The sequence below is a fragment of the Escherichia sp. KS167_9B genome (assembly GCF_030295215.1).
GTDB classification, from domain to species: Bacteria; Pseudomonadota; Gammaproteobacteria; order Enterobacterales; family Enterobacteriaceae; genus Escherichia; species Escherichia coli_F.
In genome coordinates, this window is record NZ_AP025754.1 from 2,578,980 (window position 1) to 2,694,322 (window position 115,343).

Annotated in this window: 92 protein-coding genes, 1 tRNA gene and 1 pseudogene (2 of these 94 cut by a window edge); 40 read left to right on the forward strand and 54 right to left on the reverse strand. The window is 50.8% G+C overall.

What is annotated here, in order from left to right; translation table 11 throughout:
- The 4 genes from sanA to preA all read left to right on the forward strand — a co-directional run.
- Positions 1 to 210 carry the final stretch of an outer membrane permeability protein SanA gene (gene sanA, locus QUE34_RS12940; RefSeq protein ID WP_000920073.1) on the forward strand. It extends 510 nt beyond the left edge of the window, so 210 of the gene's 720 nt are visible here — the last part of the coding sequence; its start codon lies off the left edge, out of view; the stop codon is at positions 208 to 210.
- Positions 211 to 212: 2 nt separating this feature from the next.
- Positions 213 to 452 (forward strand): DUF2542 family protein, encoded by a 240-nt coding sequence (locus QUE34_RS12945; RefSeq protein WP_000383089.1) that lies wholly within the window; start codon positions 213 to 215, stop codon positions 450 to 452.
- A gap of 286 nt (positions 453 to 738) precedes the next feature.
- The gene (gene preT, locus QUE34_RS12950; protein ID WP_001136352.1) at positions 739 to 1,977 is read left to right on the forward strand and encodes an NAD-dependent dihydropyrimidine dehydrogenase subunit PreT; all 1,239 of its coding nucleotides are present in this window, start codon (positions 739 to 741) and stop codon (positions 1,975 to 1,977) included.
- Positions 1,971 to 3,206: an NAD-dependent dihydropyrimidine dehydrogenase subunit PreA gene (gene preA / locus QUE34_RS12955; RefSeq protein ID WP_032184606.1), complete on the forward strand. Its 1,236-nt coding sequence runs from the start codon at positions 1,971 to 1,973 to the stop codon at positions 3,204 to 3,206. Before preT ends, preA begins: the two co-directional genes overlap by 7 nt.
- Positions 3,207 to 3,276: 70 nt before the next feature.
- Here the strand turns inward: preA and mglC are convergent, their stop codons facing one another.
- The 6 genes from mglC to folE form a co-directional block, all read right to left on the reverse strand.
- On the reverse strand, positions 3,277 to 4,287 hold the full coding sequence (gene mglC / locus QUE34_RS12960; protein WP_001275118.1) for a galactose/methyl galactoside ABC transporter permease MglC: 1,011 nt from the start codon (positions 4,285 to 4,287) through the stop codon (positions 3,277 to 3,279).
- 15 nt (positions 4,288 to 4,302) lie between these two features.
- Positions 4,303 to 5,823, reverse strand: a complete 1,521-nt coding sequence (mglA, locus tag QUE34_RS12965; protein WP_000255032.1) for a galactose/methyl galactoside ABC transporter ATP-binding protein MglA — start codon at positions 5,821 to 5,823, stop codon at positions 4,303 to 4,305.
- Positions 5,824 to 5,883: 60 nt separating this feature from the next.
- A complete protein-coding gene (gene mglB, locus QUE34_RS12970; protein WP_001036981.1) occupies positions 5,884 to 6,882 on the reverse strand; it encodes a galactose/glucose ABC transporter substrate-binding protein MglB in 999 nt (332 codons plus the stop codon).
- Positions 6,883 to 7,161: 279 nt separating this feature from the next.
- Positions 7,162 to 8,202, reverse strand: a complete 1,041-nt coding sequence (gene galS / locus QUE34_RS12975) for an HTH-type transcriptional regulator GalS (RefSeq protein ID WP_286338969.1) — start codon at positions 8,200 to 8,202, stop codon at positions 7,162 to 7,164.
- A gap of 141 nt (positions 8,203 to 8,343) precedes the next feature.
- Positions 8,344 to 9,501 carry a DUF418 domain-containing protein YeiB gene (gene yeiB / locus QUE34_RS12980; protein ID WP_032184607.1) on the reverse strand — a complete coding sequence of 386 codons (1,158 nt, stop codon included), beginning with the start codon at positions 9,499 to 9,501 and terminating at the stop codon, positions 8,344 to 8,346.
- Between the two features lie 16 nt (positions 9,502 to 9,517).
- Positions 9,518 to 10,186, reverse strand: coding sequence for a GTP cyclohydrolase I FolE (gene folE, locus QUE34_RS12985; RefSeq protein ID WP_001139613.1), 669 nt, complete (start codon positions 10,184 to 10,186; stop codon positions 9,518 to 9,520).
- A 257-nt stretch (positions 10,187 to 10,443) separates the two neighbouring features.
- Here folE and yeiG point away from each other — a divergent pair, with 257 nt between their 5' ends.
- Positions 10,444 to 11,280: an S-formylglutathione hydrolase gene (gene yeiG / locus QUE34_RS12990; RefSeq protein ID WP_000425446.1), complete on the forward strand. Its 837-nt coding sequence runs from the start codon at positions 10,444 to 10,446 to the stop codon at positions 11,278 to 11,280.
- On the opposite strand, the gene QUE34_RS12995 is transcribed toward yeiG, so the two are convergent.
- Positions 11,281 to 11,670: a helix-turn-helix domain-containing protein gene (locus QUE34_RS12995; RefSeq protein WP_001353094.1), complete on the reverse strand. Its 390-nt coding sequence runs from the start codon at positions 11,668 to 11,670 to the stop codon at positions 11,281 to 11,283. It lies immediately after the preceding gene.
- A 1-nt stretch (position 11,671) separates the two neighbouring features.
- Positions 11,672 to 13,024 carry an L-serine ammonia-lyase gene (locus QUE34_RS13000; RefSeq protein ID WP_105268402.1) on the reverse strand — a complete coding sequence of 451 codons (1,353 nt, stop codon included), beginning with the start codon at positions 13,022 to 13,024 and terminating at the stop codon, positions 11,672 to 11,674.
- A gap of 210 nt (positions 13,025 to 13,234) precedes the next feature.
- On the opposite strand from QUE34_RS13000, the gene serB reads away from it, so the two are divergent.
- On the forward strand, positions 13,235 to 14,122 hold the full coding sequence (gene serB, locus QUE34_RS13005) for a phosphoserine phosphatase SerB (RefSeq protein ID WP_000152725.1): 888 nt from the start codon (positions 13,235 to 13,237) through the stop codon (positions 14,120 to 14,122).
- Positions 14,123 to 14,154: 32 nt separating this feature from the next.
- Positions 14,155 to 15,477, forward strand: coding sequence for an MFS transporter (locus tag QUE34_RS13010; RefSeq protein WP_032303365.1), 1,323 nt, complete (start codon positions 14,155 to 14,157; stop codon positions 15,475 to 15,477).
- A gap of 58 nt (positions 15,478 to 15,535) precedes the next feature.
- Here QUE34_RS13010 and cirA read toward each other — a convergent pair whose 3' ends face one another.
- The 3 genes from cirA to yieE all read right to left on the reverse strand — a co-directional run bounded on the left by cirA (position 15,536) and on the right by yieE (position 20,363).
- Positions 15,536 to 17,515 (reverse strand): catecholate siderophore receptor CirA, encoded by a 1,980-nt coding sequence (gene cirA, locus QUE34_RS13015; protein WP_032303366.1) that lies wholly within the window; start codon positions 17,513 to 17,515, stop codon positions 15,536 to 15,538.
- Between the two features lie 292 nt (positions 17,516 to 17,807).
- Positions 17,808 to 19,277 carry a lysine-specific permease gene (gene lysP / locus QUE34_RS13020; protein WP_000253276.1) on the reverse strand — a complete coding sequence of 490 codons (1,470 nt, stop codon included), beginning with the start codon at positions 19,275 to 19,277 and terminating at the stop codon, positions 17,808 to 17,810.
- Positions 19,278 to 19,481: 204 nt separating this feature from the next.
- On the reverse strand, positions 19,482 to 20,363 hold the full coding sequence (gene yieE, locus QUE34_RS13025; protein WP_000548286.1) for a DNA-binding transcriptional regulator YeiE: 882 nt from the start codon (positions 20,361 to 20,363) through the stop codon (positions 19,482 to 19,484).
- Positions 20,364 to 20,461: 98 nt separating this feature from the next.
- On the opposite strand from yieE, the gene QUE34_RS13030 reads away from it, so the two are divergent.
- From QUE34_RS13030 to QUE34_RS13040, 3 genes are all read left to right on the forward strand, one after another.
- Complete coding sequence (locus tag QUE34_RS13030; RefSeq protein ID WP_032303367.1) at positions 20,462 to 21,511, forward strand: YeiH family protein; 1,050 nt, start codon at positions 20,462 to 20,464, stop codon at positions 21,509 to 21,511.
- Between the two features lie 73 nt (positions 21,512 to 21,584).
- Positions 21,585 to 22,442, forward strand: coding sequence for a deoxyribonuclease IV (gene nfo / locus QUE34_RS13035; protein WP_032303368.1), 858 nt, complete (start codon positions 21,585 to 21,587; stop codon positions 22,440 to 22,442).
- 2 nt (positions 22,443 to 22,444) lie between these two features.
- A complete protein-coding gene (locus tag QUE34_RS13040) occupies positions 22,445 to 23,533 on the forward strand; it encodes a sugar kinase (RefSeq protein ID WP_032303369.1) in 1,089 nt (362 codons plus the stop codon).
- A gap of 55 nt (positions 23,534 to 23,588) precedes the next feature.
- Here QUE34_RS13040 and QUE34_RS13045 read toward each other — a convergent pair whose 3' ends face one another.
- Both QUE34_RS13045 and rihB read right to left on the reverse strand, forming a co-directional pair.
- Complete coding sequence (locus QUE34_RS13045; RefSeq protein WP_000382948.1) at positions 23,589 to 24,839, reverse strand: NupC/NupG family nucleoside CNT transporter; 1,251 nt, start codon at positions 24,837 to 24,839, stop codon at positions 23,589 to 23,591.
- Positions 24,840 to 24,938: 99 nt separating this feature from the next.
- Positions 24,939 to 25,880, reverse strand: a complete 942-nt coding sequence (rihB, locus tag QUE34_RS13050; RefSeq protein WP_000415429.1) for a ribosylpyrimidine nucleosidase — start codon at positions 25,878 to 25,880, stop codon at positions 24,939 to 24,941.
- Between the two features lie 129 nt (positions 25,881 to 26,009).
- Here rihB and QUE34_RS13055 point away from each other — a divergent pair, with 129 nt between their 5' ends.
- Positions 26,010 to 26,708, forward strand: coding sequence for a transcriptional regulator YeiL (locus QUE34_RS13055; protein WP_032303371.1), 699 nt, complete (start codon positions 26,010 to 26,012; stop codon positions 26,706 to 26,708).
- 68 nt (positions 26,709 to 26,776) lie between these two features.
- On the opposite strand, the gene QUE34_RS13060 is transcribed toward QUE34_RS13055, so the two are convergent.
- From QUE34_RS13060 to fruB, 6 genes are all read right to left on the reverse strand, one after another.
- Positions 26,777 to 28,027, reverse strand: a complete 1,251-nt coding sequence (locus QUE34_RS13060) for a NupC/NupG family nucleoside CNT transporter (RefSeq protein WP_000353870.1) — start codon at positions 28,025 to 28,027, stop codon at positions 26,777 to 26,779.
- A 93-nt stretch (positions 28,028 to 28,120) separates the two neighbouring features.
- Positions 28,121 to 29,059 carry a pseudouridine-5'-phosphate glycosidase gene (gene psuG / locus QUE34_RS13065; RefSeq protein ID WP_001292440.1) on the reverse strand — a complete coding sequence of 313 codons (939 nt, stop codon included), beginning with the start codon at positions 29,057 to 29,059 and terminating at the stop codon, positions 28,121 to 28,123.
- A complete protein-coding gene (locus QUE34_RS13070; protein ID WP_032171598.1) occupies positions 29,047 to 29,988 on the reverse strand; it encodes a pseudouridine kinase in 942 nt (313 codons plus the stop codon). Before QUE34_RS13070 ends, psuG begins: the two co-directional genes overlap by 13 nt.
- A 423-nt stretch (positions 29,989 to 30,411) precedes the next feature.
- A complete protein-coding gene (gene fruA / locus QUE34_RS13075; protein ID WP_000854458.1) occupies positions 30,412 to 32,103 on the reverse strand; it encodes a PTS fructose transporter subunit IIBC in 1,692 nt (563 codons plus the stop codon).
- A gap of 16 nt (positions 32,104 to 32,119) precedes the next feature.
- Complete coding sequence (gene fruK / locus QUE34_RS13080) at positions 32,120 to 33,058, reverse strand: 1-phosphofructokinase (protein WP_000091263.1); 939 nt, start codon at positions 33,056 to 33,058, stop codon at positions 32,120 to 32,122.
- On the reverse strand, positions 33,058 to 34,188 hold the full coding sequence (fruB, locus tag QUE34_RS13085; RefSeq protein WP_000487253.1) for a fused PTS fructose transporter subunit IIA/HPr protein: 1,131 nt from the start codon (positions 34,186 to 34,188) through the stop codon (positions 33,058 to 33,060). Before fruB ends, fruK begins: the two co-directional genes overlap by 1 nt.
- A 367-nt stretch (positions 34,189 to 34,555) precedes the next feature.
- On the opposite strand from fruB, the gene setB reads away from it, so the two are divergent.
- Positions 34,556 to 35,737, forward strand: coding sequence for a sugar efflux transporter SetB (setB, locus tag QUE34_RS13090; protein WP_105268400.1), 1,182 nt, complete (start codon positions 34,556 to 34,558; stop codon positions 35,735 to 35,737).
- Here setB and QUE34_RS13095 read toward each other — a convergent pair.
- Positions 35,734 to 35,988, reverse strand: a complete 255-nt coding sequence (locus QUE34_RS13095) for a YkgJ family cysteine cluster protein (protein ID WP_001446648.1) — start codon at positions 35,986 to 35,988, stop codon at positions 35,734 to 35,736. The genes setB and QUE34_RS13095 overlap by 4 nt on opposite strands.
- A 154-nt stretch (positions 35,989 to 36,142) precedes the next feature.
- Between QUE34_RS13095 and yeiP the strand changes: the two genes are divergently transcribed.
- The 10 genes from yeiP (at position 36,143) to yejF (ending at position 48,582) form a co-directional block, all read left to right on the forward strand.
- Positions 36,143 to 36,715: an elongation factor P-like protein YeiP gene (gene yeiP, locus QUE34_RS13100; protein WP_001136827.1), complete on the forward strand. Its 573-nt coding sequence runs from the start codon at positions 36,143 to 36,145 to the stop codon at positions 36,713 to 36,715.
- Between the two features lie 221 nt (positions 36,716 to 36,936).
- Positions 36,937 to 38,403, forward strand: a complete 1,467-nt coding sequence (locus QUE34_RS13105; protein WP_032184621.1) for a mannitol dehydrogenase family protein — start codon at positions 36,937 to 36,939, stop codon at positions 38,401 to 38,403.
- 117 nt (positions 38,404 to 38,520) lie between these two features.
- The gene (gene yeiR / locus QUE34_RS13110) at positions 38,521 to 39,507 is read left to right on the forward strand and encodes a zinc-binding GTPase YeiR (protein ID WP_032303377.1); all 987 of its coding nucleotides are present in this window, start codon (positions 38,521 to 38,523) and stop codon (positions 39,505 to 39,507) included.
- Positions 39,508 to 39,545: 38 nt separating this feature from the next.
- A complete protein-coding gene (gene lpxT, locus QUE34_RS13115; protein ID WP_001354773.1) occupies positions 39,546 to 40,259 on the forward strand; it encodes a Kdo(2)-lipid A phosphotransferase in 714 nt (237 codons plus the stop codon).
- A 412-nt stretch (positions 40,260 to 40,671) separates the two neighbouring features.
- Positions 40,672 to 41,238: a bifunctional murein DD-endopeptidase/murein LD-carboxypeptidase gene (mepS, locus tag QUE34_RS13120; RefSeq protein ID WP_000241011.1), complete on the forward strand. Its 567-nt coding sequence runs from the start codon at positions 40,672 to 40,674 to the stop codon at positions 41,236 to 41,238.
- A gap of 180 nt (positions 41,239 to 41,418) precedes the next feature.
- Complete coding sequence (locus tag QUE34_RS13125) at positions 41,419 to 42,975, forward strand: cyclic di-GMP phosphodiesterase (RefSeq protein WP_032303379.1); 1,557 nt, start codon at positions 41,419 to 41,421, stop codon at positions 42,973 to 42,975.
- 81 nt (positions 42,976 to 43,056) lie between these two features.
- Positions 43,057 to 44,871 (forward strand): extracellular solute-binding protein, encoded by a 1,815-nt coding sequence (locus QUE34_RS13130; RefSeq protein ID WP_032303380.1) that lies wholly within the window; start codon positions 43,057 to 43,059, stop codon positions 44,869 to 44,871.
- Entirely contained in the window at positions 44,872 to 45,966 is a 1,095-nt protein-coding gene (locus QUE34_RS13135) for a microcin C ABC transporter permease YejB (RefSeq protein ID WP_000501604.1), read from the forward strand.
- Positions 45,966 to 46,991, forward strand: coding sequence for an ABC transporter permease (locus QUE34_RS13140; protein WP_032303381.1), 1,026 nt, complete (start codon positions 45,966 to 45,968; stop codon positions 46,989 to 46,991). Before QUE34_RS13135 ends, QUE34_RS13140 begins: the two co-directional genes overlap by 1 nt.
- Position 46,992: 1 nt before the next feature.
- Positions 46,993 to 48,582, forward strand: a complete 1,590-nt coding sequence (gene yejF / locus QUE34_RS13145) for a microcin C ABC transporter ATP-binding protein YejF (protein ID WP_103253523.1) — start codon at positions 46,993 to 46,995, stop codon at positions 48,580 to 48,582.
- 3 nt (positions 48,583 to 48,585) lie between these two features.
- Here the strand turns inward: yejF and QUE34_RS13150 are convergent, their stop codons facing one another.
- The 3 genes from QUE34_RS13150 to rsuA form a co-directional block, all read right to left on the reverse strand.
- On the reverse strand, positions 48,586 to 48,930 hold the full coding sequence (locus QUE34_RS13150) for a YejG family protein (protein WP_000202798.1): 345 nt from the start codon (positions 48,928 to 48,930) through the stop codon (positions 48,586 to 48,588).
- Between the two features lie 332 nt (positions 48,931 to 49,262).
- Positions 49,263 to 50,453 carry a multidrug efflux MFS transporter Bcr gene (bcr, locus tag QUE34_RS13155; RefSeq protein WP_000213385.1) on the reverse strand — a complete coding sequence of 397 codons (1,191 nt, stop codon included), beginning with the start codon at positions 50,451 to 50,453 and terminating at the stop codon, positions 49,263 to 49,265.
- Between the two features lie 27 nt (positions 50,454 to 50,480).
- Positions 50,481 to 51,176, reverse strand: a complete 696-nt coding sequence (gene rsuA, locus QUE34_RS13160) for a 16S rRNA pseudouridine(516) synthase RsuA (protein WP_032184630.1) — start codon at positions 51,174 to 51,176, stop codon at positions 50,481 to 50,483.
- A 148-nt stretch (positions 51,177 to 51,324) separates the two neighbouring features.
- On the opposite strand from rsuA, the gene radD reads away from it, so the two are divergent.
- Positions 51,325 to 53,085 (forward strand): DNA repair helicase RadD, encoded by a 1,761-nt coding sequence (gene radD / locus QUE34_RS13165; RefSeq protein WP_000578096.1) that lies wholly within the window; start codon positions 51,325 to 51,327, stop codon positions 53,083 to 53,085.
- 124 nt (positions 53,086 to 53,209) lie between these two features.
- Positions 53,210 to 53,494: a 50S ribosomal protein L25 gene (gene rplY, locus QUE34_RS13170; RefSeq protein WP_000494197.1), complete on the forward strand. Its 285-nt coding sequence runs from the start codon at positions 53,210 to 53,212 to the stop codon at positions 53,492 to 53,494.
- 140 nt (positions 53,495 to 53,634) lie between these two features.
- Here rplY and yejK read toward each other — a convergent pair whose 3' ends face one another.
- Positions 53,635 to 54,642 (reverse strand): nucleoid-associated protein YejK, encoded by a 1,008-nt coding sequence (gene yejK / locus QUE34_RS13175; RefSeq protein WP_000050789.1) that lies wholly within the window; start codon positions 54,640 to 54,642, stop codon positions 53,635 to 53,637.
- A gap of 181 nt (positions 54,643 to 54,823) precedes the next feature.
- On the opposite strand from yejK, the gene QUE34_RS13180 reads away from it, so the two are divergent.
- From QUE34_RS13180 to QUE34_RS13190, 3 genes are all read left to right on the forward strand, one after another.
- Positions 54,824 to 55,051 (forward strand): YejL family protein, encoded by a 228-nt coding sequence (locus tag QUE34_RS13180; protein WP_001135667.1) that lies wholly within the window; start codon positions 54,824 to 54,826, stop codon positions 55,049 to 55,051.
- A 19-nt stretch (positions 55,052 to 55,070) separates the two neighbouring features.
- Entirely contained in the window at positions 55,071 to 56,831 is a 1,761-nt protein-coding gene (yejM, locus tag QUE34_RS13185) for an LPS biosynthesis-modulating metalloenzyme YejM (protein WP_103253522.1), read from the forward strand.
- A gap of 74 nt (positions 56,832 to 56,905) precedes the next feature.
- Positions 56,906 to 56,982 (forward strand) — tRNA-Pro (locus QUE34_RS13190).
- 101 nt (positions 56,983 to 57,083) lie between these two features.
- Here QUE34_RS13190 and yejO read toward each other — a convergent pair.
- Positions 57,084 to 59,678, reverse strand: a complete 2,595-nt coding sequence (gene yejO, locus QUE34_RS13195; RefSeq protein ID WP_123059878.1) for an autotransporter YejO — start codon at positions 59,676 to 59,678, stop codon at positions 57,084 to 57,086.
- A 319-nt stretch (positions 59,679 to 59,997) separates the two neighbouring features.
- Here yejO and narP point away from each other — a divergent pair, with 319 nt between their 5' ends.
- Positions 59,998 to 60,645: a nitrate/nitrite response regulator protein NarP gene (gene narP, locus QUE34_RS13200; RefSeq protein ID WP_001113637.1), complete on the forward strand. Its 648-nt coding sequence runs from the start codon at positions 59,998 to 60,000 to the stop codon at positions 60,643 to 60,645.
- 212 nt (positions 60,646 to 60,857) lie between these two features.
- Here narP and ccmH read toward each other — a convergent pair whose 3' ends face one another.
- From ccmH to napF, 15 genes are read right to left on the reverse strand one after another with little or no spacing between them, the layout of a single operon-like run.
- Positions 60,858 to 61,910 carry a cytochrome c-type biogenesis thiol:disulfide oxidoreductase CcmH gene (gene ccmH, locus QUE34_RS13205; protein WP_032303387.1) on the reverse strand — a complete coding sequence of 351 codons (1,053 nt, stop codon included), beginning with the start codon at positions 61,908 to 61,910 and terminating at the stop codon, positions 60,858 to 60,860.
- Positions 61,907 to 62,464, reverse strand: coding sequence for a thiol:disulfide interchange protein DsbE (gene dsbE / locus QUE34_RS13210; protein WP_000824445.1), 558 nt, complete (start codon positions 62,462 to 62,464; stop codon positions 61,907 to 61,909). The genes ccmH and dsbE overlap by 4 nt, the downstream gene beginning before the upstream one ends.
- Positions 62,461 to 64,404, reverse strand: a complete 1,944-nt coding sequence (ccmF, locus tag QUE34_RS13215; protein WP_032303388.1) for a cytochrome c-type biogenesis heme lyase CcmF — start codon at positions 64,402 to 64,404, stop codon at positions 62,461 to 62,463. The genes dsbE and ccmF overlap by 4 nt, the downstream gene beginning before the upstream one ends.
- Positions 64,401 to 64,880, reverse strand: coding sequence for a cytochrome c maturation protein CcmE (ccmE, locus tag QUE34_RS13220; protein WP_001026418.1), 480 nt, complete (start codon positions 64,878 to 64,880; stop codon positions 64,401 to 64,403). The genes ccmF and ccmE overlap by 4 nt, the downstream gene beginning before the upstream one ends.
- The gene (gene ccmD / locus QUE34_RS13225; RefSeq protein ID WP_000186540.1) at positions 64,877 to 65,086 is read right to left on the reverse strand and encodes a heme exporter protein CcmD; all 210 of its coding nucleotides are present in this window, start codon (positions 65,084 to 65,086) and stop codon (positions 64,877 to 64,879) included. The genes ccmE and ccmD overlap by 4 nt, the downstream gene beginning before the upstream one ends.
- Entirely contained in the window at positions 65,083 to 65,820 is a 738-nt protein-coding gene (gene ccmC / locus QUE34_RS13230) for a heme exporter protein CcmC (protein WP_001295447.1), read from the reverse strand. Before ccmC ends, ccmD begins: the two co-directional genes overlap by 4 nt.
- A 41-nt stretch (positions 65,821 to 65,861) precedes the next feature.
- On the reverse strand, positions 65,862 to 66,524 hold the full coding sequence (gene ccmB / locus QUE34_RS13235) for a heme exporter protein CcmB (RefSeq protein WP_000971730.1): 663 nt from the start codon (positions 66,522 to 66,524) through the stop codon (positions 65,862 to 65,864).
- Complete coding sequence (gene ccmA, locus QUE34_RS13240) at positions 66,521 to 67,144, reverse strand: cytochrome c biogenesis heme-transporting ATPase CcmA (protein WP_000525586.1); 624 nt, start codon at positions 67,142 to 67,144, stop codon at positions 66,521 to 66,523. Before ccmA ends, ccmB begins: the two co-directional genes overlap by 4 nt.
- Before the next feature lie 12 nt (positions 67,145 to 67,156).
- Complete coding sequence (gene napC, locus QUE34_RS13245; RefSeq protein WP_000528376.1) at positions 67,157 to 67,759, reverse strand: cytochrome c-type protein NapC; 603 nt, start codon at positions 67,757 to 67,759, stop codon at positions 67,157 to 67,159.
- 9 nt (positions 67,760 to 67,768) lie between these two features.
- Positions 67,769 to 68,218: a nitrate reductase cytochrome c-type subunit gene (napB, locus tag QUE34_RS13250; protein WP_000835174.1), complete on the reverse strand. Its 450-nt coding sequence runs from the start codon at positions 68,216 to 68,218 to the stop codon at positions 67,769 to 67,771.
- Complete coding sequence (gene napH, locus QUE34_RS13255) at positions 68,215 to 69,078, reverse strand: quinol dehydrogenase ferredoxin subunit NapH (protein ID WP_103253517.1); 864 nt, start codon at positions 69,076 to 69,078, stop codon at positions 68,215 to 68,217. Before napH ends, napB begins: the two co-directional genes overlap by 4 nt.
- On the reverse strand, positions 69,065 to 69,760 hold the full coding sequence (gene napG / locus QUE34_RS13260) for a ferredoxin-type protein NapG (protein ID WP_000091291.1): 696 nt from the start codon (positions 69,758 to 69,760) through the stop codon (positions 69,065 to 69,067). Before napG ends, napH begins: the two co-directional genes overlap by 14 nt.
- Positions 69,761 to 69,766: 6 nt before the next feature.
- Positions 69,767 to 72,253 (reverse strand): periplasmic nitrate reductase subunit alpha, encoded by a 2,487-nt coding sequence (gene napA, locus QUE34_RS13265; RefSeq protein WP_000778067.1) that lies wholly within the window; start codon positions 72,251 to 72,253, stop codon positions 69,767 to 69,769.
- Complete coding sequence (gene napD, locus QUE34_RS13270) at positions 72,250 to 72,513, reverse strand: chaperone NapD (RefSeq protein ID WP_000557378.1); 264 nt, start codon at positions 72,511 to 72,513, stop codon at positions 72,250 to 72,252. Before napD ends, napA begins: the two co-directional genes overlap by 4 nt.
- Positions 72,503 to 72,997 (reverse strand): ferredoxin-type protein NapF, encoded by a 495-nt coding sequence (gene napF / locus QUE34_RS13275; RefSeq protein ID WP_000686723.1) that lies wholly within the window; start codon positions 72,995 to 72,997, stop codon positions 72,503 to 72,505. Before napF ends, napD begins: the two co-directional genes overlap by 11 nt.
- Before the next feature lie 108 nt (positions 72,998 to 73,105).
- Between napF and yojO the strand changes: the two genes are divergently transcribed.
- On the forward strand, positions 73,106 to 73,270 hold the full coding sequence (gene yojO, locus QUE34_RS13280) for a protein YojO (RefSeq protein WP_032303389.1): 165 nt from the start codon (positions 73,106 to 73,108) through the stop codon (positions 73,268 to 73,270).
- A gap of 133 nt (positions 73,271 to 73,403) precedes the next feature.
- Complete coding sequence (gene eco / locus QUE34_RS13285; RefSeq protein ID WP_000849212.1) at positions 73,404 to 73,892, forward strand: serine protease inhibitor ecotin; 489 nt, start codon at positions 73,404 to 73,406, stop codon at positions 73,890 to 73,892.
- Positions 73,893 to 74,378: 486 nt separating this feature from the next.
- Here the strand turns inward: eco and mqo are convergent, their stop codons facing one another.
- The 6 genes from mqo to ompC form a co-directional block, all read right to left on the reverse strand.
- Positions 74,379 to 76,025 (reverse strand): malate dehydrogenase (quinone), encoded by a 1,647-nt coding sequence (gene mqo, locus QUE34_RS13290; RefSeq protein WP_286338970.1) that lies wholly within the window; start codon positions 76,023 to 76,025, stop codon positions 74,379 to 74,381.
- A gap of 217 nt (positions 76,026 to 76,242) precedes the next feature.
- Positions 76,243 to 77,886: a microcin J25 efflux ABC transporter YojI gene (gene yojI, locus QUE34_RS13295; protein WP_032303391.1), complete on the reverse strand. Its 1,644-nt coding sequence runs from the start codon at positions 77,884 to 77,886 to the stop codon at positions 76,243 to 76,245.
- A 75-nt stretch (positions 77,887 to 77,961) separates the two neighbouring features.
- Complete coding sequence (gene alkB, locus QUE34_RS13300; protein WP_000884932.1) at positions 77,962 to 78,612, reverse strand: DNA oxidative demethylase AlkB; 651 nt, start codon at positions 78,610 to 78,612, stop codon at positions 77,962 to 77,964.
- Complete coding sequence (gene ada, locus QUE34_RS13305) at positions 78,612 to 79,676, reverse strand: bifunctional DNA-binding transcriptional regulator/O6-methylguanine-DNA methyltransferase Ada (RefSeq protein ID WP_032303392.1); 1,065 nt, start codon at positions 79,674 to 79,676, stop codon at positions 78,612 to 78,614. The genes alkB and ada overlap by 1 nt, the downstream gene beginning before the upstream one ends.
- A gap of 73 nt (positions 79,677 to 79,749) precedes the next feature.
- Complete coding sequence (apbE, locus tag QUE34_RS13310) at positions 79,750 to 80,805, reverse strand: FAD:protein FMN transferase ApbE (protein WP_032303393.1); 1,056 nt, start codon at positions 80,803 to 80,805, stop codon at positions 79,750 to 79,752.
- Positions 80,806 to 80,916: 111 nt separating this feature from the next.
- On the reverse strand, positions 80,917 to 82,044 hold the full coding sequence (gene ompC, locus QUE34_RS13315; RefSeq protein WP_000865544.1) for a porin OmpC: 1,128 nt from the start codon (positions 82,042 to 82,044) through the stop codon (positions 80,917 to 80,919).
- A 740-nt stretch (positions 82,045 to 82,784) separates the two neighbouring features.
- Here ompC and rcsD point away from each other — a divergent pair.
- Entirely contained in the window at positions 82,785 to 85,457 is a 2,673-nt protein-coding gene (gene rcsD / locus QUE34_RS13320) for a phosphotransferase RcsD (RefSeq protein WP_286338971.1), read from the forward strand.
- 16 nt (positions 85,458 to 85,473) lie between these two features.
- The gene (rcsB, locus tag QUE34_RS13325) at positions 85,474 to 86,124 is read left to right on the forward strand and encodes a response regulator transcription factor RcsB (RefSeq protein WP_001061917.1); all 651 of its coding nucleotides are present in this window, start codon (positions 85,474 to 85,476) and stop codon (positions 86,122 to 86,124) included.
- A 198-nt stretch (positions 86,125 to 86,322) separates the two neighbouring features.
- On the opposite strand, the gene rcsC is transcribed toward rcsB, so the two are convergent.
- A complete protein-coding gene (rcsC, locus tag QUE34_RS13330; RefSeq protein ID WP_105268396.1) occupies positions 86,323 to 89,172 on the reverse strand; it encodes a two-component system sensor histidine kinase RcsC in 2,850 nt (949 codons plus the stop codon).
- A gap of 166 nt (positions 89,173 to 89,338) precedes the next feature.
- Here rcsC and atoS point away from each other — a divergent pair, with 166 nt between their 5' ends.
- The 6 genes from atoS (at position 89,339) to atoB (ending at position 96,589) form a co-directional block, all read left to right on the forward strand.
- Positions 89,339 to 91,165: a two-component system sensor histidine kinase AtoS gene (atoS, locus tag QUE34_RS13335; protein WP_000559132.1), complete on the forward strand. Its 1,827-nt coding sequence runs from the start codon at positions 89,339 to 89,341 to the stop codon at positions 91,163 to 91,165.
- Positions 91,162 to 92,547 carry an acetoacetate metabolism transcriptional regulator AtoC gene (atoC, locus tag QUE34_RS13340; RefSeq protein WP_032303396.1) on the forward strand — a complete coding sequence of 462 codons (1,386 nt, stop codon included), beginning with the start codon at positions 91,162 to 91,164 and terminating at the stop codon, positions 92,545 to 92,547. The genes atoS and atoC overlap by 4 nt, the downstream gene beginning before the upstream one ends.
- 195 nt (positions 92,548 to 92,742) lie before the next feature.
- Entirely contained in the window at positions 92,743 to 93,405 is a 663-nt protein-coding gene (atoD, locus tag QUE34_RS13345; RefSeq protein WP_000850525.1) for an acetate CoA-transferase subunit alpha, read from the forward strand.
- Positions 93,405 to 94,055 carry an acetate CoA-transferase subunit beta gene (atoA, locus tag QUE34_RS13350; RefSeq protein WP_000339050.1) on the forward strand — a complete coding sequence of 217 codons (651 nt, stop codon included), beginning with the start codon at positions 93,405 to 93,407 and terminating at the stop codon, positions 94,053 to 94,055. The genes atoD and atoA overlap by 1 nt, the downstream gene beginning before the upstream one ends.
- A complete protein-coding gene (locus tag QUE34_RS13355; RefSeq protein ID WP_032303397.1) occupies positions 94,052 to 95,374 on the forward strand; it encodes a TIGR00366 family protein in 1,323 nt (440 codons plus the stop codon). The genes atoA and QUE34_RS13355 overlap by 4 nt, the downstream gene beginning before the upstream one ends.
- 30 nt (positions 95,375 to 95,404) lie before the next feature.
- Complete coding sequence (atoB, locus tag QUE34_RS13360; RefSeq protein WP_032303398.1) at positions 95,405 to 96,589, forward strand: acetyl-CoA acetyltransferase; 1,185 nt, start codon at positions 95,405 to 95,407, stop codon at positions 96,587 to 96,589.
- A 73-nt stretch (positions 96,590 to 96,662) separates the two neighbouring features.
- On the opposite strand, the gene QUE34_RS13365 is transcribed toward atoB, so the two are convergent.
- The 6 genes from QUE34_RS13365 to gyrA form a co-directional block, all read right to left on the reverse strand.
- Positions 96,663 to 97,439 carry a YfaP family protein gene (locus tag QUE34_RS13365; protein WP_001559478.1) on the reverse strand — a complete coding sequence of 259 codons (777 nt, stop codon included), beginning with the start codon at positions 97,437 to 97,439 and terminating at the stop codon, positions 96,663 to 96,665.
- Between the two features lie 4 nt (positions 97,440 to 97,443).
- Entirely contained in the window at positions 97,444 to 99,093 is a 1,650-nt protein-coding gene (locus tag QUE34_RS13370) for a YfaQ family protein (protein ID WP_103253511.1), read from the reverse strand.
- Positions 99,094 to 103,608, reverse strand: coding sequence for an alpha-2-macroglobulin family protein (locus tag QUE34_RS13375; protein ID WP_198600483.1), 4,515 nt, complete (start codon positions 103,606 to 103,608; stop codon positions 99,094 to 99,096). It abuts the gene before it with no gap.
- Between the two features lie 23 nt (positions 103,609 to 103,631).
- Positions 103,632 to 104,255, reverse strand: coding sequence for a DUF1175 domain-containing protein (locus QUE34_RS13380; RefSeq protein WP_001328405.1), 624 nt, complete (start codon positions 104,253 to 104,255; stop codon positions 103,632 to 103,634).
- Complete coding sequence (locus QUE34_RS13385; RefSeq protein ID WP_105268394.1) at positions 104,252 to 105,880, reverse strand: DUF2138 domain-containing protein; 1,629 nt, start codon at positions 105,878 to 105,880, stop codon at positions 104,252 to 104,254. The genes QUE34_RS13380 and QUE34_RS13385 overlap by 4 nt, the downstream gene beginning before the upstream one ends.
- 205 nt (positions 105,881 to 106,085) lie before the next feature.
- Positions 106,086 to 108,713, reverse strand: coding sequence for a DNA topoisomerase (ATP-hydrolyzing) subunit A (gene gyrA / locus QUE34_RS13390; protein ID WP_001281242.1), 2,628 nt, complete (start codon positions 108,711 to 108,713; stop codon positions 106,086 to 106,088).
- A gap of 146 nt (positions 108,714 to 108,859) precedes the next feature.
- On the opposite strand from gyrA, the gene ubiG reads away from it, so the two are divergent.
- On the forward strand, positions 108,860 to 109,582 hold the full coding sequence (gene ubiG / locus QUE34_RS13395; RefSeq protein WP_032184662.1) for a bifunctional 2-polyprenyl-6-hydroxyphenol methylase/3-demethylubiquinol 3-O-methyltransferase UbiG: 723 nt from the start codon (positions 108,860 to 108,862) through the stop codon (positions 109,580 to 109,582).
- A gap of 139 nt (positions 109,583 to 109,721) precedes the next feature.
- Here ubiG and yfaL read toward each other — a convergent pair.
- Positions 109,722 to 113,486, reverse strand: a pseudogene (gene yfaL, locus QUE34_RS13400) (AIDA-I family autotransporter adhesin YfaL/EhaC).
- Between the two features lie 695 nt (positions 113,487 to 114,181).
- Here yfaL and nrdA point away from each other — a divergent pair.
- Positions 114,182 to 115,343 carry the 5' portion of a class 1a ribonucleoside-diphosphate reductase subunit alpha gene (gene nrdA / locus QUE34_RS13405; RefSeq protein ID WP_001075170.1) on the forward strand. Its footprint extends 1,124 nt past the window's final position, so the window shows 1,162 of its 2,286 coding nt (coding positions 1–1,162); the start codon lies at positions 114,182 to 114,184; its stop codon lies off the right edge, out of view.

Consider the following 115,343-nt stretch of genomic DNA (forward strand, 5'->3'; position numbering starts at 1 on the left):
TCGCCGAAAGATATGCTGTCAGTACGTATTCGCGAATTTGCCGCCCGTTTCGGTGCGCTGGCCGACCTTTATATTTTTAAACGTGAACCACGTTTTTTAGGGCCGCTTGTGCCTATTCCGGCTATGCACCAGGTGCCGGAAGATGCACAGGGGTATCCCGCCGTCACGCCCGAACAGTTACTTGAATTACAGAAGAAACAAGGAAAGTAGTTATGGATGTACAGCAGTTTTTTGTGGTTGCCGTTTTTTTCCTTATCCCGATATTTTGTTTTCGCGAAGCATGGAAAGGCTGGCGTGCAGGCGCGATTGATAAACGGGTTAAAAATGCAGCGGAACCGGTGTATGTCTGGCGAGCAAAAAATCCCGGACTTTTCTTTGCTTATATAGTGGCATATAGTGGCTTCGGAATTTTATCTATTGGTATGATTATTTATCTTATTTTCTATCGTTAATATTGTCCCTCCCCTGTTAATTATTGAGAATAATTATTACTTCAGTCAATAAGCTGCGGATATAACATTCTGAACCGCAGCTATTTGTGAATGCTTTCACAGTTTAAATTTCCCCACACGCTTAGCCTTAATATCAGCAAGCAATATTTATGCTCTAAATAATTCGAGTTGCAGGAAGGCGACAAGTGACTGGGGTGAGCTAACGCAGACGCAGCACATGCAACTTGAAGTATGACGAGTATATTTAGCGTTCGCCTTAATTACTCATAGCATTAAGGAAGATCACATGCCGCAACAAAATTATCTGGATGAACTCACTCCGGCTTTTACGCCTTTACTGGCGATTAAAGAAGCCTCTCGCTGTTTATTATGTCACGACGCGCCCTGTAGTCAGGCTTGCCCGGCACAAACCGATCCGGGGAAATTTATACGCTCAATCTACTTTCGTAATTTTAAAGGCGCTGCCGAGACAATTCGCGAAAATAATGCCCTCGGTGCCGTTTGTGCCAGAGTGTGCCCGACGGAGAAATTATGTCAAAGCGGTTGTACCCGTGCCGGTGTTGATGATCCCATTGATATCGGTCGCTTACAGCGTTTTATCACTGATTTTGAACAACAAACCGGGATGGAAATTTATCAGCCTGGTACTAAAACGCTCGGCAAAGTCGCCATTATTGGCGCAGGTCCTGCTGGATTGCAGGCCAGCGTGACGCTGACAAATATGGGGTACGACGTCACTATTTATGAAAAAGAAGCGCAACCCGGTGGCTGGCTGTGTAACGGTATTCCGCAATTTCGTTTGCCGCAAACCGTGCTGGATGCAGAGATCGCCCGTATCGAAAAAATGGGGGTGACCATTAAGTGCAATAACGAAATCGGTAAAGTACTCACCCTGGAGCAACTGAAAGCGGAAAACCGCGCAGTACTTGTCACCGTAGGGTTGTCGGGCGGTTCCGGGCTACCGCTGTTTGAGCATAGCGACGTTGAGATTGCCGTCGACTTCTTGCAACGTGCACGGCAGGCGCAGGGCGATATCAGCATTCCACAAAGCGCATTAATTATCGGCGGCGGTGATGTCGCGATGGACGTTGCCAGCACGCTGAAAGTTCTCGGCTGTCAGGCGGTAACCTGCGTAGCACGTGAAGAGTTAGATGAGTTTCCGGCAAGCGAAAAAGAGTTTGCCAGCGCCCGGGAGTTGGGCGTTTCGATCATCGATGGATTCACACCAGTGGCCGTGGAAGGCAATAAAGTCACGTTTAAGCATGTACGCTTACCGGGCGAACTGACGATGGCGGCAGATAAAATTATTCTCGCCGTCGGTCAGCATGCCAGACTGGATGCCTTTGCGGAGTTAGAGCCGCAGCGTAACACCATCAAAACACAAAATTACCAGACCCGCGACCCGCAAGTCTTTGCTGCTGGCGATATTGTTGAGGGTGACAAAACCGTGGTTTATGCCGTGAAAACCGGGAAAGAAGCCGCCGAGGCGATTCATCACTATTTAGAGGGAGCTTGCTCATGTTAACGAAAGATCTTTCGATTACCTTTTGCGGCGTGAAGTTTCCCAACCCGTTCTGCCTCTCTTCTTCGCCGGTAGGCAACTGCTATGAGATGTGCGCCAAAGCCTACGACACGGGCTGGGGTGGCGTGGTATTTAAAACGATCGGCTTTTTTATCGCCAACGAAGTCTCACCACGTTTTGATCATCTGGTGAAAGAAGATACCGGTTTTATCGGCTTCAAAAATATGGAGCAGATTGCCGAACATCCTCTGGAGGAGAATCTGGCCGCCCTGCGTCGGCTGAAAGAAGATTATCCGGACAAAGTATTGATAGCTTCGATCATGGGCGAAAATGAACAGCAGTGGGAGGATCTGGCGCGGCTAGTGCAAGAAGCTGGCGCCGATATGATCGAGTGTAACTTCTCCTGTCCGCAAATGACTTCTCATGCGATGGGTAGTGATGTCGGGCAAAGCCCGGAACTGGTAGAAAAATATTGTCGGGCGGTGAAACGCGGTTCTAAGCTGCCGATGCTGGCGAAGATGACGCCAAATATCGGTGATATGTGCGAAGTGGCGCTAGCGGCAAAACGCGGCGGCGCAGATGGCATTGCGGCGATTAACACCGTTAAATCCATTACCAATATCGATCTTAATCAGAAAATTGGTATGCCGATCGTTAACGGTAAATCGAGTATTTCCGGATATTCCGGTAAAGCGGTAAAACCGATCGCCCTACGCTTTATTCAGCAAATGCGCACCCATCCAGAGCTGCGCGATTTCCCGATCAGCGGTATCGGCGGTATTGAAACCTGGGAAGATGCTGCGGAGTTTTTATTGCTCGGCGCAGCAACGTTACAGGTGACCACCGGCATTATGCAGTACGGGTATCGGATAGTGGAAGATATGGCGAGCGGGTTATCGCATTATCTCGCCGATCAGGGATTTGATTCGTTGCAGGAGATGGTAGGTCTGGCGAATCACAATATTGTCCCGGCGGAAGATTTAGACCGTAGCTATATCGTCTATCCCCATATCAATCTCGATAAATGTGTTGGCTGTGGACGCTGTTATATTTCCTGTTACGACGGCGGTCACCAGGCGATGGAATGGAGCGAGAAAACGCGCACACCGCATTGTAATACCGAGAAGTGCGTGGGTTGTCTGCTTTGTGGTCATGTTTGCCCGGTTGGTTGTATTGATCTCGGGGAAGTGAAGTTTAAGAAGGGAGAGAAAGAACACCCGGTAACGTTGTAAAATCAGAGACGCATCCGGCATTTGGCACCGATTGCCGGATGCGGCGCATCCGGCAATACCCACATTCACATCATTTCTTACGCGCGTATTTCAGTGAATCCAGCGCTACGGCGAAGATAATAATCGCCCCTTTGATGATGTACTGCCAGTATGGGTTTACGCCGATATACGTCAGGCCATAGTTGATGACGGTAAAGATAATTACCCCGGTCACCACACCAATCACCGTCCCTACACCACCGCTGAACGATACACCGCCCACCACACACGCTGCGATAGCATCCAGCTCATACATAAAGCCGAGGTTGTTGGTGGCAGAGCCGATACGGCCGGCTTCTAACATCCCGCCAAAGGCATAGAACACACCAGACAACGCGTAGATCATCAGCAGGTTCAGGCCAACGTTGACACCAGAAACTTTCGCCGCTTCCGGGTTACCGCCAATGGCAAAAATGTTCTTACCGAAACGGGTTTTGTTCCACAACACCCAGACGAATGCCACCGCAATCAACGCGTAGAAAGTGATGTAAGAGAGACGGAAGCTCCCCAGCGCAACAAAGCCCTGAGCAAAGGTAGAGAAACCACTGTCAAAACCAGAAATTGGCGACGCCCCGACAAAGTCGTAATAGAGCGAGTTGATGCCGTAGACGATAATCATCGTGCCGAGCGTGGTAATGAATGGCGTCACGTTGAGATAAGCGATAATCAGGCCGTTGATCAAACCGATCACCGCGCCAATGGCACAGACAATCAGAATTACCAGCGCAATCGGCATCGTCGCCATTTCCGGGAATACTTTGTTAGCGTTATCCATGGACTGCAATAACGTCGCTGCCACCACGGCTGCCAGCCCTACCTGACGTCCCGCAGAAAGGTCGGTCCCCTGGGTGACAATTAATCCTGCCACACCAAGCGCGATAATAATACGCACCGATGACTGGGTGAGAATATTACTTAAGTTCAACAGACTTAAAAAAGTTGGGTCCTGGAAAATAATAATCGCCAGCAAAACTAAAAGAACGACGTAAATACCGCCCTCTTTCAGGTAAGTAAGAAAACTTTTCTTATTTAACGCACTCATGGGAGGCCCCTAATCTTAAAGGTGCAAAGACGCAAGACGCAGAATTTCGTTTTGCGTTGTTGTTTTTGTATCGACAATTCCGGAAACGAGACCATTGCTCATGACCAGAATACGGTCTGTTATCCCTAACAACTCTGGCATTTCGGAGGAAATAATAATAATCCCCTTGCCTTTCTTCGCCAGTTCGGCAATTAACTGATAAATTTCAAACTTCGCTCCGACATCAATACCGCGCGTTGGTTCATCGAGCATTAATATTTCTGGTTGCGTAAGCAGCCAGCGCCCAATAATTACCTTTTGCTGATTACCGCCGGAGAGTGAACCAATTTGCGTACGATGTCCCGGCGTTTTTACCCGCATCGAATCAATTACCCACTGGGTATCGCTTTTCATCCGCGAGTTATCCAGCAAGCCAACTTTATTTTTGTAGTTGCGGATATTGGAAATTAACGAGTTAAAGCCAATATCCAGATAGGCATAAATTCCCGTTGAGCGGCGCTCTTCAGTTACCAGTGCAAATCCGTGGTTTATGGCTTCGTTAGCGTTATGGTTATTGATCTTTTTACCGTGCAACGTAATGGTGCCAGCCGATTTCTCGCGAATACCAAATAACGTCTCAACAATATCGGTACGTTTCGCCCCCACCAGACCGGCAATACCGAGGATCTCCCCTTTATGCAGATCAAACGAGACATCGCGAATCGACGGCTGGCGCAGCGACGTCAGATTACGCACTTCCAGAATCACTTCGCCCGGCTTGTTTTCTTTGTCAGGGAAACGCTGGTTAAGAGAGCGTCCAACCATCATGGCGATGATCTTGTCCATCGTTAGCCCTGCCAGCGGTTCGGTAGCGATCCACTGACCGTCGCGCAATACGGTGACTTCATCACATAACTGGAAGATTTCTTCCATTTTATGCGAGATATAAACAATACCGCAACCGCGCTCTTTTAATTTACGAATAATAGTGAAAAGATGATTGACCTCTTTTTCAGTTAACGAAGATGTCGGTTCATCCATAATCACAATTTTCGCGTTATAGGAAAACGCTTTGGCGATTTCGATCATCTGCATTTGCGAAACGGATAATGTGCCGACGCGCGCACGCGGATCGATATCAATATCCAGCTCATCAAAAATCGCTTTGGTTTCGCGGTACATTTTGTCCTGATCGACAAACATGCCTTTGGTGGGATATCGCCCCAGCCACATGTTGTCCATCACCGAACGTTGTAATACCAGGTTTAATTCCTGGTGTACCATCGAAATACCATTTTCCAGTGCTTCTTTGGCAGAATGAAAATCGATCTCTTTACCCTGGAACAAAATGGTGCCGGAGTCTTTTTGATAAATACCAAACAGGCATTTTAATAATGTTGATTTTCCTGCGCCGTTTTCCCCCATTAATGCATGGATAGAATGTGGCCGGACTTTTAAATTAACGTTATCAAGTGCCTTAACACCCGGAAAAGACTTGTTGATACCGCTCATTTCCAACAAGTATTCCCCGGAAGACGGAGTCGTTGAGCTGACCATATAATTTTACCTTGTTGGCCATACAATAAGGGCGCAGTAAATGACTGCGCCCAATCAGTCTTATTTCTTGCTGAATTCAGCCAGGTTGTCTTTATCTACGCCAACGTAAGGTACGCGGACCACTTTGTTGTCGATTTTCCAGTTGGTACCATCAGCCGCACCTTTGCCATCGGCCAGGTTTTTCGCCAGATCAAAAGTCGCTTTCGCCTGGTTGTTAGCGTCGTTCAATACGGTGCCCGCCAGTGCACCGGATTTCACCAGTGCCAGAGCTTCTGGCAGCGCATCGACACCAAACACTGGAATGCTGGACTTGTTGTGTGCTTTCAGTGCTTCTACTGCGCCCATTGCCATCGCATCGTTGTTGGCGATAACCACTTCGATTTTGTTGGCGTTCGGGCCAGACAGCCAGGCGTCCATCTTATCTTTCGCCTGAGCGGTATCCCACATAGCGGTATCTAACTGTAACTGTTCAGTTTTGATGCCTTTGTCGTTCAGCTCTTTAATCACGTAAGTGGTGCGTGCTTCTGCATCCGGATGGCCCGGTTCACCTTTCAGCAGTACGAATTGAATCTGACCGTCTTTGTTGAGATCCCAACCCTGGTTTGCCGCCCAATGCTTAGCAATCAAATCGCCCTGAATAATGCCGGACTCTTTGGAGTCAGTGCCAACATAGTAGGCTTTATCGTAGCTATCCAGCGCCTTACGAGACGGTTCTTTGTTAAAGAAAACCACCGGCACGTTTTGCCCACGCGCTTTCTCAATCACCGTACCCGCAGCTGCCGGGTCAACCAGGTTGATTGCCAGTGCCTTCACCCCTTTCGCCAGCAATACGTCGATCTGATCGTTCTGCTTGGACTGGTCATTCTGAGAATCATTCATCAGCAGCTGAACATCTGGCGCGGCTTTCGCATCTTGTTCGATAGCCTTGCGCACAACAGACATAAAGTTATCGTCGTACTTATAGATTGTTACACCAATACGGGTATCAGCAGCGTGTGCAGTGGCACCGAATAACATACTGGCCATTACAGCAGACAGGGTTAACACCTTCTTATTCATGGTATCTCCGGTTTTTCTTATGCAGGGTAGTGCTTGAGATAAATGCTCGGCGGGGCAGTAGAGTTAATGAAGTGTTACTGAACGCCGAAGCTCACTTTTTAAAATTCGTTCTTCCATGCCCGGTAACGCTCCAGAAAACGGCTTTAATTGTTGTTATGACGCTATTACCTCGGTGAAAGTGATGATTCACTGTTACATGCAGGTTACAGCGTTAGAACGGTGCAATCATAGCTATCGCATTGTTAATATACTGTGAAATCACTCACAGATTGAAAGCGGTTACATCGACTGATTTGTTGAGTTAGTGATCGCTGCCGCATTCTGGCGCGTTGCGACAGAATGGCGACGCACTAACGTCGGCATAAAACAGTGGCTGGCGTGAGGATCAATGTTGCCTGCTGCCCCTTGTAAGGCCAGTTCGGTAGCTAATTTTGCCATCGAAGCAATAGGATAACGCACGGTCGTTAATTGTGGGTCGGTGTAACGAGCGATGGGAATATCATCGAAACCGATGATTGAGAGATGTAACGGAATCGCAATACCATTATCTTTTAATGCCGTCAGTGCGCCAGCGGCCATATTGTCGTTGTATGCAAATACAGCGGTAAGGTGTAGATTGCGCCCCAGCAGTTCAACCATCGCCGCCTCACCGCCTGGCATGTCCGGGGTGCCAGTGCCAATCCAGCTTTCCGACGGAATAATATCCTGCTCTTTCAACGCACTCATCCAGCCTGCTTTGCGCATGGCATCATCTTCAATGCCGTGGCTGGAAGAAAGATAACCAATACGTTGATGACCATTATTGAGCAACATGCGCGTGGCCATTCGGGCACCACTGAGATTATCCAGGCAAACGCAACGATGGGCGTAACCTGGCACAACGCGGTTGATTAACACCATACCGGGAATGTTATCCATAAACTGCGCTAATTCATCATCGCTTAACGCTTTTGAATGAACAATCAACGCGTTACAACGCTGGCGAATTAACACCTCAATGGCTTGACGCTCTTTTTCCGCTTCATGATAGCTATTACCTATTAGCACATATTTCTGGTGCTGCTGGGCGACGAGATCCACCGCTTTTACCAGCGCGCCGAAAAACGCATCAGAAACGTCCATCACCACCACGCCAATGGTATCGCTAACCTGAGTTGCCAGCGCCTGGGCATTGGCGTTTGGCCGATAATCCAGCTCGCTCACTGCTTTCATTACTGCTTCACGCGTGTCGGCACTGACCAGCGTGCTGTTATTGAGCACCCGGGAAACCGTTGCCACAGAGACGCCAGCCTGACGCGCTACATCACGAATGGTGATCATATTCACTACCTGTTATGAGATTGCAGTAAATGCCTGCTTGCTGGCGGCTATTTTGTCAGCACTGAATTCAGGACTTCGTGAATCGAGTCACAGCAATGGAAACGGTTACAACCATTTTGTTAATGAATGTGATCCAGATCGTTATCTTGATGTTTTAGATAATGCAGGTCCGGCAGCACGTAAAGTTAACTGACGCCAGAGCCATTCCACCGGCCCATGACGGAAGTAACGCAGCCAGATAACAGAGAAGAGAATATTCGCCAGCCATACCGGAATAACAAACGCCAGCAATTCCAGACGGTCAAACTGCATAAACAAACCGAGGTGATAAAAAAGCGTGGTACAAATCAGCGTTTGCAATAGATAGTTGGTCAGCGCCATCCGTCCGACGCAGGCGATCGCGAGCACCAGCTTAAAGCGGCTCAATTGCGGCCAGAAACCATAAAACAGCGACGCATAGCCAACCGCCTGAAACGGCGCACTCAGTTCCCGCGGCATCTGAAGTAAGAAGGCGCACCAGCGATATGCCCAGTCCAGCCGCCATTGCAGGGCGATCGCTGGAAGGTTAATGATCACCCCAATCGCCACCAGCACAAAACCGGTACGCCGATAATGGCGCAAGCTAAACTGCCCTTTCAGCCAGCCACTGCGCATCAGCGCCGCGCCAATTAGCATCATCCCTGCCAGTTGCCAGCCATACTGTGCGCCCAGTGCCAGTAAACTGTTCCCAACTCCATCGGCACGGTTACCGATCGCTTCAACGCCGCCATGAAGCTTCCAGTATTTTTCATACAAAATAGCCGATGCATCCGGCGTCCAGGCGCGGCTGGTCTGACTGTCTGAAATCAACCCCAACAACAGCAAAACGCCAAGCCCCACCAGATAAAGCATGACGCCGGTATTAAACAGGCTTTTTACCGATGGCGCATCGCGCACCAGCCGCCAACAGATTAAGCCCACCAGCCCGTAAGCCAACAGAATATCGCCGTCCCAGAACAATAAACCGTGAATAAAGCCCAACAAGACTAACAGTGTTAACCGCGACTGGATCCAGCGTTTGCCACGGGGTAGCAACATTTGCAGGCCAGCACCAAACAGCAACGCAAAAAGCGTGAGGAATTTCACCTGACCGATGAGATCGAGTAATGCCCAGGTCCATGCATCCTGCGGCGTAATAGCGCCGTACCAGGCGGGATTGAGATAAGCCGCCTTTGGTAACCCAAAGGCGCTGATGTTTAATAGCAGGATCCCCAGAATGGCGACGCCGCGAACAAAATCGAGCGTGACGTTGCGCTCCATGGTTCCTGCCTTTTAATCAGTTGTGATGACGCACAGCGCGCAGAAACTCGTGGCGCGTATTCTGACTGGATTTGAACAATCCACCAAGAGAGGTCGTTGTCGTGGCACTGGTTGCATCGCGGATGCCGCGCGCCTTCACGCAGTAATGTACCGCATCGATAGAGACAGCCACGTTATTGGTGCCCAGCAGCGTTTGTAGCGCAATGAGAATTTGCTGCGTCAGACGTTCCTGCACCTGCGGACGCTGGGCAAAGAACTGCACGATACGGTTAATTTTTGACAGACCGATCACCGAATCTTTCGGGATATAAGCCACCGTCGCTTTGCCATCGATGGTAACAAAATGGTGTTCACAGGTACTGGTCAGGGTGATATCGCGCACGGTGACCATTTCATCAACCTTCATTTTGTTTTCAATGAGGGTGATTTTCGGGAAATTGGCGTAATCCAGACCGGAGAAAATTTCATCGACATACATTTTAGCGATGCGATGCGGCGTTTCCATCAAACTGTCATCAGCCAGGTCGAGATTCAGCAGCTGCATGATTTCGGTCATATGACCAGCAATAAGGCTTTTGCGCGTTTCGTTATCCATTTCATGCACGGGCGGGCGCAGCGGTGTTTCCAGTCCTCGCGCAACTAACGCTTCATGAACCAGGGCCGCTTCTTTACTGAGTGATGGCATTTATGATTTCTCCTGCAGGTGTGACGCCTCCGCCCTGCGTGGGGGCAAAGTTATTAAGCTGATTTACAGCCTGATTATTGTGCGTGAGGCGGCGCACATAATCCAGTATTCACAGCGATAATTATTGTAATTGCCGCTGCCTTTCATCAGCAGATGTTAAAACATCGTTATGTATATACGGAAGTGAAAGTTACTCACAGCACATTGAATAAACGGTATGATGAAGAAATTGCAAACAACACAACAAGGAGCCACGCATGGAAATGCTCGAAGAGCACCGCTGTTTTGAAGGCTGGCAACAACGCTGGCGGCACGACTCCAGTACCTTAAATTGCCCGATGACGTTCAGCATCTTTCTTCCACCGCCTCGCGATCACACCCCGCCGCCGGTGCTGTACTGGCTCTCCGGATTAACCTGCAATGACGAGAACTTCACCACCAAAGCGGGGGCCCAACGCGTAGCGGCAGAACTGGGGATTGTACTGGTGATGCCAGACACCAGTCCGCGCGGCGAACAAGTTGCCAACGACGACGGCTACGATTTAGGTCAGGGCGCGGGGTTTTATCTCAACGCCACACAAAAACCGTGGGCGACGCATTACAGGATGTACGATTATCTGCGCGATGAATTACCGACTCTCATTCAATCGCAATTTAACGTCAGCGATCGCTGCGCTATTAGCGGTCATTCCATGGGGGGTCACGGCGCATTGATTATGGCGCTGAAAAATCCTGGCAAATACACCAGTGTTTCCGCCTTTGCGCCGATTGTGAATCCGTGCAGCGTCCCGTGGGGAATAAAAGCGTTTAGCACTTATCTGGGTGAGGATAAAAATGACTGGATGGAATGGGACAGTTGCGCGCTGATGTATGCGAGTAATGCGCAGGATGCGATCCCGACACTGATTGATCAGGGCGATAATGATCAGTTTCTTGCCGACCAGCTACAACCCGCAGTGCTGGCAGAAGCCGCGCGTCAAAAAGCGTGGCCGATGACGCTGCGTATTCAGCCGGGATATGATCACAGTTACTACTTTATTGCCTCTTTTATAGAGGATCATCTGCGCTTCCATGCGCAGTATTTACAGGAATAATCACCAGCAGAGGGTATTTTCCAGCGCCGTACTAAAATTATGGTCATCTGCGTGCGGGGCTGGAGACTTCTGGTTTAAATCTGTCAGTTGCTGGCGTACCTGTAGTCGCCCTGCCCCTTCGCCGCTGGAACTATTTTCGTTGAAATTACGCATTTCTGCTTCGAACAATATGGCATCGAGATTTTGCAATTTATTCAGCGCGCGCAGAAGAGAAATGAGAGTATCAAGATTTAAACTTCCCCCCTTTTCAATCCGCTTGACCGTTGCTATGCCCACCAATGCACGCTCGGCTAACTGCTGTTGGGTCAATGATAATGAGATACGCGTTTCTTTAATGCGAGCGCACAGTGATAAAATAATTTCGTTGTTATTCATCGTATTATATTTCATCTTACGCATCCTTTTTTCTTGGCTGCAATTTGCTCAGACAGCCATGATAAGTTTCACGGTATTTAGCGCTCATATCCTTTCCGGTTTCATACATCGCGGAAATTATCTCATCCAGCGTAATGCACGGCTCGCTTATGCGACTCAACGCCATCGTCGTTGCGTTGATAGCTTTCACAGCTGAAATAGCATTTCGTTCAATACAAGGAATTTGTACCTGCCCGCCAACTGGATCACAGGTCAAACCTAAATGATGCTCCATCGCAATTTCTGCCGCGCTAAGTACCTGAGCCACTGACCCGCCCATAAGTTCTGCTAATCCTGCTGCCGCCATTGAACTGGCAACACCTATTTCCCCCTGACATCCAACTTCAGAACCCAGAATAGAGGCATTTTTTTTGAACAGAATGGCGATGGCACCAGCGGTCAGTAAAAAGCGGGTAACGGAGTATGTATCAAGCTCGTGAATGAATTTATCATACCAGCACAGTACAGCCGGGATAATACCGCTCGCGCCGTTGGTGGGTGCTGTCACGACACGTCCACCCGCAGCATTTTCTTCGCTCACCGCAATGGCAAAAGTATTGACCCAATTGAGCGTAGTCAGGAAGTCATTGGAAAACCCCTTTGACTGCAACGATTTATATAAAGCACAGGCACGACGGTTAACCTGAAACGGACCTGGAAGTAATCCTTCTGTATGCATCCCGCGATAAACCGCCTCCTTCATTACTTCCCATTTTTTATGAAGATCGTCATGCAAAAAAGCTGCTGTCTGGCAGTGCAGTTCGTTTTTCATCATTAATGCCGCGACAGATAATCCGTTTTGCTGACAAAGTTTTAATAATTCGTTTGCGTTCTGGAATTCAAAAGGATGTGGAGTGACTGATGGAGGAATAATCGCCTCTCCTGCTTTTAGCACTTGACCGTCGCCGATAGAAAACCAGGTTTCTTCATAAAGTGTAAACCAGTCATCTCTGGCACGAAATGTCATCGCATAAGGGTGCCCCGGATACGCTTGTAGATTAGAAAGAATGGATACACTGACGTTGACACCAGGCATAACTTCCAGCGTCGCCTCAGTTTCTGCACGCCTGATGGCGGACATTTCCATGCGAATGTCAACGCTGTCAGGTAAGTGTCCTTGCAAACCGAGATAAATCGCCACATCAACATTATGGCACTTGCGGCTTAATGACAGCGCACCATAAAGTTCGACATCAATTTTCCGCAACAAAGGTAACATTTCTTGCTGTTTCAATTGTGACACAAAATTATAAGCCGCACGCATTGGCCCGACTGTGCGGGAACTGGATGGACCAATAACTATCTTGAATATATCTATGCAGCTTTCCATATTTGTAAATGATTCCTTCAACGTTGAAAAATAGTTATTCTTTATATCCTGGTAAAGATATCAAAAATGGTACTTTTAGTATCTTATTATTTCAAAGTATCAAAAAAAGTACTTTTTTATCTTTTATTTAACATTCACAACTGTGATTGTCAGATACATCAGCTTCTACGAAATCTTATTATAATCATTGCAGATAAAAAGGAGCGGTAAATGACGATTATTTATTTCTTGTCGCCAACAGGCATCGACATCACCCAAAAATGTCTGAAAGATTATCTGCAACATTTAAAGATTTCCCCCTCGGTGTTTTCGCTAACAACGAATTACAGTAGGCAAATAAATAGAGAGTATCTAAAGCTAGTATTACCAAATGATGTTACCAACCCTGCTTTTTATGCTGGTTTACGTCACCGTGCTGATAATCATCAGTTTGATTTTTTCCGTAAACCCAGGGTCTTACCGGATCAGGGAATTATTGCCTTTGATATGGATTCCACCTTTGTTGAAGAAGAAGGTGTCGATGAAATAGCCCGTAGACTCGGCATCTCTGAAAAAATCACCGCACTGACCCGTGAAGCGATGGAAGGGAAAATCGATTTTGATACCAGTTTTACCCGGCGAATTGCCATGCTTAAAGGAACGCATAAAGATATATTGCATCAAGTTTGTGAACAGATGACTCTTTCACCAGGTCTTGAAACTATTCTTCCCATACTAAAAGAAAAAGGATTCAAGACGGCAATTATATCTGGAGGTTTGGATATTTTTACTGAGCGATTGAAGGAAAAATATCAACTTGATTTTGCATTTTCTAACTCTGTGCGCATTAAGGAAGATCTGTTAACTGATACAATTACCTTACCTATTATGAATGCAGAAAAGAAAAAGCAAACCCTGATAAATTTAGCGACAGAGTTAGCTATCTGCCGTGAAAACATCATTGCCTGTGGAGATGGTGCCAATGATATTCCTATGCTTTTGCATGCCGGAAATGGCGTGGCATGGAAAGCAAAACCTAAAACCCGGGAAAAAATTGCTGACCAGATTAATTTTAATGGTTTCGAGTCGCTTCTCTTTTTTATAGAAGAAAAATTATAGCGCCATAAGGTTCACAGAAAAGGAAACTCACAATGAGTTTGAAAAAATTTATTTTCAGCCAGGCCGACCAACCGGTGGTCAAACCAAAAGAAGAAGTTGATCATACTTATAAAAAATTTCGCATTGAAATCATCACCTCTGTATTTATCTCTTATGCCGTATTTTACTTAACCCGCAAGAATTTCTCTGCGGCCATGCCAGCGATGTTAACGGATACGTCATTAACCGCACAAGATTTCGCTATCATGTCGTCGGTCTTTTACATTCTTTATGGCTCCATGAAGTTTGTAGGTGGCATGTTAGTCGATAAAATTAACCCACGAGCGATGACTGGCCCCGTACTTATTGGCGTCGGTATTGTTAACATTCTTTTCGGTTTTTCAGACAGCGTTGCTGCGTTCTATATCCTGTATAGCCTTAATGCTATTCTCCAGGGTACCAGTTTTCCGCCAATGGCAAAAATTATGGCCTCGTGGTTCTCGAAAAATGAACGCGGACGCTGGTGGGCAGTTGTTGAAGCTGCGCATAATATTGGCGGTAGTCTTGCGCCTCTCCTGACAAGCTTTGCTATTGCTTTTAGTGGCAGCTGGAAGATGGGCTTTTATGTTCCGGGTGTAATCTCACTGATTATGGGGATTGTTGCCTTATTTACGATAAAAGATCGTCCCAGCACGCTCGGTTTGCCTAACGTCGGTAAGTGGCGCAACGACCCGACAGAACTTGCACAAGTTAAAGCAAGTCCGGTTGATCTCAGTTTTTGGCAAATATTCGTTAAATATATTCTTACCAACCCATTAGTTTGGCTCATTATCCTCGGGGATATGTCGGTCTATATTGCACGCACCATCCTCAATGACTGGCCACAAATTTATTATTCTCAGGTTCATAACTGGAGCCTGATTAAAGCGAACTCCATTATATCCTGGTTTGAAGCAGGTGGACTTGCTGGGGGATTACTGGCGGGGTACTTGTCCGATTTCATGTTTAAAAGTAACCGCTGGATGACAGGATTAATCTTTGCCATCGCTTTATGTATTTGCATCGTTCTCGTACCGCTGGTGCAGGACGTCTCCTACACATTAACGGCTATTCTGTTTACAATCATGGGGTTTGCATTGTATGGACCGCATATGTTATTCGCTGTCGGGTGTCTTGATGTTACGCATAAAGATGCGGCAGGTTCCATTACTGGATTCAGGGGCTTGTTTAGTTATTTAGGCGCGGCAATGGCAGGGCTTCCAGTTATTATGGTGAAAAACAGTTGGGAATGGTCAGGAGTGTATATTTACGCAGTCATTACCATTTTGCTGACAACATTTTCACTGGCCTTACTGGCAAAATTTCATCGGTTATAAAGCCAGAAGCGAATTTCTGGGATTATGCCCGGCGGGATCGACGCCGGGCATCTTCGCATCAGAAGCGATAATCCACTGCCATAAAGTAACGACGTCCGTCTTCGTTATAGCTGTAGTCGTCACGACTGAGATCCTTGTCGCCAAGGTTCAGCACGCCCGCACGCAGTTTGACGTCTTTGGTCACCTGCCAGGCCGCGCCGGTATTCCAGATGGTATAACCGCCCGGAGTTTTAGCCGTCGCGCTGTCGGCGCGTTTCTGCCCGGTATAGTGTCCGGAAACATAGAATGACCAGTCTTCCAGCGCCAGCGGTTTCCAGTCCAGCGTACCGTTAGCAGTATGGAACGGCAGATCGGACAACGGTTTGTTTTCGCCGTTGCTGACATCACGACCATCGTTGTAGGTGTAGTTGATCGACAGTTTCCATTCATCGTTGAACGGAATTTTCAGTTCGGTTTCCACGCCCTGAATACGTGCTTTGTTAACGTTGTAGTAGCTGAATACTGGCACACCGTCCGCTGTAAAACCGACAAAGTTTTGGTAGCCCGGAGCAGCATTGACGTCAGACGTACGGCTGATGCTGATACGATCTTTTACATCGTTGCGGAAAACGGTCACGCTGGATTCAACCCCTTCCAGCCAGCCTTCTTCACCCATGTAGTAAAGCCCCAGCTCCCAACTTTCGCTGGTTTCAGGTTTCAGATCCGGGCTACCCACAATCTTGCATGCGCCACGGCAGGAATTGCTCGTCCAGTCAGGGCTAAGTTGCAACAGAGAAGGCGCTTTAAATGCCGTTGCCCAGCCCCCTTTCACCGTTACGGTGTCGGTGGCGTTGTAAACCAGGTAGGCACGAGGACTCCAGTGTTCACCGTAGGTTTCGTGATCGTCCATACGCACGCCGGTCGTCAGCGCCAGCGGCTCGAAGATCCGCCATTCATCTTCCACAAACAGCGCGTACTGGCTGGCAGACGTTTTGGAGCTTGTTCCTCCGGTCAGGTTTACTGCATCGCTAAGTTTGTCGTGACGCCATTCACCGCCAACCGTAACAAACTGATTAATCGCCGTCAGTGGCAACGTGTATTTACCATCGACCGTATTGCTTTCGGAAGTAATCGGGCTGCTGTTGCCAGGATTTTTGTTTTCGACTTTCTCACCGTAGTATTTCAGTTCGCTGGTGCCGTAATCCCAACGCCCATTATGGCTGACGGAGTAGTTCTGACGTTCCAGGCGGTTTTTGTCCAGCGAGTCGGAATCACGATCCTGACGGTCAAAACCGTATCCGGCAGTAAAATCGTGATTTTGATTCGGTGTCCAGGCAAATTCCACATTGCCGTCGCGGCTGGAGAATCCTTCAATACGCGGCGTTTCTCCGGTATCGGTGGTCGTTGAGTTTTGTGGGTCATCCTTTTCACGTTTTGCCAGGCTGCCGTAAGCTTTCATTCCCAGCACGCCGTCAATTAATGGTCCGCTGGTAAAGAACTGACCGTTATAGGTATCACCGCGATCGCGATGTTCCTGAATGGTGGTATCGACAGTAACGGTACCCGACCATTTCTGACCGATTTTTTTGGTGATGATATTCACGACACCGCCGAGCGCATCGGAACCGTACAGCGACGACATCGGGCCACGGACCACTTCAATACGTTCGATGGAATCGACCGGGATCCAGTTCAGATCGAAATCATTGTGGCGGAAGACGGCATTGCGGGAGTTAACGCGTTTACCGTCGACGAGAATCAGGGTGTAGCTGCTGTCAAGACCACGAATACTAACGCCCTTACGGTTATCCCCTTCGTTCGTCAGTTGTACGCCAGGCACTTCTTTGAGGACATCCTTCAGATTCTGTACCGGTTTTCGCTGCAGGTCTTCCTGGGTAATGACGCTGATACTGGCGGGTGCATCTTTAAGGTTTTGCTCAACGGAAGATGCAGTGACAACCATCGTTTCGCCATCATCATCGACCGCTAACACAGGCCATGCACAAGAAATAGCGGACAAACACAGCCCGACCCGTACGAAGGGGTTAAACCTAAACATTCCATATCTCCATGAGGTAACTACGAAAATAAAATGGGTTATCGCTCACATCTTCTTCACGTCCCCTTGCGTACGGCAGCATCGCGGTGGACTTATTTGTATGCAGGTGATCATCCCAGAAAGCCGGAACAGCCCCTGATTTGTCAGCCTTTTTTGATTTCGGCGTAACGATAATGCAAACGATAACAATTATCAATCCAAATGTTAAAATTTATATCCGCATGATTTGTCAGTGAAATAGAATTAAAAAAGCCCTCTCGGTTGAGAGGGCTTAGCAAAGAAGGGAGGAAACTTATTTCTTATCGTTCTGCGGGAACTTCATTTCGCTGTAGCGTACGAAGTGAGTTCCTTTAATCAGCTTGTATCCGAACCAGATAATCAGGAACAGCGGGATACCAATATATGTTGCCGCTACGCCGCCCCAGTCAATGGTGTCTTTCAGGAACGCTTCGTAGTTCTGGCCCAAAGTAATAATCAGACACAGAATGAATGCGAAGATCGGCCCCAGTGGGAAGAAGCCTGAACGGTACGGCAGATCGTTAATGTCGTGTCCCTGCAATACGTAACCGCGACGGAAGCGGTAGTGGCTAATCGCAATCCCCAGCCAGGCAATAAAGCCTGTCATACCAGAGGTGTTCAGCAACCACAGGTATACCGTCTGGTTACCAAACATCGAGGTCAGGAAGCACAGACCGGCAATCACCGTCGTCGCATACAGCGCGTTACGCGGCACGCCACCACGCGACAATTTAGCGAAAATGCGCGGCGCTTTACCGTCACACGCCAGGGTGTACAACATACGAGTAGACGCATACATACCGGAGTTACCCGCTGACAGCACCGCCGTCAGAATAACAGCGTTCATCACCGCCGCCGCAGAGAGCAGACCCGCGTGTTGGAATACCAGGGTGAACGGACTGACGCTGATGTCTTTCACATCATTACGCAGTAGGCTCGGATCGGTGTACGGAATAATCAGGCTGATGATCAGGATCGCGAACACATAGAACAACAGGATTCGCCAGAACACCTGACGTACCGCGCGTGGAATGTTTTTCGCCGGATCTTCGGACTCGCCTGCAGCAATACCGATCAGCTCGGTTCCCTGGAAAGAGAAGCCGACAATCATAGCTACGCCGATCATCGCCGCAAAACCACCAGCAAACGGTGCTTCGCCGATTGTCCAGTTGCTCCAGCCCGCAGGCTGTGCGCCTTTGAAGATACCGATAATCATCAGCACGCCGACAACAATAAAGACAATAACCGTCGTAACCTTGATCAGTGAGAACCAGTATTCTGCTTCACCAAAGCCACGGACCGAAATGTAGTTCAGCAGGAAGATAACGCCGAGGAACAGCGCACTCCAGATCCAACCGGGTGTATCCGGGAACCACCAGCTCATAACCAGCTGCGCAGCAACCAGGTCAACGGCGATAGTCACCGCCCAGTTGTACCAGTAGTTCCAGCCCAGCGCGAAGCCAAAGCCTTCTTCAACATAGTTCTGACCGTAAGTGGCAAACGAACCGGAAACCGGCATATATGCGGCCAGTTCACCGAGACTGGTCATCAGGAAGTAAACCATCAGGCCAATCAACATATACGAGAGCAATGCCCCGCCCGGACCTGCCTGAGAAATCGTTGCGCCAGAGGCAACAAAAAGACCTGTACCGATGGAACCGCCAATGGCAATCATCGTCAGGTGACGCGCCTTTAATTCACGGCGTAAGCCCGGCGCTTCTGTGGTTTTAGTTTCGGAAACCATACAAAAATGCTATCCATCTTAAAAATGAGGCGCGATTGTAGCAGACGATTGGCAATCCTTCCGGCAGAAATACACGGTTATAAGACACCTTCATGATCGCCCCGGGATTATAAGTAAAGCAGCCAATCTCTTTTCTGGCGAATGCATGCTGCGGGCGCTGCGTCACGAAATCGACACAGCACCAGCATGTTCTTGTACAGCAACTTAACGCGGTACATTCGCGGGATCGCAATAGTCCAGAAAGCGCCGTAGCGCGTTGGAAAGGTGTTTTTGCCGATGATGTATACGCCACAACGTACGCATCAGGCGCGGCAGAGGGACCGCAACTTCACTTAATGTGCCTGCCTGCAATTGATCTTCAATGACCCGTCGCGACAGGCAACTAATTCCCAATCCATGACGCACCGCATGTTTGATTGCCTCGGAGTTACCTAATTCCATTGCCATCTCAAACTTCGGTAAATGTGACAGCAACAGATAATCGACAATCTCCCGCGTGCCGGAACCGCGTTCACGCAGGATCCACGGCGCGGCAGCCAGCTGCTCTAAGGTGACCGGACCACGAGCCAACGGCGAAGTCGGCGCGGCGAAAACCACCAGCTCGTCTTCCAGCCACGGTTCAGAGATGATTTCAGTGCTGTGGCACGGTCCTTCAATAAAGCCAATATCAACGCGGAAATCCAGCACCGCTTGCATCACGTCCTGGCTGTTCCCAACGCTAAGTTCAATCGGCAACTGCGGATAATCATGGCGATAACGGGCAATGACTGCAGGCAGAATGTAGTTACCGATAGTACTACTGGCATAGATACGAATCGCGCCGTTGTCTTCGCGAAACAGTTGTTCGATTTCAATCGCCTGTTCAAGCAGTGCCAACGCACGCGGATAGAGCAGCCGCCCGTGTTCATTAACAACCAGTCTTTTCCCCACGCGATCAAACAGTTGCACGCCAAGCTGCCCTTCCAGGTCAGTCAAGGCTGCGCTCACTGCTGATTGCGACAACGCCAGCATCACCGACGCCTGGGTGGTTGATCCACTTTTCAATACTTCTGCAAAAACTTCCAACTGCCGGAGGGTGATGTGCATAGTCGCTTACCACTTATAAAGATTGATTATAAATATATAATCAATTTTATTTTTAAACCAGTTAGTCGTAACCTTATGCCCGGTTAAAGGAGAGGGTTATGACGAATATCACCTTACAGAAACAACATCGTACACTGTGGCATTTTATTCCGGGGTTAGCCCTGAGTGCAGTTATCACCGGGGTCGCCCTGTGGGGTGGTTCCATTCCCGCGGTTGCGGGTGCCGGGTTTAGTGCCCTCACCCTCGCAATCTTGTTGGGGATGGTTTTAGGCAACACCATCTATCCGCGCATCTGGAAAAGCTGTGACGGTGGCGTGCTGTTTGCCAAGCAATATTTATTACGTCTGGGTATCATTCTTTATGGCTTCCGTCTGACGTTCTCGCAAATTGCCGATGTCGGTATCAGTGGGATCATCATTGACGTGCTGACGCTGTCCAGTACCTTCCTGCTGGCTTGTTTCCTGGGGCAGAAAGTGTTTGGTCTGGATAAGCACACCAGCTGGTTGATCGGTGCCGGTAGCAGTATCTGTGGTGCTGCCGCGGTACTGGCGACTGAGCCGGTAGTGAAAGCGGAAGCCAGTAAAGTAACCGTGGCTGTTGCAACCGTTGTTATCTTCGGTACCGTCGCGATTTTCCTCTACCCGGCGATATATCCGCTGATGTCTCAATGGTTTAGTCCGGAAACTTTCGGTATCTACATTGGTTCTACTGTGCACGAAGTGGCGCAGGTGGTGGCGGCAGGTCATGCCATCAGCCCGGATGCAGAAAACGCAGCAGTTATTTCCAAAATGCTGCGCGTGATGATGCTGGCTCCGTTCCTCATCCTGCTGGCGGCGCGTGTTAAACAGCTGTCTGGGGCGAACAGCGGCGAGAAAAGCAAAATCACTATTCCGTGGTTTGCCATCTTGTTCATCGTCGTTGCCATCTTTAACTCGTTCCACCTGTTACCGCAGAGCGTAGTGAATATGCTGGTAACACTGGATACCTTCCTGCTGGCAATGGCGATGGCGGCGCTGGGTCTGACCACTCACGTCAGCGCGCTGAAAAAAGCCGGGGCGAAACCTCTGCTGATGGCTCTGGTACTGTTTGCCTGGCTGATTGTTGGTGGTGGTGCGATTAACTATGTGATTCAAAGCGTCATCGCATAAACCACTACATCTTGCTCCTGTTAACCCGCTATCATTACCGTTTTCCTCCAGCGGGTTTAACAGGAGTCCTCGCATGAAATACATTGGAGCGCACGTTAGTGCTGCTGGCGGTCTGGCAAATGCCGCAATTCGCGCCGCCGAAATCGACGCAACCGCGTTTGCCTTGTTCACCAAAAACCAACGTCAGTGGCGTGCCGCACCGCTCACGACGCAAACCATCAATGAATTCAAAGCCGCCTGTGAAAAATATCACTACACATCGGCGCAAATTCTTCCCCACGACAGTTATCTGATTAACCTCGGACATCCGGTCGCTGAAGCTCTGGAAAAATCGCGCGATGCGTTTATAGATGAAATGCAGCGTTGCGAACAGCTGGGGCTTTCTTTGCTCAACTTCCACCCTGGCAGCCATCTGATGCAGATTTCAGAAGAGGATTGCCTTGCGCGTATTGCCGAATCCATCAACATTGCGCTGGATAAAACTCAAGGTGTGACAGCGGTGATTGAAAATACCGCCGGTCAGGGCAGCAACTTAGGGTTTAAATTCGAACATCTCGCGGCGATTATCGACGGCGTGGAAGATAAATCCCGCGTCGGCGTCTGCATTGATACCTGCCATGCTTTCGCTGCCGGGTATGATTTGCGTACTCCAGCCGAATGCGAGAAAACGTTCGCGGATTTTGCCCGTATTGTCGGCTTTAAGTATCTGCGCGGGATGCACCTTAACGATGCGAAAAGCACCTTTGGCAGCCGCGTTGACCGCCATCATAGCCTCGGTGAAGGCAATATCGGTCATGATGCGTTCCGCTGGATCATGCAGGACAACCGTTTCGACGGAATTCCGCTGATCCTTGAAACCATCAACCCGGATATCTGGGCAGAAGAGATCGCCTGGCTGAAAGCGCAACAAACTGAAAAAGCGGTGGCCTGAAGATGAATAACCGGGAGAAGGAGATCCTTGCAATATTAAGGCGTAACCCGCTGATTCAGCAGAACGAAATTGCGGATATGCTGCAAATCAGCCGTTCGCGTGTTGCAGCGCATATTATGGATTTAATGCGCAAAGGTCGGATTAAAGGCAAAGGTTACATTCTCACCGAGCAGGAATACTGCGTAGTGGTGGGGACAATCAATATGGATATTCGCGGGATGGCGGATATCCGTTACCCGCAAGCGGCTTCTCATCCCGGTACAATTCATTGCTCGGCAGGCGGCGTTGGACGCAATATCGCCCACAATCTGGCGCTGTTAGGCCGCGACGTCCATTTGCTTTCAGTGATTGGCGATGACTTTTATGGCGAAATGCTCCTGGAAGAAACGCGCCGCGCCGGCGTGAATGTCTCCGGCTGCGTTCGTTTACATGGTCAAAGCACATCGACGTATCTGGCAATTGCCAATCGAGACGATCAAACCGTGCTGGCGATTAACGATACCCATCTGCTGGAACAGTTGACACCGCAACTACTGAACGGGTCGCGCGATTTACTTCGTCATGCGGGCGTGGTACTGGCTGATTGCAACCTGACAGCCGAGGCGCTGGAGTGGGTCTTTACCCTCGCTGATGAAATCCCGGTGTTTGTCGATACCGTTTCAGAATTCAAAGCGGGCAAAATCAAACACTGGCTGGCGCATATTCACACTCTGAAACCCACTTTGCCGGAGCTGGAAATTTTATGGGGCCAGCCGATAACCCGCGATGCTGATCGTAATGCCGCAGTGAATGCGTTGCATCAGCAAGGCGTTCAGCAACTGTTTGTTTATTTGCCCGATGAGTCTGTTTATTGCAGCCAAAAGGATGGCGAACAATTTTTGCTGACTGCGCCAGCGCATACGACGGTAGACAGTTTTGGTGCTGACGATGGTTTTATGGCGGGCCTGGTGTATAGCTTTCTGGAAGGAAGCAGTTTCCGTGATAGTGCCCGTTTTGCGATGGCCTGCGCGGCAATTTCACGCGCCAGCGGCAGCTTAAACAACCCTACCCTGTCTGCCGATAACGCGCTTTCATTAGTGCCGATGGTGTAACAATCTTGCCGGATTCGACGCTTGACCGCGTCTTATCCGGCTCATAAATCGCGCACTACGCTAAACCAATAAAGAACCCGGCAATGGTCGCGCTCATCAGGTTGGAAAGCGTTGCTGCTGCCAACGCCCGTAACCCAAGCTGGGCGATTTCCGGTGCACGGTGTGGCGCAACCGCAGAAAATGCGCCAACCACCACCCCGATAGAGCCGAAGTTAGCGAAGCCACACAACGCGAAGGAAATAATCGCCACGGTTTTAGCATCGAGAGTGCCAGCCGTTTGCAGATAGGGTGAGAAATTGAGGTAAGCGACAAATTCATTAATCGCCAGCTTCTGTCCAATCAAACTTCCGGCAAGATTCGCATCACTCCAGTCAACACCCATCACCCACGCCAGCGGGGCCAGCAGGTAACCTAAAATGGACTCCAGCGAGGCATGTTCAAAACCAAACCAGCCACCAACGCCGCCGATAACACCGTTGATCAACGCAATGATGGCGACAAATGCCATCACCACTGTCGCCACACCCGCAGCGATTTTCAGCCCGGTCATTGCCCCTGTAGCAGCGGCTTCAATAATGCTTTTTGGCGGTGTTTCGGTGAAAGAGAGGTTATTAAAGGAAACCTGCGAAGATTCCGTAGCCGGACTTAACATGCGGGCAAACAAGATCCCGCCAGGGATAGCCATTAACGATGCCGCCAGCAGATATTCCACAGGCACGCCCAGTGCGGCGTAACCAATCATTGTCGAACCAGCAATCGAGGCCATGCCACTACAAATAGCCGTAAATAATTCATTGCGATTCAGACGATCGATAAAGGGTTTGACGATTGCCGGAATTTCGTTTTGCCCGAGGAAAATGGTAGTGACCGCGACGAATGACTCGATCTTGCTGATATTTAAAGCTTTCTGGAAGATACCGCCGAGAATGCGAATTAAGATCCCCATCACACCGATGTAGTAGAGAATACTCACCAGTGCTGTAACGAAGATAATTGCCGGTAATACCCTGAAACCAAAGATAAATCCTGCGCCATCAAATAAGGTGTCCATTTTCGGTCCAACCAGAGAACCGAAGATAAATGCGCTACCTGCGTCGCTGTACGCCATCACTTTATGCACGCCAAAAGCGACTTTTTCTGCGACCCAACGCCCTGGCGGTAACCAAAGCATAATGCCGCCAATCACGACCTGTAACACTAACGCCGCGCCAACGGTACGCAGGCTGATCTTCTTCTTGTTTACTGACAGCAAAAACGCAATTGCCAGCAGTACCACCATTCCCAGAACACTTCTCATGACATCCATAGTTATTATCTCTTCATGTCATTTTGGGCGACGGCTTTCTGCCCATCAGAAATAGCCGGGCCTGCATCTTGCGATACTGTCCCGGCTTGTTATCAACACTTAATGGGTTTTGATGTAGCCGCGCACGCACTCTTCAACTAATCCCCAGAACCAGTCGGTATCAATAGTGATGCCGACTTTGGTATTGGCGGGCTTGCCAAGAACGCCCAGCTCGTCGCAGACGGTACGCCCGTAACAAGGGCCACTGTTGACGTCCACTTCGACGTACATCTCCTGGGTTTTAATGCCATCGGGGTTAATCAGATAACCGATACAGGTGGCGTCATGTACCGGGCCGCCAGCCAGACCGTAGTTTTCGAACTGGGTTTTCAGAGTGAAGTTCATGATGTCGCTGAACAACTCTCCGGCAGGGCCGCCTGCCCTTTCCATCCGAGCAATCACGTCCGGAGTGCAAACGGTCTGGTTGGTGAGATCGAGGCCCATCATCACTAATGGAACGCCGGAGGTGAACACCACTCGCGCCGCTTCCGGGTCAGCAAAGATGTTGAACTCGGCAGATGGGGTGAAGTTGCCAGTACCGTAAGCGCCGCCCATCAGTACAATTTCACGGATTTTCGGCAGGATTGCGGGCTGCATACGCATTGCCACCGCGATATTTGAAAGCGGACCAACCGGCACCAGAGTGATATCGCCATCGCTTGCCATCAGGGTATCGATGATATATTTCACCGCATGGGTACTTTCTGCCTGGCGGGTCAGCGGCTCGAATACCGGGCCATCAAGTCCGGTTTCACCGTGAATATTATCGGCAACGATTTGTTGACGCATAATGGGTTGCGGCATCCCCGCATAAACCGGAACATTAATCTCCAGTTTCTGGCAAACATTCAGGCCATTAATTAATGTTTTATCGAGGGTTTGATTCCCCGCCACAATAGTGATACCTAATAAATCAATCGCCGGATGTTTCGCGGCCATCATTATGGCAATAGCATCATCATGACCCGGATCACAATCCAGAATAATTTTTCTCTTTTCCATTGTTTATTTCCTCTGTTTCCAGTTGCGTTATTTTTTCTACAGCAAAGAAAATTCGACCGGGCCGATGATTGAATCTTAACAACAGCGTACGTATGCTAAATATGAGAAATCTCATAGCGGATAAACATCGTGAAAGAAATCCACAATAATGATCTTAAGCAGCAATTGATGAGTGAGTCCGCGTATAAGAATTGCTTTTCAACGGATGTTTCAGCCGATACACGGCTGTTTCATTTTTTAGCGCGTGACTACATTGTGCAGGAAGGGCAACAGCCGTCATGGCTGTTTTACCTGACGCGAGGCCGCGCCAGGCTTTACGCCACGCTTGCCAATGGTCGCGTGTCGCTGATTGATTTCTTTGCTGCACCCTGTTTTATTGGCGAGATTGAGTTAATCGATAAAGATCATGAACCACGAGCGGTACAGGCGATTGAAGAGTGTTGGTGCCTTGCGCTCCCTATGAAACATTACCGCCCGCTGTTATTAAACGATACGCTATTTTTACGAAAACTCTGCGTCACCTTAAGTCATAAAAATTATCGTAATATTGTTTCTTTAACTCAGAATCAATCATTTCCGTTAGTGAATCGCCTGGCAGCATTTATATTACTCTCGCAGGAAGGTGATCTTTATCACGAAAAACATACCCAGGCGGCAGAGTATTTAGGTGTTACTTATCGTCACTTGCTATATGTGATCGCTCAACTCATTCACGACGGTTTATTAATTAAAAGTAAGAAAGGGTATTTAATTAAAAACAGAAAGCAGTTGTTAGGGCTGGCGCTGGAGATGGATCCGGAGAATAAATTCTCCGGGATGATGCAGTAAAAAATAATCTGGAATAGCGCGATTGCCGGATGCAACGCTTAATAAGCGCGTACATCCGGTAATGAAACTCAAGCTAAACCAATAAAGAACCCGGCAATGGTCGCGCTCATCAGGTTGGAAAGCGTTGCTGCTGCCAACGCCCGTAACCCAAGCTGAGCGATTTCCGGCGCGCGTTTTGGCGAAATAGCCGAAAACGCCCCAACGACAACACCGATAGAACCAAAGTTAGCAAAACCACAAAGCGCAAAGGAGATAATCGCAATGGTTTTCACTTCCAGCGTGCCGCCCGTTTGCAGGTATGGGGAGAAACTCAGGTAAGCGACGAATTCGTTAATCGCCAGTTTCTGCCCAATCAGGCTACCCGCAAGGTTGGCATCACTCCAGTCCACGCCCATGATCCACGCCAGCGGTGCCAGCACATAGCCAAAAATACTTTCCAGAGAGGCATTGGAAAAACCAAACCAGCCACCAATTCCGCCGATTATGCCGTTGATCAGCGCAATAATTGCCACAAACGCCATTACCACCGTCGCCACACCAGCGGCGATTTTCAACCCGGTCATCGCACCGCTCGCCGCCGCTTCGATAAAACTTTTTGGCGGCGTTTCGCTGAACGACAGATTTTCAAATGTCACCTGCGAAGGCTCGGTGGCTGGGCTAAGAATACGTGCAAACAAAATACCACCAGGGATCGCCATCAGCGATGCCGCTAACAGGTAGTCAATTGGTACGCCCATTCCGGCATAACCAATCATCATCGAACCGGCAATGGACGCCATCCCGCTACAAATTGCCGTAAATAGCTCGTTGCGATTCATGCGATCGATAAACGGTTTAACGATCGCCGGGATCTCATTTTGCCCGAGGAAAATAGTGGTAACCGCAACAAAAGATTCGATTTTGCTGATGTTGAGGGCTTTCTGAAAAATACTGCCAAGAATGCGGATTAGCAGCCCCATCACGCCAATGTAGTACAGCAGGCTGATGAGCGCTGTGACGAAAATAATTGCCGGAAGTACGCGAAAGGCGAAGATAAAGCCCGCGCCATCAAACAGGACATCCATTTTCGGCCCAACCAGCGAACCAAAAATGAAGGCGCTACCGGCATCACTGTAAGACATCACTTTATGAACGCCTAATGCCGCCTGCTCTACTGCCCATTTTCCCGGTGGGAAGTAGAGCATAATGCCACCAATAGCGATTTGCAGCAGCAATGCAGCTCCGACCGTGCGTACGCTGATACGCTTTTTATTCACTGACAATAAGAATGCAATTGCCAGCAATACCACCATACCCACCAAACTTCTCATTATATCCATAATGATTTTCCTTTCATGCCAGTAAACCCGGCGCAAGCGCCAGGTTTTGGTATGTATGATCAGTACGGGCGACGGCTTTCTGCCCGTCAGAAATTAACCCGCGAGACGCTGGTATTCTTTGGCAATTTCGCTCGCCAGAATGGCGTTATTGAACACCAGTTGGATGTTGGATTTCAGACTGTCACCACCGGTCAGTTCAGCAACACGCGCCAACAGGAACGGTGTACTTTCTTTACCAATAACGCCCTGCTCTTCGGCTTCGGCGACGGCTTGATCTATGGCTGCATTGATAGATTCCTCCGGCATCGCAAACTGCTCCGGGATCGGATTCGCCACTACCAGGCCGCCGTTCAAACCGGTTTGCCATTTCACTGCCATTGCACGAGCGATTTCCGTGGCACTATCAAGGCGAATACTGACTTCAAATGGACTGGTACGGCAGAAAAACGCAGGCAGCGCTTTTGTCTGATAGCCAATTAACGGTACACCGAAGGTTTCTAAATATTCTGTTGTTAATCCTAAATCGAGAATAGATTTTGCACCGGCACAAACAACGGTGACATTAGTATTTGCCAGTTCCTGTAAATCGGCAGAAATATCGAATGTATGTTCCGCACCGCGATGCACACCACCAATCCCCCCCGTTGCAAATACTTTAATTCCTGCCAGTGCCGCGATAATCATCGTTGAAGCAACGGTGGTCGCGCCATTTTTTCCTGCGGCAACGACAAAAGGTAAATCACGGCGACTGACTTTCGTCACGTTATGTCCTTCACGGCCTAACAATTCAATTTCTTCTTTGCTCAAACCTACTTTCATGACACCACCAATAATGGCGATTGTTGCAGGTACTGCACCGTGCTTACGAATTGTGTCTTCTACTTCAATTGCCGTCTCAGCATTTTGCGGGAATGGCATCCCGTGAGAAATAATGGTCGATTCCAGTGCCACAACCGGTTTTTTGTTTTTTAAAGCGTCCTGCACTTCCGGGGAAATTTGTAATAATTCAGGGGAAATTTTTAATTCAGACATTCTGCGTTCTCCACTAACGATATAACGTTGGCAATCGATAAATCGGGGTTATTGGTGTATTCACAGGAGAGCGCCATTGACGAACATCCCTGTGCGAAACGAACAGATTCGGCAAACGGCATTCCGTCTACCCAACACGAAGCAAGTCCCGCCATCATGGCATCGCCCGCTCCGGTAACATTAATGACATTGGTTTTAATCGGCGCAGACCAACCACTTTCACCGCTGATATCACTGTAATAAACGCCGTCGCCGCCCATGCTCAATACCAGTCGGTTCAGGCCATGTTGATGGAACCAGGCGGCAACCTTTGCCACATCTTCACGCCCTGACAGCGCAATCCCACTCAGGGTTTCCGCTTCAAGGCGGTTTGGCTTGAGAGTGTGGATCAGATTTAGACGGTCGCGCACTTTGACACATTTCCACGCAGAAACAGGATCGACAAATACGGGTACGTTGGCGGCATTATCCAGAATCCATGCCAGTGCCTCTTCACTGATATTACAGTCCGCGACAATGACCTTTGCCCTCTGAATAAATTCACGGTGCTGTGCGAGATATTCAGCTGTAATAGCGTTGCTAATATTCATGTCATTTATAGCAACCAGCATTTCACCGGTATTATCGAGTAATGATAAATAGCTCGACGTATTTTCTCCCGGCACAATCAGGCATTTATCGACATAAACGCCAGATTGATTGGTTTGCGTTAGCAGCGATTGACCATAAAAATCACTGCCTACGGCGCTCAGTAGCCAGGCTTTATTACCCAGCAACGCCAGGTTTTGTGCAATATTGCGCCCTACCCCACCAGGCGTAAATTTTATTTTACCTGGATTTGAATCCGCATAATTTAATGATTCATGTGAATATCCGGCGACATCAATATTCGCCGAGCCTATAATTACGACATAATCCTTTTCGCGCATAGCACGTCCTCTGGTAAAAAATTACCAACCCTGTCAATCCACAAGAATATAGATACTGCAAAGACGGTTTAAACATGTGTTCATATTTAAACATGTGCTCATAGTATGCATGTTTTACGTAAAGTAAATTGCCGCCAGAGAGGCAAAATGGGCAGATTTGAGCAGGCTCACAAAATGCGATTAAATGCCTGAATTACAAAAGTGAGGAATTTGTGACGGGATGCACAGAACAGGAACACTAAAAAAGGGCAGAAAATAATCTGCCCTTAAGGAAATAACCTTAGTGTTTGATGAACATTTCAGGTTTCTACTGAAAGATAAAACCATTTAAATTCATAAAATTATATTCACAAACTGGTCATTCCCTTTGCGCTCATCAAATGTTACAGGGCAGGAAATTTCTGCCCTGTAACACACCTTTTATTACGCTGCTTTCGCTACTGCGTCCACTTCCGGACGTTTCAGGAAGGCATAGGCCAAACCCGCCACCAGCGTACCGGCAATAATTGCTACCAGGTAACCCAGTACCGGCGTAATAGCGCCAGGGATCAGCAGAACAAACAGACCACCGTGCGGTGCCATCAGTTTCGCACCAATCGCCATTGAGATTGCGCCAGTCAGCGCCCCACCAACGATACAACACGGCAGCACACGCATCGGATCACGAGCAGCAAACGGAATTGCACCTTCCGAAATAAAGCACAGACCAAGAACCAGAGCGGCTTTGCCACCTTCCTGCTGCGCTTTGTCGAATTTGCGACGCGCCACCATTGTTGCCAGACCCATTGCCAGCGGTGGCACCATACCTGCCGCCATAATCGCCGCCATCGGGCCATAGGTTTGAGTACTCAGCAGACCCACACCGAATGCGTACGCTGCTTTATTTACCGGACCGCCCATGTCAGTACACATCATGCCACCGAGGATCGCCCCCAGCAGAACCGCATTCGCAGTCCCCATGGTCTGCAGCCAGTGAGTCAACCCTTCGAGAATGCCAGCAACCGGTTTACCGATCAGGTAGATCATCGCCAGACCGACCACCAGACTGGAAATTAGCGGAATGATCAGGATCGGTTTCAGCGCCTCCATACTCTGTGGCAGTTTCAGTTGCGTACTGATTAACTTCGCAATGTAACCAGCCAGGAAGCCCGCAATAATACCCCCAATGAAGCCAGAACCGGTGCTGACCGCCAGCATACCGCCAATCAGACCCGGCGTGAGACCCGGACGATCGGCAATGGAGAAGGCAATGTAACCTGCCAGTACCGGCACCATCAGCGCAAAGGCTGAACCACCACCAATCTGCATCAGCGCCGCTGCCAACGTACCCGGCTCTTTAAACGCTTCGATACCAAAAGCAAAAGAAAGCGCGATACACAGACCACCTGCAACGACCATCGGCAGCATGTAAGAGACGCCCGTCAGCAAGTGACGGTAAGCGCCTGCACCCTCTTTCTTACCTTCAGTGGTCGCTGTTTGAGCTTTGCCCGCCGGTTCATACGGCGTTGCTTCAGCAACCGCTTTATCCAGTTCCTGCGCGGTTTTCTTCAGCGCCAGACCGGTAGAGGTGCGATACATCGGTTTACCAGCAAATTTCGCCAGATCCACTTCGATATCTGCCGCCACAATCACCAGATCCGCTGCTGCGACTTCTTCAGGGGTGATCGCATTACCCGCGCCAACAGAACCACGGGTTTCAACTTTCACCCACCAGCCACGTTTTTTCGCTTCGGTTTCAATGGCTTCAGCCGCCATAAATGTGTGTGCTACGCCAGTCGGGCAAGCTGTCACCGCAACTACGCGTTTCGGACCGCTGGTGGCAACTGGTGCTGTTGCAGCGACCGGTGCAGTGTAAGGTTTCGCATGGCCTTTGGCTTCACTCAGGAACAGCTCAGGGTGCGCAACTGCCCGGGAAATATCGCCCAGCCAGACATTTTTACCGTTCAGCGCGCTGTCGTTCGGGATGGAATCACCGAGAACAATCGCCATTTCAGCGTCGTTCGGATTGTCGATGATTTCCAGTTTTGCTTTTCGCGCCGCCGCGCCCAGCAGGGTCTTCGCCATATAGGCGCGTGCCTGACCGAGATTAGCGTCAATAATCAGCAGCGTTTTCATTATGCCTCTCCTGCTGTCAGTTAAAAGGTTGTAAGTCGACGCGCGCCATCATTGCGGCCAACTGCGGACGATCGGTAATACCCACATTGCTTTGACTTACCGCCAGGGCTGCAACAGCTGTCGCCAGACGCAGTGTGTGTTCACTGGATTCACGCATCAGCAAGCCATAAATCAGGCCACCAACCATAGAATCCCCTGCGCCAACGGTGCTTACGACATCGACTGACGGTGGTTTGGCGATCCATTCGCCGGAGGCATTAACCCAAAGCGCGCCTTCGGCACCCAGTGAAATAACGACATGCGCGATACCTTGTTCACGCAGCGCATGCGCAGCTTCAATCACATCTTTCATTTCAGGCAGTTTACGGCCCGCCCAGATTTCCAGCTCGCGGCGGTTAGGTTTCACCAGCCACGGTGCCGCTTTCAAACCTGCCACTAACGCTTCACGGCTACTATCAAAGATAATGCAAGGACACTGACTACGCAGGCGAGTCATCCAGTCGGTGAACGCTTCCGGGCTGACGCCTGACGGTAAGCTTCCGCTGACACAGACCATATCGAACTGACCGAGCCAGCTCAGAGAATCAGTCACAAAGCGTTCCCAGTCGGCGGGGGTAACCTCAAAACCCGAGAAGTTGAAGTCGGTCACTTCGCCGTCTTTTTCCGTCAGCTTAACGTTAATTCGGGTGCGCCCCTGTACAACCTGGAAACGGTTGGCAATGCCCAGCTCGCTGAACAGTTGCTGAAAACCATCCTGATTGTCTTTACCGAGGAAGCCGCCAACGGTGACATCAATTCCCAGGTCTTTTAATACTTTGGCCACGTTGATGCCTTTACCCGCCGCATGCAGACCGGTGGTTTTCACCAGGTTCACTTCGCCGCGTTCAATTTCCGGGCAGAAACCAACAAGGTCATAAGCCGGATTAAGGGTGATAGTAGCAACACGTCTGCTCATTATGCGCCCTCCCCAAGACCGGCAGCGATAGCGTCGCCAATGGCTTTCAGCGCCTGCTCAGCATCTGCACCCTGGGCGGTAAAGCGTAGGCGATGACCTTTCTTAACGCCAAGTGCCACAACTTTCATCAGACTACGTCCGTTTGCCGGTTTGCCGGTGCCATCAAGGTTTGTCACGGTAATATCACTGTTAAATTGTTTAATAGTATTGACCAGCATGGTACCTGGACGAGCATGCAGGCCGTGTTCATTGCGCACCACAAACTCCGCGCTTAACACGTCGTCGGTCGGCGCATCATCGCTGGTCAGCAGCGCCAGCAACGTTGCCGCATCCGCTTTCAGCAAACGGTCAGCTTTATTGTCGAGCAACAAATCAGCGAGACGCTTAAGAACCGCGACGGGCTGATCGTCATTCATCGCCACACTCACCAGCATGGCTGCCGTTTCGCCGTCCACATCAAAAGCATTTGCCGCACGGCTTACCGCAATCGCGCTACGCAAATTGCCTTCAGCGCTATCGCTCAGCCAGATGCCCTGTCCGAGGTTCAGCGGTTGTTCATTGATGGCTTTAGTGACGAAGGTGGCGTCAACTGCCCCTGCTTCTTTCAGACGCGCAGCGTTAAGCGCCTGAAGCGTCAGCAGATCGCTGGCGACAATATCCAGCGTCAGCATTTCGTTATCGAGCTTCAGCTGCTCACTCTGCTTTTCGCCCATCAGCAATGCGCGAAGTTCTTCTGCTGTCGTTGCTGACTTCAGCTGTTCAGCAACGGAATCATCGCTCAGTACATGGGTCAGCTGGCGTAACAGACCCAGATGTTCATCCGAGCTGGCAGCAATACCGATCGCCACGTACGCTACCTGGCCGTCACCCCAGGTGACGCCTTCCGGGAACTGAAATACCTGAACGCCGGTTTTCAGCACCTGATCGCGGGTGTCGGTAGTGCCGTGTGGAATAGCAATACCATTGCCGAGGAACGTAGAGGTTTGCTGTTCGCGCGCCAGCATGCCATTGACGTAGCCTTCAGCTACATTACCGGCCTGCACCAGCGCCGCAGCGACCTGGCGAATCGCCTCTTCTTTGTCTCCGGCCTTTTCGCCCGGATGGATGTCCTGTACGGATAACTGGAACATAGTTCTCCTCTCTTGCTGAATTGAAACGATTCAGCTTCTATGAGAAAAAAAGCGCCAACCTGGCTTAGGGTTAAAGACAAGATCGCGCTGAAACGTTTCAAGAAAGCATAATACTTCTGTTTCAGCACGCAAGGAAAGCCGTAAAGTTATGAGCAAAAGTTTGATGTGCTGCACAATTTTTTGTCATTTTTCCTAATTGCTGATGGGAAAATCCGTTATCAGCAATTTCATTTCAGCAGCGTCAGCAGCCAATCAGCAACAGTGAAATGGCATTTTGATTATTCGTGGCGCTTTTGATTTCGCTGTCTGTTTATTTTCTGACAAGCAGCGTAAACTCCGCGTCTTCCTCTTCCAGTGATCGACCAGCATGCATAACTCCCCCGCAGTCTCCAGCGCGAAATCGTTTGATCTGACCTCGACGGCGTTTTTAATCGTTGCCTTTCTCACCGGTATTGCGGGCGCTCTGCAAACCCCGACACTCAGTATTTTTCTTACTGATGAAGTACATGCCCGCCCGGCGATGGTGGGATTCTTCTTTACCGGCAGCGCTGTCATTGGGATTCTGGTAAGTCAGTTTCTCGCCGGGCTCTCTGATAAGCGCGGCGATCGCAAATCGCTGATTGTCTTTTGCTGCCTGTTAGGCGTGCTGGCCTGCACTCTTTTTGCCTGGAATCGCAACTACTTTGTTTTGCTATTCGTTGGCGTCTTTCTTAGCAGCTTTGGCTCGACTGCTAACCCGCAAATGTTTGCCCTCGCCCGTGAACATACTGACAAAACCGGACGTGAAGCGGTGATGTTCAGCTCTTTTTTACGCGCTCAGGTTTCACTGGCATGGGTCATTGGCCCGCCGCTGGCTTATGCCTTAGCGATGGGTTTCAGCTTTACGGTAATGTATCTGAGCGCAGCGGTAGCGTTTATTGTTTGCGGCGTGATGGTGTGGCTGTTTTTACCGTCGATGCAAAAAGAGCTTCCACTGGCGACCGGCACGGTTGAAGCGCCGCGCCGTAACCGTCGCGATACGCTGCTGCTGTTTGTCATTTGTACATTGATGTGGGGCTCGAACAGCCTGTACATCATCAACATGCCGCTATTTATTATCAACGAACTGCATCTTCCCGAGAAACTGGCCGGTGTGATGATGGGGACCGCCGCCGGGCTGGAAATCCCGACCATGTTGATTGCCGGATATTTCGCCAAACGTCTGGGTAAGCGTTTCTTAATGCGCGTTGCTGCCGTGGGTGGCGTCTGTTTTTACGCAGGAATGCTGATGGCGCATTCACCTGTCATTCTGTTGGGCTTGCAGCTGCTAAATGCTATTTTTATTGGCATTCTGGGCGGCATCGGGATGCTCTATTTTCAGGATTTGATGCCCGGTCAGGCAGGTTCAGCCACCACGCTCTATACCAACACTTCGCGCGTGGGCTGGATCATCGCAGGATCAGTGGCGGGCATCGTCGCCGAGATCTGGAATTATCACGCTGTGTTCTGGTTTGCGATGGTGATGATTATCGCCACTCTGTTTTGCTTACTGCGGATTAAAGATGTTTAAGGCGCGGTCAGGATTTCCAGATCGATAAGCCAGGTCATGGCCTGCTGACGCGAGTTACCGCACATTTCAGCGCTGGCTTGTAAGCCTGCACAGACTTTCGGTCGCAGTGGCGAGGTGAAAATTTTACAGCGTTGCTGTTCATCAAGCTGAATGCAGGGCGTATTGGCGGGCTTGCCATCGGGCATACCGGGAATAGGGCTGGAAATTGAAGGGGCAGTGCAACACGCCCCGCAACCCGGACGGCATTCCATACGTTGTTCTCTTAAGGTTAACCACCGGATTGATGAGCGCGCACAGTACCACCTTTTTTGCACCAGCAAAAGTGCGAATACCACTTGCCCGAAAGGCCCGTCGCGAGTACTTTGTCGCGATATTTTTGACATTTTCGACTACAGGAATTTTTCGATGCCAAGAGCGAACGAAATTAAAAAAGGTATGGTACTGAATTACAACGGCAAACTGCTGCTGGTTAAGGACATTGATATTCAGTCGCCCACTGCCCGCGGTGCCGCTACGCTGTACAAAATGCGTTTTTCTGATGTCCGTACCGGGCTGAAAGTAGAAGAGCGTTTCAAAGGAGATGATATCGTTGACACCGTGACGCTGACCCGCCGTTACGTTGACTTCTCCTATGTCGATGGCAACGAATATGTCTTTATGGATAAAGAAGACTATACCCCGTATACCTTCACCAAAGATCAGATTGAAGAAGAGTTGCTGTTTATGCCAGAGGGCGGCATGCCGGACATGCAGGTGCTGACCTGGGACGGTCAACTGCTGGCGCTTGAGCTGCCGCAGACCGTTGATCTGGAAATCGTTGAAACCGCACCAGGCATCAAAGGGGCATCTGCCAGCGCCCGTAACAAACCGGCGACATTGAGCACTGGTCTGGTGATTCAGGTACCAGAATACTTAAGCCCGGGCGAAAAAATTCGTATCCATATCGAAGAACGCCGTTATATGGGTCGTGCTGACTAACTTCAGCCGCATGCAGAAAAGGGATAGCTCAGGCTGTCCCTTTTTAATTTATTATACCAATCTTCTATTTTGCGCTTCCTGAATATAGTTCTCCCGTAATATTCACCAGTTCATTGATCGCCCTCACACTTCATCGCATTAACAATCCAGACCAATTTCAATTTCTGTCATATAACTTTACACTGTCATTGTTAATCAATCGTTACTAAGACGTGATTCCTATGAATACAATCGCCTCCGCTACGCTCCCGCCTCAGGTACACGCTCCACGCTACGATCGCCAGCAGTTGCAATCACGTATCGTTCATTTTGGCTTCGGAGCCTTTCACCGCGCACATCAGGCGTTACTGACCGATCGTGTGCTGAATGCCCAGGGCGGCGACTGGGGGATCTGTGAGATCAGCTTGTTCAGCGGCGATCAACTGATGAGCCAGCTCCGCGCACAGAACCATTTATATACCGTGCTGGAGAAAGGTGCGGACGGCAATCAGGCGATAATTGTCGGTGCCGTTCACGAATGCCTGAATGCAAAACTGGATTCCTTAGCGGCAATTATTGAGAAATTTTGCGAGCCACAGGTGGCAATTGTTTCCCTGACGATTACCGAAAAAGGCTATTGTATTGACCCGGCCACCGGTGCACTCGACACCAGCAATCCGCGGATTATTCACGATCTTCAAAATCCTGAAGAACCTCACTCCGCGCCGGGTATTCTCGTCGAAGCACTGAAACGACGCCGTGAACGCGGCCTTGCACCGTTTACCGTACTCTCCTGCGACAATATTCCCGACAATGGCCATGTGGTGAAAAACGCGGTGCAGGGGATGGCGGAAAAACGTTCACCAGAACTCGCCGGGTGGATAAAAGAACACGTCAGTTTTCCGGGAACCATGGTCGACCGTATTGTTCCGGCAGCAACCGACGAATCACTGGCGGAAATCAGCCAACATCTGGGGGTGAATGATCCCTGCGCGATTAGCTGCGAACCGTTTATCCAGTGGGTGGTGGAAGATAACTTCGTCGCTGGGCGTCCTGCCTGGGAAGTCGCAGGTGTACAAATGGTGAATGATGTCCTGCCATGGGAAGAGATGAAACTGCGTATGCTTAATGGCAGCCACTCTTTTCTCGCTTATCTGGGTTACCTCTCAGGATTCGCGCACATCAGTGATTGCATGCAGGATCGCGCATTTCGCCATGCCGCCAGAGCATTAATGCTGGATGAGCAAGCGCCGACACTGCGAATTAAAGATGTCGATTTAACACAATATGCGGATAAGTTAATTGCACGTTTTGCTAACCCGGCGCTGAAACATAAGACCTGGCAAATCGCAATGGATGGTAGCCAGAAATTACCGCAACGTATGCTGGCTGGTATTCGCATACATCTGGCGCGCGAAACGGACTGGTCGTTGCTGGCATTAGGCGTTGCAGGCTGGATGCGTTACGTCAGCGGCGTTGATGATGCCGGAAATGCCATTGATGTTCGCGATCCGCTTAGCGATAAAATTTGCGAACTTGTTGCGGGCAGTAGCAGTGAACAACGCGTAACCGCCCTGCTTTCTCTGCGTGAAGTTTTCGGTGATGATCTGCCAGATAACCCGCATTTTGTACAAGCTATCGAACAAGCCTGGCAACAAATCGCACAATTCGGCGCGCATCAGGCGCTATTAAACACCCTCAAAATTTAACGATTTCTGCGGTTAAAGCGGATGAAGCTCGCCTTCGTCCGCTCTCCCCTTCTCTTTTCTGCCTTTTTTAGCCAGGATTAACGCTCAGTTAACTTTTAAGAGTATTGCGGAGCCGTTGTGACCAGGACCAACCTCATCACCGGTTTTCTCGGCAGCGGGAAAACTACGTCGATTCTTCATCTGTTAGCCCATAAAGATCCCAACGAAAAATGGGCGGTACTGGTTAATGAATTTGGGGAAGTCGGAATTGATGGTGCTTTGCTCGCCGATAGCGGCGCATTGTTGAAAGAGATCCCCGGCGGCTGTATGTGCTGCGTTAATGGTTTACCCATGCAGGTAGGGTTGAATACCTTACTGCGTCAGGGAAAACCAGACCGCTTGTTGATAGAGCCGACCGGGCTGGGCCATCCGAAACAGATCCTCGATCTCTTAACCGCGCCCGTGTATGAACCGTGGATAGATCTGCGCGCCACGTTGTGCATTCTCGATCCACGCCTGCTGCTGGACGAAAAAAGCGCCAGCAATGAAAACTTCCGTGACCAGCTGGCTGCCGCAGACATTATTGTCGCCAATAAATCCGACCGTGCGACGCCCGAAAGTGAGCAAGCGCTACAGCGCTGGTGGCAGCAAAATGGTGGCGATCGGCAATTAATTCACAGCAAGCATGGGAAAATTGACGGTCATCTTCTGGATTTGCCACGTCGCAATTTAGCCGAGTTGCCCGCCAGCGCGGCGCATTCTCATCAGCATAGCGTGAAAAAAGGATTAGCAGCGTTAAGCCTGCCAGAGCATCAACGCTGGCGTCGCAGTCTGAACAGTGGACAAGGGCATCAGGCCTGTGGCTGGATATTCGACGCTGATACGGTATTCGACACCATTGGCATTCTGGAATGGGCGCGACTTGCACCGGTGGAACGCGTCAAAGGCGTGATGCGTATTCCCGAAGGGCTGGTGCGAATCAACCGTCAGGGCGATGACCTGCACATTGAAACGCAAAACGTTGCGCCACCGGACAGTCGTATTGAGCTGATTTCCAGCAGCGAAGCTGACTGGAATGCTTTGCAGAGCGCGCTGTTGAAGCTTCGTTTAGCGACTACCGCGTAAGGTTGCCTGCGTTTTTCAGTAAGATAATTAGAGAAAATATGATTAAAAATTTGCCGCAAATAGTGTTGTTGAATATTGTCGGCCTCGCGCTGTTTCTTTCCTGGTATATTCCCGTTAATCATGGATTCTGGTTGCCGATTGATGCGGATATTTTTTATTTCTTTAATCAGAAACTGGTCGAAAGTAAGGCCTTTTTGTGGCTGGTTGCATTGACCAATAATCGTGCCTTCGACGGTTGTTCACTGCTGGCAATGGGAATGTTGATGCTGAGTTTCTGGCTGAAAGAAAACGCCCCAGGCCGACGACGTATCGTGATTATTGGCCTCGTCATGCTATTAACTGCAGTGGTCTTAAACCAACTGGGACAGGCATTAATTCCTGTAAAACGGGCCAGCCCAACATTAACTTTTGCCAATATTAACCGCGTCAGCGAACTGCTCCCTATCCCCACGAAAGATGCCTCACGAGACAGCTTTCCCGGCGATCACGGCATGATGCTGCTTATTTTTTCGGCATTCATGTGGCGTTATTTCGGCAAAGTCGCAGGCCTTATCGCCCTTATTATTTTTGTGGTTTTTGCATTTCCCAGAGTAATGATTGGTGCACACTGGTTTACTGACATCATTGTTGGTTCGATGACCGTGATATTGATTGGTTTGCCCTGGATGTTGCTGACGCCATTAAGTGATCGATTAATCACCTTTTTTGACAAATCACTACCGGGAAAAAACAAACATTTCCAAAACAAATAACTCACGGTAATTAACATCATCAGGTTTATTTTTATAGTAAGGATATTCCTGATGATGTGCGCCTTTGCTTTCTTTCATCGAACACAAAAATCATTCCCTAAGTAAATGAATGGATTGTATGCGTTTCACTCAATCGTACTTTAATTGACCAATCCCGCTTATTAACTTTCTGTATCACTTTTTCTTATAAAAAATCATGTAAAACCACTCGCCAAGACCGCACCAATCGGGTAATCTCGAACTCGTTTTGCCTCGGCGGTAGATTATCCTCACAGCATATAATTTTGTGCGTTAGTCCACAGATTTGGCCTTAAGGAATTGTTTCAACATGCCCAGGTAATTAGTCTCGTGTCGCTTGGCATTTTTTTATAACGATATTTGTCGTTAAGGACTTCAAGGGAAAACAAACAACATGGTCAAATCTCAACCGATTTTGAGATATATCTTGCGCGGGATCCCCGCGATTGCAGTAGCGGTTCTGCTTTCTGCATGTAGTGCAAATAACACCGCAAAGAATATGCATCCTGAGACACGTGCAGTGGGTAGTGAAACATCATCACTGCAAGCTTCTCAGGATGAATTTGAAAACCTGGTTCGTAATGTCGACGTAAAATCGCGAATTATGGATCAGTATGCTGACTGGAAAGGCGTACGCTATCGTCTGGGCGGCAGCACTAAAAAAGGTATCGATTGTTCTGGTTTCGTACAGCGTACATTCCGCGAGCAATTTGGCTTAGAACTTCCGCGTTCGACTTACGAACAGCAGGAAATGGGTAAATCTGTTTCCCGCAGTAATTTGCGTACGGGTGATTTAGTTCTGTTCCGCGCCGGTTCAACGGGACGCCATGTCGGTATTTATATCGGCAACAATCAGTTTGTCCATGCTTCCACCAGCAGTGGTGTTATTATTTCCAGCATGAATGAACCGTACTGGAAGAAGCGTTACAACGAAGCACGCCGGGTTCTCAGCCGCAGCTAATAAACCGTTTGGATGCAATCCCTTGGCTATCCTGACGAGTTAACTGAAAGCACTGCTTAAGCAGTGCTTTTTTGTTTTCATTCATCAGAGAAAATGATGTTTCCGCGTCTTGATCCAGGCTATAGTCCGGTCATTGTTATCTTTTAAATGTTGTCGTAATTTCAGGAAATTAACGGAATCATGTTCATACGCGCTCCCAATTCTGGACGTAAGCTTATGCTTACCTGCATCGTTGCAGGCGTGATGATTGCGATACTGGTGAGCTGCCTTCAGTTTTTAGTGGCCTGGCATAAGCACGAAGTCAAATACGACACACTGATTACCGACGTACAAAAGTATCTCGATACCTATTTTGCCGACCTGAAATCCACTACTGACCGGCTCCAGCCGCTGACCTTAGATACTTGTCAGCAAGCTAACCCCGAACTGACTGCCCGCGCGGCGTTTAGTATGAATGTCCGTACGTTTGTGCTGGTAAAAGATAAAAAAACATTCTGTTCATCTGCGACCGGTGAGATGGACATTCCACTCAATGAATTGATTCCGGCGCTCGACATTAATAAAAACGTCGATATGGCGATCTTACCCGGCACGCCGATGGTGCCGAACAAACCCGCAATCGTCATCTGGTATCGCAACCCTTTGCTGAAAAATAGCGGCGTGTTTGCCGCTCTGAATCTCAACCTGACGCCTTCTCTCTTTTATAGTTCACGGCAGGAAGATTACGATGGCGTCGCCCTCATTATTGGCAATACTGCGCTATCTACCTTTTCTTCACGTTTGATGAACGTTAATGAATTAACCGACATGCCGGTCCGTGAAACTAAAATTGCGGGCATTCCTCTGACCGTTCGGCTTTATGCGGATGACTGGACATGGAACGATGTGTGGTACGCATTTTTACTGGGCGGCATGAGTGGAACAATGGTTGGACTTCTCTGCTATTGCCTGATGAGCGTGCGTATGCGACCGGGCAGAGAAATCATGACCGCCATCAAGCGCGAACAATTTTACGTGGTATATCAACCGGTGGTTGATACACAAGCTTTGCGGGTAACAGGCCTGGAAGTACTACTACGCTGGCGGCATCCTGTAGCGGGAGAAATTCCCCCGGATGCCTTCATCAACTTTGCCGAATCGCAAAAGATGATTGTGCCGCTGACTCAGCACCTGTTTGAGTTGATTGCCCGTGATGCCGCAGAATTAGAAAAAGTACTGCCGGTAGGCGTCAAATTTGGCATTAACATTGCGCCGGACCATCTGCATAGCGAAAGCTTTAAAGCTGATATCCAAAAATTGCTCACTTCCCTGCCCGCACATCATTTCCAGATTGTGCTGGAAATTACCGAGCGCGATATGTTGAAAGAGCAAGAAGCCACGCAACTCTTCGCCTGGCTGCATTCAGTCGGCGTTGAAATTGCTATTGATGACTTTGGCACCGGGCACAGCGCGCTTATCTATCTTGAGCGTTTTACGCTCGATTATCTGAAAATTGATCGTGGATTTATCAACGCCATCGGTACGGAAACGATCACTTCACCCGTACTTGACGCGGTGCTGACGCTGGCGAAACGTCTCAATATGCTGACGGTTGCTGAAGGGGTTGAAACGCCGGAACAGGCGCGATGGCTAAGCGAACGCGGCGTTAATTTCATGCAAGGCTACTGGATCAGTCGCCCATTACCGCTGGACGATTTTGTCCGCTGGCTGAAGAAACCGTATACGCCGCAGTGGTAAGGCGTGCTTACGTCCCTTATTATTCATAGTGAAAGCATGCCGGTTTGCGGCTAATGATGAGTAAAAGGAAATCTGTTGCAGATGATTGTGCGCATACTGCTGCTGTTTATCGCTCTGTTCACCTTTGGTGCGCAGGCGCAGGCTATCAAGGAAAGCTATGCCTTTGCCGTGCTGGGCGAACCCCGGTACGCGTTTAATTTCAACCATTTTGATTATGTGAACCCCGCCGCGCCAAAAGGGGGGCAGATAACGTTGTCAGCCCTCGGCACCTTCGATAATTTCAACCGTTATGCACTGCGCGGCAACCCAGGCGCACGCACCGAGCAGTTGTACGACACGCTATTTACTACTTCCGATGACGAGCCAGGTAGTTATTATCCGCTGATTGCCGAAAGTGCGCGCTATGCTGACGATTATTCCTGGGTGGAGGTCGCAATTAATCCGCGCGCCCGTTTTCATGATGGTTCCCCCATTACTGCCCGCGATGTCGAATTCACTTTTCAAAAATTTATGACCGAAGGCGTACCGCAATTTCGTCTGGTCTACAAAGGCACCACCGTCAAAGCCATTGCACCATTAACCGTGCGTATTGAGTTAGCGAAACCCGGCAAAGAAGATATGCTGAGCCTGTTTTCGCTGCCGGTCTTTCCAGAAAAGTACTGGAAGGATCACAAACTTAGCGATCCGCTCGCCACGCCTCCGCTTGCCAGTGGTCCGTACCGCATTACGTCCTGGAAAATGGGGCAAAATATTGTCTATTCCCGCGTGAAAGATTACTGGGCAGCAAACTTACCGGTAAACCGTGGACGCTGGAATTTCGACACCATTCGCTACGATTACTACCTCGATGATAATGTCGCCTTTGAAGCGTTTAAAGCCGGTGCCTTTGATTTGCGTATGGAAAACGACGCCAAAAACTGGGCCACGCGCTATACCGGTAAAAATTTCGATAAGAAATACATCATCAAAGATGAGCAAAAGAACGAATCAGCCCAGGATACGCGCTGGCTGGCGTTTAATATCCAACGTCCGGTATTCAGCGATCGCCGGGTCCGGGAAGCGATCACTCTTGCCTTTGACTTTGAATGGATGAACAAGGCGTTGTTTTACAATGCCTGGAGTCGCACGAACAGTTATTTTCAGAATACCGAATACGCAGCCAGAAATTACCCCGACGCCGCGGAGCTGGTGCTTCTGGCACCAATGAAAAAAGATCTTCCGCCAGAAGTCTTCACACAAATCTACCAGCCGCCGGTATCGAAAGGCGATGGCTACGATCGTAACAACCTGTTAAAAGCCGACAAACTTCTCAATGAAGCGGGCTGGGTGCTGAAGGGTCAGCAACGCGTTAATGCCACAACGGGTCAGCCTCTCAGCTTTGAATTATTGCTTCCCGCAAGCAGCAATAGTCAGTGGGTATTACCGTTCCAGCACAGCCTGCAACGGCTGGGTATCAACATGGACATTCGCAAGGTGGATAACTCGCAAATCACCAACCGCATGCGCAGTCGCGACTATGACATGATGCCGCGCGTATGGCGGGCGATGCCGTGGCCCAGTTCCGATTTACAGATTTCCTGGTCATCGGAATATATCAACTCCACTTATAATGCCCCCGGCGTGCAAAGTCCGGTTATCGACTCGCTGATCAACAAAATTATTGCCGCGCAGGGAAATAAAGAAAAATTACTGCCGTTGGGGCGAGCACTGGATCGCGTATTAACGTGGAATTATTACATGCTGCCAATGTGGTATATGGCGGAAGACCGTCTCGCCTGGTGGGATAAATTCTCTCAACCCGCAGTGCGCCCTGTTTACAGCCTGGGTATCGATACCTGGTGGTATGACGTTAATAAAGCGACGAAACTGCCGTCAGCCAGACAACAGGGAGAGTAGATGGGCGCTTATCTGATTCGCCGTCTGTTGCTGGTGATCCCAACGTTATGGGCGATTATCACTATCAACTTTTTCATCGTGCAAATTGCGCCTGGCGGTCCGGTCGACCAGGCCATCGCCGCCATTGAGTTTGGTAATGCCGGAGTATTACCCGGCGCAGGCGGTGAAGGTGTTCGCGCCAGCCATGCGCAAACGGGCGTCGGCAATATCAGCGACAGTAATTACCGTGGTGGACGCGGATTAGATCCAGAAGTGATCGCCGAGATCACTCATCGCTACGGTTTCGATAAGCCGATCCACGAACGTTACTTCAAAATGCTCTGGGACTACATCCGCTTTGATTTTGGCGATAGCCTGTTTCGCAGCGCCTCGGTGCTGACGCTGATTAAAGACAGTCTGCCGGTTTCCATCACCCTCGGATTGTGGAGCACGCTGATTATCTATCTGGTGTCGATTCCGCTGGGTATTCGCAAAGCTGTTTATAATGGTAGCCGCTTTGACGTCTGGAGTAGCGCATTTATCATCATCGGCTACGCCATTCCGGCCTTTTTGTTTGCCATCCTGCTGATAGTCTTCTTCGCGGGCGGCAGCTATTTCGACCTGTTCCCTCTGCGCGGCCTGGTTTCCGCTAACTTTGATTCGCTGCCGTGGTATCAGAAAATCACCGATTATCTGTGGCATATCACGCTGCCGGTGCTGGCGACGGTGATTGGCGGCTTTGCGGCGCTGACCATGCTGACAAAAAACTCATTCCTTGATGAAGTGCGCAAGCAGTACGTGGTGACCGCCCGTGCGAAAGGGGTAAGTGAAAAAAATATTCTCTGGAAACATGTGTTCCGCAACGCCATGCTGCTGGTGATTGCCGGTTTTCCGGCGACGTTTATCAGCATGTTTTTTACCGGCTCGCTGCTGATTGAGGTGATGTTTTCACTCAATGGTCTTGGCTTACTGGGCTACGAAGCGACCGTCTCGCGCGATTATCCTGTAATGTTTGGTACCTTGTATATTTTCACCCTGATTGGCCTGCTGCTGAATATTGTCAGTGATATCAGCTATACGCTGGTCGATCCGCGTATAGATTTTGAGGGACGTTAATGTCGCGACTCAGCCCCGTCAATCAGGCCCGTTGGGCGCGTTTTCGTCATAACCGTCGCGGCTACTGGTCGTTATGGATGTTCCTCGTCTTATTTGGTTTGAGTTTGTGTTCTGAACTTATCGCCAACGATAAACCGTTGCTGGTACGTTATGACGGCAGTTGGTATTTCCCGTTGTTGAAAAACTACAGCGAAAGCGATTTTGGCGGTCCGCTGGCAAGCCAGGCTGATTATCAGGACCCGTGGCTGAAACAGCGGTTGGAAGATAAAGGCTGGGTACTGTGGGCACCGATTCGCTTTGGTGCTACCAGTATCAACTTTGCTACCGATAAGCCCTTCCCTTCTCCACCCTCCCGGCAAAACTGGCTGGGAACGGATGCCAATGGCGGCGATGTGCTGGCGCGCATTCTCTATGGCACGCGGATCTCAGTTCTGTTTGGCCTGATGCTGACCCTCTGCTCCAGCGTGATGGGCGTGTTGGCGGGGGCGCTACAAGGCTATTACGGCGGTAAAGTCGATCTCTGGGGGCAACGTTTTATTGAAGTATGGTCGGGGATGCCGACGCTGTTTTTGATTATTTTACTTTCCAGCGTCGTACAGCCTAACTTCTGGTGGCTGTTGGCAATTACCGTCTTGTTTGGCTGGATGAGTCTGGTCGGCGTGGTGCGGGCGGAGTTTTTACGTACCCGTAATTTCGACTACATCCGTGCGGCGCAGGCGCTTGGCGTCAGCGATCGCAGTATCATCCTGCGTCATATGTTGCCAAATGCCATGGTCGCTACCCTCACCTTTTTACCGTTTATTTTATGTAGTTCGATCACCACCCTGACCTCACTCGATTTCCTCGGCTTCGGTCTGCCGCTCGGTTCACCGTCACTCGGCGAACTGCTGTTACAAGGGAAAAATAACCTTCAGGCCCCGTGGCTTGGGATCACCGCCTTCTTGTCGGTGGCGATATTGTTGTCTTTGCTGATCTTTATTGGTGAAGCCGTCCGCGACGCATTTGATCCTAATAAGGCGGTGTAGCATGACGCAAACTCTGTTAGCGATTGAAAATTTGTCGGTGGGTTTTCGCCATCAGCAAACCGTACGCACAGTAGTCAATGATGTTTCACTACAGATTGCGGCTGGCGAAACGCTGGCGCTGGTGGGTGAGTCTGGTTCAGGTAAGAGCGTTACCGCGCTGTCAATTTTACGCCTGCTCCCTTCCCCGCCGGTTGAATATCTCTCCGGCGATATTCGTTTTCATGGCGAATCGCTGCTTCATGCCAGCGATCAAACGTTACGCGGTGTACGCGGTAATAAGATTGCCATGATTTTTCAGGAACCGATGGTGTCGTTAAATCCATTGCATACCCTGGAAAAACAGCTTTATGAAGTGCTTTCACTCCACCGCGGGATGCGTCGGGAAGCGGCTCGTGGCGAAATTCTTAACTGCCTTGATCGCGTCGGTATCCGCCAGGCGGCAAAACGGCTGACAGATTATCCACATCAGCTCTCCGGCGGCGAACGCCAGCGGGTGATGATTGCGATGGCGCTGTTAACGCGACCGGAATTATTAATTGCCGATGAACCGACCACCGCGCTGGACGTCTCTGTCCAGGCGCAGATTTTACAGCTGTTGCGCGAACTGCAAGGCGAGCTGAATATGGGCATGCTGTTTATTACTCATAACCTCAGTATTGTCAGAAAACTGGCTCACCGCGTGGCGGTAATGCAAAACGGTCGCTGTGTCGAGCAAAATGACGCTGCTACGCTATTTGCCTCACCCACTCATCCTTACACACAAAAGCTACTCAACAGTGAACCGTCAGGCGACCCGGTCCCATTGCCAGAACCTGCCTCAACGTTGCTAGATGTTGAACAGCTTCAGGTTGCCTTCCCCATTCGCAAAGGGATTTTGAAGCGCATTGTGGATCATAATGTGGTGGTGAAAAACATCAGTTTTACGCTACGGGCGGGTGAAACACTGGGTTTAGTGGGCGAGTCCGGTTCCGGGAAAAGCACGACGGGACTGGCGCTGCTGCGACTGATTAACTCTCAGGGCAGCATCATTTTTGACGGTCAGCCATTGCAAAATTTAAACCGCCGTCAGCTATTACCTATTCGCCATCGCATTCAGGTGGTATTTCAGGATCCTAACTCCTCGCTCAACCCACGACTCAACGTTTTGCAAATTATCGAGGAAGGTTTACGGGTTCACCAGCCGATGCTTTCTGCCGTGCAACGCGAACAACAAGTGATAGCCGTGATGCATGAAGTGGGATTAGATCCTGAAACACGCCACCGTTATCCGGCGGAGTTCTCTGGTGGTCAGCGGCAACGTATTGCGATTGCCAGGGCGTTAATTCTTAAGCCCTCGCTGATCATTCTTGATGAACCAACATCATCGCTCGACAAAACGGTACAGGCGCAAATATTGACGCTATTGAAATCATTGCAACAAAAGCATCAATTGGCCTATTTGTTTATCAGTCACGATTTGCACGTTGTCCGCGCGTTATGTCATCAGGTTATCGTACTGCGACAAGGGGAAGTAGTGGAACAAGGACCGTGCGCGCGCGTGTTTGCCGCACCGCAGCAGGAGTATACGCGTCAGCTACTGGCGTTGAGCTGACGCTTAAAAAGGATTGTAGTTTGAGAAGGGTTCGGCAATTGCCACACCAAAATTTTTCAATCGGCATGTTGCAGCAAACTCGTCCTGGCGATTTACAAACAGGCACGGCTCACCTTCACACTCCAGTACCGAGCATGGAACTTCGATGTCGCTTAACGCCTGGCTTAGTTTGTACATCACCGACCATGCATTATCACCATCCGGGCTAAGCAATTTAAGCGCCACCAGGCTGTTGTCACCGCACGGTCCATTTTGCGGAATCGGTTCAACCTTCGAACCTGCGAAACCAGCAGACCAGCGATAGTTCTGCGGCAGTCGATGGACGATTGAGAGTTGTAATGAAGTCACTTATTTTCCCCGGAAGCACATTTACTTCACAATTTGTTTACATCAATTTTAACACATCATCAACAATCCGTCTTTATACAGATCGTAAAGATTGATGCCTCGCCAGCGTGGCCTCTATGGCTCTGATTTAAATAATATCTGCGGGCGTGGTCACGTTTGCGGGGCTATATGTACCCGTTTCTGCGATCTAACTCAACCTTTTTAACTACAATGATGTGACTTTTTACATAAATTGATTTTACATAAAATAAACATATATCGGGGGAATGATGGATTTGTGGTTGACATGCATCAACAAAGGAAGCCTTTTAGCTTCCTCGTTGTGCAATAGATCACCGTTTTTTCGGCCGACTGGCGTACAGACAGAAGAGAATGGAGCTGGTTGCGCAGAATGCAATTGACCAAATCATCGGCCATGCAGAGTTAAAGGTCGCAAGAGAAAGCAATGCGCCAACAATTGCCCCTATGCCAAAACGGAAGGTTCCTGCCAGCGAAGATGCCGTTCCCGCCATATGGGGAAACTCATCAAGAATGACCGCCATCGCATTAGATGACACCATCGACACGCAGCCCACAAACGCCGCAACGCCAACTACCAGCGACCAGAATCCCAGCCCCAGCAGCGCACTGATGACCATCCACGCCGCCATAATAAACTGTATCCACAACCCCGAGCGGAACATATTTAACGCGCCAATACGGCGGACGAAGCGACTGTTAAAGATGGTCATCACGAACAGGAAAACAATGTTTAGCGCAAAGTAATAACCAAAGTTTTCCGGCGCGACGTGGTTAATTTCAATGTAGACAAACGGTCCGGCGCTCAGGAACGAGAACATTCCGGCAAAGCTGAAACCGCTGGCCAGCATATAACTCAGGACACGCTTATGACGAAACAGCGCCGCAAAGTTACCAATAGTGGTACGAATGTGAAAAGGCTGGCGACGCTCCGGTGGTAAGGTTTCTTTGATCAGAAAGAAGATCATTGCCGAAGCCAGAATCGCCGCTACGGCGAGGATCCAGAAGATGTAATGCCAGCTCAGCCACACCAGCACCCAGCCGCCAACTATCGGTGCCATCAGCGGTGCAATGGTCGTCACCAGCATGACAAACGACATCATCCGTGAGAACTCTTCCTTCGGGTAGATATCACGCATTAAAGCGTTGATAACCACGCTGGCCGCAGCCGCAGCCAGACCGTGGAAGAAACGCATCACAATCAGCTGATCGATGGTTTGTGCCAACGCACACGCCACCGCGGCGGCGGCAAACACCAGCGTACCGCCAAGAACCACCGGCTTACGCCCAAAACTGTCTGCCATCGGCCCGTAGATTAACTGCCCCAACGCAAAGCCCAGAATATAAGTACTGAGGGTCATCTGCGTACTGCCCGCAGGTACGCCAAATTGCGCTGAAATTACCGGTAGCGCGGGCAGATACATATCAATCGACAGCGGCATCAACATGGCCAGCAGGCCAAGGATAAAAACAATAGCAAACGACGAATGCTGTCGGGTGGTCACAACGGGCTCCTGAAAGTCATTAAAAAGTTAGACGACGCTGGCAATTTCTTCTTCAGTTAACGGACGATATTCACCGGGGGCTAAATCAGCATCCAGCGTAATGCCACCAATACGTTCACGATGCAGCTCAACCACGTGGTTACCCACGGCGGCGAACATGCGTTTCACCTGATGATAACGCCCTTCGCTGATGGTCAGACGAACCTGCGTTGGGGTAATCACTTCCAGCATCGCCGGCTTAGTGAGATCTTTTTCGTTATGCAGCTGCACGCCTTTAGCAAATTGCTCTGCCGTATCGTCAGCTACGGGTGATTCCAGCGTCACCAGATAGGTCTTCTCGCAATGATGACGTGGAGAAGTAATGCGATGCGACCACTGACCGTCGTCAGTCATCAGCACCAGACCAGTGGTATCGATATCCAGACGCCCTGCGGCGTGCAGTTTCCACGCTACCGGTTCATCAAGAAAATAGAGCACCGTTGGGTGATCCGGGTCATCAGTTGAGCAAACATAGCCCTGAGGCTTATTGAGCATGAAGTAACGAGGACCGTGTTGCTGCGCCAGCGGGTTGCCATCGTAGGCGACTTCATGTTCAGGTAGCAGTTTGAACGCTGCGTTACGGACGATTTCGCCATCGACGGTGACACGATTGCCGCGGATTTCACGCCCGGCAATAGCACGGCTAACGCCGAGTTGCTGTGCGATAAATTTATCAAGTCGCATGTGTGTGATTTTGCCTGTAAAAACGGAGGTCGGGCATTGACCCGAAAATCTGAACTGTTGTCTGCCCAGTATAGCGGTCTAATAACATCCCTCAAGGGAAAAAGATCCATGGCATACTATTGGCAGAATAATCTACCTACGCGAGACCATGATTTTTACACTTCGTCCATATCAGCAAGAAGCTGTGGATGCCACGCTCAACCATTTTCGTCGTCATAAAACCCCTGCCGTTATCGTGCTGCCCACCGGTGCCGGTAAAAGCCTGGTGATAGCGGAACTGGCGCGGCTGGCGCGTGGTCGCGTGCTGGTGCTGGCACACGTTAAAGAACTGGTGGCGCAAAACCATGCAAAATATCAGGCACTGGGACTGGAAGCCGATATCTTTGCCGCTGGGCTAAAGCGTAAAGAGAGCCACGGTAAAGTAGTATTTGGCAGCGTGCAATCGGTCGCCCGTAACCTTGATGCCTTTCAGGGTGAATTTTCACTGTTGATTGTCGATGAATGCCATCGTATTGGTGACGATGAAGAGAGCCAGTATCAGCAAATCCTCACTCACCTGACAAAAGTGAATCCCCGCTTACGCCTGTTAGGGCTGACTGCCACGCCTTTTCGGTTGGGCAAAGGCTGGATTTATCAGTTTCATTATCACGGCATGGTACGCGGCGATGAGAAAGCCCTTTTCCGCGACTGTATTTATGAGCTGCCGCTGCGTTATATGATTAAACACGGCTATCTGACGCCGCCAGAACGACTGGATATGCCAGTAGTGCAATACGATTTCAGCCGATTGCAGGCACAGAGTAACGGGCTGTTCAGCGAAGCCGATCTCAACCGCGAGCTGAAAAAACAGCAACGTATTACCCCGCACATCATCAGCCAGATTATGGAGTTCGCCGCAACGCGCAAAGGGGTGATGATTTTCGCTGCGACAGTCGAACACGCAAAAGAGATTGTCGGCTTGCTGCCCGCTGAGGATGCAGCACTTATTACTGGCGACACGCCAGGCGCTGAACGCGATGTATTAATTGAAGATTTTAAAGCCCAGCGTTTTCGCTATCTGGTCAACGTCGCGGTACTGACCACCGGATTTGACGCCCCGCACGTCGATCTTATCGCTATTCTGCGCCCTACCGAATCAGTGAGTCTTTACCAACAAATTGTCGGGCGCGGTCTGCGTCTGGCTCCCGGCAAGACTGATTGCTTAATTCTTGATTATGCGGGTAATCCTCACGATCTCTACGCGCCGGAAGTTGGTACACCTAAAGGCAAAAGTGACAACGTTCCGGTACAGGTTTTCTGCCCTGCCTGCGGTTTTGCCAACACCTTTTGGGGGAAAACGACCGCCGACGGGACATTGATTGAACACTTTGGTCGTCGTTGTCAGGGATGGTTTGAAGATGACGACGGTCATCGCGAACAGTGTGACTTCCGCTTCCGTTTTAAGAATTGCCCACAATGTAACGCAGAAAATGATATAGCCGCCCGCCGCTGCCGCGAATGTGACACCATTCTGGTTGATCCGGACGATATGTTAAAAGCGGCGCTACGACTGAAAGACGCGCTGGTATTACGCTGTAGCGGCATGTCTTTGCAACATGGGCACGACGAGAAAGGCGAATGGCTGAAAATCACCTATTACGATGAAGACGGCGCGGATGTGAGTGAGCGTTTCCGTCTGCAAACGCCCGCCCAGCGTACCGCCTTCGAGCAGCTTTTTATCCGCCCGCATACGCGTACACCGGGCATCCCTCTGCGCTGGATCACCGCTGCTGATATCCTCGCCCAACAAGCGTTGCTGCGCCATCCGGATTTCGTCGTCGCACGAATGAAAGGCCAGTACTGGCAAGTGCGCGAAAAAGTGTTTGATTACGAAGGTCGTTTTCGTCGGGCACACGAATTACGCGGTTAATGGTAGTTTTAATTGATGTGCAAGGCGATTGAGTATAGAATCTCGCCCGCTTTTGCATACGCAAAGCAGATCATTTGCCTGTTGCTGGGTCGCCTGTAGCAGGATTAATTTAAGAGAGAAAGAAATGTTTACTATCAACGCAGAAGTACGTAACGAGCAGGGTAAGGGTGCGAGCCGCCGCCTGCGTACCGCTAACAAATTCCCGGCAATCATCTACGGTGGCAACGAAGCGCCGCTGGCTGTTGCTCTGGATCACGACAAAGTCATGAACATGCAAGTTAAAGCTGAATTCTACAGCGAAGTTCTGACCATCGTTGTTGACGGTAAAGAAATCAAAGTTAAAGCTCAGGACGTACAGCGCCACCCGTACAAACCTAAGCTGCTGCACATCGACTTCGTTCGCGCTTAATCGCTGAATAAGTTGTAAAAAAAACCCCGCTCCGGCGGGGTTTTTTGTATCTGCAAATTATGCCTGATTACGGTATTGCTATTTTTTGTAGGCCAGATAAGGCGTTCACGCCGCATCTGGCATTCATAACACCAAACCGATTAATTGCCGCCAGACGTCCGGCGCTGCAATTGATCGCGCAAGTTCGGCGGCGTGCCTTTAATGGTCAGGGTATCGGTCGCCGGGTCCCAGAAAATGCGCTCACCTAACAGCATCGCATCAAAGTTAATGGTCAAGCCACCACCGCTACCGGCAAACTTCGTCAACTGACGCAACGTGCTACGGTCTGCCGGGAAGCTCTCTTCAAGTTCGTAGCCTTTTTCAGCCGCAAATTCCGTGAAGCTCACTTCGCTGACGCCCGCCAGCTCTTTCGACAGCGATTCAAGCTCGATCTCTTCACCCGCCTGCAATTGCTCATTACAGTAGCTGTAGACCTGCTGACGCACGTTCTGCCGTTCTGCTTTATCCAGTTGTGCTTCGGCAGTGAAATCATCAACCGCCTGCAATAATCCGCGGTTTTGCGCTTTCGCGTTCAACCCTTCGCTGGCACCGAGGAAGTCCATGAAGAAATCGGCCACTTTGCGCCCGACTCGCCCTTTCAGGAAAGTGAGATACCGGGTCGACTCTGGATTGGTTTCCCATTCGGTTAAATCAATACGCGCAACAATATCCGCATGATTGATATCAAGATAATGGGTCGGGTTGATGTCGAGATTTTCGTTAACGCGCATACTGCTCAGGTTGCTCAGAACCGCCACCAGCAGATATTCGACAGCTAAATAACGGTAGTGACAAAACAGCACGAAGCCACCGTCAGCAAAAGGATATTTCGCTAATTCGTCACGCAGGCGACCGGTTGCCGCGCGGCTAAAGGCCAGAAAGTCCTCTTCGCCCTGACGCTGTAAGCGTAGCGTCTGCGCCAGTTCACTCTCTTCGCTGAACAAGCCGTATGCTTTATTTTTGGCGCTATAGACCCGATGCAGTTCTGCCACCATCTCAACGACGGTTTCTGTCGGTTCCAGCAATGAATCGCGCAACACCAGCTCAAGGTTCTGCTCATCACGCTTGATAAGCTGGTGCAGAGCAATCTGGTTGATATCCAGACTCATGATAAACTCTCCTTTAAGACCGGCCGGTATTCAACCACCGCCGGTAAAGCGACGCAATAAAAGATGGCGGTCATTTTACAGAAGGCGGCGTAACGAGAATGATTTAAAGCATAAAAAAGCAGAAAAAAAACCGTTGCTACGGTAATATGTTGCCCTTTCATCAACTAACTGATTTCGATTTATGCCACAAATTTCCCGCTACAGTGATGAACAGGTTGAACAATTGCTCGCAGAGCTGCTCAACGTACTGGAAAAACATAAGGCTCCGACCGACCTTTCCCTGATGGTGTTAGGCAACATGGTCACTAACCTTATCAACACCAGCATTGCCCCGGCCCAACGCCAGGCAATTGCCAACTCTTTTGCCCGCGCCTTACAGTCCTCTATCAACGAAGACAAAGCGCACTAAGGGAAACAGATAACAGGTTATGGTAACTCATCGTCAGCGCTACCGTGAAAAAGTCTCCCAGATGGTCAGTTGGGGGCACTGGTTTGCACTGTTCAATATTCTGCTTTCGCTCGTCATTGGCAGCCGTTACCTGTTTATCGCCGACTGGCCGACAACGCTTGCTGGTCGTATTTATTCCTACGTAAGCATTATCGGCCATTTCAGCTTCCTGGTGTTTGCCACCTACTTGCTGATCCTCTTCCCGCTGACTTTTATCGTCGGCTCCCAGAGGCTGATGAGGTTTTTGTCCGTCATTTTAGCAACGGCGGGAATGACGCTATTACTGATCGATAGCGAAGTCTTTACTCGTTTCCATCTCCATCTTAATCCCATCGTCTGGCAGTTGGTTATCAACCCAGACGAAAATGAGATGGCGCGCGACTGGCAGCTGATGTTCATTAGCGTGCCGGTTATTTTATTGCTTGAACTGGTGTTTGCGACGTGGAGCTGGCAAAAGCTTCGCAGCCTGACGCGTCGTCGGCGCTTCGCGCGCCCGCTGGCCGCATTCTTATTTATCGCTTTTATTGCCTCGCATGTGGTGTATATCTGGGCCGATGCCAACTTCTATCGCCCGATCACCATGCAGCGCGCTAACCTGCCGCTTTCGTACCCGATGACGGCACGACGTTTTCTTGAGAAGCATGGTTTGCTTGATGCACAAGAGTATCAACGCCGTCTCATTGAGCAAGGTAACCCAGACGCTGTTTCCGTTCAGTATCCGTTAAGCGAGCTGCGCTATCGCGATATGGGCACCGGGCAGAATGTGCTGTTGATCACTGTCGATGGCCTGAATTACTCACGCTTCGAGAAACAGATGCCTGCACTGGCAGGTTTTGCTGAGCAAAATATTTCGTTCACACGTCATATGAGTTCCGGCAACACTACAGACAACGGCATCTTTGGCCTGTTCTATGGCATCTCGCCAAGCTATATGGACGGCATTCTGTCGACCCGTACGCCTGCGGCGTTAATTACTGCGCTTAACCAGCAAGGCTATCAGCTGGGGTTATTCTCGTCAGATGGCTTTACCAGCCCGCTGTATCGCCAGGCATTGTTGTCAGATTTCTCGATGCCGAGCGTACGTACCCAATCCGACGAGCAGACCGCCACGCAGTGGATCAACTGGCTGGGCCGCTACGCACAAGAAGATAACCGCTGGTTCTCGTGGGTCTCTTTCAATGGCACTAACATTGACGACAGCAATCAGCAGGCATTTGCACGGAAATATAGCCGGGCGGCAGGCAATGTCGATGACCAGATCAACCGCGTGCTCAATGCACTGCGTGATTCTGGCAAACTGGACAATACGGTGGTGATTATCACTGCCGGCCGGGGTATTCCGCTGAGCGAAGAGGAAGAAACCTTTGACTGGTCCCACGGTCATCTGCAGGTACCATTAGTGATTCACTGGCCAGGCACGCCGGCGCAGCGTATTAATGCGCTGACTGATCATACCGATCTGATGACGACGCTGATGCAACGCCTGCTACATGTCAGCACACCTGCCAGCGAATATTCGCAAGGTCAGGATTTGTTCAACCCTCAACGCCGTCATTACTGGGTTACCGCCGCGGATAACGATACGCTGGCAATTACCACCCCGAAAAAGACGCTGGTGCTGAACAATAACGGTAAATACCGTACTTACAACTTACGTGGTGAAAGAGTGAAAGATGAAAAACCACAGTTAAGTTTGTTATTACAAGTACTGACAGAAGAGAAGCGTTTTATCGCTAACTGATTAATTATAAATCAGTTAGCAAAATATCTTACTTGCAATCGGTGTGGAAAACGGTAGTATTAGCAGCCACGAGTCGGCACGTAGCGCAGCCTGGTAGCGCACCGTCATGGGGTGTCGGGGGTCGGAGGTTCAAATCCTCTCGTGCCGACCAAAAATCCCAAGAAAACCAACCTATTGCGGTTGGTTTTTTTATATCTGCGATTAATTTGATAAACAGACCGCGACACATTACGGCCTGTTTATTTTCTGTTATCAGAACGTCCAGACCACACCCGCCTGGGTATTCCACGCTGATTCTACCCCCGCGCCATTGCCATAGCTGACTGACAAATGACCGCTTAACGTCGGGGTAAACGATGACCTTATCCCAGCCTGATAAACGCCACGGGTTCCAGCCACATCGTTATTAAATTTGCCGTCGTCATTAACATTCACCTGGTTAGAATCGGCGTATTCCTGACGTACGGCGGCTTTCAGCCAGGGTTCCAGCGTCGTACCGTTTTGCAGGTCCATGTGATAGCTTACCGCCGTTCCCGCTTCAGCGCGTAATATGCGGGTATTTCCCACATCCGCGCGCATGCCGTTTGATAACGTGTAGTCCTGACCATCTGTGGTAAAGCCGGTAAAGGCCAGATAAGGTCTAACACTCCACAATCCGTCAACCCAACGGAACCCGCTCTCGACATGAGCACCCGCGCCGTTACTACTGTAATCGCCAAACGCTGTTGCCCCATTACTCATCTTGCCATGGATGGTGTTGGCAAAACGGTCAACTTTCACCACCCCATCAACATAGGCACCGTTCTGATGCTCCCAACCGGCATAAGCCCCCAGGGTATAGCTATCGACATTGCCTTTGCCGCCGCGATCAAAACCAATATCAGAATGAGAGTAACCAAAGAACAAGCCGCGAATTGTACTGCTTTCTTCACGGGAGAAACGGCTATCGATACCGAGCGTCAGCCCCGTCAATGTTTGCTCAAAGCCAGCTCCCGCATCAGTGGTCACGTTGTTGCGGGTGTTAATTGCCGAACTCCACATCGCCGTATCGTAATTAACGCCTTTTACGCTACCAAGACGCTCACGCACGGTGTCCAGTTCTGCATCAAATACCAGCGGTTGTGCTGCCGCCATATTCAACACATCAGTGGTTGAAGGGGTAATTTGCGCGCGATTCTCTGCCAGACTCCAGCTATGGTTGCCATTATCCAGCAAGGTATATTCATACGTACCGATATCAACAACGCCTCCGGCATTGCCCAACGTAAATGCAGCATCACCGCCGCCCGTTGTTACCAGTGTAAGGCTATCTCCTGCTGCCGGGCTGGCACCGGTGTCCGTCACGAATATTTTGAAATCACCTGTAGCCTGACCGGTGACGTTAAGCTGATCGCTCTGATGATTAGCCATATCGGTACGCATATAAAAATTGCCGTTTCCCGATAGGGTATTGGTGGTCAACGTAGTGAAATTTTCCGCACTTGCCGTCACAGATGAACGAGTCACTGGCTCAGCCATCATAACGACAGTTCCGTCTGACATCACCAGGTTTGCTAAATTGAGACGGGTGTTTTGGTTTATATTATTGATATCGGCAATAATAGCCCAAAAACTCTCTTCGATAGAAACATCTGCTTTACTGGTATCCACTGCGCCATGCGTTCTTAAAGATGCACCATCAGAAACCACCACGTCACCTAAAAATGTAGCCGGTGTATAAAAATTTAATTCCAGCGCCATTGCATCAATAATGCCCTCATTTCCTCTGACTGTTACGTTAACCATTGTGCCAGTCCAGACATTAGCGCGACCATTATCGATAACCATATTTTCAGATATGGCATTTGAGGAATATTTTATGCTTCCATTCTGCACTGACCGACCAAGATCATAAACTGCATGTGCCTGCACTCTCGTACCAGTATCTCTTCCCAACGATTGCATGGTTGCATGCTCATCAAGGATAGTGTCAATTGCCTGAGTGCCCTCCATAACAATGAGCCCGGAACCATCATCCAGTTCATAATTTTTTGACACACCATCTTTTATACTAAATTGGCCTTTACTGTTTGTACCACTCACTTCCAGCGCATTCGTTGAGACAATTAATTTTCCGCCTGCTTTTTTATCAACGCCAGTTGCAGTCCCGCCATCCATAACCTCCAGTAAACCGCCGTTATCCACAGTAGTATTATAAGCGAAGTCATTTTCTTCAACTCGCAAACTTCCACCGTTTTCCAACAACATATTATTAGCAATACCATCCTTGATATCGAACTGACCGAGACGGTTTGTTCCGAATACCTCCATGGCCCGCGTGGTTGTTTTAATCGCACCGCCTGCTTTCTGATCTACCGCAAATGCTAATCCCCCCTCTTTAACCTCCAGTAATCCTCCCTTTTCGATAGCGGCAAAGACGGTAATCCCATCTTTTTCAATAATTAAGCGCCCGCCTTTAATGGTAGTATTATTCGCTGCGCCATAAACCTGTAGCACACCATTATTGAGGGTTGTCTGGTTTGCCGCGCCACCCATTTGAACAATTTGATAACCGTCATTTAATACTGAGTATTCTGCGGTGCCATTCATTTCAATGTACTGATACCCTCCGTTAATTTCAGTATTACTACTTACACCAAATTCTTTTATATGCTGTTCTCCGCCAGGATTGATTTTCGTATTATTGGCGGTCCCATAAACCAGCTGGATATCTTTTTCCAGGACAACACCATCAACTGTCTCACCATACTCAACAGTTGATGCCAATGCTATGGGTGAATATAACGCTGTAGCCACCAGAACAGATATTGCGGAACGACAAAGAGAAACAGAACCAGAGTGATGCATTAATCTTTCATCCTATGAAATTAATTGCTGTCAAAAGCATTGGGTACTGAAAATACCCATAGCGCCATACCCGGAGTCAGTTTTTAAAAACTGTTTAAAGAAATGCACAAGTATTGTGATTGATTTTTTAGTTGTTTTTCTTGATGGGAAGTTGATGCAAAATTCCATATTTATAATGAAAATGATGCGAGGATGAACTACTGAGCTGTACTTTTCACTACATGTCCATACATAAAATGGGGTAACATTCACGCGCCTGGTAGCGTTTCCAACGCTACGCTCAAACATAATGATTCTAATAAAACCTCAGGAGACTACTATGCCTGAAGCAACGCCTTTTCAGGTGATGATTGTGGATGATCATCCACTTATGCGACGCGGTGTTCGTCAGTTACTGGAGCTTGATCCTGGCTTTGAAGTGGTCGCCGAAGCGGGCGACGGCGCAAGTGCTATCGATCTGGCGAATAGACTGGATATTGACGTGATCTTGCTGGATCTCAATATGAAAGGTATGAGTGGCCTGGATACCCTCAATGCCTTGCGCAGGGATGGCGTTACCGCGCAAATTATTATCCTGACCGTATCAGATGCCTCCAGCGATGTCTTTGCGCTGATAGACGCAGGCGCAGACGGTTATCTGTTGAAAGACAGCGACCCGGAAGTGTTGCTGGAAGCGATTCGTGCCGGAGCGAAAGGCAGCAAAGTCTTTAGCGAACGCGTCAATCAGTACTTACGTGAACGTGAAATGTTTGGCGCGGAAGAAGATCCCTTCAGCGTGCTGACGGAGCGCGAGCTGGATGTTCTGCACGAGCTGGCACAGGGACTGTCAAATAAACAGATTGCCTCGGTGTTGAATATTTCCGAGCAGACAGTAAAAGTACACATTCGTAATCTGCTGCGTAAACTCAATGTCCGCTCACGCGTGGCGGCCACTATTCTGTTCCTGCAACAACGTGGGGCGCAATAAAAAAATAGCCCGATGGATTTACCCTCGGGCTGATATTGATGACAAACGCAAAACTGCCCGATGCGCTACGCTTATCAGGCCTACGCGGATCGAGCAATGTATTGAGTTCGCACGATTTTGTAGGCTGAATAAGGCGTTTACGCCGCATCTGGTATAAACAAAGCGCACTTTGCCATCAGTCTGGCCCGATGGCATCACCATCGGGCTTGTTCTTATTTACTCTCCTGTGGTGATAAGTGTTGCATCGCCTGCGCGATACTACGTTCAATCACCGCACGGCGAGTATCGTTGGCAGGTAAGAGTTTCAACATCATCTCCCACGCGGCAACGGCTTCGCCAAATCGCTGCTGCTCAAAGGCATTAAACGCATACATGCTTAACACACGGATATTGCTATGGTCCGTTCTCACCAACTGGCGTAGCAGTTCACCACCCAGGCGGTTGTCGTTGGGATCAGATGAACGTGTCAACGCTTCAGCGTATCCCAGTGCAGCATCGCTGTTCTTCGGATCGAGGCGATACGCAGTGGCGTATGCATCGGTGGCAATACTGGCGTTACCCAGCGCCATGCCAACGCGGCCCAACATAATCCAGCCTTCTATATCTCCCGGATTTTTTTGCAGTTGAGTACGCATCCCCAGCGCAAGGCGGGACATCTCTTCTTCGTTGAGCGGATCGGCTTTCGGATCCAGCGCCCTGTCCAATAACGCCGGCGCCTGTGCCGTGGCCTGCTGCCAAATTTTCACCTGCTGATAATTGCCGGTCTGGTAGTAGCTGACGCCAGCCACAATTAACGCCACCACAATACCCGGCAGATAAACAACATATCCGGCACGCTTACCTTCCGGCACGCTTTGTTCAGGAAACTCTTCCAGCACCACGCGTACCCGACGCCGTGAGCGGGAGTAAATAACCCAACCGCCAATGCCAATAGCCACCACCGGTAGCACCCACAGCAGAACGGTCAGCGGCGTTAACGGCGGGTCGTAAGTGACGAAGTTGCCGTAACGCGCCACCATATAATCGACAATCTCTTTCTTACTTTTACCTTCCTGCATCAGTTCGTACACTTTCTGGCGCAGGTCGGTGGCAATCATCGAGTTGGAATCGGCAATGCTGTTATTCTGGCATTTCGGGCAGCGCAGTTCTTCAGTAAGCTGACGAAACTGTTGTTCCTGTGCTTCATCTTTAAACTGCAACACGTCGATGGTCGCCAGCGCTGAGCCGGAGATCATCAGCATCAGCACGCCCAATAAAAACCTCATTGTGCGGCCTCCTTACTGTATTTCTCCCACAGCGGCTTGATCTCTTCTTGCCAGACGCGGGGATTGAGATCACCCGCATGGCGATAGCGAATGATGCCGTTGCCGTCGATGAGGAACGTTTCTGGCGCGCCATAGACACCGAGATCCAGCCCTAACATGCCGTCGCCATCAAACAGGCTTAACGCGTAAGGATTGCCCAGCTCTTTCAGCCAGCTGATCGCTTTCTGGCGATCGTCTTTATAGTTCATGCCAACTACGCGGATGCCCTGCGCAGAAAGCTGATTCAGATATTGATGTTCCGCGCGGCAGGTCGGACACCAGGTCGCCCAGACGTTAAGCAGCACTGGTTTGCCCTGAGTCAGCACATCCGCCTGATAAAACTGCCCCGGATTGTCCAGTGATTCGAGGCGAAACTTTGGCACCGGCTTGCCAATGAGCGCCGATTCCAGATTGGTCGGATCATCCCCTTCGGCATTACGTGCCAGCTGCCACAGCAGCGCCGCGGCAATCGCCAGGAAGATAATCAAAGGAATTAACAATACTTTGCGCTTCATACAGCCTCCGGCGCAGTTTTCTGCGGGTTCACGCGCTTACGATAGCGAGGATCAAACAGGCACAGCAGCCCGCCCAATGCCATCATCAGCCCGCCCGCCCAAATCCAGCGAACAAACGGTTTGTAGTAAAGACGCACGGCCCACGCGCCGTTTTCCAGCTCTTCACCGAGCGCGGCGTACAGATCACGCGTGATACCGCCGTCAATCGCCGCTTCGGTCATCATCGACCCTGCAGTGTTGTAATAACGTTTTTCCGCATACAGCACCGTTTCCGGCTTGCCATCGCGCGTTACGCCGATAGTCGCCACACCGCCGCGCCAGTTCGGACCAGTCACTTCTTTGACATCACGGAAGGTGAAGCGATATTCATGAATATCGACGCTATCGCCGGACTTCATGCGCACATCACGCTCAACGCTATAGTTCTGGCTAAAGGCAATACCAACAATTGTTACCGCCAGCCCCAGGTGAGCCGCCACCATGCCCCAATAACTGAAGGTGGTTTTCATGCCGCGTGAAATACGCAGCGCAGCTTCCGCAATCGCCAGCACTGCAATCCAGCAGGCCATTGCCAGGCCGAGCACCGTCATCGCCACAACTTTGCTTTCGAACAGCCACGGCAACAGCAGAGACAGCACCAGCGTAGAGATGAAGGCGATAATCAATAAATTGCGGATTTTACGTGGGCGATCGCGCCCCCAGCGCACCAGTGGACCGACACCCAGCAGTAGCGCAAACGGCACCATCAGCCAGGTAAACATGGTGTTGAAGAACGGTTCGCCAATCGAAATGCTGCCCAGTCCCAGTTGCTTGTGCACCAGCGGCAGCAGCGTCCCCAGCAACACCACCAGCATCGCGGCGACCAGCAAAACGTTGTTCGCTAACAGCAAAGATTCCCGCGACCACAGCGCATTGTTTACGCGTGAGCGAACTTTGTGTCCACGCGCGGCAAACAGCAGCAGCGAACCGCCAATCACCAGCACCATAAAGGCGAGGATAAACATACCGCGCGCCGGATCAGACGCAAACGCGTGTACCGATACCAGCACGCCGGAACGCACGAGGAAAGTCCCCAGCAGACACAGCGAGAAGGCACTGATTGCCAGCAGTAATGTCCACGCTTTGAAGCTGGCGCGTTGTTCAGTGACCGCCAGTGAGTGCATCAGCGCAGTCCCCACCAGCCACGGCATAAACGAGGCGTTTTCTACCGGATCCCAGAACCACCAGCCGCCCCAGCCGAGTTCGTAATAGGCCCATGCGGAACCGAGCACAATGCCGAGCGTCAGGAAAATCCACGCCGCCAGCGTCCACGGACGGGTAAAACGCGCATAGGTGCTGTCCAGACGTCCACTCAACAAAGAAGCAATGGCGAAAGCAAACGCCACCGAGAAACCGACATACCCCATATAAAGCAGAGGCGGATGGAAGATCAGCCCCGGATCCTGCAACAGCGGGTTAAGATCGCGCCCTTCAATCGGGAAGTTCGGCAACGTGCGTGAGAACGGGTTAGAGGTAAAGAGAATGAACAGCAAAAAGCCGACACTGACCATCCCCATTATCGCCAGTACACGGGCCACAATATCCAGCGGAATACGCTGACTAAAAATCGCCACCGCAAATGTCCAGCCGCTCATCAGCAGCACCCACAGCAGTAGCGAGCCTTCATGCGCACCCCAGGTTGCCGCTACGCGATACCACACCGGAAGCTGGGTATTGGAGTTGCTGGCAACATAGGTGACAGTAAAGTCATTCACCACGAAAGCATTGACCAGCACCAGAAATGCGCCAGCCACAGACATAAATAGCAGCCAGGCAAACAAGCGCGAAGAAGCCATCATGCGCGCATCCCCGCGCGCCACGCCCCATAGCGGATACACGGACAGCAACAGCGCAATTCCTAGCGCCAGGCACAGCAGTCCGTTACCAATTTCTGGCATCATGATGCTGGGTCCTTATAAACACTCGCCGGGCGACGGTGATTAGCTTCCATCGCTTTCTCGACTTCTGGCGGCGTGTAGTTTTCATCGTGTTTCGCCAGTACTTCTTTCGCGAGGATATGATTACCTTTTTCCAGTTCGCCCTGCACCACTACGCCCTGCCCTTCACGGAACAGATCCGGCAAAATGCCTTCGTAAGAGACATCCACTGAGCCTTCAGCGTCGTAAATGGTGAACGTTACTTTCAGCGAATTGGGATCGCGCTGCACGCTACCCGGCATCACCATCCCGCCAACGCGCAGACGCTGCCCGACTTCCGGCATCTGCTGAGTTTCACGCTTGCCGTAGAGAATTTCCCCCGGCGTATAAAAAAGATCGATATTCGAGCGCAGCGCATATAGCACCAGACCGATAGTCAGCGCCAGCCCCGCCAGCACGGCACAGGCAATCCACAAGCGGTTTTTACGGCGAATATTCATGCAGCCTCCTGCTGTTGCGCAGCACGTAAACGCGCCTCACGCGCCCGCTGTTGCGCCACGCCACGCAGAATTGCGCGATGCTGCATCACCGAATGCACGACCAAAACCACCAGCGGAATAACGGTCATCACCACCGCCAGCCAGACAAAAAAGGCGTAACCGCCCATTGCGAAAAATTCATTCCAGGAAGCAAATGCAGGGGTCATTTACGGCCTCTTTTCAGTATCAGTTCACTCACCCACGGACGGCGTTTTTCCATCAGCAAAATTAAATTACGCATCCGCATCAGCGTCAGCGTGGCAGACAGCAGCAGGAAGCCAAAAATCGACCAGCGCAGCGGCGAACGCATCGCCGGATCGATACTTTGCTGCATCCGCGTTGATCCCTGATGCAGGGTGTTCCACCACTCCACGGAGTAATGAATAATCGGCAGGTTCACCACGCCAATTAGCACCAGAATACCTGCCGCACGGCCCGCCAGACGGCGGTCGTCGAAGGCGTGCCACAGGGCAATCACACCCACATACAAAAACAGCAGCACCAGTTCAGAAGTCAGGCGTGCATCCCATACCCACCAGGTGCCCCACATCGGTTTTCCCCATGCAGAGCCGGTAACCAGGGCAATAAAGGTAAACACGGCACCAATGGGGGCCATCGCCGCCACCGCCAGGTTGGCCATTTTCATCTGCCAGACCAGGCCAATAAACGCTGCCACCGCCATTGATGCATAAATGCCCATCGACCAGATCGCCGCAGGCACATGCAGGTAGATAATGCGGTAGCTATTTCCCTGCTGATAATCAGCCGGAGCAAAGCCGAATCCCCAGATCCAGCCGACGGTAAGCACGACCACACTGGCAATTGCCAGCCACGGTATAAACCAGCCACAGATTTGATACAGCCGTGGTGGGATCGCCAGTTGATGCAGTGTTTTCCACATAGTTTCGATACCAGACTCGAACAAAAATCAGTAATCCAGCGTTATTGAATGCTGATTCGTAACGCTGCCGCCGTCGCAAAAGGACTTAATGTCGCGGTGCCTGCCAGCAACGCGCCTAAAATTGCCAGATACCCGTCAACGGGCAAATGCATGGAAGCCGCGTCCATCGCGGCGGTGGCAAAGATGAGTAATGGGATAGTCAGCGGTAATACCAGTATGCTGAGCAGCACACCACCGCGCTTAAGTCCCACTGTCAGCGCCACGCCCGGTGCACCGAGAAAACCAAGCGTTGGGGTTCCCAGCAGCAGCGTCAGCGCCATCACTTGCCAGCCATAAACATCCATTCCCAGTAGCATTGCTACCAGAGGCGAAAGGATGAGTAACGGCAGACCTGTTACCATCCAGTGCGCCATCACCTTCGCCAGCACAACGGCGGGCAAGGGTAACGGCAACAACATCAATTGTTCAAGACTGCCGTCCTGCAAATCGTCACGGAACAGTCGTTCCAGTGCCAGCAAGGATGAAAGCAGCGCTGCAACCCAGATAATGCCTGGGGCAATACGCGCCAGCAGTTGCGGCTCCGGACCGATACTGAGCGGAAAAAGGGTAATTACAATCAGGAAGAACCACAGCGGGTTGGCGATTTCGGCGCTATGGCGAAACGCTACGCGCAGCTCAAGACGGAAAATGCGCCAGAACATCATGCGGCCCCCGTTTGCGTCAGTGAAATGCGGCGAATTTTACTTTCAGCAACGTTGAGCGGCTGGTGGGTAGTCAGAATCACAATCCCCCCCTGCTCCGTATGCTGCGCCATACGCTGGGTCAGACGATCGACGCCGTTAACGTCAATCGCGGTAAAAGGCTCGTCGAGTATCCATAACGTGGCACGGGTCAGCCACAGACGCGCTAAAGCGACGCGGCGTTGTTGCCCGGCAGAAAGTTGATTTACAGGAATATCTTCGAATCCGGCAAGCCCGGCCTGCGCCAGGGCTTCCAGACATTGTGCGGTATCGCCATCGCGATGATAAAAGTGCAGATTTTCTAACGCCGTCAGCCGGGTTTTGATCCCCGGCTGATGGCCTATCCATAACAGGTTTTGATGGTAGCTGTCGCGTACCTGATGCAAGGGCTGCCCTTGCCAGAGAACCTCGCCTGCGTCAGGGCGAGACAACCCCGTCAGCAAACGGAGAAGCGTTGTCTTCCCCGCGCCGTTGCTACCGGTGATTTGTACCCACTCGCCTGCGTTCAGCGTAAATGACAAGCCACTAAATAAGGTTCGTTCATCCCGCTCGCAAAGTAACTCTCTGGCTTCAAGCATACCCACGCAATAACCCTGTTAAAAACCTGGCTCGACTTCGCGCATATCGGGCAGCTTGTGCGCTATCCCTTTATGGCAATCAATACAGGTTTGCCCATCTTTCACCGCCTGGTCGTGCATCTTAGCGGCAACTGATTTCTGGGCGGTTGTATCCATATACTCGAAGTTGTGACAGTTACGACACTCCTGCGAGTTATTGTCCTTCATGCGCCGCCACTCATTCTGTGCCATCGTCAGGCGATGAGCTTCAAATTTCTGCGGCGTGTCAATAACGCCAAAAATTTTACCATACAGCTCTTTACTTGCTTTGAGCTTGCGTATCATCTTCGGCACAAACTCGTGCGGAACGTGACAATCCGGACAGGTCGCACGGACGCCGCTACGGTTGTTGTAGTGCACGGAATCCATGTATTCCTGATACACCGTGTTACGCATTTCGTGGCAGCTAATGCAGAACTCTTCGGTATTGGCTTTTTCCATCCCGGTGTTAAAGCCGCCCCAGAAAACGATGCCGCCGACAAAACCGATCAACAGCAGCGTCCCTAGCGCCAGACGGCTGGGGGTACGCCACCATTTCCACAGGCGCTTAATCAGACCAGGCTTACGGTCAGAATTTCCCATAATAACCTCTTATTTCCCGTAACCTTTTGATGGGGTAAAGGTATTCCCCACGATTGGCGCGGTATCAGCCTGCGGTACGTGACATTGCAGACAGAAATAACGACGCGGAGCCACTTCTGCGCCCACTTTGCCGTCGCTGTCCATAAAGTGAGTAGGACTAATGCGCGGCGCGCCAGTGGTGCGATAGCTTTCGACACCGTGGCACTGCAAGCAGCGGTTGGTATTGGTCGTTACCTGATAACCTTCAACGCTATGCGGGATCATTGGCGGCTGATTCACATAGTTCAGCGGCATCCGATCCTGCTCTTTTGGCATCCGAATGGCCCCTTCCTGCGTCCCGGATACTTCCGGCGACTGGCTAAAATCGACGCCATTAGCCGCCCAAACCGCGCCGCTTACCACCAGGGCCAGCATCGCCGTCCATTGACACAGCGCTTTCTTCAGGTCATGGCTTTTCATGATTTCGCTCCCGAACTCCATCGTGTAGTTATTGTAAATACATCCTCAGAACAGACATCCACGCAGCGACCGCACGTCATGCAATCGCGGCTGGTGACCTGCACCGGGCTTTGTTCATCCAGCACCGGGGCACGTAGAACATGCGGTTCCGGGCAAACATGAAAACAATCCATACAGCGGTTACATTTCTGCCGATCGGTGGCCGCAACGGTAATCACACCTTTACTACCCAGCACGCCATACAGTGCACCAACCGGACAAATGTGCCCGCACCAGCCGTGTTCAACGACCAGTAGATCAAATAAAAACAGCGCGAGAATAAGCAGCACGCCGCTGCCGAAGCCCATTACCAGGCTACGCCCCATCAGGGAAACGGGGTTGATCCATTCCCAGATGAGCGTGCCAGTTAAGGCCGATCCCACCAAAATGATCACCAACAGCACGTAGCGAATGTGGCGAGGGATCGTCGCAGACTGATTGAGGTCAAATCGTCTGCGTAACCAGTTTGCTAAATCGGTAATCGGGTTCAGCGGGCAGACCCAGCTGCAAAATAATCGCTTTCCTGCCAGGGCGTAGAGCACGGTGATAATCACCGCACCGGTCAGCGCCACCGTGGCAGGCAGATGACCGCTGGCAAGACTTTGCAACGTCATCAGCGGATCGGTCAGTGGAACGGTGTCGAATAACAAGCTACTGCTGTAGTTGCCGTGCAAGATCCACACACCAAACCACGGGCCGCTCAAAAACATCCCCAGCACGAAGAACTGACAAAGGCGACGTAACACTAACCAACGGTGACTGCGCCACCAGCCTTTTTTCTCCAGCGCCTCGCGCCCGGCGTCACGTTTACGATTTGCCATTGTTCCCCTCCAGCCAGCCGAAGCGGTAATGGTGACCTAACTCCCCTTTCGCCAGTGACAGCGGTAACACCTTGATTGCGGGTTGTTCCAGCACGCACACTTTTTCGCACTTACCGCAGCCGGTACAGGCGTCGCTGTGAACCGTCGGCAGAAAACGGGCGTGCTTACCGGTACGCGTGTTACGCTCCAGCTCCAGGGTGATTGCCTCATCAATTTTCGGGCATTCGCGATAGCAAACATCGCAGCGCAGCCCCTGAAAGTTGAGGCAGTTCTCCTGATCCACCAGCACCGCCAGCCCCATCCGCGCGTCGTCGATCGATTCGATCTCTCGATCCAGCGCACCGCTCGGGCACACTTTGGCGCACGGAATGTCCTCACACATTTCGCAAGGAATATCCCGTGCAACAAAATATGGCGTGCCCGCCGACAGGCCAGAGGCCAGTGTCGCCAGTTTTAAGGTGTCGTAAGGGCAAGCCTGAACACACTGACCGCAACGTACACAGGCACTGGCAAAGGCGTTCTCGTTTATGGCTCCGGGCGGGCGCAACCGCACACCAGATGCGCGTGCGGTTTGCTGTTGTAACCCCAGCGCCACACCCACGGCAGCCAGCCCGCCAGCTGTGCGAACGACATCGCGCAGAAAGCGGCGGCGACCATTTTGAGGTTTCGCTGACCGGGACATAATGGCTTACACCTTCTCCAGTTTGACCGCACACTTCTTGAAGTCCGTCTCTTTCGAGAGCGGATCGGTCGCATCCAGCGTCAGTTTGTTAACCAGCTGTGCGGCGTCGAAGAACGGCATATACACCAGGCCCTGCGGCGGACGGTTACGACCGCGCGTTTCAACAATCGAGATGACTTCGCCACGGCGAGAAACCACTTTCACTTTGTCGCCACGACGCAGATCGCGCGCTTTCGCATCCAGCGGATGAATAAACAGGACCGCTTCCGGGAAGGCACGGTGCAGTTCCGGTACACGGCGAGTCATACTGCCGGTGTGCCAGTGCTCCAGGACACGCCCGGTAGAGAGCCACAGATCGTACTCTTCATCCGGTGCTTCCGCCGCTGGTTCGAACGGCAGTGCGAAGATCACCGCTTTGCCATCCGGTTTACCGTAGAACTTGTAGCCTTCGCCCGCTTTCACGTATGGGTCGTTACCTTCGCTATAACGCCACTGCGTTTCTTTACCGTTCACCACCGGCCAGCGCAGACCGCGTGCTTTGTGGTAGTCATCGAACGGCGCGAGATCGTGACCGTGACCGCGACCAAACCATGCATACTCTTCGAACAGCCCTTTTTGCAGATAGAAGCCCAGCTCGCGGGATTCATCGTTCAACTGATCTTCTGCCAGTTCGGATACCGGGAATTTGCTCACTTCCGGGGTGGCATACAGAACCTCATACAGCGTTTTGCCACGCAGTTCCGGTTTCTTCGCCAGCAACTCTTCCGGCCACACTTCTTCAGTTTTGAAGCGGCGGGAGAACTGAACTAACTGCCAGAGATCCGATTTCGCTTCGCCCGGTGCCTGTACCTGCTGACGCCAGAATTGAGTACGGCGTTCGGCGTTACCGTAAGCACCCTCTTTTTCTACCCACATTGCGGTCGGCAGGATCAAGTCGGCTGCCAGCGCACTGACTGTCGGATACGGATCGGAAACGATGATAAAGTTGCGCGGATCGCGCCAGCCCGGCATACGCTCTTCATTAATGTTCGGCCCGGCTTGCATGTTGTTGGTACACATGGTCCAGTAAACATTCAGTTTGCCGTCTTTCAGCGCACGGTCCTGTGCCACCGCGTGCAGGCCGATTTTCGCCGGAATGGTGCCGCTCGGGATATTCCACTTCTTCTCGCAGATATCACGGTGTTTCTCGTTAGTCACCACCATGTCCGCAGGCAGACGGTGAGCAAAGGTGCCGACTTCACGCGCAGTACCGCACGCAGAAGGCTGCCCGGTCAGGGAGAACGGACCGCAACCCGGCTGAGAAATTTTGCCAGTCAGCAGGTGCAGGTTGTAGACCAGGTTGTTGGCCCACACGCCACGGGTATGCTGGTTAAAGCCCATCGTCCAGTAGGAGATGACTTTCTTGTTCGGATCGGCATACAGCTGCGCCAGTTGTTCTAGCTGGTCTTTCGGCACGCCGGTCATTTCAGCGGTTTTTTCCAGCGTATACTCGGCAACGAAGGCTTTGTAATCTTCAAAGCTCATCGGCTCGGAAGCGTCAGAACCTGGATTCTTTGCTGCTTTTTCCAGCGGATGGGTCGGACGTAAACCGTAGCCGATGTCCGTCGCCCCTTTGCGCAGGTTAACGTGTTTGCTAAAGAAGTCCTGATTTATCGCGTTGTTTTGAATGATATAGTTGGCGATGTAGTTCAGGATCACCAGGTCAGACTGTGGCGTAAAGATGATGCCGTTATCCGCCAGCTCGAAGCTACGATGCTGGTAGGTAGAAAGCACCGCCACGGTGACGTTCTGGTTAGAGAGACGACGGTTGGTGATGCGCGACCAGAGAATCGGGTGCATCTCCGCCATGTTAGCGCCCCACAGCACAAACGCGTCAGCCTGTTCGATGTCGTCATAGCAGCCCATCGGCTCATCCATACCAAAGGTACGCATAAAGCCAACTACCGCCGACGCCATACAGTGACGCGCGTTCGGGTCGATGTTGTTCGAACGGAAGCCCGCTTTGAACAGCTTGGACGCGGCATAACCTTCCCAGATAGTCCACTGACCAGAACCGAACATACCGATCGATTCCGGCCCTTTTTCTTTCAGGGCAGTTTTGAATTTTTCTTCCATCACATCGAAGGCTTGATCCCAGGTGATTGGGGTGAACTCGCCTTCTTTGTCATATTTACCGTTTTTCATACGCAGAAGCGGCTGCGTCAAACGGTCTTTACCGTACATGATTTTGGGCAGGAAATAGCCCTTAATGCAGTTCAGACCACGGTTAACCGGTGCGTCCGGGTCGCCCTGACAGGCCACCACACGCCCCTGCTGCGTTCCGACCAGAACGCCACAACCAGTACCGCAGAAACGGCATGGTGCTTTATCCCATTTAATGGCTTCCTGCTGACCAACAACGGCGCGGGCAACGCCCGGCACGCTGAGACCGGCAGCCGCCGCAGCGGCCGCAACGGCGTTAGCTTTCATAAAGCTACGACGACTGAGTTTCATGGTGTTTCCTCACCTTGCTCTTCCTGCTGGTGATAAACCAGCGACACCGCCAGCACGCCCTCTACGTTGCGTACTGACTCAATGGTTTGGATCAGCGTTTCGCTGTCTTCTGCTTCCACCACCACAATCAACTGACCGCTCGGCGCGTCGCTGACAGCGACTTCACAGCCGGGAAAGGCGTTCAGTTGGGTGCTGATGTCTGAAATTCGTTCGCTTTTGGCCTGCACGACCAGGCTGCAAACTTGCCAGTTAGTGTGCATGGAGATACTCCGCAGTTATGGCTGATACCGGACAGCTGGCTGCACATGCTCCACATCCGTTGCAAAGTTGGCTATTAAGTTGCGGCTGGTAGATCCCGGAGAGCGTCGGGCGAAAGATAATTGCCATTGGCTCACAGCTATCCTGACAGCGGCGGCATTCAACTGACTGATACGCCAGGCACGCGTCCCCAATGGTGAACTGCAAATCCCAGGCCCTGGTGTGGCGCGGAGAAAATAGCGATTCGGGGCAAGCTTGCGCGCAGGCATAACAGAAGCTGCACTCGTTATTTTTGAAATTAACGCTCGGATAGCCCCCCGCGCCGCGTTGCAGAATGTTGTTTTCACAAGCATTAATACAGGCGTCACAGCGGGTGCAATGGGTCAGAAAATGAGATTCATCACCGGACCAGGGCGGACGGATACCGTTACTGGCTTTGCGCCAGCGACCAGTGAGTATGCCCCGACGGGATGCATCAATCTTCACATTGACCTTCCATCATTAACGCGCTCTGAAAATTGAGAGCGACCAAATAAACCACACAACTAATAAGCTATTTTTATAGCCGCTAAGATATTAAAGGTTGTGTCAAAGATGCATACCCCGATCGGGGTAAAACCTGTAGCAGGATCAAAAGAGTGGTGGGAAGAGTGGCAAAAACGGGCTTTTGCTCACATTTCAAATGGTTATAAACATATTTATATAGCGATTAATTCGCCAGAGATATTTCTCAAGGCTTTACCACTCCTCAGAATTTAACACTAAAAGAGAAGGTAAAATTGTCTGAATGTTCTTTTAGTTATTCATAAAGCAAATTAATAAATCTGATGAATATGTTAACCTTCAGCGACATCATCGGTGAAAACCTATAAATGACGAAGGGAATACAACAATGAAGACCATTCTACCTGCAGTATTGTTTGCCGCTTTCGCTACCACTTCCGCCTGGGCGGCAGAGAGCGTCCAGCCACTGGAAAAAATCGCGCCTTATCCGCAAGCTGAAAAAGGCATGAAGCGTCAGGTGATTCAGTTAACCCCGCAAGAAGATGAATCTACCCTGAAAGTAGAACTGTTAATCGGTCAGACGCTGGAAGTCGATTGCAATTTGCATCGTCTCGGCGGGAAGCTGGAAAGCAAAACGCTGGAAGGCTGGGGCTATGATTATTACGTCTTTGATAAAGTTAGCTCGCCGGTTTCCACGATGATGGCCTGCCCGGATGGCAAGAAAGAGAAGAAATTTGTCACCGCGTATCTGGGCGATGCTGGAATGCTGCGTTACAACAGCAAGCTGCCGATCGTGGTGTATACGCCAGACAATGTAGATGTGAAATACCGCATCTGGAAGGCGGAAGAGAAAATTGACAACGCGGTAGTCCGCTAAACTGCCGTGAAGTGTGGCACCCCGTAGGTCGGATAAGGCGGTCACGCCGCATCCGACATCTAACGCCCAAGCCGGTTGACTGATGCGACGCTGACGCATCTTATCAGGCCTACACCGCTGTGAAGTGCTCCACCCCGTAGGTCGGATAAGGCGGTCACGCCGCATCCGACATCTAACGCCCGAGCCGGTTGCCTGATGCGACGCTGGCGCGTCTTATCAGGCCTACACCGCTGTGAAGTGCTCCACCCCGTAGGTCGGATAAGGCGGTCACGCCGCATCCGACATCTAACGCCCAAGCCGGTAGCCTGATGCGACGCTGGCGCGTCTTATCAGGCCTACACCGCTGTGAAGTGCTCCACCCCGTAGGTCGGATAAGGCGGTTACGCCGCATCCGATCTAACGCCCGAGCCGGTTGACTGATGCGACGCTGGCGCGTCTTATCAGCATACGCCACATCCGGCATACCATGCCGGATGTGGCACATCATTACAACACAATATCCGCCACTTCTTTATGAACGGGTTGCGGTTTCAACTGCGGTTTCGGCGTATTATCTGCTGCCTGCGGCTTGTCGTATTTCAGCCCCAGCACTTCGCTGGTGTACTGCAACTCGCGTTCGGTTGCCGCTACATCACCGTTCAGCTTGCGTCCATAAGACGGAACAATCGCTTTCAGCGTGGCCTGCCATTGTGGGCTTGAAACGCGATCGCCAAATACTTTTTCCAGCAGATTCAACATAATCGGCGCGGCGGTTGACGCCCCTGGCGATGCCCCCAACAACGCGGCAATGGTCCCTTGCTGGTCACTGACCACTTCGGTACCCAGACGCAGTACGCCACCTTTCTCGGCATCACGCTTGATAATCTGCACGCGCTGCCCCGCTTGCCACAAACGCCAGTCCTCTTTTTTCGCCTGCGGATAGTACTCTTTCAACGCTTCAAAACGATCCTCTTCACTCAACATCACCTGACTCACCAGATATTTCACCAGATCGAAATTATCCAGCCCAACGTGCATCATCGGCATCACGTTTGAGGTGGTGGTGGAACTCATCAGATCCCACAATGAACCGTTTTTGAGGAATTTGGTTGAGAAGGTGGCAAATGGCCCAAACAGCACGACGCGTTTACCGTCCAGAACACGGGTATCGATATGCGGAACCGACATCGGTGGTGCGCCAACGGATGCTTTACCGTAAACCTTCGCCAGATGGTGATTAACCACGTCCGGGTTTTCCGAAACAAGGAACTGTCCGCCCACCGGGAAACCGGCGTAGTCTTTCGCCTCCGGAATCCCCGATTCCTGTAACAGTTTCAGCGCCGCACCGCCCGCGCCGATAAAGACAAATTTGGCGCGGATGTTCTGTGCAGTGCCGTTTTTCAGATCGGCAACGGTGACGGTCCAGCTGTTATCGTCATTACGCTTTAGGGCGCGGACTTCGCTGCTGAGTTGCAGCGAGAAGTTAGATTTCTTCTGTAAGGAGGCGATCAACTGGCGGGTGATCTCGCCGTAGTTCACATCTGTGCCAATTTCTGTGCGCGTAGCCGCCACTTTCTGTTGCGGATCGCGCCCTTCCATCACTAATGGTGCCCACTCCTTGATCTGCGCGTGATCTTCAGAGTAACGCATGCCACGAAACAGCGAGCTTTGTTGCAATGCGGCGTAACGGGCGCGCAGGAAATTGACGTTATCCTCGCCCCAGACAAAACTCATGTGCGGAACGGTATTGATAAATGAACGCGGAGTACGCAGTACACCGCGCTCGACCTGGTGCGCCCAGAACTGGCGGGAAATCTGAAATGCTTCGTTAATGGCGACTGCTTTTTCAATACTGATGCTGCCATCGGCGTTTTGCGGGGTGTAATTGAGTTCCATCAGTGCAGAATGCCCGGTTCCGGCGTTGTTCCAGCCGTTCGAACTCTCCTGCGCGACACCCTCCAGGCGCTCCACCATGGTCATCGACCATTCAGGCTCCAGCTCGCGTAAATAGGTCCCCAACGTGGCGCTCATAATGCCGCCGCCAATCAACAGTACATCAGTTTCCTGCTCCTCGGACGCTTTCGCTTTTGCCGTCATCGAAACGGCATTAAGCCCCACGGCCATCGAGAAGAGCATGGCAGTCACTTTTTTCATCTTGTTAATGCCTTACTTTTAGTCGCTTTATTGCAGGTGAGATTTGCGCGGCATCAACGGTAACACTTAAGTAACAACATTTAAATAATGTTTATAAATTATATTCCAATTTTAGAAACATTATAATTTCGTTGATTAATTATAGGGTTATTAGAAACGAAGGGTTATTTAGAATATTGACCTGGCGGCAGCAGTCCGCCAGGTCAGCGTCGAAATATTACGCCGTCCGGGCAACGGCATCACGCGAAGCAGCATCGCGCTCTTCACCTGTCAGCTCGCTAAGTAGCCCGTTGCGCATTTCCAGCAGGCGGTCAGCGTGGATAAAGTAATGATCATCATGACTGATGGCGAAAATCGTTTTACCCATCTCCTGCATCAGCGGCAGCAGCACCTGATAAAACTCACGACGGAAGTGTGGGTCCTGATCCGCCGCCCATTCATCCAACAGGATAATATCGCGTTCTTCTGCCAGCGCCAGCAACAGCGCGACGCGTTTTTTCTGCCCTTTTGATAACTTCAGGTTAACAATACGCCCGTTGCTTAACTCAAGCTTATGAGCCATTTTCAGCTGCGCCAGCCACTTCTCAACCAGTTGCGGGTTAGCAGGTTTCCCCTCCGGCCCCAGCAGTTGATCAAACAACCAGACATCGGTAAACACTGCCGAAAACAGTTTGCGATAATCTTCCGGTTGTTCGCCGCTGACAGGTTTGCCATCCAGCAAAATTTCGCCGCTTTGTGGTTGATACAAGCCCGTCAGCAACATCGCCAGTGTCGATTTTCCGCTACCGTTGCCGCCAATCAGAAACAGCAGTTCGCCACGTTTAATGGTGAGGTTAATCGGCCCAACGGAAAACGCGTTATCCTGATAAGCAAACGTAACATTGCGCAGCTCCAGCGTTTGCCAGTTGAGAAACGTCTGCGGACGCGGAAACTCAGCTTTGAAAGGTGCGAGCGCGAATTTATTCAGCTTGTTAAACGCTACCTGCGCCGTCAGCAGCGTCGGCAACGCACCAACCGCCGAAAGCAGCGGCGTACGCAGAAATAACAGCGTTAGCGAATAGGTCGCGGCAACGTTGGTATCAGCCCAACCGAGACTGTTCGCCATCCAGAACACCAGGCCGATTGCGCCCAGCATCATGATGTTTGACCAGTTCACAGCACTAAGATGGAAGGTGTCTGCGCGGATGATATGATGGCGATACTCTTGCGCATCAGGAATGTAGAGGTTGTTAAACACATACTCGGCGCGTTCACGGTTCAGAGTCAGTTCTTTGCGCCCTTCCAACACGGTTTGAAAGTCCGTGTACAGCTTGTCTTCGGTTTCACGCAGGGTCGCCATATGTTTGTAAACCCGCGCCACCAGTACAAAACCGCCCCAGATGGTGACCGCCATCCAGATAGCCGTTACCAGCAACATCTTGCCCGACAGCATCCACAGATACGCCGCCGAACCGATAGTGAGAATGATCCCCTGCACCAGTTCTGGCAGACGAACAAACGCAATAGTGATATTGCGCACATCGCTGGTTAACCCCGCCAGCAACGAGGCGCTACCAAGTTGTTCGATACGCTCGACGTGAGTATCCAGTATCCGCTTGATAAATTCGCTACGCAGTCGGTAAACGAAATGATGCCCCAGAGTGGTGAGCGCCAGTTGCGAACCTAGCGTCACCGCCATTAGCAGCAGCAATAAACCGAGAAACTCCGGCAACACCAGCAGACTGGTATCCGCCGTTTCGATAAGGCGCTGATTGATAAAAGCAATTAAGCCAATGCCTAATGCCGCACTGGCGAGGCTTAGCGCCATCACACTGATAAATGGCCAGCGATACTGCCGCCAGACAAGTACAAGAAGTTCCATGCAAAAAAACCGGACAATGAATTACAGCCCGCAGTTTAAACATCTCCGCGCGCACAGCAATAATAATTCTTATTTTTATTCTTTTTTACCTGCCTGACGGAATGTCAGGTTGTAGCGGCAGTCGGCGGTGAGTGGATGAAAGCCCGCTTTCAACGGTTGAATGCCGTGATAAAACAGCCGCGATTCACCGCCCCATACCACCACATCGCCATGTTCCAGCAATAAACGTTTGAGCGGATCATTTCGTTTCAGGCCACCAAATTGAAAAATCGCGGGTAAGCCCAGAGAAACAGAAACTATTGGCGCACGCAGATCCGGTTCGTCTTTATCCTGATGCAGCGACAGTTTCGCGCCAGGAGCGTAGCGGTTGATGAGGCAAGCATCAGGTTGGAAATCTGGATAGCCCGCCGCCGTAGCCGCACGTTGACATAAATTATGAAAACTCTGCGGCATGGCGGGCCACGGTTTATTTGTTTGCGGATCAATGGGCGAATAGAGATAACCTTGCCGATTGGTCGTCCAGCCCAGATGCCCACAGTTGGTCATCGCCACCGACATGGTATATCCGCCTGGAGTGACCATCTGGCGAAACGGCGACTGGCTGGCAACGTCATTAATATCGCGGATCAGTTGCTCCGCAGCGTTAAAAGCAAAACGGTGCAAAATCACCGCACCAGCCGCCAGTGGCTCTTGCCACGGTTCAGCATCGGCAAACAGATCCAACATTACCTCTCCTCATTTTCAGCTTCACGGCGCAGCAGTTGCGCTTTGCGCGACACGCCCCAGCGGTAACCGGAAAGTGTGCCATCACCATGGACTACCCGATGACAGGGTATTACGATAGCGAGCTTGTTGGCTGCACAGGCGCTGGCAACGGCCCGTACCGCTTTCGGTTTGCCGATGGCGTTCGCCAGTTGCTGATAACTGACGGTTTCACCACAAGGTATCGTGCGCAGTGCCTGCCAGACTTGTTGCTGAAAAGCAGTGCCGCGAATGTCCAGCGGTAACGTCAGCGGCGTATCGCGTTGATTGAGACTGGCGATCACTTCACGCACATGTTGCTGAAACGTCAGATCGGCAGGCGCGTTGTCGGCAGCGGGAAACATCTGCTGCAACTCGCTGATTAGCGTCGCGTCATCATCGCCCAGCAATATCGCGCAAATCCCCCGCTCGCTTTCTGCCACCAGGCAACGGCCCAGCTCACAATCAGCCAGCGCGTAACGCACCGCCAGATTTTCGCCACCATGACGGAATTGTTTAGCCGTCATGCCCAGCGTTTCGTCAGCTTTGCGGTAGTAACTGCTGCTGTCGGGGAATCCGGCGTTAAGAATAGACGTCGTCACGCTCTCCCCTTTCGCCAGCGATTCACGCAAACGGCGAGCGCGCCAGGCCTGTTGCCAGGCTTTAGGCGTCATTCCGGTAGTCGCTTTAAACAACCGATGCAGATGGAACGGACTCATCGCCACCTGGTCGGCTAAGGCTTCCAGCGTTACAGGCGTTTCCTGTTCCAGCAGTCGGCAGGCGTGGGTAATTTTATCAAGGCGATGTTGCCGGGGATTGGCTTTGTCTGGCTGACAACGTTTGCAGGGGCGAAATCCGGCGGCGAGTGCCTCGCTGGCATTTGCGTAGAAGGAGACATTTTCCCGCAAGGCATGTCTGGCTCGGCAAGACGGACGGCAAAAAATACCCGTGGTGCGCACGGCGAAAACGAATTCGCCGTCGGCGTTCGGGTCGCGGGCTAAGACAGATTGCCAGCGTTGATCGTCAGTTAAGCATGTGGCGTTTTTCATAATCAGCTCCCTGGTTAAGGATAGCCTTTAGTCTGCCCGGTCACCATCACGCAAAAACCAACAATCTTGCGCTTTAATTTTTTTCGCTGATAAGGAAGCTTTTAAACTGCGGCGACATCCAGGTTTTAAAGCTATCGCCCTCTTTGGTGATCATATAAACCGCCAGCCCTTCCCGGCGAACAACCTCTTTGGCTTTCTCCGGCCCGAGTACCATTAAGCCAGTATCCCAGGCATCGGCTTCCAGCGCCGTCGGGGCAATCACCGTCACGGATACCAGATTGTGTTCGATGGGACGCCCGGTTTGCGGATCGATAACATGGGAAAGACGTTTGCCGTCCAGTTCGTAATAGTTACGGTAGCTGCCAGAGGTGCTAATGCCATGACCGTTGATATCCACCACGGCCTGAACCGCGTTTTCTTTATCGGTTGGTTTTTGAATCGCTACCCGCCACGGCTGGCCTTCACCGTTCATACCACGGCTGTTCAGCGCGCCGCCCACCGACACCAGATAGCGGGAAATCCCTTCCTGCTCCATCAAGCGTGCCAGATGATCCGCCGCATAGCCTTCGCCGACGGTGGAGAGATCGACATATAATTCCGGCAGGTCTTTTTGCAGATATTGCTGATGCGACTGATTAATGACCGTCAGGTGCTGTAAGCCGGTTTTGGCTTTCATCGCATCGATCTGTTCCTGGCTCGGAATTTGAACCGGCTGTTGTTCCGGGCCAAAGCCCCACAGATTCACCAGCGGCCCGACGGTTATATCCATCGCACCATCGGTCCTTGCGCCAATGCGCAGCGAGGTAGTGACGATATCGGCCATCGCTTCACTTACCGGCCACGGCGATAAACTTTGCGAGTCGTTAAATCGCATCAGCGCGGAATCTTTTTTATAGGTCGAAAGCAGCTGATCGTCAGCGTCCAGCTGGGTCTGAATCTTTTCTTTAAGTCCGGCACTGCGTTTGGCGTCAATGCCCGGAATGCTGGCACGCCAGAAGGTACCCATGGTTTTGCCTTCGAGAACGGTAACTTCAATAGCGTGGGTTTTGGCGGGTTGTGGTTTTTGATCGCAACCAACAAAGAAGAGCGCGGCAGCCAGCAGTGCCACGCGGGTAAAGCTTATTTCCATACGTGATTATCCTCATGCGAACGGTCGCAAGAGTACACCAAAAAACTGTGTTTGTACGCTGAAAACAATGAAAAAAGGGCCCGCAGGCCCTTTGTTCGATATCAATCGAGATTAGAACTGGTAAACCAGACCCAGAGCTACGATGTTATCAGTGTTGATGCCAGCGTCACGAGTGAACTGGTTGTCGTCCAGCAGGTTGATTTTGTAGTCAACATAGGTGGACATGTTTTTGTTGAAGTAGTAAGTAGCACCAACATCAACATATTTCAGGATATCTTCGTCGTCGTAGTTACGACCATTGATGACACCCAGGTTTTTACCTTTAGACTGCAGGTAAGCCAGGGACGGACGCAGACCGAAGTCGAACTGGTACTGAGCAACAGCTTCGAAGTTCTGTGCTTTGTTCGCCCAACCCAGGGAACCTACGCGAGTTGCGTTGTAGGTCTGGGTGTACTGAGCAGCCAGGTAGATGTTGTTAGCGTCGTATTTCAGACCACCAGTGTAGGTTTCAGCACGGTCGCCAGTACCGATCAGACCAGTGTTGTTCTGATCCCAGGTACGTTTGGAGCTGGAGATCGCACCACCGATACCAAAGCCTTCGTAATCATAAGTGATAGATCCACCAACGCCGTCGCCGTTCTGACGCAGAGCTTTACGACCATTGTTGGTGATGCCATGACCAGTGAAATCCGGATCATTTTCACCGCTTACGCTGCCATTCTGGCCCTGGTACTGAACAGCAAAGTTCAGGCCGTCAACCAGACCGAAGAAGTCAGTGTTACGGTAGGTCGCGAAGCCGTTACCACGCTGCTGCATGAAGTTGTCAGAACCGTAGGTGTCGCCACCGAATTCTGGCAGGACGTCGGTCCAGGAAGTTACGTCGTAAACTACGCCGTAGTTACGACCGTAGTCGATAGAACCAATGTCCTGGAATTTCAGACCAGCAAATGCCACACGGGTCCAGGAGTTGTTTTCGCTTTCCGGAGCGTTGCCCTGGATCTGATATTCCCACTGGCCGTAACCGGTCAGCTGGTCAGTAACCTGAGTTTCACCTTTGAAGCCAAGACGCATGTAGGTCTGGTCGCCATCTACAGACTTGTCGTCAGAGAAATAGTGCAGGCCGTCTACTTTACCGTACAGATCTAATTTGTTGCCGTCTTTGTTGTAAACTTCAGCAGCGTTTGCTGCGCCTGCTACCAGCAGAGCTGGGACCAGGAGGGACAGTACTTTAACTTTCATGTTATTAACCCTCTGTTATATGCCTTTATTTGCTTTTTTATGCCACTGCATACTGATTAACCCTCATTAATCAGTCGGCAAGTCCATTCTCCCCAAAAATGCAGAATAATCCAACACGAATATGATACTAAAACTTTTAAGATGTTTCATTTATCGCTATAGATGTTTCAGAATGTAAATACAAGGGAACTTTTTAAGATTATTGCGGAATGGCGAAATAAGCACCTAACATCAAGCAATAATAATTCAAGGTTAAAATCAATAACTTATTCTTAAGTATTTGACAGCACTGAATGTCAAAACAAAACCTTCACTCGCAACTAGAATATCTCCCGCTATCATCATTAACTTTATTTATTACCGTCATTCATTTCTGAATGTCTGTTTACCCCTATTTCAACCGGATGCCTCGCATCCGGTTTTTTTTTACCCTTCTTTACACAATTTTCATTATTCTGTGCTACCACAGAAAAACTATAACGCTTGTTAACTATTTCACAAATAATTAACATCAGCATAATTTCCAGCAATCTTCGTTTATTTGCAATTAATTTCGTTAGGCTTTTTGTAGGTTATTTGTACAGCAAAATGGCGCTTGTACATCTATTTCCCCCAATGCAGGATGATAAAATATCACGGGAGAATAGAGAATCATCAATCAGGTAAGAGTCTGGAATTTCACACTGTACCCTTTATACTGCCCTATCACTTCGCGAAGTTTTAACAGGTCATAAACACGAATGCGTCAGAAAGAGACAACGGCCACGACCCGCTTTTCACTCCTACCGGGGAGCATTACCCGCTTCTTTTTACTGTTGATCATTGTGTTACTGGTGACGATGGGTGTAATGGTACAAAGCGCCGTTAACGCCTGGCTGAAAGATAAAAGTTACCAGATTGTCGACATTACCCACGCAATCCAAAAGCGCGTCGATACCTGGCGTTACGTGACCTGGCAGATCTACGACAACATTGCCGCGACGACTTCCCCCTCCTCCGGCGAAGGTTTACAAGAGACGCGCCTGAAACAGGATGTCTACTATCTGGAAAAACCACGCCGCAAAACGGAAGCGTTAATCTTTGGCTCTCACGACAACTCAACGCTTGAGATGACTCAACGGATGTCCACCTATCTGGACACATTGTGGGGCGCAGAAAATATACCGTGGTCGATGTATTACCTGAATGGTCAGGATAACAGTCTGGTGCTGATCTCGACCCTGCCCCTCAAAGATCTCAGCTCCGGATTTAAAGAATCGACCGTCAGCGACATTGTTGATTCACGTCGTGCAGAGATGTTGCAACAGGCCAACGCCCTCGATGAACGCGAAAGTTTTTCTAACCTGCGCCGCCTGGCCTGGCAGAACGGTCATTACTTTACCTTGCGTACCACGTTCAACCAGCCGGGACATCTGGCAACGGTCGTTGCTTTTGATCTGCCGATTAATGATTTGATCCCACCGGGTATGCCGCTGGACAGTTTCCGCCTTGAGCCAGACGCGACGGCAACGGGAAACAATGAAAATGAGAAAGAAGGGACGGATAGCGTCAGTATCCACTTTAACAGTACGAAGATTGAAATCTCCTCGGCACTCAACTCTACCGATATGCGCCTGGTCTGGCAGGTTCCTTATGGCACCTTATTGCTGGATACGTTGCAAAACATTCTGCTGCCACTGCTGCTGAACATCGGTTTGCTGGCGCTGGCGTTATTTGGCTATACCACATTCCGCCATTTCTCCAGCCGCAGTACAGAAAGCGTCCCCAGCACGGCGGTCAATAACGAATTGCGCATTTTACGGGCAATTAATGAAGAGATAGTCTCACTGCTGCCGCTCGGCCTGCTGGTTCACGATCAGGAATCGAACCGCACTGTCATAAGTAACAAAATTGCCGATCATTTGCTGCCGCATTTGAATCTGCAAAACATCACCACCATGGCGGAACAGCATCAGGGGATTATTCAGGCGACGATCAATAACGAGCTGTATGAGATCCGCATGTTCCGCAGCCAGGTTGCGCCGCGCACACAAATTTTCATTATTCGCGATCAGGATCGCGAAGTGCTGGTAAACAAGAAACTCAAGCAGGCGCAGCGTCTGTATGAGAAAAACCAGCAGGGGCGGATGACCTTTATGAAAAACATTGGTGATGCGCTGAAAGAACCCGCACAGTCCCTGGCGGAGAGCGCGGCTAAACTCAACGCCCCGGAAGGCAAACAACTGGCGAATCAGGCAGATGTGCTGGTGCGGCTGGTCGATGAAATACAGTTAGCGAATATGCTTGCGGACGATAGCTGGAAAAGTGAGACGGAGCTGTTCTCCGTGCAGGATTTGATTGATGAAGTTGTGCCTTCAGTATTGCCTGCCATCAAGCGTAAAGGTCTGCAACTGCTGATTAACAATCATCTGAAAGCACACGATATGCGCCGCGGCGATCGCGATGCCTTACGACGTATTTTGCTACTACTGATGCAATATGCCGTGACCTCAACGCAATTGGGAAAAATCACCCTTGAGGTTGATCAGGATGAGTCCTCCGAAGACCGCCTGACGTTCCGCATTCTGGACACCGGAGAAGGCGTAAGCATTCATGAAATGGATAATTTGCACTTCCCGTTTATCAACCAGACCCAAAACGATCGCTTTGGCAAGGCGGACCCGCTGGCATTCTGGCTGAGCGATCAACTGGCGCGTAAACTGGGCGGTCATTTAAACATCAAAACGCGGGATGGGCTTGGTACACGCTACTCTGTGCATATCAAAATGCTCGCAGCTGACCCGGAAGTTGAAGAGGAAGAAGAACGATTACTGGATGATGTCTGCATAATGGTGGATGTTACTTCGGCAGAAATTCGGAATATTGTCACTCGCCAGTTAGAAAATTGGGGTGCAACCTGTATCACACCCGATGAAAGATTAATTAGTCAAGATTATGATATCTTTTTAACGGATAATCCGTCTAATCTTACTGCCTCTGGCTTGCTTTTAAGCGATGATGAGTCTGGCGTACGGGAAATTGGGCCTGGTCAATTGTGCGTCAACTTCAATATGAGCAACGCTATGCAGGAAGTGGTCTTACAATTAATTGAAGTGCAACTGGCGCAGGAAGAGGTGACAGAATCGCCTCTGGGCGGAGATGAAAATGCGCAACTCCATGCCAGCGGCTATTATGCGCTCTTTGTAGACACAGTACCGGATGATGTTAAGAGGCTGTATACTGAAGCAGCAACCAGTGACTTTGCTGCGTTAGCCCAAACGGCTCATCGTCTTAAAGGCGTATTTGCCATGCTAAATCTGGTACCCGGCAAGCAGTTATGTGAAACGCTGGAACATCTGATTCGTGAGAAGGATGTTCCAGGAATAGAAAAATACATCAGCGACATTGACAGTTATGTCAAGAGCTTGCTGTAGCAAGGTAGCCTATTACATGAACAATATGAACGTAATTATTGCCGATGACCATCCGATAGTCTTGTTCGGTATTCGCAAATCACTTGAGCAAATTGAGTGGGTGAATGTTGTCGGCGAATTTGAAGACTCTACAGCACTGATCAACAACCTGCCGAAACTGGATGCGCATGTGTTGATTACCGATCTCTCCATGCCCGGCGATAAGTACGGCGATGGAATTACCTTAATCAAGTACATCAAGCGCCATTTCCCAAGCCTGTCGATCATCGTTCTGACCATGAACAACAACCCGGCGATTCTTAGTGCGGTATTGGATCTGGATATCGAAGGGATCGTGCTGAAACAAGGTGCACCGACCGATCTGCCGAAAGCTCTCGCCGCGCTGCAGAAAGGGAAGAAATTTACCCCGGAAAGCGTTTCTCGCCTGTTAGAAAAAATCAGTGCTGGCGGTTATGGTGACAAGCGTCTCTCGCCAAAAGAGAGTGAAGTTCTGCGCCTGTTTGCGGAAGGTTTCCTGGTGACCGAGATCGCTAAAAAGCTGAACCGCAGTATTAAAACCATCAGTAGCCAGAAGAAATCTGCGATGATGAAACTGGGTGTCGAGAACGATATCGCTCTGCTGAATTATCTCTCTTCTGTGACCTTAAGTCCGGCAGATAAAGACTAATCATCTGTAGGCCAGATAAGACGCGTCAGCGTCGCATCTGGCATTTGCACTGAATGCCGGATGCGGCGTAAACGCCTCATCCGGCCTACGATTCCCATTATTTCAATGGATTACAACAAAGTAGGCCAGATAAGACGCACCAGCGTCGCGTCTGGCATTTGCACTGAATGCCAGATGCGGCGTAAATGTCTTATAAGCCTACGATTCCCGCGATTTCCTGACCCTCTCGGCATATACCGTCAGTGTCTGTTTTATAACATCCAGCGTTACCGGCTTCGACAGGCAACTGTCCATACCGGACTCCAGACACCGCTGCTTCTCTTCAGCCAGCGCATTAGCAGTTACTCCGATTACCGGCAACGTCAGCCCCAACTGACGAATGCGTTGCGTCAAGCGGTAACCATCCATATTTGGCATGTTGACGTCGCTAAGCACGATATCAATATGATTCTTGCTAAGTACATTAAGCGCATCGACGCCATCATTCGCGGTTTTACATTGATAGCCCAACGATCCCAACTGATCTGCAAGCAGACGCCGGTTAATCGGATGATCATCCACGACCAGAATCATCATATCGTCGTTATCGCTGACCGCTTTGTCCGTCGACGGCAGAGCGTTAGCAGGATCATCGCTCTCCATCTCGATCAAATAAATACGCGCCAACAATGCCGGTAGCTCATGCGGTGCAGCCACACTGTGTACCCACTCCCCTGGCGCTTTCTCCAGCGGAATACCAATATGGCGACGACAGAAGGTCACTACCGCTCTACCCTGCCATTTTTTGCTCACTACCTCGTCAGTGATTAACACATCTTCGGGAGTCGGTTCCTGCCCTTCGTATGTTGTAACGACGATGCCGCTACGCTGCAAACTGGTTTCCAGGAACTGACAGAGCGACGCATTGCGGACCGCCAGCCAGCAGCGTTTACCACTCAACCCTTCCACGCCTTTTTTCTGCGGGTACTGAGCGCCGTACAACGGAATACGCACGGTAAACTGGCTGCCCATTCCCGGTTCTGAATCTACCGAGATGTCGCCGTCCATCATGCTGATCAGTTTTTCACAAATCGCCAGCCCCAGACCGGTCCCCTGGAAGTTACGCTGTACGCCCGTGCCGACCTGGAAGAAGGGATCAAACAAGCGCACCACTTCTTTCGCCGGAATCCCCACCCCCGTATCACGCACACGGATAGAGAGATAATCGCCATCAGCGCGAACATGCAGAACTATACAGCCGGTATCGGTGAATTTTATGGCGTTACTCAACAGGTTGGAGATGACCTGCTGTAAACGCATTGGGTCGCCATTTAAGGCCACTGGCACATCCGGTTCAATAAAGCAGTACAAGCCTAGCTGCTTGCGTACCACCAGCGGTAAATAGTTGGCGGTGATGTGGTTCATCACTTCACGCGGTGAAAACTCACGCGGTTCGATCTTCAACTGTTCTGATTCAATTTTCGAGAAATCGAGAATATCGCTGATAATTTTCAACAACAGGCTGGAAGAGTTGTTCATTGCCGTCACCAGACGATCGACGCCTTTTGGCAGCTCTTTGGTTTGCAACAGATCCAGGTTACCGATAATGCCATACAGCGGCGTTCGCAGCTCATGACTGACGGTGGCAAGGAACATCGATTTTGACTGACTCGCCTGTTCCGCTGCTTGTGCCATCTCCTGCAACGACTCTTCCATCTTCACGCGCGAAGAAACATCCACCAGCACACAAATAGCCACGTTTTCATTACGATAGCGCGAATGGACGAAGCTGATTTGCAGATTGGTATTGTTGCTGGTCAGGACATCAACAAAATTGACCTGCTGACCACAGATAATTTGCGTCAGTCGTTGGCGATCCTCATGCGTAAGCATATTGAGATAGGTATGCGCAAGTTCGTTACTTAAAATATTAACACCATCAGCGGTACGCAAAATGCAGATACCCACTGGCGCGGAGGCGACAATCTTGCGATTAAACTGCTCATGCTCTTCCAGTCGCAGGGCGTCGCTTTCCGCAGGAATGAATATACGCCGCTCGTACATCCGTGCGAGAGTAAACAACGCGGCTCCGGCAAGCACATTCAGCAAAATCGCGTTAAGGATCAACATGCGAATGCGCTCCAGCACCTTATCAACCGGCACCGAATAGACGATGCTTAACGATGAAGGTGGCAGGTTTTTCTTCAGCACCAGTTCCCGGAACCCTTCCGTATAGCCAAACCAGGAACGTTCCTGCATCCAGCGAGGATCGCTCTTAATCTTGCTTTCCGGTCCGGTAAGCGAAATCAGGGTATGACCATTTTCATCAAGAATGGTTACCCCCATCGGCAATGTACCAGGTAAGAAGAAGTTCTCCATCCTGATAGTCTGCTCGACACCTAAAAGCGCCTGCAACCGGTTCGCCAGATAAACTGGCGTCAAGGCGTAAAAATACCCGACGCCAGGGCGCGGACCTTCGCTGATCCAGTAGAGGTTACTGCCGCTATCATCTTGTGGTGCATTTCGATATTTATTGATGCGTTCATGCAAAGCTTTCAATGCGGTATCGCGTTCCACTGGCATATCACGTAGACCGAAATTGGCCATGCAGAGGTTATCGCTGCCGATTAAAAATACCCGGTTGAGATCGTAAGCCGCAGAGAAATTATCGCGCCAGTAGCGCATAAACCACGCCAATGGCTCCAGAGAACCTCGCCAGGTGTTACTCATTGCGGAACAATCGGAGTCGGCAAACAGTGGTTCAAACACAGGCACATCTGCCTGCGTTTCTCGTCCACGCGGCGAAAGCACACCGTTTTCTGCCGATAAGCGATTTTCAGCTATGTACTTCAGCTCTTTCATCACATCAGAGGTGCGTTGAATAAAGCGCTGAGCCTGATCGGAACTCAGATTAAATTCCTGACGAATTTCCGATTCTCGCTGATGCAACGCATTAACGATGTAAAAAACGGATGAAAAAGCAATCAACAGCCAGAGCACTAACGCCAATGCTCTGAACATGTAGCGCGAGGCTTTCAGGGTTGTACGAAAAGAAGCAAGGTATTTCAAAGGGGCGAAGCTCCGCCTCAGGTGACCGATGGAGTGTGGTTAAGGTAGCGGTAAAAGCGTGTTACCGCAATGTTCTCTCTTCTCTGGAATATGATACACCGCCGAGAAATCATCACCTTAACCTCTGATAATCGTCATATACCGGACAAGACTAGTGGGATTCAGCATGCATTATATGAAGTGGATTTATCCACGCCGCTTACGCAATCAAATGATCCTGATGGCAATCCTGATGGTCATTGTCCCAACGCTTACTATTGGTTATATCGTAGAAACGGAAGGACGTTCAGCAGTCTTATCTGAAAAAGAGAAAAAACTTTCTGCCGTGGTCAACCTGCTTAATCAGGCGCTAGGCGATCGCTACGATCTCTACAACGACTTACCACGTGAGGAGCGAATCCACGCACTGAATGCAGAACTTGCTCCCATTACTGAAAATATCACTCACGCCTTTCCTGGCATAGGCGCTGGTTATTACAACAAAACGCTGGATGCGATAATCACTTACGCGCCTTCAGCGCTGTATCAGAATAATGTGGGCGTTACTATTGCCGCAGATCACCCTGGTCGCGAAGTCATGCGTACAAATACTCCTTTGATTTATTCAGGCAGGCAGGTGCGCGGCGATATTTTGAATTCAATGATCCCCATTGAGCGTAATGGTGAAATCCTCGGTTATATCTGGGCCAATGAATTAACCGAAGATATTCGCCGCCAGGCCTGGAAAATGGATGTGAGGATTATCATTGTGCTCACCGCCGGTTTGCTGATAAGCCTGCTGTTGATTGTCCTTTTCTCCCGTCGCCTGAGCGCCAATATAGATATCATCACCGATGGTCTCGCGACTCTGGCGCAAAATATTCCCACTCGATTACCACAATTGCCCGGTGAAATGGGGCAAATTAGTCAGAGTGTCAACAACCTCGCCCAGGCACTGCGTGAAACGCGAACACTTAACGATCTGATTATTGAAAACGCTGCCGATGGCGTCATTGCCATTGACCGCCAGGGTGATGTAACCACCATGAACCCGGCAGCAGAAGTCATCACTGGCTATCAACGTCATGAACTGGTAGGGCAGCCTTACTCCATGTTGTTCGACAATACTCAGTTCTACAGTCCAGTACTGGATACGCTGGAACATGGCACCGAACATGTGGCGCTGGAGATCAGTTTTCCAGGCCGTGACCGCACCATTGAACTCAGTGTCACTACCAGTCGTATTCATAACACGCACGGTGAAATGATAGGTGCTTTGGTGATTTTCTCTGATTTAACTGCCCGCAAAGAAACCCAGCGCCGCATGGCGCAAGCAGAACGCCTCGCCACACTGGGTGAGCTGATGGCTGGCGTGGCGCATGAAGTACGTAATCCGTTAACGGCTATTCGTGGTTATGTACAGATCTTGCGCCAACAAACCAGTGACCCAATACATCAGGAATATCTGTCCGTAGTACTCAAAGAAATCGATTCAATTAACAAAGTTATTCAGCAATTGCTCGAATTTTCACGCCCACGCCACAGTCAATGGCAACAAGTCAGCCTCAATGCATTGGTTGAAGAAACTCTGGTACTGGTACAAACCGCCGGCGTACAAGCGCGGGTCGACTTCATAAGCGAACTGGATAATGAATTAAGCCCGATTAACGCCGATCGTGAACTGCTCAAACAGGTACTACTGAATATCCTGATCAATGCCGTCCAGGCTATCAGTGCACGAGGGAAAATTCGCATTCGAACCTGGCAGTATAGCGACTCACAACAGGCCATTTCGATAGAGGACAACGGGAGTGGCATTGATCTCTCGCTGCAAAAAAAGATCTTCGATCCCTTTTTCACTACCAAAGCCTCAGGAACCGGGCTTGGTCTGGCGTTAAGTCAACGCATCATTAATGCCCATCAGGGTGATATTCGCGTCGCCAGTTTGCCGGGCTACGGCGCAACCTTCACGCTTATTTTACCGATCAACCCGCAGGGAAATCAGACTGTATGACTGCTATTAATCGCATCCTTATTGTGGATGATGAAGATAATGTTCGCCGTATGCTGAGCACCGCTTTTGCACTACAAGGATTCGAAACACATTGTGCGAACAACGGGCGCACAGCATTACACCTGTTTGCCGATATTCACCCTGACGTGGTGTTGATGGATATCCGCATGCCAGAGATGGACGGCATCAAGGCACTAAAGGAGATGCGCAGCCATGAGACACGGACACCCGTTATTCTGATGACGGCCTATGCTGAAGTGGAAACCGCCGTCGAAGCACTACGCTGCGGAGCCTTCGACTATGTTATCAAACCGTTTGATCTCGATGAGTTGAATTTAATCGTTCAGCGCGCTTTACAACTCCAGTCAATGAAAAAAGAGATCCGTCATCTGCACCAGGCACTTAGCACCAGCTGGCAATGGGGGCACATTCTCACCAACAGCCCGGCGATGATGGACATCTGCAAAGACACCGCCAAAATTGCCCTTTCTCAGGCCAGCGTCTTGATTAGCGGTGAAAGCGGCACCGGGAAAGAGTTGATTGCCAGAGCGATTCACTACAATTCGCGGCGGGCAAAGGGGCCGTTCATTAAAGTCAACTGCGCGGCACTGCCGGAATCGTTGCTCGAAAGTGAACTGTTTGGTCATGAAAAAGGCGCATTTACTGGTGCACAAACCCTACGTCAGGGATTATTTGAACGTGCCAACGAAGGTACTCTGCTCCTTGACGAAATTGGCGAAATGCCGCTGGTACTGCAAGCCAAATTACTACGCATTCTGCAGGAACGGGAATTTGAACGGATTGGCGGTCATCAGACCATAAAAGTTGATATCCGCATCATTGCAGCCACCAACCGTGACTTGCAGGCAATGGTAAAAGAAGGCACCTTCCGTGAAGATCTCTTTTATCGCCTTAACGTTATTCATTTAATACTGCCGCCTCTGCGCGATCGTCGGGAAGATATTTCCCTGTTAGCTAATCACTTTTTGCAAAAATTCAGTAGTGAGAATCAGCGCGATATTATCGACATCGATCCGATGGCAATGTCGCTGCTTACCGCCTGGTCATGGCCGGGTAATATTCGAGAACTTTCCAACGTCATTGAACGCGCCGTCGTGATGAACTCAGGCCCGATCATTTTTTCTGAAGACCTTCCGCCGCAGATTCGTCAGCCAGTCTGTAATGTCGGTGAGGCAAAAACAGCTCCTGCCGGTGAGCGTAATTTAAAAGAGGAAATAAAACGCGTCGAAAAACGCATCATTATGGAAGTGCTGGAACAACAAGAAGGAAACCGAACCCGCACTGCTTTAATGCTAGGTATTAGTCGCCGGGCATTGATGTATAAACTCCAGGAATACGGTATCGATCCGGCGGATGTATAACACCAAAACTTGCTATGCAGAAATTTGCACAGTGCGCAAATTTCTGCATAGCCGTTCATTCAACCTCTTAATCCCTACCTTATTTATTCTTTACTATTCAATGAGTTAAAAAACAATATCAAACATTTTCATTCTGGCACTCCCCTTGCTATTCCCTGACTGTACCCACAACGGTGTATGCAAGAGGGATAAATAATGAAAACAAAATTGATGACATTACAAGACGCCTCCGGCTTCTTTCGTGACGGCATGACCATCATGGTGGGCGGATTTATGGGAATTGGCACTCCATCCCGCCTGGTGGAAGCATTACTGGAATCTGGCGTTCGCGACCTGACATTGATAGCCAATGATACCGCGTTTGTTGATACCGGCATCGGTCCGCTCATCGTCAATGGTCGAGTCCGCAAAGTAATTGCTTCACATATCGGCACCAACCCGGAAACCGGACGGCGCATGATTTCTGGCGAAATGGAGGTCGTTCTCGTACCGCAAGGTACATTGATTGAGCAAATTCGCTGTGGTGGAGCTGGACTTGGTGGTTTTCTCACGCCAACTGGTGTCGGCACCGTCGTAGAGGAAGGCAAACAGACGCTGACACTCGACGGTAAAACCTGGCTGCTTGAACGTCCACTGCGCGCCGACCTGGCGCTCATTCGCGCCCATCGTTGCGACACACTTGGCAACCTGACCTACCAACTTAGCGCCCGCAACTTTAACCCCCTGATTGCCCTTGCGGCTGATATCACGCTGGTGGAGCCAGATGAACTGGTCGAAACCGGCGAACTGCAACCTGACCATATTGTCACCCCTGGTGCCGTTATCGACCACATCATCGTTTCACAGGAGAGCAAATAATGGATGCGAAACAACGTATTGCGCGCCGTGTGGCGCAAGAGCTTCGTGATGGTGACATCGTTAACTTAGGGATCGGTTTACCCACAATGGTCGCCAATTATTTACCGGAGGATATTCATATCACTCTGCAATCGGAAAATGGCTTCCTCGGTTTAGGCCCAGTCACTACAGCGCATCCAGATCTGGTGAACGCTGGCGGGCAACCATGCGGCATTTTACCCGGCGCAGCGATGTTCGACAGCGCAATGTCGTTTGCGCTGATTCGTGGTGGTCATATTGATGCCTGCGTACTCGGTGGTTTGCAGGTAGACGAAGAAGCCAACCTCGCGAACTGGGTAGTGCCTGGAAAAATGGTGCCCGGTATGGGTGGCGCGATGGATCTGGTGACCGGGGCACGCAAAGTGATCATTGCCATGGAACATTGCGCCAAAGATGGTTCAGCAAAAATTTTGCGCCGCTGCACCATGCCGCTCACTGCGCAACACGCGGTGCATATGCTGGTCACTGAACTGGCTGTCTTTCGTTTCATTGACGGCAAAATGTGGCTCACCGAAATTGCCGACGGGTGTGATTTAGCCACCGTGCGTGCCAAAACCGAAGCTCAGTTTGAAGTCGCCGCCGATCTGAATACGCAGCGGGGTGATTTATGATTGGTCGCCTCTCGCGTTTTATGACGCGTTTTGTCAGCCGGTGGCTTCCCGATCCACTGATCTTTGCCATGTTGCTGACATTGCTAACGTTCGTGATCGCGCTTTGGTTAACACCACAAACGCCGATCAGCATGGTGAAAATGTGGGGGGACGGTTTCTGGAACTTGCTGGCGTTCGGTATGCAGATGGCGCTTATCATCGTTACCGGTCATGCCCTTGCCAGCTCTGCTCCGGTGAAAAGCTTGCTGCGTACTGCCGCTTCCGCCGCAAAGACGCCCGTACAGGGCGTCATGCTGGTTACTTTCTTCGGTTCAGTCGCTTGTGTCATCAACTGGGGATTTGGTTTGGTTGTCGGTGCAATGTTCGCCCGTGAAGTCGCCCGGCGAGTACCCGGTTCTGATTATCCGTTGCTCATTGCCTGCGCCTACATTGGTTTTCTCACCTGGGGTGGCGGTTTCTCTGGTTCAATGCCTCTGTTGGCTGCCACACCGGGCAATCCGGTTGAGCATATCGCCGGGCTTATCCCGGTGGGCGATACTCTGTTCAGTGGTTTTAACATTTTCATCACTGTGGCATTGATTGTGGTGATGCCATTTATTACCCGCATGATGATGCCAAAACCCTCCGACGTGGTGAGTATCGATCCGAAACTACTCATGGAAGAGGCTGATTTTCAGAAGCAGCTACCGAAAGATGCCCCACCATCCGAGCGACTGGAGGAAAGTCGCATCCTGACGTTGATCATCGGCGCACTCGGTATCGCTTACCTGGCGATGTACTTCAGCGAACATGGCTTCAACATCACCATCAATACCGTCAATCTGATGTTTATGATTGCGGGTCTGCTGCTACATAAAACGCCAATGGCTTATATGCGTGCTATCAGCGCGGCTGCGCGCAGTACCGCCGGAATTCTGGTGCAATTCCCCTTCTACGCCGGGATCCAACTGATGATGGAGCACTCCGGTCTGGGTGGGCTCATTACTGAATTCTTCATCAATGTTGCGAACAAAGACACCTTCCCGGTAATGACCTTCTTTAGTTCTGCACTGATTAATTTCGCCGTTCCGTCTGGCGGCGGTCACTGGGTTATTCAGGGACCTTTCGTGATACCTGCAGCCCAGGCGCTGGGAGCCGATCTCGGTAAATCGGTAATGGCGATCGCCTACGGCGAGCAATGGATGAACATGGCACAACCGTTCTGGGCGCTGCCAGCACTGGCAATCGCCGGACTCGGTGTCCGTGACATCATGGGCTATTGCATCACTGCCCTGCTTTTCTCCGGCGTCATTTTCGTCATTGGTTTAACGCTGTTCTGACGGCAACTTTACAGACAGAAGGAATATAAAATGAAAAATTGTGTCATCGTCAGTGCGGTACGTACTGCCATCGGGAGTTTTAATGGTTCACTCGCCTCCACCAGCGCCATCGATCTGGGAGCAACAGTAATTCAGGCCGCTATTGAACGCGCAAAAATCGATTCACAACATATCGATGAAGTGATTATGGGTAACGTGTTGCAAGCCGGGCTGGGGCAAAATCCGGCGCGTCAGGCACTGTTAAAAAGCGGACTGGCCGAAACAGTGTGCGGATTCACGGTCAATAAAGTGTGTGGTTCGGGTCTTAAAAGTGTGGCGCTTGCCGCCCAGGCAATTCAGGCAGGTCAGGCGCAAAGCATTGTGGCGGGGGGTATGGAAAATATGAGTTTAGCGCCCTACTTACTCGATGCAAAAGCACGCTCTGGTTATCGTCTTGGAGACGGACAGGTTTATGACGTAATCCTGCGCGATGGTCTGATGTGCGCCACCCATGGTTATCATATGGGAATTACCGCCGAAAACGTGGCTAAAGAGTACGGAATTACCCGTGAAATGCAGGATGAACTGGCGCTACATTCACAGCGTAAAGCGGCTGCCGCAATTGAGTCCGGTGCTTTTACAGCCGAAATCGTCCCGGTAAATGTTGTCACTCGAAAGAAAACCCTCGTCTTCAGTCAAGACGAATTCCCGAAACCAGATTCTACTACAGAAGCTCTGGCTGCATTGCGTCCGGCCTTCGATAAAGCAGGTACTGTCACCGCCGGGAACGCGTCAGGTATTAACGACGGTGCTGCCGCTCTGGTGATTATGGAAGAATCTACGGCGCTGGCAGCAGGCCTTACCCCCTTGGCTCGCATTAAAAGTTATGCCAGCGGTGGCGTGCCCCCCGCATTGATGGGTATGGGGCCAGTACCTGCCACGCAAAAAGCGTTACAACTGGCGGGGCTGCAGCTGGCAGACATTGATCTTATCGAAGCCAATGAAGCATTTGCCGCGCAATTCCTTGCCGTTGGGAAAACACTGGGCTTTGATCCTGAGAAAGTGAATGTCAACGGTGGGGCCATCGCGCTGGGGCATCCTATCGGCGCCAGCGGTGCGCGTATTCTGGTCACACTATTACATGCAATGCAGGCACGCGATAAAACGCTGGGTCTGGCAACGTTGTGCATTGGCGGCGGTCAAGGAATTGCGATGGTGATTGAACGATTGAATTAACATTTAAAAACGCCCGATAGCGAAAGTCATCGGGCGTTGTCTTGAACATTGACAGTAAAGATAACCTCAGTAATCACCAGTCAAAACTTTTCACCAGCGTCAACTCGCCAGCATTACGCATCGGTACAATGAAAGTTTCCTGTTTCTCATTGACCGATCCTTCATCGGTGATCAGCGTCAGTTGGGCGGTCGTCAATTCCGTTTCGCTGCGTCCGCCATAGTAGTTGATATACACCTGATAACGTCCGTGAATCGGCGCTGGCATGGCGAAAATCTCGGGTCCGTACCCCGTCGTGACATCCATATCCAGTGCACCACTGTTTTTCAGCACGGTGTTACCGTACCAGGCGTGTTCGCCATCAGGTGTGACAACGTGAAGATCGAGGTCGGTATTGTCCGTATCCCAGGAGAGAACCAGCCGTAAACGCGCGCGGATCACTCCAGCGCCCGGCGTTGAGTAAAACTGCATTTTTTGTCGGCTTTGCCCATCTGGGCTGATGACCTGCACGCTGTTGCTGCCTTCAGTGAAAATATAAGGGCGTGCAAATGAACCATCGGATTCAATTCTCTGCGGCATACTGGCACCGTTGACCACCAACCGGCCCTGCTGAACTTTACCCGCCGCCGCATAATTCTTTATTTTGCCGCGGATCTGCGCTGAGATATTTTGATCATCTGCCATGTTGACGGACGACGCGGGGTAATTGATCGATTGTGAAAAGCTGGCATCTTCACCCTCTGCCGGATGCCAGCCAGAGAGCGGTGCATCAATCTCGACTTCCTGTACACCTTCACTGTGAGCGACAGGCGAAAGCGCCACCAGTAACAACGGAAGAAAAATCTTTCGCATAGCATTAGTCCATTAATAATTGTCGGGTCAGCGTTTCGATATAGTTCTCATCAAGCCCGGTGGGATAACCATCAAAGGCCAGGTGCAGATACTCATGGGTTAAATCAAGCCGATCCTGAAGCGTAAAGAAGTTACGAATAAACAGCCGTTTCTGCTGCCGATCGGTATAGGGGAAACCTGAGACTAAACGGCAGACCGCAAACACGTCTGGTTCGTTGTACCCCGTCTCGCCTTGTAACATACCCCGCCACTGCGGCATTTTTTTCGCCAGCCAGGCCTTCGCTTTGGGTAATAACTGGCAGGTTGAGCGTGGCGCTCCCCAGCGGCTAAGGCTATTGTCGGGATAAGCAAACGCGAGTATCTGGTCGTAACGCTCTCCCTGCCCCGCCTGGGCGGTGGCTTGCCGCCAGGAAAGCGTCCCTTCGGTAGCGCGACTGCCGTGATAATGGACCGGGTCGCCCGCATAGATGAGATCCTGCGTCCAGGCGGTCATCATTCGCGCCCCCGTGGTAGCTGGCGAAGCAGAAACACGCTGCGTGGCGCTGCTGTCAGGGATGGTCAGGCAATCGCCTTCCCGATTGGCGTTTTGCTGTAAAAAAGTGCGAATCGCCACGGTCATAGCTTTCGCTGCCTCAGGGGGCGTACTTTTCGCCTCGCGATCCAGTACTCTGGCAACGTACTCTTCACGATCAAGATGCGACTGCAATTTCAGTTTGCCCTTTTCTGTCAGTAAGGTCGTCTCACCGTGGCTGACAAACGTAATGTGGTTACCATTGGCAAACGTCACACGATAGCGCCCATTAAGTACGCCGGGTTTTACTGCTGTCGTACTCTTTTCCGCCGTGATTTTCTTCAGCGGATAACGGGCAAACAGCTCCACCTCTACACATTGCCCACTGGCAACTTGCGTCGGCACTGGCAATACCCGATTAAGCACCGTCGCATAACGGGTCAGTACCGTTTTGCTGGTGCCACTGCCAGTAACCCACAGCGGTGTACCATCCGTTAACCAGCCGGCAAAACCACCCTGCCGGATTTCCTGCCCATCATCGGCAAACCAGCTCCAGGTTTTCACCCGTACCCGACTACCGAGCATGGATGCGACACCGATTTTCGCCTCGTCCAGCACCACATCCAGTAAGATTTCCTGAGCTTTGTTTTGCGCGGGTAACGTCGCTAATGAATCAAGCAGCGATTTAACCGTTACCGAGGTTTCTGGCTTCAGCGTCGGAAGAGACGCTAACCACGCAGGTGCCTGACGCCGTTGCCAGTATTGCCCCCAAACATCTGCACCAATATGCAACCGTTGCGGCGCAAAATAGAGTCCACAGGAGCGTACCAGCGCGGTATCGCGCGTTATGCTCTCCCCAGCCTGACAACAATAAACCTCTTCCGGGGAGTTTCCGCGACACTGGTAGGGCTGCTCTGGTTGATGGGTATCCTCCAGCCAGGCGTAAACATACAGTTTCCACAAACTCCCTAACGGCGTGGTGAGTGTGTCAGGTAATGCCGAGACTTTGGTCACGCCTGATGACGACAGCTGATACAGTAGATCGTGCTGCGCGCCCCGCAGCGCCAGTTGTAACGGCGTCTCCTCCGCAAGCGTTGGCAGAGTAACCAACGCTAATAGCCAGACGATTCTGCGCCAGTTCACTTATTTCACCTGCATCCCGGTCCATTCGCTCCCTGCCGCAACACTTTGCTGTGCAGGTGCATAGGAACGCACATAACGAGCAGGAGGCAGAACGAATTGCCCTTTTTGCGAGAAGCGCAGCAAATGGCGGAAAGTGACCGTTCCCGTCAGTTCTTTCACCGGCACCATATAGGCCAGTTCGCCCATTTCATTTCGCGCTTTTTCCAGCAGTTGTCCTTGCTGTTTTCCGGCGTTCGGTTTATTGACCGAAATGCCCCAGGTTGTACGCTCAACATCGGCTCCCGGCGGCAGCGGTACTTCTACCTGGCCGTAGCGCAGAGTTGCATCTTGCTCGCTGGTAAGCATGATTTCATCGAGATACAGCGCATCGCTGTCAATCTCATTGCTGTTGACAGGCTGTAAGGTAAAGTTCATATCCTCTTCACCCGGGATAAGCCGATACAACTGTCGTTCAACGGTCACCGGAATGTTACTTTGTTGAGCCGTTTTTGCCGGTTCACGCCAGCGAACCTGCACGTTTTGCGGCGGTAATTCGTCACCAAAAGAGAGAATGTCCGGCACGCCCTGACCAACCCAACGCCAGTATTCACCCCCTCCGGTTAACTTATGTTTGGCCCATGCGCCCGCAGGAGCAGGTAACACAACCGGAGGCATCGTCGCCATATATTTCGCCAGCCAGTTCATTGCCAGCGCGCGCTCAATGGTGGATTGCTCAGCGGTTAAACCACTTAAAATAGCGGCTGCCTGGGTGGCGTCGCCTCCGCTATTGAGCAGCACAACCGTGTGCGCCAGCGGCTGGTTACTGTTTGCCGCTTTATCCCACGCATATTGCTGAACCTGTGGCATCACAGTGGACTTCAACTGCGCTTTTTTCAGCAACGTCATGGTTAAGACGTTTGCCACCGCATCTGCCAGTGGAGATTCAGGTGTATCGAGGATCAGGCTGTCATTGATATCGCTGGTGTCTGCCTCAGAGAAATCTTTAGTTTTAGTTCCGCGCCGGGCGATAGCTTCATCCAACCCTTTCAACAACGTTTTGCACGGCAGATTCATCTCCTGCGCCCACGCCAGCACCAGCGCCCGATGCAATAACGGCATGTTATCCGCCTGCTCCGCGTAGCTGTCGAGCATATGCTGCCAGTATTCCGGTTGTTGCGTTACGCCGAGCGCCTGGCTGGCCTGCCAGTCGGCGTACCATGCCCATGCCGTGAGGAATGCGTCGCCATTGCCATCTTCACCCCACCAGGTAAAGCGCGCTCCGGGCCCCGCCAGTTGCATCAGCCGCAGACGGTTATCCTGAATCCTCTGACGAATGTCGTTAGCGGCGGCACTTTGATGATCGGCAAGTGAACGCCAGGCGAGACTGAGCGGGATCAGACGGCTACCGGTGTTGATCACGCCACCCCACGGTTCATCGACTAACGCATCAAGATTGTTACGGAAAATCTCCTGCGGCGTTTCGCTACTTTGTAGCCGGATATTGCTCGCCTGCTCGGGCAACATCAGCGCGTTATCGCCACCGCCGAGCATGACGTTTTTCTGCTGTTCAACGGGCCAGCTGTTATCCACAAAAGACAGTTTTGTGCTAATACTGTCCTGCACTTGCCCATTTTGTTGGAGTTCTGCACTTAACAAGCCAGATTGCTGAATATTCTGCGTCAGCGAAATATAATTCGCCCCTTTATGCAACGTCAGCGTCTGACGCACCTCAGCGCCTGAAAATTTAGTCACCAGCGCCACCGGTTCGTTATCCTGCTGACTGAAGATAAACAGTCCTGCCGCCGGTTTGTCACCCATGCGATATACCGTTGGCATACTCCACTTCATGTAGAGATTTTTTTCCGAACGCAAATAAGCACGCCCCTGCCCGACCAGCCCGTCGCCGTTCATCCCACGCGCGGTGATGCGCCAGCGGGTTAATGAATCAGGCATCAGGAACGTGAAATACGCTTTGCCTTGTTTATCGGTTGTGAGTGACGGCATCCAGGCAGCGGTATCCACTTCTTCACGCCGTGGACGTTCCAGCATTTTCACTCGCCGCTCGCTGCGGTTAGTCGCGCCAGGCGCAACAGGTTCGCTGGAGAGCGCCTGGTCGTAGCTGATAAATGACAGGCTGGAGCTGGTGCGCACATTGTTACGCCCCAGCGGATAGAAAAATTTGCCGATATTCGGCGCGATTTCCGGTTGCAGCGCGTAGATCATTTCATCGACCACGCCAACCGTTAACTGCGCAGAAACTGGTTTACCTTTCAGCAACGAGGTTAATTCGACATTGACCAGTTCACCTGGCTGGTAATGGGTTTTGTCCGTTTTCACCCGGATATCCAACTGGGGAACGGCAACTTTGATCCCGGCGTTCTGAAAACTGTACTGACCGTTACGGGTATACAGCACCGAAAAAGTGATGTTAGGCGCAAAGGAATTGTTCACCGGTACGCGGGCTTCATACTGGGTATCGTTTAAACGTTGTAACGTCAGCCAGTTTGCCGGATGCGATAGCAGCGACTGCTGTTCAACGCGATCACGTTCCAGCGTCAATAACGCTTCATCAATTGGCTCCGGGAAGGTAATCAGCATCTTCGCGGTTTCGCCTGGCTGGTACAACGTTTTATCTGCCACGATATCTACCGTACCAGTATGCGCCGTGCTGCCCTTACCGCTGACGGCATGGCTTAACCCGGCGAGAATTAAGCCGTCTTTATCGCGTAACGTCAGGTTGTAATTGCCTGGTTTATCGAAATTGACGGTAAAGGATTTGCCGCCAGAAGGTAGATCTCCGCTGTGGCTCGTGCGGTCTTCCAGACGCAACCACTCATACGTAACAGGAACCTGTTTTGAAGATTCCAGCGCAGCATAACGGAAAACAACCGATTCACCGCTATTGCTGTATTGTGCGGCGGTGCTCAAAGTGTAATGCGCCAGACCACGTTCAATGAGGATCTCTTTGGTGGTGGTGACACGATACGCCGCGCCGTCACTGGCGGAGACAGTTAACAAATAACGGCTTGGTTTATCGGCGGCGGGGAGATTTAACGCCACATGACCATTATCGTCGGAAACCGTTTCACTGCCTTCCAGCGACACCGGGAAACGTCCGGCATAACGCAAATCGTTACCGACCATTGATAATTGCTGAGCGCGCAAACTTAACTGCACGCGGGCATCTTTTACCGGCTCGCCATCCGGGTAAAGCAGTTGCAGTTTGCCGCTAACCGCTTCGCCTGTTTTGAACTCTTTTTTGTCGAGAGCTAAACCAATCTCAAAATGTGGCTTGATATAGTTGGCTACGCGAAAACTACTGCTATAGACCTGATTGCGGTAAGCAAGACGTAATTCATAACCTCCGGCAACGGCATTTTCTGGCAGGCGGAAACTCCCCTGCCCGCCATTACGCGCATCCAGCGTGACATTGACGGTTTGCAACAGGCTGCCATTAGCATCCAGCACTGAAAGTTTCGCCGGTGCGCTGACGATAGGGGATGAATGCAACGGATCGTGGAACTCGCGGCCCATCACTTTAACATCGACACGATCGCCTGCGCGATATAGCGGGCGATCAGTAAAGATATACAAGCGGGTATTGTAGATTTCACTTTCGTAGAAAAAATTCTCTGAGACAAAAACGCCGCCTTCTGCATCTTTACCCAGAATGTATGAACGTTCCGGCGATATATGTTGTAACTGCAAGGTACCGCTGTCATCGGTCACACCACGAGTCATCACGCCAAGACCGTCAGTCCACAGGATCTCTGAGCCTGGCTTCGCTTCACCCTGTTTTTTGCCAGCAGTCCACACCAGAAGTTCGTTGCCTGACACTTTGCTAAGCGCCACGGTATCGGAAACAAACACCACCGTCGTTGCCCGATACCCACCGACCATCGCTTCGACGAGATACAGTCCCGGCTCTTGTTTGCCGAGAGGAATATAGATGTTGCCCGGCTGCGGCGAGATGAAATTGCTGGATGCGCCTTCCAGTTTTACCCCTTGCTGCGGCTCGACCGGTTTTGCCTGCCATAGTGGATAGCGGAACTGTTCCACCAGTGGATATTTTTTCAGCGGTGAAAACTGGCTGTTCTGTACATAACGGGAAGGTTTAACAATGGCATTACCGAGCTGTAATTCGGGTAACGCCTGAGTCACATTCTGCCGTGACTGAGAAGAGAAAGTACGCTGCATTACACGGCGAGATTTGCCATACCAGTTATCCCACAGCCAGGTTAGCGTATTGTTCAGCCCGTCGCCCAGATATTGCGGTTGCACCACAATGCGATGCAGGTTTTTCTGCTGGCGCAAAAATGCCATCGGGTCAGGAATACGATACAGGCGAACGTCCACGCCGCCGTACTCTTCCATCTGGTAACGCCGATAATCACGCCCCGGCGCTTCCAGTCGCACTTTCGCCTCTTCACTGCTGCTAAAACTGCTGTCAGCGAGCAAAAAGAATGTTCCCCCGGCGGGCGGCGCATAGTTACTGGAAGGAAGCGAATCATCAGCATTAGCAAGCCCTGTTCCCACAAGAGACAGGCACAAGCACGCTGCTATCGCGCCAGAAAATTTAAACGATAAATGCCAATGAAATTGGGATTGGAATCGTTGGGTATCCATCGGGTGTCCTTCCATGTCATAAGTTGTTGCAGACTGACTGCGCGCATTCCGTTGTCAGTTTTCGTGGCGCTTCCGGTGTGGTAGATGACGTAACGCCCCATCCAGACCATTAAGTGCTGGGCATCGCCCTGATCGAAAAAAATCATATCGCCAGGCAACGCCTGGTTTATGTCCTGGCCAATAAATTGGCTGTTGTACTGAATCAAATTAATCGCGGTCACATAGGGGCCGGTTTTTCCGTTCCCCTGATTCCAGTTTTGCGCCAGTTGACGCTGTTCAGGTGTTAGCGTCATTTCAGGCGGCAAATACTGACTTGCTATACCGTTACTTTTTAGCCATTTGCTGTCGTGAACTTTCAGCGCCTCGTTCGCCGAAAATCGCACCAGGCCCGCACAATCCTGCTGATACCAGCGCGGACTTGGCCCCTGGCGAAGCTGTTCCTGTGCAATACGCACAAACCAGGCGCGAAACAGCCCCGATTGTTCGACATTCAGCATTTCGCTATGAGCAACAACACAACACAGCCAGCAAATCAGCGCCAGCAGCCCGTGCCTCATAGTGGCTGCCAGGTAATGGGTAGCCACTGCCAGGCGGCACCGGGTTCCATCTGGGCCAGCTTCATGACATAACGCGGTTGTTGAGATAAAGCGTCCAGCTTCGGCATTAATAAAGTTTGTGCGGCGTTATAAAAAACCGGTTCGAGATTCTTCGGCAGACTGGTCAGCGTTTCGTTACGCAGCAGTTTCGCCACGCCTTGTGGATTGATATAGACCGGAACAATGCCTTCAGTGGGTATCACATCCACCATTGCCGGGCGGGTTTTATTCAGTGTTTGCAACGCGTTATTGACCAGCGTGTCATCGAGGGAGAAAAGCATCGTCTTGTTTTGCATCGCCAGCGACACGCGGAAAAAATAATCCGACATTAATTGATCTGGTTGCGCCGCCTGTGCTTTCGGATACTGACCGTATCGGGAACTCACTTCGCGACGCCAGATTTGCGCTTCGCCCTGCTGCGTCTGGGTTACTGGCAATATACCTTCTGCGGCTTTGCTTTCGTGCGCACCAATATTTTGCGTAAACAGTTTTCCTGGCAATTGCACTTGTTCGGCAGAGCCATCAAACTGACCGACAAACAGCGGAGTTTGCAATTTTGAATCTTCATACCAGCACAGCCCCGCAGCACCGTCTAACGCCCCGTTGAGCTTGTCGTTTTCCTGGCTGATGTGGGAAAGCATCTCTTCAGCAATACCATGTGAATAAGGCACCGCCACACAGAAGCTGGCCCCTGCAGGCATACTGTTCCATACAGGCGTAAAATCGAAACTGGCATCTACGCTTGCGGATTCATCATTTAACGCCAGAAAACTGTGCCAGCCGTCGTTGCTCATTTCGAAGCGCACACCAGCAAAAGAAGGCATTAATCGCTGGTAGCCAAAACCCAGCAAATTTGCACTGACCACGATGCGCTGGCGTACTGGCGTTTTTTCGGCAGTACGCTCTTCCAGGCCAAAGCTGGCTTGCCAGCGTTTTTTACCGCTCAACAAATCACTTGCGATCGCCGTGGCTTCGGTATCCTGCTGATCATCTTTAAACAGCATGTCCGTGCTGGAAAACACCAGCATCTTGTCCTGATAAGTTGCGAACATCAGGACGTTATTGCCGTTATAGCGCAACTGATAAACCGGGATGGTTTCACTATTTAGCTTAATACTACTGATTTCCGTTTTACTTAACTGGCTGTCGCTGGTAGCGGCAAACAGCAATGGCTCCAACAGCTTGCTTAAACCACTTCGCTGGATCAGCACCATATAATGAGAAAGATGGCCTTGTTTATCGTGCCATAGCGCCGCCTGCGCGGGCTGATCTAAGAGTGACGAAAAGAGCTTATCTTTTAGTGTGAGATCGTGTTCGTAGACAATGCGGCGAATGCTGCCTTCAATGCCCAGACGGTCGGCATGGTTCTGATAATAAAAAACGAAATCTTCGCTTAGAACATCGTGAAGAAACGGAATAGTGAGAAGATCTTTGGGAAGCTGGCTCAGAGAGTCGCTATCGAGAAAGAGATCCGGCTCATTGAGATCGATTTGCAGATTGTTGTGTACCACCAGCGGCGACAACGTTTTTTCTGGCCCACTACCAGCATATTGCAATGCCCAGACACCAGCGGAAAGCAGTACTATTGCGCCAAAACCTACAAGACCATAGAACCGCCAGCCTTTCGCTTTTTTTCACTACCCATTGCCACATTCCTTGTGTAAAGCCAGCCATTTTTTATGGGTACAGCAAAACTTTACCGCGCCCTAATACGACAAAAGCCCAGACTTTGCAGCCTGGACTTCAATTCAAAAAAGGGAGATAACTCCCTTTTGGCATGAGGCGATGAAATTATTCTTCTTCTGGCTCGTCGTCAACGTCCACTTCCGGAGCGATTTCATCGTCCCCTTCCGCAGCACTGCCGTCGATGGTATCCAGATCTTCCTCGTCAACCGGTTCAGCAACACGTTGCAGACCCACCACGTTTTCATCTTCCGCAGTACGGATAAGGATCACGCCCTGGGTGTTACGGCCCACGATGCTGATTTCAGAAACGCGAGTACGTACCAGCGTACCGGCATCGGTGATCATCATGATCTGGTCGCAGTCATCTACCTGCACCGCGCCAACCACTAAACCGTTACGTTCGGTAACCTTGATGGAGATAACCCCTTTCGTCGCACGCGACTTAGTCGGGTATTCCGCTACCGCAGTACGTTTACCGTAACCATTTTGCGTTGCGGTGAGGATTGCACCATCGCCACGAGGCACGATCAGAGAGACGACTTTATCGCCTTCACCTAAGCGAATACCGCGAACACCGGTGGTGTTGCAGCCCATCGCACGGACAGAAGACTCTTTAAAGCGCACCACTTTACCTTCAGCGGAGAACAGCATTACTTCGTCTTCGCCGCTGGTCAGGTCAACGCCGATCAGCTCATCGCCGTCAACCAGTTTGATCGCCACTTTACCGGCGGTACGCAGACGGTTGAACTCGGTGAGGACGGTTTTCTTCACAGTACCGTTAGCGGTCGCCATGAAGACTTTCACACCTTCTTCAAACTCAGTCACCGGCAGGATCGCGGTGATACGTTCGTCCTGTTCCAGCGGCAGCAGGTTGACGATCGGACGACCACGCGCGCCACGAGTCGCTTCCGGTAACTGGTAGACTTTCATCGAATAGACGCGACCACGGCTGGAGAAGCACAGGATATGATCGTGAGTATTCGCCACCAGCAGTCGGTCGATAAAGTCTTCTTCTTTGATACGTGCGGCAGATTTACCTTTCCCGCCACGACGCTGCGCTTCGTATTCAGAAAGCGGCTGGTACTTAACGTAGCCCTGGTGAGAGAGCGTCACTACCACATCTTCCTGAGTAATCAGATCTTCCAGGTTGATGTCTGCGCTGTTGGCAGTGATTTCAGTACGACGTTTGTCACCGAACTGTTCACGAACCAGCTCCAGCTCTTCGCGGATCACTTCCATCAGACGATCGGCGCTACCAAGAATACGCAACAGTTCCGCGATCTGATCCAGCAGCTCTTTGTATTCATCGAGCAGTTTTTCGTGCTCAAGGCCGGTCAGTTTCTGCAGACGCAGATCCAGAATTGCCTGAGCTTGCTGTTCGGTCAGGTAGTACAGACCGTCACGCACGCCGAACTCTGGCTCCAGCCATTCCGGACGCGCAGCATCATCGCCCGCACGTTCCAGCATCGCGGCAACGTTGCCCAGCTGCCACGGATTAGCAACCAGCGCCGTTTTCGCTTCTGCAGGCGTCGGCGCATGACGGATCAGTTCGATAATCGGATCGATGTTTGCCAGCGCCACGGCTAATGCTTCAAGGATATGAGCACGGTCGCGAGCTTTACGCAGCTCGAAAATAGTACGACGAGTCACCACTTCACGGCGGTGACGAACAAACGCAGCGATGATGTCTTTCAGGTTCATGATCTTCGGCTGACCATGGTGCAATGCCACCATGTTAATACCGAAAGAAACCTGCAACTGGGTCTGGGAGTAGAGGTTGTTGAGCACCACTTCACCGACCGCATCGCGTTTGACTTCAATCACGATGCGCATACCGTCTTTGTCAGATTCGTCACGCAGCGCGCTGATGCCTTCCACGCGTTTTTCTTTTACCAGTTCCGCAATTTTTTCGATCAGGCGCGCTTTGTTCACCTGATACGGAATTTCGTGGACGATAATGGTTTCACGCCCGGTTTTGGCGTCAACTTCCACTTCCGCACGGGCGCGGATATATACCTTGCCGCGACCGGTACGGTAAGCTTCTTCGATACCGCGACGACCGTTAATGATTGCCGCCGTCGGGAAGTCCGGCCCCGGGATGTGTTCCATCAGCCCTTCAATGCTGATGTCTTCATCATCGATATACGCCAGACAACCGTTGATGACTTCCGTCAGGTTGTGTGGCGGGATGTTGGTTGCCATACCTACGGCGATACCGGAAGAACCGTTCACCAGCAGGTTAGGAATTTTGGTCGGCATGACGTCCGGAATTTTTTCCGTGCCGTCATAGTTATCAACGAAATCGACCGTCTCTTTTTCGAGATCGGCCATCAGTTCATGGGCAATTTTCGCCAGACGGATTTCCGTATAACGCATTGCCGCCGCAGAGTCGCCGTCGATGGAACCGAAGTTACCCTGACCGTCTACCAACATGTAACGCAGCGAGAATGGCTGCGCCATACGGACGATCGTGTCATAAACCGCCGAGTCACCATGGGGATGGTATTTACCGATTACGTCACCAACGACACGGGCAGATTTTTTATAGGCTTTGTTCCAGTCATTGCCTAGTACGTTCATGGCGTAAAGTACGCGACGGTGTACCGGCTTCAGGCCATCTCGGACATCCGGCAGCGCACGGCCAACAATGACCGACATCGCATAATCCAGATAGGAGCTCTTCAGCTCTTCCTCAATGTTGACCGGTGTAATTTCTCTCGCAAGGTCGCTCATCTAACCGCTATCCCTCTACTGTATCCCGGATTCAAAGGTCGCAAATTATAACACAGCCGCGCTGATTGAGGTAAACCTATACGCTTTATTCACATCCAATGCCTGATATACTCGTTTGTCTTGCCAATTACGGAGTAGAAGTGCCAATGAATGCCGAAAAATCGCCGGTAACCCCTAACGTAGACCACGAAGAGATCGCTAAATTTGAAGCCGTCGCCTCCCGCTGGTGGGATCTGGAAGGTGAGTTCAAACCGCTGCACCGCATTAACCCGCTGCGTCTGGGCTATATTGCCGAGCGTGCTGGCGGTTTATTTGGCAAAAAGGTACTCGATGTCGGTTGTGGCGGCGGCATTCTGGCCGAGAGTATGGCGCGCGAAGGCGCGACGGTGACCGGTCTGGATATGGGCTTTGAGCCATTGCAGGTGGCAAAGCTGCACGCACTGGAAAGTGGCATTCAGGTGAATTACGTGCAGGAAACCGTGGAAGAGCACGCCGCAAAACATGCCGGGCAGTATGATGTGGTGACCTGCATGGAGATGCTGGAGCACGTTCCCGATCCGCAGTCAGTGGTCAGAGCCTGTGCGCAACTGGTAAAACCGGGCGGCGATGTCTTTTTCTCGACGCTTAACCGCAACGGCAAGTCGTGGCTGATGGCGGTGGTTGGTGCGGAATATATTTTACGCATGGTGCCTAAAGGTACGCATGATGTGAAGAAGTTTATTAAACCGGCAGAATTGCTGGGCTGGGTGGATCAGACCAGTCTAAAAGAACGGCATATGATCGGACTGCATTACAACCCGATCACTAACACTTTTAAGCTCGGCCCCGGCGTCGATGTGAACTATATGCTGCACACGCAGAATAAGTGAGGTTGTTGTTTGGATTCATCCGGCAACCGTGCCAATGCCTGATGCGACGCTTGCCGCGTCTTATCAGGCCTACAAATGCTCCCGTAGGCCAGATAAGGCGTTTACGCCGCATCCGGCAATAGTGCCGGTCAGACAGCGATTACCATTTCACCGTCATCGACAAAAACCCTGCCGTCTGGGCAAAATCATCACTCCCTTTCTGCCACGCCACGCTACCACGCAGGGACACTCGCTGACTGATATTGCCCGTTACTCCCACTTTTATTTCCCCCCGTTGCTTCACCGCATCGTCACTGATAGTGCTGCCATCTTCTTCAATTTCCGTCGAATGGGGATCGTGATAATAATTCAGATCTAATGTTGGTGTGACATGAACAGCGGTACGCCATTCGCTGTGTATCCCCAACCGCGTCTGAAGATCATCGCCCTGCGATTGCGATACCCGCGCATGGTTAGCAGCGGTAAAATCATCCTGCTGCACCCCCTGATAAATCACCTGCACCTGTGGTTCAATCACCACACCATGCCCCGGTAACCACTGATACCCGGCTTCCAGCGAGGCGATAATCCCCGATGAGTGGTAATGATCCACGCCATCTTCATGTTCGGAAACATCATTGTTAAACCACGCGTATTGCAGCCAGATATCCAGCCAGGCCCCCTGTTTTTGGCTACCGTGCTGAAACCAGCTTGAGGTCAGCCCAACGGCATAACCGTGGTTCTGGTTATCGGCGCGAGTTCCGATCATATTCGAGCGGCTGTCGCCCTGGTTATCGCTGTAACCACCAATGGCCCCTAGCATCCATTCGCCGTCATCACCCCAGCGCCCCCTAAACAGGTCACCGCTAAGCTGCACCGTAGAAGTGTCTTCATGCTGAGCCAGTTGCCCTGCCGCCGTGTAATGATAACGTCCGCCGATAACACGTAAATTCAGCGTCTGACCATCGCCACCAGCGTGATCGCGTCGCTCCATCATAAACGCCTGATTTGCCGCCCGCAGGTTATTAAAATATCCACCAACTTTGGCATTCAACACCGGCTGGTAGGCAGGCGTAGGGGCTGGAGCCGGGTCGGGTGTTGGATCAGAATCTGGCGTGGGAGCAGGATCGGGAGTTGGGTCCGGGTCTGGATCAGGTGGCGATGGTGGCGTTACTTCTTGCGATCGCAGATACCAGTCGTTGTTATCTTCCACCAGCGTGTAGTCATACGCGCCCATATTGACGTAGCCGCTGCCCGCAAGACTAAACTGCGCATTGTTTTGAAATTGCGTGGGATCAGCAGTGAAATCAACCACTTTAATACCTGTAGAAGTCGGTTCACCAATGCCGGTAATGGGGTTAACCACCACGGTCGTGTTACCTGAGGTATTGCCGTTCAACACCAGTTGGTCGCTTGCCGAGTCATCGCCGTTTAATTCGCTGTCGAGAAACAACGTACCACCGCCGGTGTAATCACCGTTTACCGTGAGCGTATCGCCAGCGACACCATTTTGCAGACTGACTGTACCGGACATATTGGTTAGATCACCATTAACCGTCACATCGGAAAGATAGGTCAGGCTGTCAGTTTCCAGGTTAGTATTAAGCTCGCCTGTCAACGTCACGCCATCGGTGGCATTCACCAACGTACCGTCGCCGTTAAACAGCGAGGCATCCAGTGCGGCGGAAGTATCCTGACTCGTCAGGCGCAAAACGGTGCCATCACTGATGTCGATAGTGCCGCTGGAAGTAGCATCAATAGACTGGATATCCTGATCTGCGCCAGTCTCGAATGTTGCTCCGTCACCGACCCACAGCGACGAAGCATAAGGAAAGATATTCACAGCATCGCCTTGCAGCGTGCCTTCTTCTACTCTCACCGCCGACTGCGTCGTACCGCTGGCGGTCAGCTCCAGGGTGCCAGCCCCCGTTTTAGTCAATGTGCTACCCTCATCCTGATGCTGCCCGCTGCTGTCAGCCATCAGTGCGCCCCACTGCGTGTCTACCCCCGCATCAACTGCCACTTCACCGTCGGCGCGCATTTCAATATCACGCCCATGCTCAACCGTTGTAGAGCGAGTATCGACATTGGCAGTAATCTCCATCACGCTTTCTTGTTGATTATCGGTAAAGATAACCTGGCGGTTATAGAGGGTATCTCCAAGCTACGAGTTGTCACTCACCACCAGCGTACCGGAAGCAATTTGCGTTGTGCCGAGGTATTGATTGTCATTTGCCAGGCTGACCTGCCCATCACCCGCATCGACCACCACGTAGACGCCATCTTTCCCGTCGCCGCCGATATGCATATCGTTTCCGCCTGCAAGATCTACCACATCCTGACTGCCGATAACCGTTCCGCTGCTGCCGCTGACTTCAAGGCCATCGTTGTATGATGTGCCGCTCTGCCAGGTGGAGAAATCAGAGAGATCGAGCACACCGCCGTTTAACACGATCGACTGCGGCTCGTCCTGGAGAGCGGCGAGATCTGCCGCGTCGCCTTCTAGCGTAAGCACCGCGCCATCATCAACGACTATATCGCCAGTTAGCGCCATCGACTGCGCCCCTGCCAGCACGTAGCTGCCGTTTTGCGCAATGGTGAGCTGACCAGCACCTTCGATGGTGCCAGCAAAACTGCCTTGATTAACAGTAACATTGCCACCAGCATCGATATTTAAAGTGCCATTCTGAAAGCCCGTCAATGCGTGCACAAAGGTTTGTTGGGTGGAGCCAACATTTAGCTTTGCCTGATTCTGGTACTTATCAATGCTCCCTATCGTCAGACCGTAGCAGTCTTGCGGATCGTCCTGGCAATGATTATCTCCGACATTCATCAGGGAGTTGCTGCGACCCAGGGTAACTTCACCGTTTTCAATCTGCATCTCACCAGTAAAGTCATTGTTATCTGCATTAAGTACCAGATCGCCGGAACCTGTTTTGGTGATCAACCCGGTACCAGCAATAGAGTCAACAGCTCCATCATTCTCTGTATTGCCGATAACCAGCGTTTTTCCGTCAGCAATATCAAAGGTAACTTCACTTAAGCCGAGATACATAAAGCCGCCCGCCGCAGTGGAAGGACCATCCCCATAGCCTGCTGCGCTATTGTTCTCATCGATTAACACACCGCCGTTCTGGCTGTAGCTGTCATCAACAGAAATATCAATAAGATAGGGAGCCGTCACGCTATTGGTATAAATTGCCCCGCCATAACCTTCGGCAGTGTTATTTGTAAATGCGGTGTTATTTATTATTGTGAAACCTGACGGATGCGTGATATCGCTATTATTATCGGTGACATCGATTGCACCGCCATCGCCATCACTGTAACTTGTTGATGTATATGCCTGGTTATTATTAAAAACATCATCACTTAAATAGACATCATTATTGATGGTATAAATTGCGCCACCTTTGCCATCATTAGCGATGTTATTGCTAAACATGGCGTTAGTGACACGTAAATCGACGGCACCAGTATCATTAGTACCAGAAGAATAGATTGCGCCACCATAGCCGCCTGCGACGTTACCGGAAAAAATAACATCAGTAAGATTCAGCGTTGAGTTTTCTTTAGCAAATATTGCCCCGCCATTATTATATTCTCCTGAGACAGTATTATTGGCAAACAGAGTCATTCCAGTTTCATTTTGTGGCGATATCGTAAATTCAGCACTTTGCTGCAAAAATACGGCCCCACCGCTGGCATTATTGGCCATACCCGAAAAAATCACCCATTGCCCATCGGCGATGCTCCAGTCCTGCGTAATGCCTGAAAGGCTTTGCCTGCTGGCCTGACAACTCGCTTTGATATCATATCCCTGGCATGAATCCAAAACCTCCGCGATACTGTTAACAGAGAAAAGAGATGCAATAATTGACGGGAGTAAAGATAAATACTCCTTGCGTAGAAAGATAATCCGCATATTCATCTAACCATCATTTTCTATAAGACGGCGTATTTAATCGCATTATGCGCTATGGGGTATATTTCTTTTGTAAATTGTACAACCCGGCGCAATGACTATTTTGTTATTATTTGATGAATAATATCAGTGTGTCATAATTCAAATTAATAACCTTAAGGTAAATCGGTTATATGTAAACTGAATTAAAGTAATAAATAATATTCTTATAATATATGCAAAAGTAACAAATTGGCTTGGTATTTAACAATAACCGAATAGAAAACAACCATTTCCGACTCAACAATCGCTTACATTCGCTTATATATTGACCACAACTGATACATCAGATTATGTGATGATTCGTGCTTAGATCAATTTTGACAATCATTAGCGACAAGATTAATAAACCATCTATATCAATTTACCCATACTATTCTGCCGTTCAAGAAATCGCCGAACAGTTATTTTTAACAAATTTTTCTCTTCCCATTGACTTTCCCGGATACCTTGTCTGACCTAAGGTGCGCGGAAGCCACTTTTTCCTTCCTGAGTTATCCACAAAGTTATGCACTTGCAAGAGGGCCATTTTCACACTATCTTGCAGTGAATCCCAAACATACCCCCTATATATAGTGTTCTAAGCAGCTTCCCTCACTACAGGTAGTCTGCATGAAGCTATTGCGGAAAGAATTCCAAAAACAGGTACGACATACATGAATCAGAATCTGCTGGTGACAAAGCGCGACGGTAGCACAGAGCGCATCAATCTCGACAAAATCCATCGCGTTCTGGATTGGGCGGCAGAAGGACTGCATAACGTTTCGATTTCCCAGGTCGAGCTGCGCTCCCACATTCAGTTTTATGACGGTATCAAGACCTCTGACATCCACGAAACCATTATCAAGGCTGCCGCAGACCTGATCTCCCGTGATGCGCCGGATTATCAGTATCTCGCCGCGCGCCTGGCGATCTTCCACCTGCGTAAAAAAGCCTACGGCCAGTTTGAGCCGCCTGCGCTGTACGACCACGTGGTGAAAATGGTCGAGATGGGCAAATACGATAATCATCTGCTGGAAGACTACACGGAAGAAGAGTTCAAGCAGATGGACACGTTTATCGATCACGACCGTGATATGACCTTCTCTTATGCTGCCGTTAAGCAGCTGGAAGGCAAATATCTGGTACAGAACCGCGTGACCGGCGAAATCTATGAGAGCGCCCAGTTCCTTTATATTCTGGTTGCTGCGTGCCTGTTCTCGAACTACCCGCGTGAAACGCGCCTGCAATACGTGAAGCGTTTTTACGACGCGGTTTCCACATTTAAAATTTCGCTGCCGACGCCAATCATGTCCGGCGTGCGTACCCCGACTCGTCAGTTCAGCTCCTGCGTGCTGATTGAGTGCGGCGACAGCCTGGATTCCATCAACGCCACCTCCAGCGCGATTGTTAAATACGTTTCCCAGCGTGCCGGGATCGGCATCAACGCCGGGCGTATTCGTGCGCTGGGTAGCCCGATTCGCGGTGGCGAAGCGTTCCACACCGGTTGTATTCCGTTCTACAAACATTTCCAGACGGCAGTGAAATCCTGCTCTCAGGGCGGTGTGCGCGGCGGTGCGGCAACACTGTTCTACCCGATGTGGCATCTGGAAGTGGAAAGCCTGCTGGTGTTGAAAAACAACCGTGGGGTGGAAGGCAACCGCGTGCGTCATATGGACTACGGGGTACAAATCAACAAACTGATGTATACCCGTCTGCTGAAAGGTGAAGATATCACCCTGTTCAGCCCGTCCGACGTACCGGGGCTGTACGACGCATTCTTCGCCGATCAGGAAGAGTTTGAACGCCTGTACACCAAATATGAGAAAGACGACAGCA

Bases quoted from the DNA above. Each gene is read 5' to 3' on its own strand.
- QUE34_RS12945 (WP_000383089.1), top strand. From the start codon at position 213: ATGGATGTACAGCAGTTTTTTGTGGTTGCCGTTTTTTTCCTTATCCCG.
- preT (WP_001136352.1), top strand. From the start codon at position 739: ATGCCGCAACAAAATTATCTGGATGAACTCACTCCGGCTTTTACGCCT.
- preA (WP_032184606.1), top strand. From the start codon at position 1,971: ATGTTAACGAAAGATCTTTCGATTACCTTTTGCGGCGTGAAGTTTCCC.
- mglC (WP_001275118.1), bottom strand. From the start codon at position 4,287: ATGAGTGCGTTAAATAAGAAAAGTTTTCTTACTTACCTGAAAGAGGGC.
- mglA (WP_000255032.1), bottom strand. From the start codon at position 5,823: ATGGTCAGCTCAACGACTCCGTCTTCCGGGGAATACTTGTTGGAAATG.
- mglB (WP_001036981.1), bottom strand. From the start codon at position 6,882: ATGAATAAGAAGGTGTTAACCCTGTCTGCTGTAATGGCCAGTATGTTA.
- galS (WP_286338969.1), bottom strand. From the start codon at position 8,202: ATGATCACCATTCGTGATGTAGCGCGTCAGGCTGGCGTCTCTGTGGCA.
- yeiB (WP_032184607.1), bottom strand. From the start codon at position 9,501: ATGGAGCGCAACGTCACGCTCGATTTTGTTCGCGGCGTCGCCATTCTG.
- folE (WP_001139613.1), bottom strand. From the start codon at position 10,186: ATGCCATCACTCAGTAAAGAAGCGGCCCTGGTTCATGAAGCGTTAGTT.
- yeiG (WP_000425446.1), top strand. From the start codon at position 10,444: ATGGAAATGCTCGAAGAGCACCGCTGTTTTGAAGGCTGGCAACAACGC.
- QUE34_RS12995 (WP_001353094.1), bottom strand. From the start codon at position 11,670: ATGAAATATAATACGATGAATAACAACGAAATTATTTTATCACTGTGC.
- QUE34_RS13000 (WP_105268402.1), bottom strand. From the start codon at position 13,024: ATGGAAAGCTGCATAGATATATTCAAGATAGTTATTGGTCCATCCAGT.
- serB (WP_000152725.1), top strand. From the start codon at position 13,235: ATGACGATTATTTATTTCTTGTCGCCAACAGGCATCGACATCACCCAA.
- QUE34_RS13010 (WP_032303365.1), top strand. From the start codon at position 14,155: ATGAGTTTGAAAAAATTTATTTTCAGCCAGGCCGACCAACCGGTGGTC.
- cirA (WP_032303366.1), bottom strand. From the start codon at position 17,515: ATGTTTAGGTTTAACCCCTTCGTACGGGTCGGGCTGTGTTTGTCCGCT.
- lysP (WP_000253276.1), bottom strand. From the start codon at position 19,277: ATGGTTTCCGAAACTAAAACCACAGAAGCGCCGGGCTTACGCCGTGAA.
- yieE (WP_000548286.1), bottom strand. From the start codon at position 20,363: ATGCACATCACCCTCCGGCAGTTGGAAGTTTTTGCAGAAGTATTGAAA.
- QUE34_RS13030 (WP_032303367.1), top strand. From the start codon at position 20,462: ATGACGAATATCACCTTACAGAAACAACATCGTACACTGTGGCATTTT.
- nfo (WP_032303368.1), top strand. From the start codon at position 21,585: ATGAAATACATTGGAGCGCACGTTAGTGCTGCTGGCGGTCTGGCAAAT.
- QUE34_RS13040 (WP_032303369.1), top strand. From the start codon at position 22,445: ATGAATAACCGGGAGAAGGAGATCCTTGCAATATTAAGGCGTAACCCG.
- QUE34_RS13045 (WP_000382948.1), bottom strand. From the start codon at position 24,839: ATGGATGTCATGAGAAGTGTTCTGGGAATGGTGGTACTGCTGGCAATT.
- rihB (WP_000415429.1), bottom strand. From the start codon at position 25,880: ATGGAAAAGAGAAAAATTATTCTGGATTGTGATCCGGGTCATGATGAT.
- QUE34_RS13060 (WP_000353870.1), bottom strand. From the start codon at position 28,027: ATGGATATAATGAGAAGTTTGGTGGGTATGGTGGTATTGCTGGCAATT.
- psuG (WP_001292440.1), bottom strand. From the start codon at position 29,059: ATGTCTGAATTAAAAATTTCCCCTGAATTATTACAAATTTCCCCGGAA.
- QUE34_RS13070 (WP_032171598.1), bottom strand. From the start codon at position 29,988: ATGCGCGAAAAGGATTATGTCGTAATTATAGGCTCGGCGAATATTGAT.
- fruA (WP_000854458.1), bottom strand. From the start codon at position 32,103: ATGAAAACGCTGCTGATTATTGACGCTAATCTCGGTCAGGCACGCGCC.
- fruK (WP_000091263.1), bottom strand. From the start codon at position 33,058: ATGAGCAGACGTGTTGCTACTATCACCCTTAATCCGGCTTATGACCTT.
- fruB (WP_000487253.1), bottom strand. From the start codon at position 34,188: ATGTTCCAGTTATCCGTACAGGACATCCATCCGGGCGAAAAGGCCGGA.
- setB (WP_105268400.1), top strand. From the start codon at position 34,556: ATGCATAACTCCCCCGCAGTCTCCAGCGCGAAATCGTTTGATCTGACC.
- QUE34_RS13095 (WP_001446648.1), bottom strand. From the start codon at position 35,988: ATGGAATGCCGTCCGGGTTGCGGGGCGTGTTGCACTGCCCCTTCAATT.
- yeiP (WP_001136827.1), top strand. From the start codon at position 36,143: ATGCCAAGAGCGAACGAAATTAAAAAAGGTATGGTACTGAATTACAAC.
- QUE34_RS13105 (WP_032184621.1), top strand. From the start codon at position 36,937: ATGAATACAATCGCCTCCGCTACGCTCCCGCCTCAGGTACACGCTCCA.
- lpxT (WP_001354773.1), top strand. From the start codon at position 39,546: ATGATTAAAAATTTGCCGCAAATAGTGTTGTTGAATATTGTCGGCCTC.
- mepS (WP_000241011.1), top strand. From the start codon at position 40,672: ATGGTCAAATCTCAACCGATTTTGAGATATATCTTGCGCGGGATCCCC.
- QUE34_RS13125 (WP_032303379.1), top strand. From the start codon at position 41,419: ATGTTCATACGCGCTCCCAATTCTGGACGTAAGCTTATGCTTACCTGC.
- QUE34_RS13130 (WP_032303380.1), top strand. From the start codon at position 43,057: ATGATTGTGCGCATACTGCTGCTGTTTATCGCTCTGTTCACCTTTGGT.
- QUE34_RS13135 (WP_000501604.1), top strand. From the start codon at position 44,872: ATGGGCGCTTATCTGATTCGCCGTCTGTTGCTGGTGATCCCAACGTTA.
- QUE34_RS13140 (WP_032303381.1), top strand. From the start codon at position 45,966: ATGTCGCGACTCAGCCCCGTCAATCAGGCCCGTTGGGCGCGTTTTCGT.
- yejF (WP_103253523.1), top strand. From the start codon at position 46,993: ATGACGCAAACTCTGTTAGCGATTGAAAATTTGTCGGTGGGTTTTCGC.
- rsuA (WP_032184630.1), bottom strand. From the start codon at position 51,176: ATGCGACTTGATAAATTTATCGCACAGCAACTCGGCGTTAGCCGTGCT.
- radD (WP_000578096.1), top strand. From the start codon at position 51,325: ATGATTTTTACACTTCGTCCATATCAGCAAGAAGCTGTGGATGCCACG.
- rplY (WP_000494197.1), top strand. From the start codon at position 53,210: ATGTTTACTATCAACGCAGAAGTACGTAACGAGCAGGGTAAGGGTGCG.
- yejK (WP_000050789.1), bottom strand. From the start codon at position 54,642: ATGAGTCTGGATATCAACCAGATTGCTCTGCACCAGCTTATCAAGCGT.
- QUE34_RS13180 (WP_001135667.1), top strand. From the start codon at position 54,824: ATGCCACAAATTTCCCGCTACAGTGATGAACAGGTTGAACAATTGCTC.
- yejM (WP_103253522.1), top strand. From the start codon at position 55,071: ATGGTAACTCATCGTCAGCGCTACCGTGAAAAAGTCTCCCAGATGGTC.
- yejO (WP_123059878.1), bottom strand. From the start codon at position 59,678: ATGCATCACTCTGGTTCTGTTTCTCTTTGTCGTTCCGCAATATCTGTT.
- narP (WP_001113637.1), top strand. From the start codon at position 59,998: ATGCCTGAAGCAACGCCTTTTCAGGTGATGATTGTGGATGATCATCCA.
- ccmH (WP_032303387.1), bottom strand. From the start codon at position 61,910: ATGAGGTTTTTATTGGGCGTGCTGATGCTGATGATCTCCGGCTCAGCG.
- dsbE (WP_000824445.1), bottom strand. From the start codon at position 62,464: ATGAAGCGCAAAGTATTGTTAATTCCTTTGATTATCTTCCTGGCGATT.
- ccmF (WP_032303388.1), bottom strand. From the start codon at position 64,404: ATGATGCCAGAAATTGGTAACGGACTGCTGTGCCTGGCGCTAGGAATT.
- ccmE (WP_001026418.1), bottom strand. From the start codon at position 64,880: ATGAATATTCGCCGTAAAAACCGCTTGTGGATTGCCTGTGCCGTGCTG.
- ccmD (WP_000186540.1), bottom strand. From the start codon at position 65,086: ATGACCCCTGCATTTGCTTCCTGGAATGAATTTTTCGCAATGGGCGGT.
- ccmC (WP_001295447.1), bottom strand. From the start codon at position 65,820: ATGTGGAAAACACTGCATCAACTGGCGATCCCACCACGGCTGTATCAA.
- ccmB (WP_000971730.1), bottom strand. From the start codon at position 66,524: ATGATGTTCTGGCGCATTTTCCGTCTTGAGCTGCGCGTAGCGTTTCGC.
- napC (WP_000528376.1), bottom strand. From the start codon at position 67,759: ATGGGAAATTCTGACCGTAAGCCTGGTCTGATTAAGCGCCTGTGGAAA.
- napB (WP_000835174.1), bottom strand. From the start codon at position 68,218: ATGAAAAGCCATGACCTGAAGAAAGCGCTGTGTCAATGGACGGCGATG.
- napH (WP_103253517.1), bottom strand. From the start codon at position 69,078: ATGGCAAATCGTAAACGTGACGCCGGGCGCGAGGCGCTGGAGAAAAAA.
- napG (WP_000091291.1), bottom strand. From the start codon at position 69,760: ATGTCCCGGTCAGCGAAACCTCAAAATGGTCGCCGCCGCTTTCTGCGC.
- napA (WP_000778067.1), bottom strand. From the start codon at position 72,253: ATGAAACTCAGTCGTCGTAGCTTTATGAAAGCTAACGCCGTTGCGGCC.
- napD (WP_000557378.1), bottom strand. From the start codon at position 72,513: ATGCACACTAACTGGCAAGTTTGCAGCCTGGTCGTGCAGGCCAAAAGC.
- yojO (WP_032303389.1), top strand. From the start codon at position 73,106: ATGCATACCCCGATCGGGGTAAAACCTGTAGCAGGATCAAAAGAGTGG.
- eco (WP_000849212.1), top strand. From the start codon at position 73,404: ATGAAGACCATTCTACCTGCAGTATTGTTTGCCGCTTTCGCTACCACT.
- mqo (WP_286338970.1), bottom strand. From the start codon at position 76,025: ATGAAAAAAGTGACTGCCATGCTCTTCTCGATGGCCGTGGGGCTTAAT.
- yojI (WP_032303391.1), bottom strand. From the start codon at position 77,886: ATGGAACTTCTTGTACTTGTCTGGCGGCAGTATCGCTGGCCATTTATC.
- alkB (WP_000884932.1), bottom strand. From the start codon at position 78,612: ATGTTGGATCTGTTTGCCGATGCTGAACCGTGGCAAGAGCCACTGGCG.
- ada (WP_032303392.1), bottom strand. From the start codon at position 79,676: ATGAAAAACGCCACATGCTTAACTGACGATCAACGCTGGCAATCTGTC.
- apbE (WP_032303393.1), bottom strand. From the start codon at position 80,805: ATGGAAATAAGCTTTACCCGCGTGGCACTGCTGGCTGCCGCGCTCTTC.
- ompC (WP_000865544.1), bottom strand. From the start codon at position 82,044: ATGAAAGTTAAAGTACTGTCCCTCCTGGTCCCAGCTCTGCTGGTAGCA.
- rcsD (WP_286338971.1), top strand. From the start codon at position 82,785: ATGCGTCAGAAAGAGACAACGGCCACGACCCGCTTTTCACTCCTACCG.
- rcsB (WP_001061917.1), top strand. From the start codon at position 85,474: ATGAACAATATGAACGTAATTATTGCCGATGACCATCCGATAGTCTTG.
- atoS (WP_000559132.1), top strand. From the start codon at position 89,339: ATGCATTATATGAAGTGGATTTATCCACGCCGCTTACGCAATCAAATG.
- atoC (WP_032303396.1), top strand. From the start codon at position 91,162: ATGACTGCTATTAATCGCATCCTTATTGTGGATGATGAAGATAATGTT.
- atoD (WP_000850525.1), top strand. From the start codon at position 92,743: ATGAAAACAAAATTGATGACATTACAAGACGCCTCCGGCTTCTTTCGT.
- atoA (WP_000339050.1), top strand. From the start codon at position 93,405: ATGGATGCGAAACAACGTATTGCGCGCCGTGTGGCGCAAGAGCTTCGT.
- QUE34_RS13355 (WP_032303397.1), top strand. From the start codon at position 94,052: ATGATTGGTCGCCTCTCGCGTTTTATGACGCGTTTTGTCAGCCGGTGG.
- atoB (WP_032303398.1), top strand. From the start codon at position 95,405: ATGAAAAATTGTGTCATCGTCAGTGCGGTACGTACTGCCATCGGGAGT.
- QUE34_RS13365 (WP_001559478.1), bottom strand. From the start codon at position 97,439: ATGCGAAAGATTTTTCTTCCGTTGTTACTGGTGGCGCTTTCGCCTGTC.
- QUE34_RS13380 (WP_001328405.1), bottom strand. From the start codon at position 104,255: ATGAGGCACGGGCTGCTGGCGCTGATTTGCTGGCTGTGTTGTGTTGTT.
- gyrA (WP_001281242.1), bottom strand. From the start codon at position 108,713: ATGAGCGACCTTGCGAGAGAAATTACACCGGTCAACATTGAGGAAGAG.
- ubiG (WP_032184662.1), top strand. From the start codon at position 108,860: ATGAATGCCGAAAAATCGCCGGTAACCCCTAACGTAGACCACGAAGAG.